The following is a 115343-nucleotide window of genomic DNA, read 5'->3' as shown; positions in this document are numbered from 1 at the left end:
ACGGAGCGCAGGGCGTCCTGCTGCGATGCGGCCGCCGCGGCGAGCTCGGGCGAGGCGGCCATCGCGTTCGCGAGATGCGCGAAGTGGTGCTTCCACTCGACGCGGCCGTCGAGGCGGATGCGCGAGTTGTGGAAGACGCCGCGCGCCGCCGCCGTCGGGGATCCGCCGAGCCCGAACGCGAGGGCCCGCTCGACGAGCTCGTCGCGCGAACCCCAGTCCGTCGGCCCCGCGAAGAACTCGCGCAGCTGGGAGGGCCCGCCGTTCGGGTCGATCCCGGGGGTGATGTCGACGACGACGACCTCACGGACGAGGTCGGGACGGGATGCTGCGACCGCCGCCGCCGTCAGCCCGCCGAGCGACTGCCCGACGAGCACCTGCGGCCGGTCCGTCCACGCCTCGATCCCCGCGACGATGTCCGGCGCGAGCATGCCGCCCGTGTAAGCGGAGTCCTCGCGCCACGACGAGTCGCCGTGGCCGGGCAGATCGATCGCGAGCGCGGGCAGGCCCAGGGCCAGGATCGTCGTGTCCCACGTGTGGGCGTTGAGCCCTGCGCCGTGGAGGAACGTGACCTCGGGTGACGCGGAGCCGCCGCCCTCGGTTCCCGAGCCTGTCGACGGGCGATAGAGCAGAGAGCTCAGGACGCGCCCGTCCGGCAGCGCCAGGGTGAGGCGCTCGCCGTGGGGGACGGGGCCGTCGATGCCTGCATCCGCGGCCTGGTCGGGGAGGAACGAGAACTCGTCTGCGGGGTCGCTCACTGGGCCATTCTGCCCCGACTCGCGGGGCACCCGGCATCCTGCCCGTCATAGGGTGAAAGGCATGAGCGAAGAACGCCGCGTCCACCTCTCCCGCTCGGCGCCCGACGCATACACGACGCTCGACGCGTTCTCCAAGACCGTGGGACGGATCGCGCGCGAGGCGGGGATCGACGACCGGTTCAAGGAGCTCGTGCAGATCCACGCGTCCCAGCTCAACGGCTGCGCGTTCTGCGTGCGCGTCCACGTCGACCGCGCCGTCAAGGCGGGGCTGGACGCCGACCTCATCGCGCAGCTGCCGACGTGGCGCGAGTCCGGCGTGTTCACGGAGCGCGAGAAGGCCGGTCTCGAGCTTGCGGAGGCCTTCACGTTCATCCACGACGGGGGAGTGCCCGACGAGGTGTACGACCACGTCGGCGGGGTCCTCAGCGAGGACGAGTACGTCGCACTGAGCTGGCTCCTCGTCTCGATCAACGCGTTCAACCGGGTCGCGATCGCGGGACGCTACCCGGTGCCGCCGCGCCTGCACGCGCACGCGCCGGCATGAGCGACGAGCTCGTCCCGGGCGCCGTCAATCTGCGGGACGTCGGGGGCCTCCCGGCCGGCGCGGGCCGGACGCGGTCGGGCGTCCTCTACCGCTCGGGCAACCTCGCGCGGCTCGACGACGACGGCATCGCGGCGCTCGGCCGGCTGGGCCTGCGCCGCATCATCGACCTGCGCGCCGACGACGAGGTCTCGTACGCCCCGAGCCGGCTGGGCGATCTCGTCGTGACGACGCAGCGGGCGCCCCTGTTCCTCGGTTCCGTCGAGTCCTTCTTCTCCGACGACGTCCCGCTCGACGAGATGTACCGCCGGCTGGTCGATGACTCGGCGGATCGCGTCATCGACGTCGTGCGCGGCATCCTGGCGGACCAGCCCGTGCTCATCCACTGCACCGTCGGCAAGGATCGGACGGGGGTGACGGTCGCGCTCGCGCTCGCGGCGGCGGGTGTCGACGAGGACGCCGTCGTCGCCGACTACGCCCGGACGGAGGGCCTGCTGCCGGCCTGGCGCAACGCGCACGTCGTGGCGCGGCTCCGGGCGATGCACCCGGAGGCCGTCCACCTCGAGGATCTCGCGACCCGATCGCCCGCGCCCGTCATGGCGGCCCTGCTCGCCCGCCTCGACGAGCAGTACGGCTCGGTGGCGGCCTACCTGCGGGCGCACGGGCTCTCGGACGACGAGCTCGCGGAGCTGCGCACAGTCCTCATCGTCGACGAGTGACGCTGTGTGACGTTCAGCTCATACCGAGGTTAGGCAAGCCTATCCTCGCGGTATACTGACTTCGAGATGACCGTCACCAACCTCACCGAGCACAACGCCGCCGCGTGCCGCGCGTCGCGTCACACGCGCGTGCAGCACCTCATCACGGCCGACGAGACGTCGCTGCTCGAGCTGGAGACACTGCTGGCGACTCTCCCGATCTGCTCGACGGGTCGCGTCTTCATCGAGATCCCGGATGCCTCGTGGCAGGCCGAGATCTCGGCTCCCGCCCGGATGGTCGTGACGTGGCTGGACCGCTCCCGCCGGACGGGCGATCCGGGTACGGGCCGCGCGTGCGCCTCCGGTCAGGCGCTCTCGCGCGCCGTCACGGCGTGGGCCGACGAGATGCTCTGCGGCGACGACGACCACACGCGCATCCACCTCCTGGGCGGCTACCTCGGCACGGCCGACATCGTCGACCACCTCACCGAGAATCTCGGCATCCGTCCCGGTGAGATCAGCGCCCCCGAGCAGTACGGCCTGACGACCGCCCGCTGAGCCGCGTCACTGCACGCTCCGACCAGCAGCCGGGTCACGCCTCCGCGCGCCCGCCCAGACGGTTCGTCTCCGTCGAATGCGCCGCTCAGCGCCCTGAAAGGCGCGTTCCACGGAGACGAACGCCCCATGGTGCGATGGTCTCACGGGGACGAGCCAGGGCGGGGGCCGCGGTTCACGCGGCGCCGCGGCACGTAGTTGCCGTCCTCGAGGCCCGCCTCGATCTCGAACCTGTTGCGCAGAGGATCCCGGCCTGCGAGCAGATACAGCAGCGGCATGAGCATGCCGTAGCGGCGCCACTGCCGGCTGTGCACCCCCTCGTGCGCGATAAGCCGCTCGCCGACGGCGCCGTCGCCCGTCAGGAAGCATCCGCCGACGCAGACCCCGCCACGGGCGAACGTCCAGGACGGCATGCCGCGGAAGATCCAGAGGCCGTCGCGCTTCTCGACCCGCCCCGTGCTCCACAGACCGCCCCAGAGGAAGCCCACCGCGGTCCCGTACGCGTAGCCGAGGCGGCTTATGGGGGAGTCCAGGAGGAACCCGGGGATGAACCGGTCGAACCGGCGCCCCGCCTCGAGGGCGCGCTCCGCGCGCTGCTCCCATCCGGGCGGAGGCGTGGGGACGGGGCTCACGCGAGCGAGCCCACGATGCGCAGGATGGCGCCCAGATCGTCGCCGGCCGCGGAAGGGGAGCTCGGCGCGAAGCCCGCGATCGTCGCCCCGGCCAGCGGAGCGACGCCGCGCACGGCGCCGATCGCCGCGACGAGCTCGGCGACCGTCAGGCCGAACGGCGTCGGAGAGGTCACTCCCGTGAGCGCGGACGGGTCGAGCACGTCCAGGTCGACGTGGATGTACACCGCGGTGGCCTCCGTCGCCTCCACGGCCTCGACGAGGCGACCGGGGTCGGAGAGCTCGGAGATGTCGATGGCCGTGATGCCGGTCTCCGCGACCCGTGCCTCCTCCTCGGCGTCGTAGTCGCGGGCGCCGGCGAGCACGATGCGCTCGCCGGGGATGAGGCCCTTCGCGTGGGACAGCCCGTCGGGTCCGTCGCCGAGCACGGCGCTCAGGGCCATCCCGCCGAAGGCCCCCGAGTGCGTCGTCTCGATCGTGTGCAGGTCGGGGTGCGCGTCGAACCAGACGACGGCGAGTCGATCGTGATCCTCGGCGGCCACGCCGATCGGCGCCACGCCGACGCCGCAGTCGCCGCCCACGACGATGACGGGCGCGTCCATGCCCGACAGCAGCCCGACGACGGCGTCGCTCGTGCGGATGAGGGAGCTGTATCGGAGCACACCGCTCTCCAGTGCCTCGCCCGCCTCGAGGGGGACGTCGACGGTCGTGCAGGCGTTGCGCGGCAGATCGCCCGCGATCGCCAGTGCGCCGTCGATGAGCTGCATCGCCCGCGCCGAGGGCGAGCCCTGCCATTGGGGGACGATCACGAATCGCGCCATGAGCCCATCATTCCGCAGGGGAAGGGGAGCGGCATCCATCCGGCGCCGACGAAGAGGCGCCGCGGCCCGAAGGTCGCGGCGCCTCCTCGATGCGAGCGGACTACGGCGTGTAGGGCGCGCTCGGTGCGTCGATGGCGGCCTGCGCGGGCTGGCCTCCGGACTTCAGCGCCGCGAGGCGCGCCTCGACCTCGGTCAGCTCGCCCACGTCCTCGAGCGCGTTGAACTGGGCATCCAGGCTCGACGCCGCGAGCTCCTGCTTGCCCTGTGCGAGGGCCTCCTGCCGGCGGATCTTGTCCTCGAACCGGCCGAGCTCGCTCGTCGGGTCCAGGACGTCGATCGACTTGACGGCGTCGGCGACCTTGTTCTGGGCCTCGGCGGTCTTGGCGCGCGCGAGCAGCTCGGAGCGCTTGGACTTCAGCTGCTCGAGCTTCTGCTTCATGCCGTTCAGGCCGTCCTTGAGCTTCGCGACGACCTCGGTCTGCGCCGCGATCGTGGGCTCGACGGCCGACGCCTGGTTCTCCTCGCTGATCTGGCGCTGAAGCGCGATCTTGGCGAGGTTGTCGAACTTGTCGGCGTCGGCGGTGTTGCCCTGGCCGCGCAGCTCGTCGGCCTTGCGAGAGGCCGCGAGCGCCTTGTTGCCCCATTCGGCGGCCGCCTGGACGTCCTCCTGGTGGTCGCGCTCGAGCAGGCGCAGGTTGCCGATCGTCTCGGCGATGGCCGCCTCGGCGTCGGCGATGCTGTTCGTGTAGTCGCGCACCAGCTGATCGAGCATCTTCTGGGGGTCCTCAGCGGAGTCCAGAAGCGCGTTGATGTTCGCTCGCACGAGCGTGGAGATGCGGCCGAAGATGGACTGCTTTGCCATCGGGTTTCCTTCCTTTCGAAGAGTCAGAGAGTGGGGGATGCCGCGGGGCGGCGCTGTGGGGACCCTGTCAGAAGCGACCGCCTCCGCGCCGTCCGCGCGTGCCGCCTCCGCCGAAGCTGCCGGGCCGGAAGCCGCCGCCCCCGCCCGCGCCCGGGATGCTCCCGAGGCCGCCGCCGATCGCCCCGCCGAGGGCCCCGCCCAGGCCTCCGCCGGAGGAGCGACCGCCGCTCAGGACGGAGTTGAGCACGATGCCGCCGAGGACGGCGCCCAGCATCCCGCCACCGCCGCCCCCGCCCGAGCCGCCCATTCCGCCGCCGAGTCCGCCTCCGCCGAACGACCCGACGTCGTCCTGCGCGTACTGGATCGCCTGCCCGGCGAGCTGGTCGGCGCGCTGCGCGTACTGCAGGGCGCGCTCGGGGTCGACGCTCGCGAGCTGCTCGGCCTGAACGATCGAGGCGCCTGCCTCTGCGAGCCGCGTGCGCGCCTCCGCGCCGACGGCGCCGCGACGGGCCGTGATGTAGTCCTCCGCCGCCGACACCTGCGCGCGCGCCTGAAGCATGACCTGGCCGAGCAGCTGCTGCGCGCGCTGCGCCTTGGCCGCGGCATCCCGGACACCTGCGATGACCGCGTCGATCTGCTGGTTCGCCGTCTCGAGGGTCTTGAGGGCCGCGATGGGGCGCTTCTGGGTGCCGGTGAGGAAGGCGCGGGTCGCGTCGAGCTGCTGCCGCGTCGCCGTGACGACGGCGGCGACGCGTCCGTCGGAGTCGGGGAGGGCGGATGCCGCGGCGATGTCCTGCTCGAGCTCCGCGGCGATCGCCCCCGCGCGCTGCTCGGCCTCGGAGAGGTCCTTCTCGAGCTTGTCGATCGCCTCCTCGAGCAGCTTCGCCTGGGCGACGGCCTCCTCGGCGGCGCGGATGCCGACGGCCGCCTCGCCGCCTTCGCCGGCGCCGATGGCCGTCTGGGCTGCCTTCAGCTGCGCGTCGGCGAAGTCGATGCGGTCCTGCGCCTGCTCGGGATTGTCGGCGACGGTCGACAGCGCCTCGGGCGCGTACGACTGCGACAGCTCCGCGAGGCGGCGGGCCGAGGCATCCAGGGCGCCCGCGACCGCGGTCCGCTCCTCCTGGACGCGCGCAAGGGCCTCGGGGGCGTTCTGCTCGAGCTTTCGCAGCTCGTCGAACGCCTCCGCCTTGTCGTCGAGCTCCTGGTTGGCGGTCTCGAGCAGCCGGATGATCTGCGTGTTCCAGGCCCGCACCTGCTCCTCGGTGTCGGGCGTCGAGTCGTCGAGCTGCTGCTTGAGCATGAAGGCCTTGTTGAGGTCCTCCTTCGCCTTCGCGAGCACCTGCTCGAACTCGGCGGTCGCGGCATCCCCGAACTGGGCCTTCGCGAAGCCGAGCTCCTGCTCGCTCGTCTTGACGGCGTCGTCCGTCTCGACGAGGGCGGCGGATGCCTGGCGCTGGAGGTCCTCGATGGGCACGGGCGGGGCGGCTGCAGGCCCGCCGGCCTGGCCCGTTCCGACCTGCTTCTTGCGACGACGGCGGATGAGCAGCCAGATGATCGCCCCCGCGACGAGCGCGAGGAGGACGAAGACGAGGATGCCGGCGAATCCGCCGCCTCCCGACCCGCCGCCGTCGTCGTCGCCTCCGGCGCCGCCGCTCAGCGCCGACGTGATGCCGTCGGCGGCCGCGTCGACGGCGCCGAGCCAGTCCTCCGCGGCGAGCCGCGGCTGGATCTGCTGCTGCTCGATCGTCGCGATCTGCTCTTCGCTCAGCGGGCCGGAGGAGTCGGCCGACAGGTAGTACTGGCGCCCCTCGACGGCGACGGCGAGGAGGTACTGGTTCGGCCCGAGCCCGTTGTCCTCTGCCGTCTGGTTCGCCCACTCCTCGGCGGAGGCCGGTTCGGTGAAGTCGTCGACGTAGACGACCCAGAGGTCGGCATCCGTCTCGTCCGACAGCTGCTGCAGCCGCTCCTCTGCGGCTGTCTCGTCGGCGCCGGAGAGCACGTCCGCCTGATCGACGATGTGTCCCGCGCCGAGATCCACCGGCGGGGTCGCGGAGGCCGCGGCTGCTCCGCCGATCAGCAGCAGCGAGAGAGCCGCTGTGAGCGCGAGTGTCCGTCGCGCGCGCATCGCTTCCCCTCCCTCGGGGAGCCGTGGAAGCCGCCCCCTCGCTGAGTCTATTCACGCTTCAGCGGGGTGGGAAAGGGACGCCGGAGGTGCGGGTCGCTGCCCGCCGCACGCGCCGCGCGCGACTACGCTTGCCCCTCCGGGAGGCTGGCATGGACGATCGATACGGGACGGATGTGCTCGCCGCCGGGTGGCGCAAGCAGTTCCAGCGCGAGCTGCCGCGCGTGCCGGCGGAGCGCGATCTCGTCGTCGAGCTCGCCGAGGACGGATTCTGCGGCGCGGTGACGGGCGTGCGCTCCGGCACCGTCGAGCTCGAGGACCGGCACGGCAGGCGTCGAGTCTTCCCGCTCGGCGCGGGATTCCTCGTCGACGGCGAGGACGTCGTGCTCGTGCCGCCTGCCGCCGTCGCCCCTGCGACGCCCGCGCGGACGGCATCCGGCTCGTTCGCCGTCGCGGACTCCCGTGCGCGCGTCGCGCGTCCGAGCCGCATCCTGGTCGAGGGCCGGCACGACGCCGAGCTCGTCGAGAAGGTGTGGGGCGACGATCTGCGCGTCGAGGGCGTCGTCGTGGAGTACCTGCAGGGCATCGACCTCCTCGACGCGGCGCTGGACGAGGAGCCGCCCTCCGCGGATCGCCGCTACGGCGTGCTCGTGGACCACCTCGTACCGGGCTCCAAGGAGTCCCGCATCGCCGACGCGATCGCGCGCGGCCCGCACGGCGCGCACGTCAAGATCGTCGGGCACCCCTACATCGACGTGTGGCAGTGCGTGACCCCGCGCGCCGTCGGGATCGCGGCGTGGCCCGAGGTCCCCCGGGGGGTCGAGTTCAAGGTCGGCGTGTGCCGCGCCCTCGGCTGGCCCGCCCGCGACCAGGCCGACCTCGCGCGCGCATGGCAGCGGATCCTCGGTCGTGTCTCGAGCTACCGCGATCTCGAGCCCTCGTTCCTCGGCCGCGTCGAGGAGCTCATCGACTACGTCACGCTGGATGACTGACCCCGTCCCCTCGCGAGAACGCGCTCGTGTCCTCTCCGGACGGCGTGTCGAGGACATTGGGGCGTTCTCGCGAGGAGACGACAGGCGGGGAGCGGCGCCGGGCATCCGGTTAGCCTGGAGTGGTGTCCGACCCCGACGCCGACAGCCCCGTCGAGCCCCGCTTCCGTGAGCGGCCCGTATCGTTCGTGCGGCGCAGCGGCCGCATGTCCGACGCGCAGGAGCGCGCCTGGACGGAGCTCGCGCCGCGGTTCGTGATCCCCGTGCAGCGGGATGCCGCGGCCACGAGCATCCTGCCGGGTTCGCACGTCGACCCGGCGGCCGTGTGGGGACGTCTGGCGCCGCTCGTCGTCGAGATCGGATCCGGCCAGGGGCACGCGATCGTCCATGCCGCGGCATCCGCGCCGCGACGCGACTTCCTCGCGATCGAGGTGTTCAAGGCGGGCCTGGCCCGCACGATGCTCGACGCCGAGAAGGCGGGGGCGACCAACCTGCGGCTCGTCGAGGCCAACGCACCCGAAGTGCTGCAGCACCTCCTGCCGACGGCATCCGCCGACGAGCTCTGGGTCTTCTTCCCCGACCCGTGGCACAAGAAGAAGCACACGAAGCGCCGGCTCGTGACGCCGGGCTTCGCGGCGCATGCCGCGTCGGCCCTGCGCGACGGCGGCGTGCTGCGCCTCGCGACGGACTGGGAGGACTATGCGCTGCAGATGCGCGACGTGCTCGACGGGGCCGCGGAGTTCGAGCGCGCATTCGAGGGGGAGTGGGCCGAGCGCTTCGACGGCCGCGTCCTGACGGCGTTCGAGCGCAAGGGCGCGCGCGCCGGCCGGGACATCCGCGACCTCGCGTACCGGAGGAAGGCCCGGGCGTGACGCATCCCGCCGATCCGTTCGACGCCGCTCACGAGAGCGCCCAGACGGACGGTCGAGCCGCCGGGCGCAGAGCCCCTCGCGATCGCTGGAGGTTCGTCCGCCCGCTCGCGCACCGCGATTTCCGGATGCTGTTCTCCGCCGTCGTGCTGTCGATCTTCGGTGCGGGCATGTGGGCGGTCGTGATGGTGTACACCGTCATCGACTCCGGCGGCGGGCCGGTCGAGCTGTCGGTCGTCGCGGCGGCCAACGCGATCGGGCTCCTCGCCTGCGCCATCCCGGGCGGGATCGTCGCCGACCGCGTCTCGCGCCGGCTCATCCTCCGCGTCGTCGAGCTCGTCAACCTCGTCGCGATCACTTCGGTCGCCGTCGCCGGCATTCTCGGACCGGTCTCGATCCCGCACCTCACGGCCGCCGCGTTCCTGCTCGGCGGCAGCGCCGGCTTCTTCTTCCCGGCGTACAGCGCGATCCTCCCGCGCATCCTGCCGCCCGCCCAGCTGCTCGCCGCGAACGGGCTCGAAGGCGCGATCCGTCCCGCGCTGCAGCAGGCGGCGGGACCCGCCGTCGCGGGCCTCGTCGTCGCGGCCGTCGTCGCACCGGCCCACGCGGCGTGGGTCATCGCCGGCGCGCACGCGCTCGCGCTCGTGCTGCTCCTGTTCGTGCGGCCCGAGCCCGCGACCGACGATCCGCCCGACCACGAGGCATCCACGACCCGCGGAGTCTTCCACGACCTCCGCGAAGCCGTCGCCTTCACGGTGCGGACCCCGTGGCTGCTGTGGACGCTCCTGTACGCGACCGTGTGGGTGCTCGTCTGGATGGGCCCCGAGGAGGTGCTCCTTCCGTTCATCACGCGCGAGCGCATCGGGGAGGATCCCCGCTGGTTCGGCTTCCTGCTCGCCGCGTACGGACTGGGGGGTGTGCTCGGGTCGATCGTCGTGTCGTCTCTGCCCCTTCCGCGTCGCTATCTGACCGTCATGATCTCGGTGTGGGGGCTGAGCACCCTGCCGTTCATCGTCGTGGGCTTCACCGACCTGTACTGGCTCATGGTGCTCTCGGTCTTCGCCGTCGGCTTCGGGTTCAGCTACGGCAACGTCATCTGGGGGACGCTGCTGCAGCGCCGCGTCCCGACCCACATGCTCGGGCGGATCTCGAGTCTGGACTTCTTCGTCTCGCTCGCCCTCATGCCGGTCTCGATGGCGCTCGCGGGTCCTCTCGCGGAGGTCGTCCCGATCCCCGTCATCTTCCTCGCCGCCGGGCTCATCCCGTTCCTGCTGTCCTTCTTCGTCCTGCGCATCGCCCGCATGCCCAGCGACGAGCTCGCCCACCCGCTGGGGGACTGAGTGCCGGCTGCCGACTCCGCCCTTCCACTCGCGCGCCCCGCGTGGTCGCTCGAGCTCATCCCGGCCCTCCTCGCGTGCCTCGCCGCCCCCGCCTTCTTCGTGGCGCGCATCCCGTGGCTGGGCTGGGTCCTCCTCGCGGCGGCGCTCGCGGGAGCCTGGGTCCTGGAGAGACGGGATGCCGCGCCCCGCGCTCTCGCGCCCGTCACGCGCGCGGCCGCAGCGGCGGACGGCATCCGCCGCCCTCCCGGGCTTGTGCGCGACCTGTCGCTCATCGCGGTGGGCCTCCTGATCGTCAGCGCGATCCCGCTCAAGGCCGAGCTCGACAACCTCGCGATCCTGCGCTTCGCCCTCGCTCTCGGGGGCGCCGTCGCCGTGCCGTACGTCGTGTCGAGGTTCGTCTACCGTGATCGCGCGATCCGGTTTCCGTGGCGCGGAGGCGGCCGGTGGACCGTCTTCCAGTGGTCGTGGCTCGTGGGCGTGCTGGTCCTCGCATGGCTGATCCTGCCGTTCTACTTCATCACGTCCGGCGTCTACCTGAACTGGCCGGTCGTGGACACCCCCGAGCTCATCGCGAGGCTCTTCGTCGGGGTCGGCGCGGTCGGCATCTGGGACGAGCTGTTCTTCATCTGCACGGTCTTCGCGCTGCTGCGCCGGCACTTCCCCGACTGGCAGTCCAACGTGCTGCAGACGATCGTCTTCGTCTCGTTCCTGTGGGAGCTCGGGTACCAGGCGTGGGGGCCGGTCCTGACGATCCCGTTCGCGCTCCTGCAGGGCTTCATCTTCATGGTGACGCGGTCCCTCGCCTACGTCGTGACTGTGCACCTGCTCTTCGACGCGATCGTCTTCCTGGTCCTCGTGCACGCCCACAATCCGGGGATGCTGGACTGGCTCTTCCTCGTCTGATCCCTCACGTTCACGCTGAGGGTGAAGCGACTTCACGGCGGCCTCTTGACGGCGAACCGGCCCGGAGTATCGTCGGATCTGCAGACGGAAAACGGAGACGTAGCCCATCGAAAGACAGGCGGAATCACAGAAACCAAGGTTTGCGAAACGATCACCCCGAGGCTTCGGCCCCGGGGTGACCTGTTTGTGCTGTGCATGTCCGAGCGGCGCCGTCGGCTAGCCTGGGGCGGATCCCGGACCGGATCCCCGGACGACGGATCAGTACCCGGTGAGCGACAAGACTGGCCATGGAGGCGAGTTACGTGTCGTGGGTCATCCTCGTCATCTCCGGCGTCCTCGAGGCGGTCTGGGCGACCGCGCTCGGCAAGTCCGAGGGCTTCACCAAGCTGTGGCCGAGCGTCGTCTTCGGCGTCGCGCTCGTTGCGAGCATGGGCGGCCTGGCATGGTCGATGCGCGACATCCCCACCGGCACGGCCTACGCCGTGTGGGTCGGCATCGGCGCGGCGCTCACCGTCGGCTGCGCCATGCTGACCGGCGAGGAGCCGTTCTCGATCGTGCGCCTGCTCCTCATCCTCGGGCTCGTCGGCTGCGTCGTCGGACTCAAGCTCGTCGGGCACGAGTAGGGCGCCGTCACGGCCTGTCGTCGACGGCCTCGTCCTCTTCCGGCTCGAAGGTCGACATCTCGCCCGTGTGGCCGGCGGCCACGCCGTCGGGATCGTCGGGGATCGTGCCGTCCTGGCCCAGCCCGCCTGCCTTGGGCGTGCCTTCCGGGTCCGTGCGTCCTTGGGGTTCCCGATGCGCGTTCACTGCGCCTCCTCGTGGTCTGGATCGACGGGATGCCGGCGGGCGATCGTCTCACCCGGGACATCGGATGCTGTGCTCCTGGTGCCACCTTCGACCGAGGCCGCCCGGGGTTCCAGGCCCTTGCCATGACGAGTGCGGATCGCTAGTGGAAATGGACGGCGACGCTCCGTCTAGCGCCCGCTTCGCCTGTTGGCAACCCCGCGAGCGATACCCGTGGACTGCGGTAGCAAGGGAGGGTGAAGGTGTTGGCTTACGCGGGCAGCGAGTTCCTGACAGGTGACGCGATCACCACCGCTCTCCTCGATTACAGCGCCGCGCTCGCCGATGCGGGAACCGCGGGCAGTGTCGAGATCCCGGTCGTCACTCGGGACGGCCACCGGCGCACGGCGACATTCCTCGTCGGCCCGGCGAGCCAGATCGTGGCGATCGAGACCGAGACGTCCGGCGAAGAGCTCGTCGACGACGAGACGGTCGAGCGCCTGACCCATCTCACCCGGCGCCTCCACCCCTTCGCGTCGCCGGCCGAGGAGGGTGCGCCCTACGCGGAGGAGTACGACCAGTAGGCCCGTGGTGCCTCCGCAGCGTGAGAGGGACCCTCGGCGCGGTGATACCCTCGATCGGTACGCCTCCGTAGCTCAGGGGATAGAGCGTTGGTTTCCGGTACCAAAGGTCGCAGGTTCGATTCCTGTCGGGGGCACGATGCGTGAAAGGGTCGCCCGTCGGGCGGCCCTTTTCATCGTTCCGGCGGGGCCTCAGCCGCCGTCGGCGGTGACGGCGTTCGCCTCGGCCATCGCATCGAGCGCCTGGGCGAGGCGGCCTGCGAGGTAGGCGTGACCCACGGTCGAGGGGTGATCCCCGCCGACCTCGGATGAGTCGATGACCGTCCCGTAGTTGGCGGACGTGATCCACTCGTCGGCGATCGGCGAGACGTACCACCAGCCGCGCTCCGCCGCGAGCGCGGCGAGATCCGCGTCCATCCGGGCCGTCGGCTTCTGCACGGGGAGCACCTGCGGCGCCGGGCCGAGGATCACGAAGGATGCCTCGGGGTACAGCGCCGCGAGCCCGTCCCACGCCGCGGCGACAGCATCCCGGTATCCCTCGGTGTAGAGCCACCGGTCGTTGATCGAGCCTTCCACGATGACGAGATCCGGATCTAGCCGGGGGTCGAGGCCCGCGATGCGCTCGCCATAGCTGCCGCCGTCGATGCCGGGCCGGAGGTAGCCGCTGCCGCGGATGCCGTCGACGATCGTCTGCCACCCCTGCAGCTCGCCGAGCACGTAGGCGAAACCGCGTGTCGGGATGACGGCCGCAGAGCCGTACGTCCAGGAGTCGCCGAACACGAGGACCCTCGCATCGTCGGGCAGGACGAGGGGTGCGGGCGGAACGACGACCGACTCCTCCTCCGCCACCGCGACCGGCGCGGCGGAGGGTTCGGCGGGCGTCGCCCACGCACGCCAGACCGCGACGGCGCACACGAGCGCGACGGCGATCAGCGAGGCGAGCAGGAGCCACCGCGGACGCCGCGCAGAAGGGCGTCCGCGAGGGTTCACGCCGCGAGTGTACGTCAGAATCAGCCGATCGCCGCATCCGCGTGAAACCGCGGGAGAACAGCCGGTCGGGGGGTCGGCGCCGGGTCGAGAAGGCGAGGCTCTGGGCGCGGTCACAGCCAGTGCTCGGCATCCGCTCTGCACACCCGAAGAGAGCACCCGATCCGGCATGCGAGGATACTTCGGTGCAACGCGTCGTGACCGCCCAACTGGACCTCGATCTGGGGTCCTCCGTCGACCTCATCTTCCAGATCACGGCGGCCCAGCAGGTGCCCGTCGTGAGCGAGGAGCTGACGTTCACCCAGGGCGACCGCGTGTACACCCCGACCGAGATCGTCGACCAGTCCGGCAGCCGCCTGCACCGCCTCACCGGCGAGGCCGGGCGCCTCGAGGTGCGCTACGAAGCGACCGTCGAGGGACAGATGTCGGCGAGCCGGACGAGCGACCTGGAGGCCATCAGCTACCTCCGCCCGAGCCGCTACTGCCAGTCCGACGAGGTGTTCTCGCAGGCCCGCCGCCAGTTCAAGGGCCTGCAGGGTCACGACCTCATCGCGGCCGTGAGCGAGTTCGTCTCCAGCAGCACGACCTACACACCGGGCCTCAGCCAGGGCACCGACAGCGCCGTCACGACCCTCATGACGGGTCAGGGCGTCTGCCGCGACTACGCCCACGTCGTCATCGCGCTGCTGCGCGCGATGGACATGCCCGCCCGCTACGCCGCGTGCTTCGCGCCGGGGCTGCGTCCCATGGACTTCCACGCCGTCGCCGAGGCGTACCTCGACGGCTCGTGGTACGTCATCGACGCGACGCGTCTGGCCAACCGCCGCTCGCTCGTGCGGATCGCGACGGGACGGGATGCCGCCGACTGCGCGTTCCTCAGCTACCACGGCGGCCACGTGGGCCTCAAGCGCATGCACGTCGACGCCTCGGTCGTCCCGGATGATGTCACCGGCGACGGCCTGGACGACGACGGTGTGCGCGAGCCGGCCTGGGTCGAGGCATCCGATCCCGCCGCCGACGACTTCCTCTCGCTCATCCAGCTCTCCTGACATCCCGGCTCGCTGGGCGAACACCCGGCGGACGCCCAGGCCTCGTGCGGGCGCGCGAGAGCGCCGACCGTAGACTTGACGGGCTATGAATCCGGATGCCCTTGCCGCTGCTCTCCTCGCCGTCATCGTCCCCCTCGCCGAGGCGCGACGCCCTGGATCGGCCGAGGGACTGACGGTGTCCGACTTCCCCCTCGAGCGCCCCAAGAGCCGTGAGCACGGGGACTGGGCGTCGAACGCGGCTCTCAAGCTCGCGAAGGTCGTCGGCGCGAACCCCCGGGAGTTCGCTGCCGAGATCGCCGAGCGCCTCGCCGAGACGGACGGCGTCGCGAGCGTCGAGGTCGCCGGGCCGGGCTTCATCAACATCCGGCTCGACGCCGCCGCCGCCGGCGCGCTCGCCAAGACGATCGTCGACGCGGGCGCCGCCTTCGGGACCAACGAGAGCCAGCGCGGCAACACGATCAACGTCGAGTTCGTCAGTGCCAACCCGACCGGCCCGCTCCACATCGGCCACACCCGCTGGGCGGCTCTCGGCGACTCGATCGCGCGGCTCCTCCTCGCCAGCGGCGCGACCGTGGCACGCGAGTTCTACATCAACGATGCGGGCGCGCAGATGGAGCGGTTCGGCCGCTCGGTGCTCGCCTCGGCCAAGGGCGAGCCCACGCCTGAGGACGGCTACGCGGGCTCGTACATCGAGGAGCTCGCCCGCCGCGTCCTCGCCAAGCGCCCGGATGTGCTCGAGCTGGACGCCGACGAGCAGCTGGTCGCGGTGCGCGATCTCGCGTACGGGTTCCAGCTCGCCGAGCTCCAGTCCTCGCTCGAACGGTTCAACGTGCACTTCGACGTCTGGTTCTCCGAGCGGGTCCTGCACGCCCCGGGCTCGCACGGCGAGCCGAGCCTCGTCGACGAAGCCGTGGACCGCCTGCGCGCGCAGGGCCATGTGTTCGACGAAGAAGGCGCCGTGTGGGTGCGCACGACCGACTTCGGCGATGACAAGGACCGCGTCATCCGCCGTTCCAACGGCGAGTACACGTACTTCGCCGCGGACGCCGCGTACTACCTCAACAAGGGAGATCGCGGCTTCGCGCACAAGATCTATCTGCTGGGCGCCGACCACCACGGGTACGTGCACCGTCTGAAGGCGCTCGCCGGCGCCGCGGGCGACGACCCCGAGAAGGACATCGAGGTGCTCATCGGCCAGCTCGTGTCGGTCAACGGCGCGCGCCTGTCCAAGCGCGCGGGCAACATCATCGAGATGGACGACCTGCGCGAATGGCTCGGCACCGACGCGCTGCGCTACTCGCTCGGACGTTATCCCGCCGACTCGCCGCTCACCCTCGACCCCGAGCTCCTGCGCAAGCGCACGAACGACAACCCCGTCTTCTACGTCCAGTACGCGCACGCCCGCACGCATAACGTCGCGCGCAACGCCGAGACATCCGGTGTCGACCGCTCGGAGTTCGCACCCGAGCGGCTCGACCACGAGACCGAGTCGGCGCTCCTCGGCGCGCTGCAGGAGTTCCCCCGCATCGTGGCCTTCGCCGCAGAGCAGCGCGAGCCGCACCGCGTCGCGCGCTACCTCGAGGAGCTCGCCGGGCTCTACCACCGCTGGTACGACAACTGCCGCGTCATCCCGCAGGGCGACGACCCCGTCGAGACCGTCCACCGCACGCGACGCTGGCTCAACGACGCGACGGGCCAGGTGCTGCGCAACGGCCTGGACCTGCTCGGCGTCCAGGCACCCGAACGGATGTGACGATGAGCGCCGGCGACACCCACCCGACTCAGCCGCTTCCCGAGTGGGCGCCGGCGCCCGCACCGCGGTCGCGCCGCAGCGCATGGCCGTGGATCATCTCGGCCGTCATCGTCGTGGGCCTGGCCGTGGCGGCCTGGTTCATCGCCGAGTGGGTGGCGCGCGGACTCGTCGAGCGCACGATCCGCGAGCAGATCGTGACGAACCTCGCGCTTCCGGCCGATCAGCCCATCGATGTCACCGTCGAAGGGACCGTCATCCCGCAGCTCGTCGTGGGTGAGCTCGACGATGTCACCGTGTCGTCGCAGGACGTCACGATCGGCTCGCTCACGGGCGACGTGACGGTCCACGCGCAGGGCATCGCGATCCGTGGGGATGCTGCTGCCGACAGCGCCGCCGCGAGCGTCCGGCTGGACACGCAGCAGCTGCAGACGCTCCTGTCCGGCGTCGAGGGGTTCCCGACGGAGTCGGTCGCCCTCGCCGAGCCCGACGTCACGATGTCGACCGAGCTGTCGGTCTTCGGCCTCACGATTCCCGTGAGCGTCGCCCTGACCCCGTCGGCCGTGGAGGGCGAGCTGGTCCTCACGCCCGCGCGCTTCCAGCTCGCGGGCGCCGACATCGCGGCCGACGACCTCCGCAACCGCTTCGGCGGCGTCGCCGACGTCGTGCTGCGCGACTGGACCGTGTGCGTCGCCGAGTACATCCCCGCGGGGATGACCCTCGCGTCCGTGTCGGTGGAGGGGGAGGAGCTCATCGCCGACGTCGACATCGACGGGGCGATCATGAGCGATCCCGCGCTCCAGGCCAACGGCACCTGCGCCTGACGACGACCGCGATCGACGCACGCCGGAAGCGGCATACGCCGTGCCCTAGACTGCAAGGACTGCCCGGCGCGTGAGTCCAACCGGCCGCGGCATCCGCCGCCCGGTCCGCACCGGACGGCGTCGCGCCGAAGCCCCCACCCGATTGGTCCCCACCGTGTCCGCCGCCCCGTCGAGCCGAGCCGACGTCCCTCCCGAGCCCGCCGACGCGAACGCGCTCGCGGTCAACGTCTGGCCGACCGGTGCCCACCGTGACGAGCAGGGCGTCCTGCGACTCGGCGGCATCGAGGCCACGACACTGCGCGACCGCTTCGGCACGCCGCTGTACGTCCTCGACGAGGACGAGGTGCGCGCCCACGCCCGCCGGGCCCTCGAGGCGTTCCGCTCCGCGGCCGGGGCCCACGGCGCGCAGGCGCGCGTCTACTACGCAGGCAAGGCGTTCCTCTCGACCGAGGTCGTGCGGTGGGTCACCGACGAGGGCCTCGCGGTCGACGTCTGCACCGGCGGCGAGCTCGCGGTCGCGCTCGCAGCGGGTGCCGACCCCGCGCGCCTCGGCTTCCACGGCAACAACAAGAGCGTCGCCGAACTCGAGCGCGCGGTCGAGGTCGGCGTCGGCTCGATCGTCATCGACAGCCTCATCGAGCTCGAGCGCCTTGCCGCGATCGTCGAGCGCCGCGATGCGTCGCAGGCGGTCCTCCTCCGCGTCAACAGCGGCGTCCACGCCGAGACGCACGACTTCCTCGCGACGGCCCACGAGGACCAGAAGTTCGGCTTCGCACTCGAGGACGCCGCGGCCGCCGTCGCGCGCATCCGCGAGATCGACGGCCTCGTCTTCGTCGGCCTGCACTGTCACATCGGCTCGCAGATCTTCGGCACGGCGGGCTTCCGCGAATCGGCCGCGCGCGTCGTGGAGCTGCACGCCGAGCTGCTGGCGGGCGGCGACATCCCCGTCCTCAACCTCGGCGGCGGGTTCGGCATCGCCTACCGCGCCGAGGACGACCCGACGCCGATCGAAGAGCTCGCCTCGGGAATCGCGGACGCCGTCGCGCAGGAGTGCGCCGTGCGCGGCATCCCGGTCCCGAGCCTCGCCTTCGAGCCCGGCCGGGCGATCGTCGGCCAGGCGGGCGTCACGCTCTACGAGGTCGGGACCGTCAAGCCCGTCCGCGTCGACGAGACGCTGACCCGGCTCTACGTGAGCGTCGACGGCGGCATGAGCGACAACGCACGCCCCGCGCTGTACGGCGCGCAGTACTCGGCCCGCCTCGCCTCGCGCACGAGCGACGCCGCGCCCGCGCTCGTGCGGGTCGTCGGCAAGCACTGCGAGTCCGGCGACATCGTCGTCGACGCCGAGCACCTGCCCGGCGACGTCGCGCCCGGCGACCTGCTCGCCGTGCCCGCGACGGGCGCGTACTGCGTGTCGCTGTCGAGCAACTACAACCACGTCCCCCGCCCGCCCGTCGTGGCGCTGCGCGGAGGAGAGGCGCGCGTGATCGTGCGCGGCGAGACGGTCGACGACCTACTCGCGCGCGACGCAGGTCTCACCGTCCTGACGGAAGGAAGAACAGCCATGCCTGTACTGAGCGAGCGGAGCGAGCCGAAGTGACCGACTACCGCCGCCTGCGCGTCGCCCTGCTCGGAGCCGGCGCCGTCGGCTCGCAGGTCGCCTCGCTCCTCCAGCGCCACGGCCCCGAGCTCGCCGATCGCGCCGGCGCGACGCTCGAGCTGGTGGGCATCGCCGTGCGCGACGTCGACGCCCCGCGCGACGTCGACCTGCCCCGCGAGCTGTTCACGACGGATGCCGAGCCGCTCATCGTCGGCGCCGACATCGTCATCGAGCTCATGGGCGGCATCGAGCCGGCTCGCACCTATCTCCTGCAGGCCATCAACTCGGGCGCGGACGTCGTCACGGCGAACAAGGCGCTGCTCGCGACCCACGGCCCCGAGATCTTCGACGCGGCCGACCAGGTCGGCGCGCAGGTGTACTACGAGGCGGCCGCGGCAGGCGCCATCCCGATCATCCGCCCGCTGCGCGACTCGCTCGCGGGCGACCGTGTGCAGCGGATCATGGGCATCGTCAACGGGACGACGAACTACATCCTCGACCGCATGGACACCGAGGGCGCCGAGCTCGCCGACGTCCTCGCCGACGCCCAGCGCCTCGGCTACGCCGAGGCCGACCCCACTGCCGACGTCGAGGGCTACGACGCAGCGCAGAAGGCCGCGATCCTCGCGAGCCTCGCCTTCCACACGACCGTGCCGCTCGAGTCGGTCCACCGCGAGGGCATCACGGGCATCGACAAGGCGATGATGGACGCCGCGCGCCACGCGGGCTACGTCATCAAGCTCCTCGCGGTCTGCGAGCGCCTGACGGATGCAGCCGGCGCGGAGTCGATCTCGGTGCGGGTCTACCCGGCGCTCATCAGCCGCCAGCATCCCCTCGCGAGCGTCCACGGTGCCAACAACGCCGTGTTCGTGCAGGCGGAGGCGGCCGGCAACCTCATGTTCTACGGTGCAGGCGCCGGCGGCGTGCAGACGGCCTCGGCTGTCCTCGGCGACGTCGTCTCGGCCGCGCGCCGGCACATCGCCGGCGGCGTCGGCGTCGGGGAATCGACGCGGGCGAACCTCCCGATCGTCGAGGTGGGCCGGGTCATCACGAGCTACCAGATCACGCTCGAGGTCGACGACCGGCCCGGCGTGCTGGCGACGGTCGCCGGCATCCTGAGCGAGGGGCGCGTCTCGATCGCGACCGTCGAGCAGACCGTCATCCAGGAAGGAAACGGCCACCCCGGCGTGGCCCGCCTGGTCATCGGAACCCATAAGGCTTTGGAGCAGGACCTCAGCGAGACGGTCGACCGCCTCGCCGCGAGCGGCGTCGTGGAGCGCGTCGTCTCGGTCCTGCGCGTGGAAGGAGACTGACATGGCACACGTCTGGCGCGGAGTCCTCCGCGAATACGGCGACCGACTGGGCGTCACCGACACCTCGACCGTCGTCACCCTCGGCGAGGGCGGCACGCCGCTCCTGCCCGCCCCGGCTCTCTCGCGGCGCACGGGCGCCGACGTGTGGGTCAAGTTCGAGGGCATGAACCCCACGGGCTCGTTCAAGGACCGCGGCATGACGGTCGCCGTCTCGCGCGCGATCGAGCACGGCGCGAAGGCCGTCATCTGCGCCTCGACGGGCAACACGTCCGCCTCGGCGGCCGCCTACGCGGCGCACGCCGGCATCACGGCGGCCGTGCTCGTGCCCGAGGGCAAGATCGCGATGGGCAAGCTGAGCCAGGCCGTCGCGCACAACGGGCGCCTCATCCAGATCCGCGGCAACTTCGACGACTGCCTCGAGATCGCCCGCGAGCTCGCCGACCACTACCCCGTGCACCTGGTCAACTCGGTCAACCCCGACCGCATCGACGGCCAGAAGACCGCGGCGTACGAGATCGTCGAGCAGCTCGGCGACGCGCCCGACTTCCACTTCATCCCCGTCGGCAACGCGGGCAACTACACCGCCTACACGCGCGGCTACACGGAAGAGGCCGAGGCCGGCGTCTCCACGCGCGTCCCGCGCATGTTCGGCTTCCAGGCCGAGGGCTCCGCGCCGCTCGTGCGCGGCGAGGTCGTGAAGAACCCCGAGACGGTCGCGAGCGCGATCCGCATCGGCAATCCCGCGTCGTGGCACCTCGCCCTGGACGCGCGCGAGGCGACCGACGGCTACTTCGGCGCCATCGACGACGACCGCATCCTCGCGGCGCAGAAGCTCCTCGCGGGGGAGGTCGGGATCTTCGTCGAGCCGGCGTCGGCGATCAGCGTCGCGGGTCTGCTCGACCGCGTCGAGGCCGGCGTCGTGCCGCAGGGCGCGCGCGTCGTGCTGACCGTCACGGGTCACGGCCTGAAGGACCCGCAGTGGGCCCTCCGCAACGCGGACGGCTCCAAGGTCGAGCCCACCGTCGTCGACGCGTCGACGTCGGAAGTGGCCTCCGTTCTCAGCCTCGCCCGCGTCGAGGCGACCGCGTGAGTGCAGCCGCGGCGTCGACGGTGCCCGCAGGGCGTTCCGTCGTCGTGCGCGTGCCGGCGACGAGCGCCAACCTCGGTCCCGGCTTCGACACGCTCGGACTCGCGCTGAGCGTCTACGACGAGCTCATCGTGACGGCGCTCGACCACGATGCCCTCGAGATCGAGGTGACCGGACAGGGCTCCGAGGACGTCCCGCGCGACGCCTCGAACCTCGTGGTCCGCTCGATCGCGTACGCCTTCGAGGCCGTGGGGCGACGGATGCCGGGACTTCGGCTGCAGGCCCGAAACGTCATCCCGCACGGCCGGGGCATGGGCTCGTCGGGCGCCGCCGTCGTCTCCGGACTCCTCGCGGCCAAGGGTCTCCTCGCGGGTGACGTCGTGCTCGGCGACGAGACGCTGCTGAGCCTCGCGACGGAGCTGGAGGGCCACCCCGACAACGTCGCGCCCGCCCTGTTCGGGGGCCTGACGATCGCGTGGATGGACGAGACCGGACCGCAGCACAAGAAGCTGCTCGTGCACCGCGGCGTCTCGCCGCTCGTGTTCGTGCCCGAGTTCACGATGTCGACGAAGCTCGCCCGCAGCCTCCAGCCGCTGCAGGTGCCGCGCGAGGACGCCGTCTTCAACGTCTCGCGTTCGGCGCTGCTCATCGCGGCGCTGACGCAGAGCCCCGAGCTGCTGCTCGCGGCCACGGAGGACAAGCTCCACCAGAACTACCGCGCGCAGGCGATGCCCGACACCGACAAGCTCGTGCGGGCGCTGCGCGAGCACGGGTTCGCGGCGGTCGTCTCGGGGGCCGGTCCCAGCGTGCTCGTGCTCGCGGACGGACCGGGTCGACGCCTGGAGGCGGCGCGTGTCGCGCAGGAAGTCGCCGACACCCCGTGGGAGGCGCTCATGCTCGCCGTCGACTTCAAGGGTGGTACAGTGAAGGAGCACGCGGAGGGTTCCACGTAAGCACGTGAATCTGGCCTCCGTCGCAATTCTGCGAAACCCTGGCACACCCCCCGCCCCGTTCGAACTCGTTATCTGAGCAGTTCGCAGGGGTAGCGCGGGCAGCATCCTGCCACGCGCTGTGACTGTGCGTTCGTGCATGTCCATTCGTTTCACAAGGGAGAACTCGTGGAGTCCATCTCCGAGATCCACACCGTCGACTCTGAAGCCCAGGAGCGCACCGAAGCGCTCGAGGGTGAGGCGCCGGTGAACGGCGACCTGGTCGCCGAGGCAGAGGCCGTCCAGGACGCGCCCGCCGCTGAAGAAGCCGTCGCCGACGAGGCGCCGGCCGAGCCCCAGCCCGCCGACGAGCCGGCCGCCGAGGAGGCGCCGGCCGAAGAGGTCGCACCGGCCGAGGAGCCTGCCGCCGGGGCCCCCGTCGAGGAGGCCCCCGCCGAGGAGGCCCCCGCCGAGGAGGCGCCTGTCGAGGAGGCGTCTGTTCAGGATGCTCCTCCCGCCGCCGCCGAGGGTCCGACCGAGACCGCGCCTGAAGCCGAGGCCGCACCCGCCGCCGAGGAGGCGGCCGAGGCGCCCGCCCGCGCACCGCGCAAGCGCGCCCCGCGCCGCGCCAAGAGCACCGACGTCAAGCCCGACGCCGAGGCCCCCGCCGCTGAGGCCGAGACCCCCGCCGAGGCTCCGGCCGAAGTGGCCCCTGTGGTCGACGCCGCTGCCGAGGCACCCGCTCAGGCGGAGGACGAGGCAGAGCAGGCCGAGGGCGAGCAGACCGACGGCGAGCAGGCCGAGGGCGAGCAGCAGGCCGAGGGCGAGGCATCCGCCTCCGAGGGTGGCGACGAGACTCCGTCGCGCTCGCGCAGCCGCTCGCGCAGCCGCAGCCGCAACCGCGGCCAGGGCGGCCAGGCTCAGAACGGCCAGGCCCAGAACGGTCAGGCTCAGAACGGCCAGAACCAGGGCGGCCAGGCCGCCGCGCAGGGCGGGCAGCAGGCCGCCGAGGACGACCAGGACCAGGCATCCGCCTCCAACCGCAACCGCCAGCGCAACAAGCGCCGCGGCCAGGGCGCGGCGGACGAGTTCGAGACCGAGATCGGCGAGGACGACGTCCTCATCCCGATCGCGGGCATCCTCGACGTCCTGGACAACTACGCGTTCGTCCGCACGACGGGTTACCTCCCCGGCCCCAGCGACGTCTACGTCTCGCTCGGCCAGGTCAAGAAGTACAACCTGCGCAAGGGCGACGCCGTCGTCGGCGCCATCAAGCAGCCGCGCGAGGGCGAGCAGTCCAGCCGTCAGAAGTACAACGCGCTCGTCAAGGTCGACGCCATCAACGGCCTGTCCGTCGATGACGCCGCGGCCCGCGTCGAGTTCGGCAAGCTCACGCCCCTCTACCCGCAGGAGCGCCTGCGCCTGGAGACGGCGCCCGAGAAGCTGACGCAGCGCATCATCGACCTCGTCGCGCCCATCGGCAAGGGTCAGCGCGGCCTCATCGTCGCGCCGCCCAAGGCGGGCAAGACGATCGTGCTGCAGCAGATCGCCAACGCCATCGCGATCAACAACCCCGAGGTCCACCTCATGGTCGTGCTCGTCGACGAGCGTCCCGAAGAGGTCACCGACATGCAGCGCACGGTCCGCGGCGAGGTCATCGCCTCGACCTTCGACCGTCCGGCGGAGGACCACACGACGGTCGCCGAGCTCGCCATCGAGCGTGCCAAGCGCCTCGTCGAGCTCGGCCGCGACGTCGTCGTGCTGCTCGACTCGATCACGCGCCTCGGCCGCGCCTACAACATCTCGGCGCCGACCTCGGGTCGCGTCCTGACCGGTGGCGTCGACGCGTCGGCGCTGTATCCGCCCAAGCGCTTCTTCGGCGCGGCGCGCAACATCGAGAACGGCGGATCGCTCACGATCCTCGCGACGGCGCTCGTCGAGACGGGCTCCAAGATGGACGACGTGATCTTCGAGGAGTTCAAGGGCACGGGCAACAGCGAGCTGCGCCTGAACCGCCAGCTGGCCGACAAGCGCATCTTCCCGGCGGTCGACGTCAACGCGTCGAGCACGCGCCGCGAGGAGATGCTGCTGTCGCCCGACGAGGTCAAGATCACGTGGAAGCTGCGTCGCGCCCTGGCGGGCCTCGACCCGCAGCAGGCCCTCGAGGTCGTGCTCGGCAAGCTCAAGGAGACGCAGTCCAACGTCGAGTTCCTCGTGCAGATGCAGAAGTCGATCCCGACGCCCGCGCACGGCGGCGGTCACAGCCACGCGCACGACAACAGCATCCGCTGAGCCTCGCTCGTGTTCGAGTCCGTCAAAGGGCTGATCGACGAGCACAAGGCGGTTCAGGAGGAGCTCTCCGACCCCGCCGTGCACGCCGACGCGGCCCGCGCCAAGCGCGTCAACCGGCGCTACGCCGAGCTGTCGAAGATCGTCGCGGCCCACGACGCGTGGGTCGCGGCGTCCGATGACCTCGACGCGGCGCGGGAGCTCGCCAAGGAGGACGACGCGTTCGCCGATGAGGTGCCCGCGCTCGAGGAGCAGCTGACGCAGGCGCAGGAGAGGCTGCGGCGGCTGCTCATTCCGCGCGACCCCGACGACGCCCGCGACGTCATCATGGAGATCAAGCAGGGCGAGGGCGGCGCGGAGTCGGCGCTCTTCGCGGCCGACCTCCTGCGGATGTACCTCCAGTACGCGGCATCCAAGGGCTGGAAGACCGAGCTCCTCGAGCGCAACGAGTCCGACCTCGGCGGATACAAGGACGTCCAGGTCGCGATCAAGGGCTCCTCGTCCGACCCTGCGCAGGGCGTGTGGGCGCACCTCAAGTACGAGGGTGGCGTGCATCGCGTGCAGCGGGTGCCGGCGACCGAGTCGCAGGGCCGCATCCACACGTCGACGACAGGCGTGCTGGTCTTCCCCGAGGTCGACGAGCCCGAAGAGATCCAGATCGACCAGAACGACCTCAAGATCGACGTCTTCCGCTCGTCGGGTCCCGGTGGCCAGTCCGTCAATACGACGGACTCCGCCGTGCGCATCACGCACCTGCCGACCGGCATCGTCGTCTCGATGCAGAACGAGAAGTCCCAGCTGCAGAACCGCGAGGCCGGCATGCGCGTCCTGCGCGCCCGGCTGCTCGCGAAGCAGCAGGAGGAGCGGGATGCCGCGGCCTCCGACGCCCGCAAGTCGCAGATCCGCGGCATGGACCGCTCCGAGCGCATCCGGACGTACAACTTCCCCGAGAACCGCATCGCGGACCACCGCACGGGCTACAAGGCGTACAACCTCGACCAGGTCATGGACGGGGCCTTGGGCCCGATCGTGGACTCGGCCATCCAGGCCGACGAAGAGGCCCGCCTCGCCGCCCTCGGCACCGACGCCTGACCCGATCCCGCGCGCAGCCCGGCTGCTTCGCGAGTGCCGAACCGAGGTTCGGCGCGTCGCCAGGGACGTTTCGGCACTCGCCAACGGTGCGATGATCGGCTCCTCTTCTCTGCAGGCCCCGGGGAGGAGCTCCGCGGGGCAGCGGGTTGTGGACAGTGCTGGGCGGGATGGTTCCCGGGTGGATGCTGGCGGCGTGCCGCGCATCGAACTCCCCACCTCACTCGGCGATGCCTTCTCTGTCGCCCACGCGCGGAGCGCGGGGGTCGGTGAGGGACGGTTGCGAGGCTCCGACCTCGAGCGTCGATTCCACGGCGCGCGGCTTCGCGTCGCCCCCGCGGATGGCCGACTGACCCCGTGGGAGCGCGAGCGGGCTGAGCTGCAGGAGAGCATCGCGGCCTACCTGCCGGTCATGCCTGCCGGCGCGTGGTTCACGGGGCCCACCGCGGCGGCGCTGTGGGGGCTGCCGCTCCCGCTGGGACTGACCGGCGACCTCCACGTCGCCGTCGCGTATCCGCGCACGCCGCCCCGCCGGCTCGGCGTTCGCGGCACTCGGGTGGTGCCTGGCATGGCTGGCGTGGTCGACCGAGGCGGTGTGCCGGTCGCCGACCCGGCGACGACCTGGGCAGCCCTCGGCGGGATGCTGCTCCCGTACGACCTCGTCGCGGTCGCCGACGCGATGCTGCGCGTGCCGCGGCACCCCGGAGGCTACCGTCCCGCGCGAGAGCGTCCGCTCGCAACGCGCGACGAGCTGGCGGCCGCCCTCATCGCGGGACGACGCCGCGGCGCGGCCGACCTCAGACGCGCCCTGACGCGGGCCCGGACTGGAGCAGCATCCCGTCCCGAGTCCTGGACGCGGCTGATCCTCGTGGATGCAGGCCTGCCCGAGCCCGACCTCGATGTCGACGTGGTCGGCGAGCACGGTGAGTTCCTCGGCTGCCTCGACCTCGCATATCCTCGCCATCGGGTCGGCATCGAGTACGAGGGCGACGGGCATCTGACCCGACCTCAGCTCGAACGAGACATCGACAAATACGCCGCACTTGGCGCCGCCGGCTGGCAGATCATCCGGCTGACGTCCCACCTCGTGTTCCGCGTCCCGAACGAGGCGGTCCGCAGGGTCCGCGCCGCTCTCGAGCGCTGACGCGCCGGCTCGCGAGTGCCGAACCGACGCAGCACACCGCTCCAGGATCGATTCGGCACTCGCCAACCGCGTGACGAGGCACTCGTGGGCGACGGCGCTAGCCTGGGCGCGTGATCACCTTCCTGATCCGCGCGGCGATCTTCCTCGTGTCGGCCTTCGTTGGCCTCGTCGCCGCCGACCTCATCCTCGACGGCTTCTACCTGCACTGGGACGACTGGTGGGGGATCCTCGTCGCCGTCGTCATCTTCGCCGTCCTGCAGAGCGTCCTGGCGCCGTGGCTGCTGAAGGTCACGCGGAGGCACGCGAACGCCCTCATCGGCGGGATCGGCATCATCTCGACCTTCGTCGCCCTGCTCATCGCCGTCGTCATCCCCGCCGCCGGCATCGGCATCGACGGCCCCGTCGCGTGGATCATCGGCACCTTCATCGTGTGGCTCGTGACGGCCCTCGCGACATGGCTCCTCCCGCCGCTCTTCATCAAGAAGAAGGTCGACGAGCGCCGCAGCGCGTGACGGATGCTGTCACCCCGCGCCGCATCCGGGTCGTCGGCGTCTCGGGCTCGGGCAAGTCGCGGCTCGCGTCGCAGATCGCGGAGCGGACGGGCCTGGCACGGCTCGAGCTGGACGCCGTCTTCTGGGGCGCGGACTGGACCTTCCGCGACCTCGCCGAGGCGCGGCAGCTCGTCAGGGAGTTCGTCGCCGCGCACCCGGACGGCTGGGTCATCGACGGCAACTGGACGTCGCGCCTCGAGGGACTTCTCGACCCAGGCATGGAGCACGGACCCGACGAGGTCGTCTGGCTCGACCACCCGCGCGCGCTGGTCATGAGCCGCGTCGTCCGGCGGACGCTGTGGCGCGGCATCCGTCGCCAGGAGCTCTGGCACGGCAACCGCGAGCGCCCGTCGACGTGGCTGCGTCTGGACCCGGACGAGAACATCATGCTGTGGTCGTGGACGCAGCACGCCGTCGTGCGAAGGCTCATGCTCGAGCGGATGGACGCGGGCTGGCCCGTCACGCGGCTGCGGAGCCAGCGCGAGGTCGACGCATGGCTGAAGGGACTGGGCGCACTCGGCTGATCGCGCGGCGACGATCGGCCCGCGGCTCAGGCCATGCACCCCGCGGCTCAGGTCACGCACCGCACGACTCAGGCCATGCGTCGAGAGCCTTAGGTCATGTGCGGACAGAGACGGAGAAGATCGGGAATCCTTCCGATCCGCCGCAGGCACCTCAGAGCGGATCGTGGTGTGCATCGAAAGGAGCACATCCCATGGACGCCAACCTCCTCCTCTACGGATCCGCCGCTTCTCGCGCGGAGGAGCGCCGCCGCCTCGATCGCGACCTGGAGCGTCGGCGCGTCATCCGCGAGCGACTCGACTCGACCCGCGAAGACGCCCGGGTCGAGACCCGCGCCGATCGGCATCAGGGCGCAGGTCGCGGCATCCGCCGCCTGCTCCGCGTGCGCCCAGCGTGAGTGCGGACCTTCTCTCGGCAGATGCCGGGTCGCCGACTCAGAGCATCGTCAGACCGGTGCCTCCTCCGCCGGGGCCGCCGCGCGCACCGATGCTCGGCGCGACCCGATCTCGCGTCGTCTGGGATGATGGCGACATGCGTGTCGGGCGTGCACCGCTCATCGGCCGGGATGCCGAGCTCGGCGTCCTCCGCGAAGCGCTCGTGGTCGTCGGCGGCGTCGGCGGGGCGGTGGTCGTGTCCGGGGAAGCCGGCGTGGGCAAGACCCGCCTCGTGCGCGAGTTCGTCGCGGGACGGGAACGCCTGCTCGTGGTGGAAGGCGGCTGCGTCGACACCGGATCGGGCCCTGCACCGCTCACCGCGATCACCGACATCGTGCGCGATCTCGTCGACGCCATCGGCGTCGAAGCGACGCAGGCGGCCGCGGGGCCCGGAGCCGCCGCGCTCGGCGTACTCGTACCCGCGCTCGGCGCGGCGACCGACGACCGGCTCGAGGACGTGGTCGTCGAACTCTTCACCGAGGTCGCGCGGACACGGCCCACGCTCGTCATCCTCGAAGACCTGCACTGGGCCGACGGAACGACGCTCGAGATCGCGTCGCGGCTCGCTCGGCGTTCGGCCACGGTGCCCCTCCTCGTCGTGCTCACGTACCGCAGCGACGACGTCGGTCGCGGACACCCTCTGCGGCCTGTGCTGGCGGAGCTCGATCGTCGGCGTGCGGTGACGCGCCTTGCGCTGCCGCGGCTGTCGCCCGGAGACGTCGGCGCACTCGCCGCGGCGATCCACGGCGGGCCGCTGACTTCGAGAACGCTCGACGACATCGCGACGCGCAGCGACGGGATCCCGTTCTACGTGGAGGAACTGGCGAGCTTCGTGGATGCCCGCCTGCCGACATCCCTGCGGGACGTGCTGCTGCTGCGCTACGAGCGACTGGATGCCGAGGCGCGCCGATTCGCCCGGGTTCTGGCGACCGGCGGGGTCGAGGTAGCCCACTCCGTGCTGCGCGCAGTGTTCGAGGGCGATGAGGACGCCCTCGAGACGGCGGTGCGCCGCGCGGTGGACGCCCAGATCGTGGTGATCCGCGGCGACGCGTATGCGTTCCGGCACGCGCTCGTGCAGGAGGCGGTGTACGCCGAGCTGCTGCCGACCGAGCGCACGCGGCTGCACACGGCGTTTGCCGTCGCACTCCAAGCGGTCGCGCCGACGCCTCGAGTGCTCGCCGACATCGCGCACCACTGGAGCGCGGCGCATGTCCCGGATCGCGCGCTTGCTGCCGCCGTCGCCGCGCAACGGTCGGCCGCGGCCGCATCAGCCTGGTCCACGGCCGCGGAGGCGGGGGAGCGTGCGCTCGAGCTGTGGGACGGAGTCCCGGATCCGGAGCGCCTGACCGGAGTGCCGCGCCACGAGGTGCTGCGCCGCACGGCGGCCGCTCTCGTGTCGACCAATCGGCTGGAGCGCGCGCTGCGGTTCGCGCGCGAGGCGGTGGATGCGTGGCCCATCGAGGACCCGGTCGGCCGCGCGACGATGCTCGGCGAACTCGCGTCGACCGAGTTCCAGAGCGGGGTCTCCAACGGCCTGGCGACCATGCAGCAGGCGCTCGCGATCCTGGGGGACGACCCGCGGCATGACGTGCAGCGCGCAGGTCTGCTGCTGAACACGGCACGCGTGCACATGATGGGCGCCGATCAGCGCCGGGGACACGAGATGGCGCTGGTCGCTCGCGCGACCGCACAGCCGGCAGCGGATGACGGCGACCCCGCCGCGGCGGAGCTGGTGGCGCAGGCCCTGCTCATCGCGGCGACCTGCGGCGTCGGCGGCGGCGATGTGGGGGCGGTGCAGCAGTTCGAGGCGGCGCGCCCGTACGCCGAGGGCTTCGTGCGCGCCATGATGCGGTACTTCGCCAACTACTCGAATGCGCTCATGCTGGTCGGCCGCTACGACGACGCAGCGGCGGTTGCCCGGGAGGGCGTGGAGTACGGTGCTGCGCACGAGTCGGACCGCGGCATCCTCGCGATGGTGGAGGCGAACACGATCGAGGCGAGCATGTATGCCGGCGACCTGCGCCGCGCCGCCCAGGTCGGCGCCCGACTGCTGCCTCGCATCGACCCGAGCCTCTTCTCGGCCTTCCTGCGGGAACGCCTGCTCTGCTTGACGATCTGGCGCGGCCGCATCGAGGAGGCAGAGGAGGCGCTGACCGTCGCACGCGAGGAGCTGGATGCGTTCGGCGCCTATGAGTTCCAGACGCGGCTGGGCATGGCGTACGACCTGGGGCTGCTGGCTCTCGAGCGCGGTGAACCGAGAGCGGCCCTCGCGCACGCGTCGGCGGCGCTCGTCGAAGGAGGGTCGGTAGCGCTCGCTCTGCCTCTCACATCGATTGCCGCTCGCGCCGTGGCGGCGATGCGCGAAGACGGCGAAGACGCGGATATCGAGCCCTGCCGCGCAATCATCGCGAGATGGCAGGACTGGCCTCTCGGGCCGCTGTGGGCAGGCGTGTTCGCGGCCGAGCTCGGCGAGGGCTCGTGGGCGGCGGCGACGGATGCGGCCGGTCCGGCGTACGTGCGCGCGTACGCGCGGGTGCGATACGGGGAGGAGCTGCTCGCGGCGGGCGATCGTGCGGGGGCGCGGGATGCACTGGCGAGAGCGGTCGCGTACGCGGAGGAGATCGGCGCAGAGGGGCTGCTCGCGCGCGCCCGCAAGGTGCTGACGGATGCCGGCCTGTCGGGAGCCGTGTCGACGACGGCACTGACCGCGCGCGAGGAGCAGGTGCTGCGACTCGTGGCGGAGGGGCTGAGCAACGGCCAGATCGCCGAGCGTCTGTACATCAGCGCGAAGACCGTGTCTGTCCATGTGTCGGCGATTCTGCGGAAGCTGGACGCGCCGTCGCGCACGGCGGCCGCCGCCATTCACCGCGGCACCGCCGCCTGACGTGCGATCCGCGTCAGAGGTGGCGCTCCGGCAGTGCTGTCTGCGGGCGACCGCGCTCCGGCCGGCCGCCCGGCCGGTCAGATGTGATACTCCGGTGCGGTGAGCAGCGCGCGGGTGTCCTCGCCGATCCGGCGGGCGCGGGGCTTGGCCGGGACGCCGACCAGGATGCTGTCCGCCGGCGCGTCCCGCGTCACGACGGCGTTCGCCCCGATGACCGAGCCCTCGCCGATCGTGATGGGCCCGAGCACCTTCGCGCCGGCGCCGACCGCGACGCCGTCTCCGATCGTGGGGTGGCGCTTGCCGCCGTCGCGCGTGCGCCCGCCGAGCGTCACGCCGTGGTACAGCATCACGTCGTCGCCGACCTCGGCCGTCTCGCCGATGACGACCCCCATGCCGTGATCGATGAAGAAGCGGCGGCCGATCGTCGCACCGGGGTGGATCTCGATGCCCGTGAGCCAGCGGGTGATCTGCGACCCCGCGCGGGCGAGGAACCGGAAGCCGCGCTGCCACAGCCAGTGGTCGACGCGGTGGGCCCACAGCGCGTGCAGGCCGGGGTACAGGAGCGCGATCTCGAGCGCGCTGCGGGCCGCGGGATCGCGCAGCTTCGCCGCGGCGAGGTCCTCGCGGATGCGTCCGACGATCCCCGTCGGCGCATCGGGGGAGACCGTCATGACTTCGCCTCCTCGGGCTCGCGCAGGTGCTCGTACAGCGCGGTGGAGAGGTAGCGCTCGCCCGCGTCGGGCACGATGACGACGATCCGCCTGCCCTCGGCTTCGGGTCGCGCCGCGATCTGCAGGGCCGCCCACACGGCGGCCCCCGCCGACATGCCGGCGAGGATCCCCTCGTGCGTCGCGAGCTGACGCGCGACCCGGATCGCGTCGTCGAACTCGACGTCGAAGATCTCGTCGACGACGGAGCGGTCGAGCACCTCCGGCACGAAGTTGGGCCCGATGCCCTGGATCCGGTGTCCGCCCGCGCGGCCTTCGGTCAGGACGGGGGAGTCCTTCGGCTCGACGAGCGCGATCTTCACTTCGGGGTTGCGCTCCTTGAGCACCTGGCCGACTCCCGTGATGGTGCCGCCCGTGCCCGAGCCTGCGACGAACCAGTCGACGCGGCCCTCCGTGTCGCGCCAGATCTCCTCGGCCGTCGTGCGGCGGTGGATCGCGGGGTTGGCGGGATGCTCGAACTGACGCGCGAGGATGGCCCCGGGCGTCTCGGCGGCGATCCGCTCAGCCGTCGCGACCGCCTCCGTCATCCCCTTGTAGGGGTCGGTGAGGACGAGTTCGGCGCCGTACGCCTTGAGCAGGGTCCGGCGCTCCTTCGACATCGAGGCGGGCATCGTGAGGATGACCTTGTACCCGCGGGCTGCGCCGATCAGGGCGAGGGCGATGCCCGTGTTGCCGCTCGTGGACTCGACGATCGTCCCGCCGGGCACCAGCTCACCGGACTGCTCCGCCGCCTCGATGAGCGCGTAGCCGAGGCGGTCCTTGACGCTCGAGCCCGGGTTGTAGAACTCGAGCTTGGCGAGCACTTCGGCCCCGAGACCCTCCGTCAGCCGGTTGAGCCGGACGAGCGGCGTGTCGCCGAATGCCGTCGTGATGTCGGAATGGATGCCGGGCAAGAGGCTGCTCCCAGGATCGAGTGGTCGTGAAGACGAAGGCGCGCCGAGCCCCGAACGGTCGGGGTCCCGGCGCGCCGTCGTGAGGTCTCAATCTTCGCGCAGATCCTCGAACAGCGCAGTCGAGAGGTAGCGCTCGCCGGTGTCGGGCGCGATCACGACGATCTTCTTGCCGTCGTTCTCGGGGCGCGCCGCGAGCTGCAGGGCGGCCCACACGGCCGCACCGCTGGAGATGCCGACGAGGATGCCCTCCTTGGCCGCGACGTCGCGCGAGGTCGAGATGGCGTCGTCGAACTCGACCGTGACGACCTCGTCGAACACGTCGGTGTCGAGGATCGGCGGGACGAAGTTCGGGCCGATGCCCTGGATCTTGGCGGGGCCGGGGGTTCCCGTGGAGAGCAGCGGCGAGGCGGCCGGCTCGACCGCGACGACGCGGACCTCGGGCTTGCGCTCCTTGAGCACCTGGCCGACGCCCGTGATGGTGCCGCCCGTGCCGACGCCTGCGACGAAGATGTCGACCTCGCCGTCGGTGTCGCGCCAGATCTCCTCGGCGGTGGTCTTGCGGTGGATCAGGCGGTTGGCCTCGTTCTCGAACTGCTTCGCGAGGATCGCGCCCTCGGTCTCGGCGACGATGCGCTCGGCCTCGGCGACGGCGAGCTTCATGCCGCCCGCGGGATCGGTGAGCACGAGCTCCGCGCCGAAGCGCTTGAGGAGCTGGCGGCGCTCGACCGACATCGAGGACGGCATCGTGAGGACGACCTTGTAGCCGCGGGCCGCGCCCACGAGGGCGAGCGCGATGCCGGTGTTGCCGCTCGTGCCCTCGACGATCGTGCCGCCGGGCTGCAGCGCGCCGGCGGCCTCGGCCGCGTCGATGATCGCGATGCCCAGGCGGTCCTTGACGCTGGAGCCGGGGTTGTAGAACTCGAGCTTCGCGTACACCTCGGCACCCGCGCCGTCGGTGACGCGGTTGAGGCGGACGAGCGGCGTGTTGCCGAACGCGCTCGTGATGTCGGAGTGGATGCCGGGCATGGGTGAGGGGCCTTTCGGGTCGGATCGGCGCGCACGCGTCGCGGCGCCGGATCGGGATCAGCCTAGGGGAGCGCTCCGCGAGCATTACGGCATGTGACGCCCGCGCTCGCGCGGCACCGCGCCGGCGCTCCCGCGGGGCTCGAGGTCACGCCGGCCGAGGCCGCCCGGGCTGCCCATCCGCACGTAGGCTGAGGGCGCCATGTCGCTCGACCGCACTCCTTCCCTCCCGCTGTCCCACGCGCTGCGCGCCGCCGCGGAGCGCCTCGCGCGCGCCGGCGTACCCGACCCCGTCGTCGACGCCGAACTGCTCGCCGCCCACGTGCTGGGGGAGGGTCGCGGCGCGGTGCAGGCGCGTGCCCTGCGGGGCGACTCCCTCGACGACGACGCGGCCGCGCGCCTGGACGAGCTCGTGCAGCGCCGCGCGACGCGCGAGCCCCTGCAGCACATCACCGGCACCGCCCCCTTCCGGCACCTCGAGCTGCGGGTCGGCCCGGGAGTCTTCGTGCCCCGGCCCGAGACCGAGATCGTCGCGCAGCTCGCGATCGACGCGCTCGTGGCCGCGGCATCCCCGTCCCCGATCGCCGTGGATCTCGGCACCGGCAGCGGCGCGATCGCGCTCGCGCTGGCGACCGAGGTGCCGCACGCGCGCGTGCACGCCGCCGAGAACTCCGTCGACGCGTACGTCTGGACGGAGGAGAACTTCCGCGGGGTCGGCGCGGACAACGCGCGGCTCGCGTTCGTCGACCTCGAGCACGCGTTCCCGGAGCTGGACGGGACCGTCTCGGTGGTCGTGTCGAACCCTCCGTACGTTCCGGATGCCGCCATCCCGCGCGATCCGGAGGTCCGGTTCTTCGACCCGCCCGCCGCCCTGTACGGCGGCGAGGACGGCCTCGACGTCGTGCGAATCCTGAGTCGCGTGGGGCTGCGGCTCCTGCACCCCGGCGGCACGCTCGTCATCGAGCACGGCGAGTGGCAGGGTGAGCCGATCCGCGACCTCCTCGCCGGCGACGGCTGGCGGGCCGCCGCGACGCATCCGGACCTCACGCTCCGCGACCGCGTCACCACGGCGATCCGCCCGTGACGCTCACGGGCGCGCTCCCATCTCGCGGATAGACTGGGCGGCGACATGTCCTCCGTCTTCGACTGCCGTGACGAGGCGCAGCTTCTCCCCGGCATGCGCCAGGCCCGCCAGGCGATCGGCCGCGGCGAGCTCGTCGTCCTCCCCACCGACACCGTCTACGGCGTCGCCGCCGATGCGTTCAGCGCGAGCGCCGTGCAGCGGCTCCTGGATGCCAAAGGACGCGGCCGCCAGTCGCCGCCGCCCGTCCTGGTCGCGGGCCTCACGACCCTGCGCGCGCTCGTGGCCGAGGTCCCCGAGCCCGTCGAGCGGCTCGTCGAGGCGTTCTGGCCCGGCGGGCTGACGATCGTCCTGCCAGCGCAGCCGTCGCTGTCGTGGGACCTCGGCGAGACCCGCGGCACCGTCGCGGTCCGCATGCCCGACCACCGCATCGCCCTCGAGCTGCTGGAGGAGACCGGGCCGCTCGCCGTGTCGAGCGCCAACCTCACAGGCAGGCCCGCCGCAGTCCGTGTCGAGGACGCACAGGGGATGCTGGGCGACAGCGTCGCCGTCTACCTCGACGGCGGACCGTCCCACACGGGGGTCGCCTCGACGATCGTCGACGCGACGAGCTTCATCGGCGGCGTCGACCCCCGGATCCGTGTTCTGCGCGAAGGCGCGATCGACCGCGTGCGGCTGCGCGAGGTCTTGGTGGATCTCCTCGAGGAGGAGACCGCTGCCGAGGCCGAGCCCGTCGCGCAGGCGGCCGAGCCGCAGGCGGATGCCGCGACGCAGGCCGACGGCGGCACCGCGTGAAGCAGTACGTCTTCACGATCCTCTTCACCGCGATCGTGACGTTCGCCCTTTCGTGGGCCGTCTGGCGGCTCAGCATGCGGTACAAGCTCTATCCGGGCATCCGCGAGCGCGACGTGCACAAGACGCCGACTCCCCGGCTGGGCGGCATCGCGATGTTCTTCGGCGTGGTGGCCGCGGTCGGGGTCTCGGCGGCCAACCCGTACTTCTCCATCTTCTGGGCCGATCAGAAGCAGATCTACGCGATCCTCGCCGCGACCGTCATCATCGTGCTGGTGGGCGTCGCCGACGACCTGTGGGACCTCGACTGGTTCATCAAGCTGGGCGCGCAGTTCCTCGCGGCGGGCATCATCGCGTGGTTCGGCGAGCTGCAGATCTACTCGCTGCCCATCGGCGGCCTCATGGTCGGATCGGGACCCGTGAGCTTCGCGCTGACGGTCTTCTCGATCGTCATCGTCATGAACGCCGTCAACTTCATCGACGGCCTCGACGGCCTCGTCGCAGGCGTCTGCCTCATCGCGAACGGCGTCTTCTTCGCCTACTCGTACATGCTCTCCCGCGATTTCACGGCCAGCAACTTCTCGCTCGCGACCTTCATCGCGGCCGTGCTCATCGGCGCCTGCCTCGGGTTCCTCCCGCTCAACTGGAGTCCCGCGAAGCTGTTCATGGGGGATGCGGGAGCCCTCATGCTGGGCCTGCTCATGGCGTGCTCGGCCATCGCGATCACGGGTCAGCTCGATCCGTCCGTCCTCGACCCCGAGGACTTCGGGCGCTCCCAGCTGCTCGGTGCCTTCATCCCGATCCTCCTTCCCGTCGTCGTCGTGCTGCTGCCGCTGCTGGACTTCGGGCTCGCCGTCATCCGGCGCATGAGCGCCGGCAAGTCGCCGTTCTCGCCCGACCGCAAGCACCTGCACCACCGCATGCTCGACATGGGCCACAGCGACCGGGGCGCCGTCCTGATCTTCTACGCGTGGACGGCCATCTTCGGGCTCGGCGTCCTGCTGATGTACATCGGAACGACGGCCGGCTGGCCCGGCGACTACCTCGTGGGCCTGGCCTACCTCGTCGTCGGCGTCGCCGCATGCCTCGTCGTGACCCTCACGCCTTCGCGCCGCGCGGCGCCCAAACCCGCACTGGAGAGCACAGCATGAGCTCCACGCCCATCTCGAGCACCCCGATCCTGCGCACGACGCTCATGTGGAGCGGGATCGTCACGGCGGGCCTCGCCGTCGTCGCCGGACTGGTCGGCTATCTCGTCGCCGGGACGACGGGGCTGTGGAGCGCCTTGGCCGGCGTCGTGATCGCAGCCGTGTTCCTCGCGATCACCGGGCTCAGCATCCTGATCGCCAACCGCTGGTACGGCGACGACCTCTACGTGCCGATCTTCTTCGGCATCGTCCTGGGCGGCTGGATCCTGAAGTTCATCGTCTTCATCGTCGCGCTGCTCATCCTCCGCGGTCAGCCGTGGATCGAGCCGACGGTCTTCTTCCTCTCGGTCGTCGCGAGCGTCCTGGCGGCGCTCATCGTCGACGTCGTCGTGCTGCTGCGCATGCGGGTGCCGGTGGTCGACGTGCAGCTGCCCACCGACCCCGACGAGGGGGAGCGGTCGGACCACACGCACAGCTGACGCTCAGGGCGGATTCAGCAGGCTCCCGAGTTTGGTAGGGTGGTTCTCGCGCCCGCCGCTCGCCCTGCGAGCCCTTGCGGAGTGACGCTCACCGACCATCGTCGCAACGGTTCACGCCGATGCCCCGAAGCTGGAGCCAGCGCTGTTTACTCAAGCTGCGACCCTGATCGCCAAGACCGCTGAAGACGGGCCCGTATTCCACGCCCCGTCGATCAATGAGTTCTTCCCCGCCGTCATCACGACGGTGTTCGGGATCCCGATCACGCGAATCCACATCATCCAGGTCCTCGCGACCATCGCTGTCGTGCTGGTGTTCTGGCTCGGCACGCGCAAGATGACGGTCGTCCCCGGCCGCTTCCAGAGCATCGTCGAGATGGGCCTGGGCTTCGTGCGCAACAACATCGCGTACGACCTGCTCGGCAAGAAGGACGGCGAGCGGTTCCTCCCGATCCTCACGACGATGTTCTTCATGATCCTGTTCATGAACATCACGGGCATCATCCCGTTCCTGAACATCGCAGGAACCGCGATCATCGCCGTGCCGCTCACCCTCGCAGTGGTCAGCTACGTGACGTTCATCTACGCGGGCATCAAGAAGAGCCCGGGCAAGTTCTTCAAGAACTCCCTCTTCCCCTCGGGCGTGCCGTGGCCGATCTACTTCATCGTGACGCCGATCGAGTTCATCTCGACCTTCATCATCCGGCCCGTCACGCTGACGCTCCGACTCCTCATGAACATGATGGTCGGCCACCTGCTGCTCGTCCTGTTCTTCTCGGCGACGTCGTTCTTCCTCGCGATGAGCGGCTGGTGGACGATCCTCGCCGCCGGCAGCCTCGCGTTCGGCTTCGCCTTCACACTCTTCGAAATCCTCGTGGCCGTCCTCCAGGCCTACGTCTTCGCCCTCCTCACCGCGGTCTACATCCAGCTCGCGGTGGCGGAAGAGCACTGAGCGGGTCGGCTCGAAGCCGCCCATAACCGAAAGGAAACACCCCCGTGGACGCAACTACGGTTCTCGCCGAGGTCTCCGGCTCCATCGCGACCGTCGGCTATGGCCTCGCTGCGATCGGCCCCGCCATCGGCGTCGGCATCGTCGTCGGCAAGACCATCGAGGGCGTGGCTCGTCAGCCCGAGCTCGCCGGTCGCCTCCAGGTCCTCATGTGGATCGGTATCGCCTTCACCGAGGCGCTCGCCTTCATCGGCATCGCGACCGCCTTCATCTTCGGCTACTGATCCCTCTTTCCGACGTAAGGAGACAGGATGCTCACCGCTCTTGTCGCACTCGCCGCTGAAGAAGCCGAGACGCCCAACCCGCTGCTGCCGGCCTGGTACGACATCATCTGGTCGTCGGTGTGCTTCGTCGTCATCCTCTTCATCTTCTGGAAGGTCGCGCTGCCGCGCCTGAAGAAGCTGCTCGACGAGCGCGCCGCCGCCATCGAGGGCAACATCGCGAAGGCCGATGAGGCCCAGCGTCGGGCCGAGGCCGCCCTCGAGGAGTACACGGCGCAGCTCGCCGGTGCCCGCAAGGAGGCCGGAGAGATCCGCGACGCCGCTCGTGACGACGGTCGCAAGATCATCGCCGAGGCGAAGGAGACGGCATCCTCCGAGGCCGCCCGTCTCACGGCATCCGCTCACTCGCAGATCGAGGCGGAGCGCCAGTCGGCGCTCGTGTCGCTGCGCAGCGAGGTCGGCACGCTCGCGATCGATCTCGCCGGCGGCGTGATCGGCGAGTCGCTCGCCGACGACAAGAAGGCACAGGGCGTCGTCGACCGCTTCCTCGCGGAGCTCGAGGCATCCGAAGCCGCCGCCCAGAAGGCGTCGAAGTAATGGGCAGTGCGACCACTCAGGCGCTCGTGGAGACCACGGCGGCGCTCGACCGCGCCGCCGGGGTCGACCTGACGGTCGCCGGCGAGCTGTTCGCGGCGGCCCGCGCGCTCGGTGACTCGCCGCAGCTCGCCGGCGCTCTGGCCGACTCGGCCGCGTCCGAGGCGGCCCGCGCGAAGGTGGTCGCGGACGTCTTCGGCAAGTCGCTGTCGGCCGCAAGCGTGACGCTCATCACGACGGCCGTCTCGCAGCGCTGGTCCTCGCCCGCCGACCTCGTCGACGCGATCGAGGAGCTCGCGGTGCGCGCTGCGGCCCGCTCCGCCGCCGGAGCCGACGTCGAGGGCGAGATCTTCCAGTTCTCGCGCACCGTCGCGGCCAACCCCGAGCTCGAGCTCGCCCTCGGCAGCCGACTGGGGGATGCCTCGGCCAAGGGCGACCTCGTCCGCTCGCTCATCGGCGGCCGCGCGAGCGCCGCGACGACCCTCATCGTGTCGTCGCTCGTGCAGCAGCCCCGTGAGCGCCGGATCCGCCAGCTCCTGACGCGTGCCATGGACCTCGTCGCCCACCAGCGCGGCCGCGCGGTCGCGACCGTCGTGTCGGCGGTCCCGCTGAGCGCCGCGCAGTCCGACCGCCTCGCTTCCGCGCTCTCGAAGCGCTACGGCACCGAGGTCGCGCTCAACCCGGTCGTCGACCCGTCGGTCGTCGGCGGCGTCCGCGTGCAGATCGCGGACGACGTCATCGACGCGAGCGTGTCGTCACGCATCGCGGATCTCCGGCAGCGTCTGGCCGGCTAACACACACTTCCCGCCCTGAAGGGCGGAGGCTTCGGGGCCCGACTCACGGACGGCCTCACTGAACGAAGGAAGACAATGGCAGAACTCACTATCAGCCCCGACGTCATCCGTGACGCGCTGAAGGACTTCGTCGCCGCGTACGAGCCCACCGGCGCTGCGGCGACCGAGGTCGGCACGGTGGTCGACGCCGCCGACGGCATCGCCCACGTCGAGGGCCTTCCCGGCGTCATGGCCAACGAGCTCGTGACGTTCGCGGACGGCACGAGCGGCCTGGCCCTGAACCTCGACGAGCACGAGATCGGCGTCGTCGTCCTCGGCGACTTCTCCGGCATCGAGGCCGGCCAGCAGGTCACCCGCACCGGCGAGGTCCTCTCGGTCCCGGTCGGCGACTCCTACCTCGGCCGCGTCGTCGATCCGCTCGGCAACCCGATCGACGGCCTCGGCGAGATCGCGAACGAGGGCCGTCGCGCGCTCGAGCTGCAGGCGCCCGGCGTCATGCAGCGCAAGAGCGTGCACGAGCCCATGCAGACCGGCATCAAGGCGATCGACGCCATGATCCCGATCGGCCGCGGCCAGCGCCAGCTCATCATCGGCGACCGCCAGACGGGCAAGACGGCGATCGCGATCGACACGATCATCAACCAGCGCGCCAACTGGGAGTCGGGCGACGAGAACAAGCAGGTCCGCTGCATCTACGTCGCGATCGGCCAGAAGGGCTCGACGATCGCGTCCGTCAAGGGCGCGCTCGAGGACGCCGGCGCCATGGAGTACACGACGATCGTCGCGGCTCCCGCCTCCGACCCCGCGGGCTTCAAGTACCTCGCTCCGTACACGGGCTCGGCGATCGGCCAGCACTGGATGTACCAGGGCAAGCACGTCCTGATCATCTTCGACGACCTGTCCAAGCAGGCCGAGGCCTACCGCGCCGTGTCGCTGCTCCTCCGCCGCCCGCCGGGCCGCGAGGCGTACCCCGGTGACGTCTTCTACCTGCACTCGCGTCTGCTCGAGCGCTGCGCGAAGCTCTCCGACGAGCTGGGCGCCGGCTCGATGACGGGTCTGCCGATCATCGAGACGAAGGCCAACGACGTCTCGGCGTACATCCCGACCAACGTCATCTCGATCACGGACGGCCAGATCTTCCTGCAGTCCGACCTGTTCAACGCCAACCAGCGTCCCGCGGTCGACGTCGGCATCTCGGTCTCGCGAGTCGGCGGCGACGCCCAGGTCAAGTCGATCAAGAAGGTCTCCGGCACGCTCAAGCTCGAGCTCGCCCAGTACCGCTCGCTCGAGGCGTTCGCGATGTTCGCGAGCGACCTGGACGCGGCATCCCGTCGTCAGCTGGCCCGCGGCGCGCGCCTGACCGAACTGCTCAAGCAGCCGCAGTACTCGCCGTACCCCGTCGAGGAGCAGGTCGTCTCGATCTGGGCGGGAACGAAGGGCAAGCTCGACACGATCGAGGTGGAGTCGGTGCTGCGCTTCGAGCGCGAGCTGCTGGACTACCTGCGTCGCAACACGACGATCCTCGACACGCTGCGCGAGACCAACGTGCTCGACGACGACACCGCCGCCGAGCTCGAGAAGCTCACCGACGCGTTCATCCTCGAGTTCCAGTCCGGCAAGGGCGGTCAGGCGATCGACAAGCCGGGCCACGAGGAGTACGCGGCGGCCGAGGCGGGCGACGTCAGCCAGGAGAAGATCGTCAAGGGCCGCCGCTGAGCGGCTCGCCTGGACAGGAACCATGGGCGCACAACTGAGGGTCTACAAGCAGAAGATCGCTTCTGCTCAGACGACCAAGAAGATCACGAAGGCGATGGAGCTCATCGCGGCTTCGCGCATCCAGAAGGCGATGGCGCGCGTGCGCGCGTCCGCGCCCTTCGCGCGTGCCGTGACGCGCGCCGTCTCCGCCGTGGCCACGCACTCGAACGTCGACCACCCGCTGACGACGGAGCGCGAGGTCATCCGCCGGTCGGCGATCGTCATCTTCGCGTCCGACCGCGGCCTCGCGGGAGCCTTCAACGCTCAGATCCTCCGCGAGGGTCTGCAGCTGGCGGAGCTCCTGCGCTCGCAGGGCAAGGAAGTCGTGTTCTACCTCGTCGGCCGCAAGGCCGTCGGCTACTTCCAGTTCCGGCAGATGGCGAGCGCGGCCGAGTGGACGGGTGACACCGACACGCCGCACTTCCACACGGCCGAGGAGATCTCGGGCGTGCTGCTGGATGCCTACGACCGCGGCGGCGACGCGGGCGGCGTGGACGAGATCAACCTCGTCTACAACCGCTTCGTCAGCATGATGACGCAGTCGCCCGAGACGGTGCGCCTCCTGCCCCTGGAGGTCGTGGAAGCGGATTCCTCGAGCACGCAGGTGTACCCGCTCTACGAGTTCGAGCCCGAGGCGAGCGTCGTCCTGGACGCGCTCCTGCCGGTGTACATCCAGAGCCGTGTCTTCAACGCGCTCCTGCAGTCGTCGGCCGCGAAGCACGCCGCGACGCAGAAGGCGATGAAGTCCGCCAGCGACAACGCCGACAAGCTCATCACCGACTACACCCGCCTGCGCAACAACGCGCGTCAGGCCGAGATCACGCAGCAGATCGCCGAGATCGTCGGCGGCGCCGACGCTCTGGCGTCGGGCAAGTAGACCCACGAAAGAGAAGAAGCCATGAGCCTCACCGCAGAGAAGACGGCCGCCCCGGCCACGGGGCGCGTCGCCCGCGTCACGGGCCCCGTCGTCGACATCGAGTTCCCGCACGACTCGATCCCCGACATCTACAACGCGCTCAAGACGACCGTCACGGTCGAGGGCGTGACGAGCGAGTTCACGCTCGAAGTCGCGCAGCACCTGGGCGACGACCTCGTCCGCGCGATCGCGCTCAAGCCCACCGACGGCGTCGTGCGCGGCCAGGAGGTGCGCGACACCGGCGGCCCCATCTCGGTCCCCGTCGGCGACGTCACGAAGGGTCGCGTCTTCAACGTGACCGGCGACGTCCTCAACGCCGAGCCGAACGAGAAGATCGAGATCACCGAGCGCTGGGGCATCCACCGCCAGGCGCCGAGCTTCGACCAGCTCGAGTCGAAGACCCAGATGTTCGAGACGGGCATCAAGGTCATCGACCTCCTGACCCCGTACGTGCAGGGTGGCAAGATCGGCCTCTTCGGCGGCGCCGGCGTCGGCAAGACGGTCCTCATCCAGGAGATGATCCAGCGCGTCGCGCAGGACCACGGCGGTGTCTCGGTGTTCGCCGGTGTCGGCGAGCGCACGCGTGAGGGCAACGACCTCATCCACGAGATGGAGGACGCGGGCGTCTTCGACAAGACGGCCCTCGTGTTCGGCCAGATGGATGAGCCGCCGGGGACGCGCCTTCGCGTCGCGCTCTCGGCGCTGACGATGGCGGAGTACTTCCGCGACGTGCAGAAGCAGGACGTGCTCCTGTTCATCGACAACATCTTCCGCTTCACGCAGGCGGGCTCCGAGGTCTCGACGCTGCTCGGCCGCATGCCCTCCGCCGTGGGCTACCAGCCGAACCTCGCCGACGAGATGGGCATCCTCCAGGAGCGCATCACGTCGACCCGCGGTCACTCGATCACGTCGCTGCAGGCCATCTACGTCCCCGCCGACGACTACACCGACCCGGCCCCCGCCACGACGTTCGCGCACCTCGACGCGACGACGGAGCTCAGCCGCGAGATCGCGTCGAAGGGTCTTTACCCGGCCGTCGACCCGCTCGCCTCGACGAGCCGCATCCTGGACCCGCGCTACATCGGCGCCGACCACTACCGCGTCGCGACCGCCGTCAAGCAGATCCTCCAGAAGAACAAGGAGCTGCAGGAGATCATCGCGATCCTCGGTGTCGACGAGCTCTCCGAAGAGGACAAGGTCGTCGTCGCCCGCGCGCGTCGCATCCAGCAGTTCCTCTCGCAGAACACCTACATGGCCAAGAAGTTCACCGGCGTCGAGGGCTCCACGGTCCCGATCAAGGAGACGATCGAGTCCTTCGACGCCATCGTCAAGGGTGACTTCGACCACGTCGCCGAGCAGGCGTTCTTCAACGTCGGCGGCATCTCCGACGTCGAGGAGAAGTGGGCGCAGATCCAGAAGGAGAACGGCTGACATGCCGCTCAAGGTGAGCCTCGTCTCGGCCGAGTCCGAAGTCTGGGCGGGCGAGGCGTCGCTCGTGGTCGCCAAGACCGTCCTCGGCGAGATCGGCTTCATGCCCGGTCACGAGCCCGTCCTCGCGGTGCTCGCCGAGGGCCAGGTGCGCATCACGCAGGCCGACGGCACGAAGATCATCGCGAACGCCCAGGACGGCTTCCTGTCCATGGACGGCGACGAGGTCTCGATCGTGGCCGGCAACGCCGCGCTCATCGCCTGAATCATTCTTCGGTCGTTGAGCGAGGAGCGAAGCGACGAGACGAAACGCCCCGAGCCTCCCGCAGGCTCCGGGGCGTTTCGTCTCGCTTCGCTCGCTCAACGACCGCTCGTGGACAAATGCTGATCCTTCTTCCGCCTTCCGAAACGAAACGTTCCGGGGGCTCCCGGCGTCCCGTCGATCTCGAGGGGCTCGCCCTTCCCGCACTGCGAGAGCAGCGCGCTCAGGTGCTTGCGGCGCTCGAGGAGCTGGCGACGGATGCCGAGACGGCAGCGCGGGTCTTGAAGCTCGGGCCCAGCCAGCTCGGCGAGATCGACGACAACGCGCGCGTGACGTCCTCGCCCACGATGGCCGCCGTGGACCGCTACACGGGTGTCCTGTACGACGCGCTGGGAGCTGCATCCCTCGACTCGGCCGCCCGCGCCTGGCTCGCACGGCGGGTCCTCATCCATTCCGCGCCGCTCGGCCCGGTCGGCGCGCTCGACCGCATCCCGGCGTATCGACTGAGCGCCGGGACGTCGCTTCCGGGCATCCCGCCACTGCGGCGGCTGTGGGCGGCGCCCGTCTCCCACGCCCTCGAGGCCGCGGACCCGGGGTTCGTCCTCGACCTGCGGTCCGAGGCGTACGCCGCGCTCGGGCCGGTGCCGGCATCCGTCGCCTCGGCCTACGTGCGCGTCGTCGCCGAGTCCGAGGGCGGCGCCGTCCGGGCTCTCAACCACTTCAACAAGCACGCCAACGGCGCCCTCGTCCGCCGGCTCGCGGTGCAGCGACCGCGCCTGTCGTCCCGCGCCGGCTTCGTGCGGTGGGCGGATGCTGCCGGCATCCGCGTGCGCGAAGGCTCGGCGGGAGAGCTCGAGCTGTTCGCCTAGCGCTCAGCGCTCGGTGTTGTCGGCGGTCTGCTGCGTGTTCTCGGCGATCGCGATCAGCGCGACCACCGCCTCGATGATGAAGCGCAGGATGACGATCGCGAGGAACGTCGCGATCGGCACGAGGATGAGCGTCGCGACGAGGAGCGACACGCCGGCTCCGGGGTTGAACGAGATGAGGTCGATCCCGACCCAGATCCCGCGCACGAACCACACGAGGAATCCGATGCCGATCGCGATGAGGCCCACGACGTAGAACGCGCTCGCGAGCCGCCTCGTGATGAACGTGCGGAACGAGATGTCGAACAGCGCGCTCAGGAACCCGCGCCCGATGTCGGACGCGTCGCCGACGGCGCGGGGGACGCCCGTGTCGTCGGGGTCGGCCGCGGGGTCGTAGGCACGCGCCGTCGCGGGGGAGCCGGCCGGGGCGGACCTGCGGGCTGCCGCCTCGTCGGCGGGCTGCTCGGGCAGGGGCGGAGGCGTGGGGTTCGAGTCGCTCATGAGAGTGTCCTTCCGCGAGGGGCTGTCGCCAGGCTAGCGATCGTCGACCGTCGCGGCGAGTCGCCGCGACGGTGAGTGCAGACGTCGGACGCTCATCGCTAGCATGTGATTCGGCGGGGCCGAGGGCCTCGTAGGCGCGGCCGGTACGCGTCCGTCTTCGACTCTCTAGGAGTTCGTTCCATGGACTACAACGACTACGGGTACGGGGGCATGCTCGCGTTCCTGCTCCTGTTGCTCCCTATCCTCCTGATCTTCGGCATCGCCGCCTACGTCCTGACTTCGTGGTTCCTGATGAAGGTCTTCCAGAAGGCCGGAGTCCAGGGCGGCTGGCGCGCCTGGGTTCCCGTGTACAACCTGATGGTCTTCTCCAAGCTCGGCGATCTGAGCCCGTGGCTGATCCTCTACGGCATCGGCGCCGCCTTCGTCCTGGGCTTCGTCGGGCTCGGGTGGATCGGATCGCTCGCCGGCTTCGTCGTGACCATCCTCGCGGCGTGGCGGGTGGGATTGAAGCTGCAGAAGGAAGCGGCCTGGACGATCCTCTACTTCTTCCTCCCGATCGTGTGGCTCGGCATCCTCGGCTTCGACAAGTCGCGCTGGAACCCGGCCGTCCCGCCCGCCCCATGGGCGAACAACGGCTTCCTCGGTGACCGCACCGTGTGGGCGGGCGTACCGTCGCAGGGCGGCGGATACGTGGCTCCGCAGCAGGGGTACGCCGCTCCGGGCGCTTACCCGCCCCCGGCCGCCGGCGCGTACCCGCCTCCTGCCGCTCCCGGCGCCTACCCGCCGCCCGCTCCCGGCTCGTACGCGCCTCCCGCCGACGCGACGCAGCCCCCGGCGGGCTACACGCCGCCGCCGACGGCGTACACCGAGCCGCCCGCATACACCCCGCCGCCGGCTTCCGAGCCGCCCGCCGGCTACACGCCGCCGCCCGCGGCCGCCGAGCCGCCTGCCGCGCCGGCGCCGTCCACCGGGGAGCCGCCGGCCGCGCCGGAGCCGCCCGCCGGCTACACCCCGGCACCTGCGGCGGAGTCCGCGCCCGAGCCGCCCGCAGCACCGGAGCCCGCCGCCCCCGAGCCCCCGGCCGCCGAGGCGCCGTCCGCGCCGGAGGAGCCCGCGGCGGCGCCGGAGCCGCCCGCCGCCGAACCGACCGCAGCCCCCGAGCCGCCGGCCGAGCCGGCCGCCGCCCCCGAGCCGCCCGCCGCCCCCGAACCGCCGGCCGCGTCGGAGGAGCCGGCCATCGTCTTCGAGCCGCCGGCCGCGGAGCCCGAGGCCCCCGCAACGCCCGAGCCGCCCGCGGAGCCCGAGGCGCCTGCCGAGCCGGAGGACCCGAAGGCGCCCAAGGCCTGATGACCGAATCGTGAACCCCCGCCCGTCCGGCGGGGGTTCACGCGTTTCGGCGCCGGCTTCCGGCGGGGTTAGCGTGGACGACATGACCTCCACGCCTGTCCCTCTCCGCCGCGTCGGCGCCTCCGGCCTCCTCGTCTCCGCCGTCGGGCTCGGCTGCAACAACTTCGGCCGCAGCGGCACGAAGACCGAGTCGATCGAGGGCACGCGCGCGGTCCTCGACGCGGCGATCGAGGCGGGCGTCACGTTCCTGGACACCGCCGACATCTACGGCAAGGAGCCCGGGCTGTCCGAGACCCTCATGGGCGAGGCACTGCAGCGGCGACGCGACGAGGTCGTCCTCGCGACGAAGTTCGGGCACGCCGACTTCGCGGCGGGCGTCCTGGGTGGGGCGAAGGCGTCGCGCACCCACGTGCGGCGTGCGGTCGAGGCATCCCTCACGCGCCTGAGGACGGACTGGATCGACCTCTACCAGCTCCACACGCCCGACCCCGCGACGCCCATCGACGAGACGCTGGACGCCCTCGGCGACCTCGTGCGCGAAGGCAAGGTGCGCTACATCGGCCACTCGAACCTCGCGGGCTGGCAGATCGCCGAGGCGCATTTCGTCGCGCGGGAGCGGCGCTCGGTGCCCTTCGTCTCGTCGCAGAACCAGTACAGCCTGCTCGCGCGCGGTGCCGAGCGGAACGTGCTGCGCGCGGTCGAGCGCTACGGCCTGGGCTTCTTCCCCTTCTTTCCGCTGCACAACGGCCTGCTCACGGGCAAGTTCACGCGGGATGCCGCTCCCGCCGACTCCCGGATCATGCGCCAGCGCCCCCACCTGTACGAGAACGCGCCGTGGGATGCGCTCGAGGCGTACCAGGCGTACTGCGATGAGCGCGGCATCACGATGCTCGAGGCGACGTTCGGCTGGTTCCTCGCGCGACCCGTCGTCGCGAGCGTCATCGCGGGTGCGACGAGCCCCGAGCAGGTGCGCGCCAATGCCGCCGCCGCGACCGCGTGGACGCCCACGGCCGACGACCTCGCGGCGATCGACGCGATCTTCCCGGCCTCGCCACCCTCCGACATGTGAGCCGCGGGCGGGCGCGGGAGCGGCATCCGGTGAGCGGTTCGCTCTCAGCGCACGGTGGGCGTTTGTACGCCGCGGCACGACAGGCGTAGCGTCGTTCGACGTGCGCGGCCGCTTCTGGGCGGATGTCGCCGCGCCGAAAGGAACACCGTGCTCGGAAAGCTCCTGGTGCGCTACCTCAGCCCCGCCTGGCTTCTCATCATCGGCGTCGTCGTCTTCCAGCTCGCGCAGTCCATCGCGTCGCTCATGCTGCCGACGCTCAACGCGAACATCATCGACAACGGCGTCGTGACCGGCGACATCGACTACATCTGGCAGACCGGCGGCGTCATGCTGATCGTGAGCCTCGTGCAGGTCGTGTGCTCGATCGTGGCCGTCTACTTCGGCTCCCGCCTCGCGATGGGGATGGGCCGTGATCTGCGCGGCGACCTCTTCCATCGCGTCGTGGCGTTCTCGCAGCGCGAGGTCGGCCAGTTCGGCGCTCCGTCGCTCATCACGCGCAACACGAACGACGTCCAGCAGGTCCAGATGCTCGTCCAGGTGTCCGCGACCCTCATGATCTCGGCACCCATGCTCGCGATCGGCGGCGTCATCATGGCCGTCCGGCAGGATGCCGGGCTGTCCTGGCTCATGGCCGTCTCGATCCCTGTCCTGCTCATCATCGTCGGGCTCATCGTCGTGCGCATGGTGCCCGCGTTCACGCAGATGCAGAAGAAGATCGACCGCGTCAACCAGATCATGCGCGAGCAGCTGAGCGGCATCCGCGTCATCCGCGCATTCGTGCGCGAGCGCGAGGAGCACGCCCGCTTCGAGGCGGCGAGCGTCGACGTCATGCAGACGGGCCTGCGCGCCGGCAACCTCATGGCGCTCATGTTCCCCTCGGTCATGCTCGTCATGAACGTCTCGAGCGTCGCCGTCATCTGGTTCGGCGCCTTCCAGGTGCAGGACAACGGCGTCCAGATCGGCACGCTGTTCGCGTTCCTCAACTACCTCATGCAGATCCTCATGGGCGTCATGATGGCGACCTTCATGTTCGTCATGATCCCGCGCGCGGCCGTGTGCGCGAACCGGATCGGCGACGTGCTCGAGACCGACCCGTCGGTCTCGGCGCCCGCCGACCCGGCCGCCCTCCGCGAGGCCATCGGCCGAGTCGAGTTCGAGCACGTCGACTTCGCCTATCCGGGAGCCGAGGACGCGGTGCTGCACGACCTGACGTTCACGGTCGAGCCTGGCACGACGACGGCCATCATCGGCTCGACGGGTGCCGGCAAGACGACGCTCGTCGGCCTGATCCCGCGCCTCTTCGACGTCACGGCGGGCGTCGTCCGCATCGACGGCGTCGACGTGCGCGACTACGAGCCCGACCTCCTGTGGGGTCGCATCGGCCTCATCCCGCAGCGGGCGTTCCTCTTCTCGGGGACGATCGCGTCGAACCTCCGCTACGGCGACGAGGAGGCGACCGACGAGGACCTGTGGCGCGCCCTCGAGCTCGCCCAGGCGAAGGACTTCGTCGAGGCGATGCCGGAGGGGCTCGCCGCGCCCATCGCCCAGGGCGGGACCAACGTGTCGGGCGGCCAGCGGCAGCGGCTCGCGATCGCCCGCGCCCTCGTCAAGCAGCCGGGGATCTACGTCTTCGACGACTCGTTCTCGGCGCTGGACCTGCGCACGGATGCCGCGCTCCGCCATGCGCTGGACACCCACCTGCCGCACGCGACGCGCGTCGTGGTCGCGCAGCGCGTCACGACGATCCAGCACGCCGACCAGATCATCGTCCTCGACCACGGACGCATGGTCGGCGTCGGCACCCACGACGAGCTGGTCGAGACGAACGAGACCTACCGCGAGATCGTCGATTCGCAGCTCGCGGCGGAGGCGGCGGCATGAGCGGCGGGCAGACGGCGGCTCCGCGCCGCATGCCGATGCAGCGCGGCCCCATGGGTCAGGCGGGGCCGGGGGAGAAGGCGCAGAACTTCGGGCCCAGCGCGAAGCGCCTGCTCGGCACGCTGCGCCGCGACCGGCCGCTGCTCATCGTCGTGCTCGTGCTCGGCATCCTGAGCGTCGCGCTCTCGGTCATCGGCCCCAAGCTCCTCGGCGAGGCGACGAACGTCGTCTTCGCGGGCTTCGTTTCTATGCAGACGCCCGAGGGGATGACGAAGCAGCAGGTCATCGACGGGCTCATCGCGCAGGGCAACCAGCAGCAGGCCGACATGCTCGCGGCGATGGACTTCGTCCCGGGCGCCGGAATCGACTTCGACAAGCTCGCCACGATCGTCCTGATCACGCTCGCCGTCTACGTCTTCGCGAGCCTCTTCGGCTGGCTGCAGGCGCGCATCCTCAACGGCGTCGTGCAGCGCGCGATGAACCGCCTGCGCCTCCAGGTGGAGGAGAAGGTCCACCGCCTGCCGCTGCGCTACTTCGACCGCGTCCAGCGCGGCGAGCTCCTGAGCCGCGTCACCAACGACGTCGACAACATCGGCCAGACGATGCAGCAGACGCTCTCGCAGGTCGTCATCTCGCTCCTGACGGTCATCGGCGTCCTGGTCATGATGTTCCTGATCTCGCCGCTCCTGGCGACGATCGCGCTCGTGACGATCCCGCTCACGATCGTCATCACGGTGCTGGTCGCCAAGCGCTCGCAGAAGCTTTTCGTCGCGCAGTGGGCTGCCACCGGCAAGCTCAATGCGCGCGTCGAGGAGACGTTCTCGGGTCACTCGGTCGTCAAGGTGTTCGGCCACCAGAAGGAGGTCGAGGCCGAGTTCCGCGACGAGAACGAAGAGGTCTACCGCGCGAGCTTCGGCGCGCAGTTCCTGTCGGGCATCATCATGCCCGCGATGATGTTCATCGGGAACCTCGTCTATGTCGCGATCGCCGTCGTCGGCGGCCTCCAGGTCGCGGCCGGGCTCATGTCGATCGGCGACGTACAGGCCTTCATCCAGTACTCGCGGCAGTTCACGCAGCCCCTCAGCCAGCTGGGCTCCATGGCGAACCTCCTCCAGTCCGGCGTCGCGAGCGCCGAGCGCGTGTTCGAGCTGCTCGACGAGGACGAGGAGACGCCCGATCCGGAGAACGCGGAGACGGCACCCGAGTCCGCGAGTCACCTGTCGTTCCAGAACGTCTCGTTCCGGTACGTCGAGGACAAGCCGCTCATCGACGATCTTTCGCTCGAGGCGACGCCGGGGAGCACCGTCGCGATCGTGGGTCCGACGGGCGCCGGCAAGACGACGCTCGTGAACCTCATCATGCGGTTCTACGACGTTGACAGCGGGCGCATCACGCTCGACGCCCCCGGTGTGAACGGGGAGCCGGTCGACACGCGCCGCATGACGCGCGACGACCTGCGCGCGCGGACGGGCATGGTGCTGCAGGACACGTGGCTGTTCGCGGGCACGATCCGCGAGAACATCGCCTACGGTCGGCCGGACGCCTCGGAGGAGGAGATCGTCGCGGCCGCGACGGCGGCGTACGTCGACCGCTTCGTCCACGCGCTGCCGGACGGCTACGACACGATGCTCGACGACGAGGCGACGAACCTGAGCGTCGGCGAGCGGCAGCTCGTCACGATCGCCCGCGCGTTCCTCGCCGATCCGCGCATCCTGATCCTCGACGAGGCGACGTCCTCGGTGGACACGCGCACGGAGCTGCTGATCCAGCGCGCCATGTCGCGACTGCGCGCCGATCGGACCGCCTTCGTGATCGCGCACCGCCTGTCCACGATCCGGGATGCCGATCTCATCCTCGTCATGGAGAGCGGCGCGATCGTCGAGCAGGGGTCGCACGAAGAGCTGCTGCGCGCGCGCGGCGCGTACTGGCGCCTGTACAACGCGCAGTTCGAGTCGGCGATCGAGGAGGAGGAGGCGCAGACCCCCGTGCTCGTCGGTGCACCGCCGATCCCGACGGTCGCCGAGCTCATCGCGGACGAGGGAATCGAGGCCGGTGAAGGCCCGTCCACTAGTATGTGAGGACGTCGGCGGACCGTCTGTCCGCCATGGCATTCGGGAGGATAGCGGCGTGTCCGAGGTATCCACCCAGCGTCGCTCTGTGACGTTCGGCGATCGCGCCCACGGCGGCACGATCGACCTGGCCTGGGCGGGGGTCACCCACAAGGGCCGCCGCCGCGACATCAATCAGGACGCCATGCTGACGGCCTTCCCGCTGTTCGTCGTCGCCGACGGCATGGGCGGGCACCTGGGCGGCGAGATCGCGAGCGCGAGCACCGTCGACCGCCTGCGCGGCGTCGTGGACGCGGGGCGGGTCAACGCGAAGGCGATCGAGAAGGGCCTCGCGCGGGCCGTCAAGGACATCGCGGGTCATCCCGACACGACCGACGACGGGACGGGGACGACCCTCACGGGCGTCTTCCTCGACGAGGCTCACACACCCCCGCAGTGGGTCACCCTCAACATCGGCGACTCCCGCGTGTATCTGCTCCGCGACGAGTCGCTCGTGCAGATCACGACCGACCATTCCGTCGTCCAGGAGCTCGTCGCAGCAGGGCGGCTGAGCCCCGAAGAGGCCGAGAACCACCCGTACGGCAATGTCATCACGCGTGCGGTCGGACCGAGCGAGGGCGCGACCCCCGACTACGTGCGGCTCGACGTCGCCGACGGCGACCGCTTCGTCATCTGCTCCGACGGCCTCACGAAAGAGCTGACCGACTACGGCATCCAGCACTTCCTCGGCGAGCAGGCCGATCCGGCCGACGCCGTCAACGCGATGCTCGAGGCCGCGCTCGAGAACGGCGGCCGTGACAACATCACGATCGTCGTCCTGAACGTCGCGCTCGGCACGGGCTCCTCCACAGCCGAGGACTGAACGCGCCGCGTCCACGGATGCCGCGGCGCCCGGTCGCCAGTCCGCTACGGCGACTTGACTGGCGCGGTGCCGAATCCTGCCCCGCCCCGTCCGGACGTCGACCCCTTCGACGCGGCCGATGAGCCGCTGACACTGCCGCCCGAGCCGTCCGCGCCGACGCGCGCGCCCCTGCCGGTCCTCGCGATGATCGTGCCGCTGGCTGGGGCGGTCGTGCTGTGGCTCGTGACCGGGTCGGCGCTCTCCCTGTGGCTCGCGCTCCTCGGGCCGCTCATCGCCGGCGCGACCTTCCTCGACGGGCGGCGTGCGGCGCGTCGCGAGCGTCGCCGCACGGCGGCCGAGACGGATGCCGCGCACGCCCGCATCGCGGAGTCCATCGCCGCTCGGCACGACCGTGAGCGCGAGCGACGGAGGGCGCAGCATCCCGATGTCGCAGCGTTCCTCGCCGGCCCCGGCGAGATCTGGCGCCACGTCCCCGCGCGAACGCAGGCCGTGGTCGTCGGCTCGGGTGCCGCCCCCAGCGCCGTGCAGGTGTCCGGCGGCGGGTCCGACGATCGCAGCCGGGAGCTGCGCAGGCAGGCGCGCGTCCTAACGGAAGTGCCGCTCGTCGTCCCGGCGGCGGGCGGGATCGCCGTCGTCGGCCCTCCTGTGCTCGCAGGCGCCGTCGCCCGCGGGCTCGTCCTGCAGACGTGCCTGACCCATTCGCCGGGTGACCTCCGCATCGTCGGGCCCCTCGCCGACGAGGACCGCTGGATCGAAGGGCTGCCGCACAGGAGGGCGGCGACCGGGACGGCGCTGGCCGTCGTGGCCGCCGGCGCGCCCATCCCCGGCGACGCCGACCTCGCGATCGTCCGCGCCGCGCCGTCGGGGCGCCCGCCGGCCGCGTGTGCGACGGTGCTGACCGTCGCGTCACCCGGCCGGGCACGAGTGGAGGCGGCGGGCGAGACGCGGGATGTCGCCGTGGAGGCGGTCTCGCTCGCTCAGGCCGAGCACATCGCAGCGCGGATCGCCGCCCTCGCGGACGAGCTGCCCGGGGACGAGGCGGCTCGTGCGCCGGTCGCACTCGCGCCGCTCCTCGGCGGTGCGCCGACGCCGGGGCTGGGTGCCGTCATCGGGCTCGAGGACGGCGCGCCGGCGTACGTCGACCTCGTCGCGGACGGTCCTCACGCGGTCGTCGCGGGAATGACCGGCAGCGGAAAGAGCGAGCTGCTCGTGACGTGGGTCGTCGCCCTGTGCGCCTCGCGCTCGCCGCGCGAGGTGAGCTTCCTGCTGGCCGACTTCAAAGGCGGGACGGCATTCGACGCCCTGGCGGGGCTTCCGCACGTCACGGGCGTCATCACCGATCTCGACGGGGCCGGCGCTCGGCGCGCGATCGAGAGCCTGCGAGCCGAGGTCCGGTGGCGCGAAGGCGAGCTCGCCCGGCACGGCGCCCGCGACATCCTCGATCCGCGTGTCGACCTGCCGCGCCTGGTCGTCGTGGTCGACGAGTTCGCCGCGCTCCTGGCCGACCACCCCGAGCTGCACGCCGTCTTCACCGACATCGCAGCCCGAGGGCGAGCCCTCGGGATGCACCTCGTCCTCGGCACCCAGCGTGTCGCCGGTGTCGTGCGGGACGCGCTGCTGGCGAACTGCCCGCTGCGCATCAGCCTCCGGGTCGCGGATGCCGCGGACAGCCGCGCCGTCGTCGGCACAGACGATGCGGCGCGCATCGTGGGCGCGGCGCGGGGTGTCGCCTTCCTGCGGCGCGCGGGCGACGCGGCGCCGCGCCGCATCCGCGTCGCGCTGTCCGAACCGGCCGACATCGCCAGGATCGCCGCGGCGGCGGCGGACGATCACCGTCCGCGCCGCCCGTGGCTGCCCGACCTCCCGTCGCGGATCGAGCTCACCGAGCTCGCGCGCGGTGACCTGCGCTCGGGCGAGCTCCTCCTCGGCCTCGCGGACGAGCCGGAGCGTCAGCGGCAGGTTCCCGTCGCCGTCGCACCCGACGACCGAGGAGTCCTCGTCCTCGGAGCCGCCGGGACGGGTAAGTCCACCGCGCTGCGTGTGCTGGCCGCGCAGGCCGCGGCGCCCGTCGTGGTCCCCGCCGACCCGGAGGGTGCCTGGGACGCGATCGCGGCGCTCGCCGACGAGCCGCCGCGCGGCAGCATCATCGTGATCGACGATCTGGACGCACTCGCGGTCCACTTCCCGCATGAGTACGCGGGCGAGCTGATGGAGCGGCTCGAGCGGGTCGTGCGCGGAGCGGGCGATCACGGACTCCTCATCGCCGCCTCCGTGCAGCGACTCACGGGCGGCGCGTCCCGCATCGCCGAGCTGCTGCCGCGGCGGGTCCTCCTCGGCGCCGCGACGCGCGCGGAGTACATCGCGCTGGGAGGCGACCCGTCGCACCACGCACCCGATCAGCCGCCCGGTCGAGCGCGCGTCGACGGGCGCGCCGTCCAGATCGCCGTCGCGCCCGGCCAGGCGCCGGCACGGGAGCGCGAGCCCGAGCCGTGGTTCCCGGATGCGCCCGTGACGGGCTTCGTCGCGCGGCGATCGGCCAGGGCGAGGGCCGCCCTCGTCGAGTGGGAGCGCCGCGGTGCCCTCGTCGTGCCGGTGGCCGAGGCATCCGTCGACATGGCGCAGAACGCGCGCCTCGTGCTCACAGGCGACGCGGAGGACTGGCAGCGTCAGTGGCAGCTGCTGACCACGGTTCGCAACGAGCACACGCTCGTGATCGACACGTCCGTGGCCTCCGACTTCCGTGCCCTGAGCGCCGATCGCTCGCTGCCGCCCTACTGCGCGCCGGGCCGCGCAAGGGCGTGGCTGTGCCGGGATGCGCGCCCTGCCGAGCGCATCGCCCTCCCGGACGGGGGCGATGTCTCCGGCTGAACCGGGGGCTCGAGAGCGGCCGTCGGAGCGCGGGACCCGATCTCATCACGAGTGGTCCTCGATCGCTTGACCGAAGCGCGAGGCCCCGCATACGGTCTCCATGTGTCAACTACCCCCATCAACCTGGACCGGCCCGACGGAAAAGGTCTGAAGGCGGGCGCTCTGGGTCTCTGGGGCTCCACCGTCATCGGGCTCGCCTCGACCGCGCCTGCGTATTCCCTCGTCGCGACGCTCGGCTGGGTCGTGCTCGCCGTCGGCGCGCAGGCCCCCATCGCGTTCATCATCGCGTTCATCCCGATGCTCTTCATCGCCTTCGCCTACCGGGAGCTGAACAACCGAGTGCCCGACTGCGGGACGACGTTCACGTGGGGCACGAAGGCGTTCGGGCCGTGGGTCGGCTGGATGGGGGGCTGGGGCGTCGCGGTCGCCGGGATGGTGGTCCTCGCCAACCTCGCGCAGATCGCCTCGATCTACTTCTGGAACCTGTTCGGGGTGGAGTTCGAGGCCAACAACGACTGGCGCATCATCCTCGTGGGCGTCATCTTCATCGCGGCGATGACGTGGGTGTCGTGGCGCGGTGTCGAGATCGGGGAGCGCATCCAGAACGTGCTGCTCGCGATCCAGTACCTCGCACTCGCGATCTTCGCGGTGGCGGCGCTCTGGCAGTTCTTCGCCGGCACGGCGCCGAACCCGACGCCGTTCGACTGGGCGTGGTTCAACCCGTTCGGCTTCACGGACTGGAGCGGCTTCGTCGAGGCGATCCTCCTCGCCCTCTTCATCTACTGGGGCTGGGACACCTGCCTCGCCCTCAACGAGGAGACGAAGGATCCCAAGCGCATCCCCGGCCGGGCGGCGCTGCTGACGACGGTCATCCTGCTCTTCACATACGTCGGCGTGACCATCTCGGCGATGATGTACGCGGGCGTCGGCGAGGACGGGACCGGGCTCGGCAACGAGGCCAACGCCGATGACTTCTTCCTCGCCATCAAGGACGGCCTCCTCGGGCCGCTCGGCTGGCTGCTCGTCGTGGCCGTCATGATCTCGGCCATCTCCTCGACGCAGACGACGATCCTCCCGACCGCGCGCGGCACCCTCGCGATGGCGGCCTACAAGGCGCTGCCCAAGCGCTTCGCGCACGTGCACCCGGAGTACCGCACTCCGTCGTTCTCGACCCTCGTCATGGGCGTCGTCGCGATCCTGTACTACGTCGGCTTCACGCTCATCAACGACAACATCCTGCAGGACTCGATCCTGTCCCTCGGCCTCGCGATCGCGTTCTACTACGGCATCACGGGCTTCGCGTGCGTGTGGTTCTTCCGCCGCGAGCTGTTCACCTCGCCGCGCAACTTCTTCTACAAGTTCCTGTTCCCGCTGCTGGGCGCCGTCATGCTGACCTACGCCTTCGTCCAGTCGGCGATCGACATGTGGGACGTCGACTACGGCTACTCCGTCCTCCTGGGGGTCGGCGGGTCGTTCGTCATGGGGATCGGGGCGCTCGCGGTCGGCGTGCTGCTCATGTTCCTCTGGTTCTTCTTCCCACGTGCGAAGCCCTTCTTCCGCGGAGAGAGCCTCAACGAGGACACCGAGGTCCTCGTGCCGGAGGAGCCGGCCTCCTACGCGAGGTCGGTCGACGGCGGACTCGTCTGACCTGCAGCAGACCCTCGACCACCTCGCAAAGGGAGCATCCTCGTGCGCATCCTCATCGTCGGCGCCGGCGGCGTCGGCTCGGCAGCCGCCCGCATCGCCGTCCGTCGCGACTTCTTCGAGAAGCTCGTCCTCGCCGACTACGACCCCGCGCGACCCCAGGCGCTCGTGGCCGAACTGGCCGACGAGCGGCTGACCGCGGCGCAGGTCGATGCCTCCAGCGCCGAGTCGGTCGCGGCGCTCGTCCGCGAGCACGGAGTGACGCATGTGCTCAACGCCGTGGACCCGCGGTTCGTCATGCCGATCTTCGACGGATGCTTCGCGGCGGGTGCGACCTACCTCGACATGGCGATGAGCCTGTCGCACCGGCATCCCGACAAGCCCTATGAGCTCCCCGGCGTGAAACTCGGCGACGAGCAGTTCGCGAAAGAGACGGAGTGGAAGGATGCCGGACGTCTCGCGCTCGTCGGGATCGGCGTCGAGCCAGGCCTCTCCGACGTCTTCGCCCGCTACGCCGAGGACGAGCTGTTCAGCGAGATCGACGAGCTCGGCGTACGCGACGGGGCGAACCTCGTCGTCGCCGGCTACGACTTCGCGCCGTCGTTCTCGATCTGGACGACGATCGAGGAATGCCTCAACCCGCCCGTCGTCTACGAGCAGGATCGCGGCTGGTACACGACGCCGCCTTTCAGCGAGCCCGAGGTGTTCGACTTCCCCGAGGGCATCGGGCCGGTCGAGTGCGTCAACGTCGAGCACGAGGAGGTCCTCCTCATGCCGCGCTGGACGAATGCGAAGCGCGTCACCTTCAAGTACGGCCTCGGCGACGAGTTCATCGAGGTGCTGAAGGTGCTCAACAAGCTGGGCCTCGATCGCACCGACAAGGTGAACGTGAAGGGCGTCGAGGTGTCGCCGCGCGACGTCGTGGCGGCGTGCCTGCCCGACCCCGCGACGATCGGGGACCGCATGACGGGCAAGACGTGCGCGGGGGTCTGGGTGACCGGGACCGGCAAGGACGGGCAGCCGCGCTCGACCTACCTGTACCACGTGGCCGACAACGAGCACACGATGGCCGAGTACAACTCGCAGGCCGTCGTGTGGCAGACGGCCTTCAACCCGATCATCGCCCTCGAGCTCCTCGCGACCGGGGTGTGGTCGGGAACGGGCATCCTCGGCCCCGAGGCGTTCGACGCGAAGCCGTTCCTCGAGCTGCTCGCGACGCCTGCCCCGACAGGCTACGGGAGCCCCTGGGGCATCCAGGAGCTCCCGGTCTGACCCCGCCGCCCGCTGCACGGGCGCGAGACTTCACGAACGGGGCGCCTTCCGGCGTGTCGGGCCCCGTTCGTGAAGTTTGGCGAACAGTGCGCGGGTCAGGCCAGCGCGTCCGCTAGCGGCGCGAGGTCGAGGCCGTGCGCCGTCGCCACCCCCGGGTTCACCACCCGGCCGTCGACCGTGTTGAGCCCGGCAGCGAGGGCGGGGTCGGCGCGCAGGGCGTCCTTCCACCCCAGGCGGGCGATCTGCCGGATGTAGGGGAGCGTCGCGTTCGTGAGCGCTGAGGTCGAGGTGTTGGGGACGGCGCCGGGCATGTTCGCGACGCAGTAGAAGATGCTGCCGTGCACAGCGAAGGTGGGGTCGGCGTGGGTCGTCGGGCGCGTGTCCTCGAAGCATCCGCCCTGGTCGACCGCGATGTCGACGAGGACGCTTCCCGGGCGCATCCGCCGCACCATGTCGTTCGTGACGAGCTTCGGCGCCTTGGCGCCCGGAATGAGCACCGACCCGATGACGAGGTCCGAGTCGGTCACAGCCCGGTCCAGGTCCAGGGGATTGGATGCCGCGGTCTTCACCCGGCCTTGGAAGTGGTCGTCGAGATAGCGCAGGCGCTGCACGTTCGTGTCGAAGACCGTGACGTCGGCGCCCAGGCCCACCGCGATGACGGCGGCGTTCGCGCCGGCCACGCCGCCGCCGATCACCGTGACACGCGCGGGCCGTGTGCCGGGCACGCCCGACATCAGGAGACCGAGGCCTCCCGCGGAGCGCATGAGGGTCGCGGCGCCGACGGTAGGCGCGAGGCGCCCCGCGACCTCGCTCATGGGCGCGAGCAGCGGCAGGCCGCCGCCGGGCAGCTGCACGGTCTCGTACGCGATGGCGGTGACGCCGTCGGCGACGAGCCGGTCGGTCAGCGGGCGGTCGGCGGCGAGGTGCAGGTACGTGAACAGCACGAGATCGTCGCGGAAGTGCCCGTACTCCGAGGCGATGGGCTCTTTGACCTTGAGCAGCAGCTCGGCACGCGCCCACACGTCGGCGGCATCGTCGAGCAGCGTCGCGCCGGCGTCCTCGTACTCGGCGTCGGGCATCGACGAGCCGAGGCCCGCGCCCCGCTGCACGAAGACCTCATGGCCGGCCGCGGCGAGGTCGTGGACCCCCGACGGCGTCAGCGCGACGCGGTATTCGTTGTTCTTGATCTCGGTGGGGACGCTGATCCTCATCGATCATTCCTTTCCGCTCGTTGTGCGAGCTCGCTAGAAAGCGGGGCGGATGGCCCCGACTCCTGTACCGCCGCCGGAGACCGACAGGGGAAGCTTCGTCAGCGTCTCGGCGACGTCGGCCGAGGGGAGGGCGCCGGCGCGCTCGAGCAGGCGCAGTGCGACGGCGGTCGCGGCCCGGCCGCTGCCGTCGAGGATCTTCAGGGCCACCGTCGTGCCGTTCGGCGCGACCATGACCATGACGCCCTCGGCGCCACCCTTGGCGAAGACGCCGTGGCGCTCGATCGCGATCGTGTCGGGGCGGCCCGGACCGTCGATGGTCCACGGGTGCTCGCGCACGGCGCGCACGAGCGTGCCCGCGCTGCGGTGCAGGGCGAACGGCGACGTCTGCGACGCCGTGCCGATGCGGTGGATCGCCTTGGCGAGGCCCGCGAGGCTCGTCGCGTACACGGGCGCGCCGCATCCGTCGACCGCCGTCGCGACCGCCTTCTCGCCGATGAGGCGCTCGACGACGTCGCGGATGTGGGCCTGCACGGGATGCTCGGGGTCGAGGTAGCCCCGCGGATCCCAGCCGTTGACGCTGCACGCGAGCAGCATCGCGGCGTGCTTGCCCGAGCAGTTCATGCGGATCCGGGCCGGCTCGTAGTGCTCGCGGACCATCTCGTCGCGCGTCGCCTGGTCGGTCGGCCACGCGGGCGGGCAGGCGAGCGCGTCCTCGCCGAGCCGCGCGGCGTCGAGGATGTCGCGCACGGCGGAGACGTGGCGGTCGGTCCCGGAGTGGCTCGCCGTGGCCAGCGCGAGGCGCTCATCCTCGAGCGGAGCGCCGGCCGTGAGGCACGCGAGCGCCTGGAGGGGCTTGAGGCTCGACCGGGGCAGGATCGGCGTCGTGACGTCGCCGAGCTGCGCGGCGACGATGCCGTCGGGCGAGAGGACGATGGCCGACCCGACGTGACGCGACTCGACGAATCCGCTGCGTTCGACGACGGCGAGTTCGACGGCATCGGCTGCGGCGAAGGTCTGCGGCACCACGCCAGCCTACCGCCGCGTCCCGGCGCGCCACGGCGTGTCAGACTGGGCGGATGTTCGGGGAGCACCGCTACGACGTCACCTCCACCTGGACGGGCGATCGAGGCACGGGGACGAGCGGATACCGCGACTACGACCGCTCCGTCACGATCGAGATCGAGGGCAAGCCGACGCTCCTGGCCTCCAGCGACAAGCCCTTCCGCGGCGATCGAGCGAAGTGGAACCCCGAGGACCTGCTGCTGGCGTCGCTGAGCGAGTGTCACCTGCTGTCGTACCTCCACGCGTGCGTGCAGGCCGGTGTCGTCGTCGTCGGCTATCGGGACGAGGCATCCGGTGTCATGGTCGAGGACGGACGCGGTGGCGGCCGGTTCACCGAGGTCGTGCTGCGCCCGCACGTGACGGTCGCGGACGCGTCGATGACGGATGCCGCGACCGCCGCTCACGAGCAGGCGCACGCGTGGTGCTTCATCGCGAACTCGGTCAACTTCCCCGTCCGGCACGAGCCGACCGTACATGTCGCGCGGGACTGATCCGCCCCGCATCGACAGGTCAACCACGCGTCCACAGGACGATCCGGCGCAGATCGGCCTGCGGATGCGTGATTGACCTGTGCTCGGGTGGGTGGGGCGGGGAGCTCAGCGGCGCTCGTGGGGGAGGACCTGCTTGATGCGGTCGATGCCGTGGGCGGGCGCCTCGTTGTAGGCGTTCGCGAGCTCCTGCCCCGAGAGGGCGTGGATCGCGGCCATGATCTCGTCCGTCGCGAGCCGGCGGGCCTTGCCGGAGGAGGCGGGGCCGTGGTGCGCGAGGTCGAGCGGCTCACCGAACTTGACGGTGACGCGCTCCTTCATCGACGGCCGCTTCGCGCCGACGGGCATGGCCTTGTCGGTGCCGATCAGTCCGACGGGCACGACCTTGGCGCCCGTCTCGAGCGCGAGGAACGCGACGCCTGTCCGGCCCTTGTAGAGGCGGCCGTCGAGGGAGCGGGTGCCCTCGGGGTAGAGCGCGACGGCCTTGCCCTCCTCGAGCAGTCGTCGCTGCTGGTCCAGGGCGTCCAGCGCCGCCTGGCCCGCGCCGCGCTGGACCGGGATCGCGCCGATCGACGTGAAGAAGGTGCGTGAGAACCAGCCGGAGGCGCCCTTGCCCTCGAAGTAGCTCGCCTTGGCGAGGAAGTGCACGGGGCGGGGAGCGGCGACCGGGATGGCGATCGAGTCGAGGAACGACAGGTGGTTGCTCGCGAAGATGACGGGCCCGACCGTGGGAACCGTGTGCGTTCCCTCGACGTGCGGACGGTACACGAGGCGGCCGATCGACGCGATGAGGAAGCGGCCGAGCGTGTAGGTGAATCCCATGCGGGTCGTGGGCGGCTCCTGCTCGCTCGGCGAGAGGTCGACAGGATCCGTGGAAGTCACCCATCGAGGGTACTCTCCCCTTCATTCCGCGGGCGGCATGGCGGGTTCTCAGCACAGACCGAGGAAATCTGGGCGAAGATGGAGATTCCCCTTACCGAATCAACGAGGTTCCTCCGTGCGCACTCGCTCGATCACCTTCCTCTCCGCCCTCGCCCTCTCGGGCGTGCTGCTCGCGGGATGCTCCTCCGCCGGGCCGTCCGAGTCCGAGGCGACGCCCTCGGCGACGGCGACGACCGCAGCCGACCTCTGTGCGGCGCAGGCTCCCTCCGGCGACGCCGTCGAGGCGGTCACGGTCGACGGCGAGGTGGGCGAGGAGTCGACCGCCGAGTTCGAGACGCCGCTGGAGATCGCGGAACTGCAGACGACGGCCGTCGAGGAGGGGTCCGGTGACCCGGCGGTGGCGGGCGACCTCCTGACGCTCGCGCTGTCGGCCTTCAATGCGGAGACGGGCGAGAAGCTCGCCTCGCAGGGCTACAACGACGACCTCCTGCCGCAGCAGGTCTCGCCGGACAGCGCACTGGGCCAGCTCGTCGGCTGCGCCAAGCCGGGCTCGCGCTACGTCTCGGCGTTCCCGGGCTCCGAGGATCAGGGCACCCCCGCGCAGGTGTACATCATCGACGTGCTGGGCACGGTCCCCTCGGCCGCGTGGGGCGAGCCGCAGGAGCCCGTCGACGGCATGCCGACGGTCGAGCTCGAAGAGGACGGCTCTCCGACCGTCACCCTCCCCGAGGGCGACATGCCGACGGAGTTCGAGAAGGCCACCCTCCTCGAGGGTGACGGTCCCGTCGTCGAGGCGGGCGATTCCGTCCTCGTGCAGTACCACGGCGTCTCGTGGGACACGGGCGAAGTATTCGACGAGTCGTGGGGCAAGCAGCCCTTCAGCTTCACAGTGGGATCTGGCGTCGTCGAGGGCTTCAGCGAGGCTGTGACCGGCGAGACGGTCGGCTCGCAGGTCATCGCGGTGCTCCCGCCCGCTATGGCCTACGGCGAGGGCGAGATCAACGACGCCGACCTCACCGGCCAGACGCTCGTCTTCGTCGTCGACATCCTCGCCGTCGCGAAGGCGCCCGCGCAGTAAGGCCTCAGAGCTCGCCGAACCCCGCAGCGACGAGTTCGGCGAGCTCGCCGGCGGCCTCCGCCGCCTGAGGGCCGGTCGCCTCGATCCGCACGCGCGTGCCCTGACCGACGCCGAGCGCCATGAGCGAGGCCAGGCTCGTCGCCGAGACAGGCCCGCTGCCCGAGTCGAGATCGGTCACCGTGACGCGGGCGTCGTAGAGGCCGGCGGTCTTGACGAACGTCGCCGCGGGACGCGCGTGCAGCCCGGACGCATTGCGGATGACGGCCTCGAACGAGCACGCGCCCTCGGCCTCGGCCGCGGCCGGATTCGCGTCCGGCGCCACGGCGTCGCGCCGATCGAGCTGAACGGCCTTCGCCTCGAGAGCACGCGTCGCCTCGGCGTCCACCGTCGCGAGGTCGGCACCCGACGCCGCCGTCACGACGGCGGCGATGAGCCCGTCGACGAAGGGCGCGGCGCTGAGGACGACCGGTGCGTCCGTCGTGACGAACTCCAGCGCCATGCCGGAGCTCAGCACCGCCGATCCGAGGTCCATGAGGACGAGGACGCCGTCGGGCGAGGCGACCTCGTCGATCGCGGCGGCGATGGCGACAGCATCCGTCCCCGTCGCACCCCCCGCGGCGCCCGCGGCGACCCTCACGGGAGGAGGGGATGCCGCGGCCATCTCGAGCGCGACCTCGACGGCCGCGCGCGCGAGGGCGGGAGAGTGCGAGACGACGACGATGCCGATCACGTCAGCCCGCCCAGCGCATCGGCGAGGGCCGTGAAGAGCAGGGCGGTCGACGTCGCGCCGGGGTCGAGGTGACCCGCACTGCGCTCGCCGAGATAGCTCGCTCGCCCCCTGCGGGCGACGAGCGGGATCGTGGCGTCCCGGCCCGTCGCGGCGGCGGCGGCAGCGGCGGCGGATGCCTCGGCCGCCGTGCCTCCGTCGTCGACCGTGGTCTCCCAAGCCGTCACGGCGGGCTCCATCGCGTCGACCATCGTCTTGTCGCCGAGCTCGGCCTTGCCGCGCGCGACGATGCCGTCCAGGCCAGCGCGCAGCGCCGATCCGAGTGCTCGCGCGTCGAGCTCCCGGGCGGCGCCCGCGCTCATGCCCAGGCGCAGGAAGAACGTCCCGTAGAGCGGACCGCTCGCGCCGCCGACGCTCGTGACGAGCGTCATCCCGACGGACTTGAGCAGATCGGCCGCCGCCGAGCCGTCGGCGTCGAGCGTGCCGACGACGGCGTTCATGCCGCGCACCATGTTGGCTCCGTGGTCGGCGTCGCCGATGACGGAGTCGAGCTCGGTGAGCTCGTGCTGGTGCTCCGACACGAGCGCCTGGAAGCGCCGGAGCCAGTCGATGAGCTGAGCGGTCGTGATGTCGGCCATCGTCGTCGTCCCCGTGCGTCACGCGCCCCAGCGGAGTCCGGGAGTGCTGACGGGAGCATCCCACAGTCGCAGCAGCTCGTCATCCGCCTTGACGACCGTCAGGGATGCCCCTGCCATGTCGAGGCTCGTGATGTAGTCGCCGACCAGGTTCCGGGCGATCGAGACGCCTGCCGCCTCGAGGAGCGGCGCGACCTCTCCGTACAGGAGGTAGAGCTCGATGAGGGGCGTGCCGCCGAGACCGTTGAGCATGACGATGGCCGGCCCCGAAGCGTCGTAGTCGTGGACGATCGGGTCGACGAGCATCTTCGCGATCTCGTGCGCCGACGCGAGCGGCACGCGATGACGGCCGGGCTCGCCGTGGATGCCGACGCCGACCTCCATCTCGTCCTCCGGCAGGTCGAACGTCGGCTTGCCCGCCGTGGGAACGGTGCCGCTCGTGAGGGCGACGCCCATCGAACGGCCGGCCGTGTTCACGCGCTCCGCGAGTGCGCGGACCGCCTCCAGGTCGTACCCGTCCTCGGCGGCCGCACCCACGACCTTCTCCAGGATGACGGTCGTGCCGACGCCTCGGCGGCCCGCGGTCCAGGTGGAGTCCTCCACCGCGACGTCGTCGTTCACGACGATCGAGGCGACGCGCACGCCCTCCGCGGCGGCGAGCTCGGCCGCCATCTCGAAGTTGAGCACGTCGCCGGTGTAGTTCTTGACGATGAGGAGGACGCCGGCTCCACTGTCGACGGCCTTGGTCGCCGCGAGCATCTGGTCGGGGGTCGGCGACGTGAAGACCTCGCCGGCGCACGCGGCGTCCAACATCCCGATTCCCACGAAGCCGCCGTGCAGGGGCTCGTGTCCGGATCCGCCGCCGGATACGAGGGCGACCTTGCCCGCGCGCGTCGGCTCGGAGCGGTAGATCACCCGGTTGTCGTGGTCGACGCGGAGGTCGGGGTGGGCAGCGGCGACGCCGCGGAGAGCCTCGGCCAGGACGTGGGCGGGGTCGTTGATGAACTTCTTCATTGCGGCTCGCTCTTCTCGGATCAGGCGGCGATGCCTCCGAGGATCCCGCGTGCGCCGAGGAGCGGCAAGCCTCCGCTTGCTGCGGCCCACCCGCTGTCACTCGACGGCGGCCGCACCCCGGCCGTTAGGCTTTCCGGGTGCGGCGCGTCCTGATCCTCGGCTCAACCGGCTCCATCGGAACCCAGGCGCTCGACGTCATCCGGGCCAATCCCCGGAAGTTCGAGCTCGTGGGCCTCGCGGCCGGCTCCAACCGCGAGCTCGTCGCGGCGCAGGCCGACGAGTTCGACGTCGAGTACACGGCGTTCGGGGCGGACGAGGCGGAGCAGCTCGTCCGCGACGTCGAGGCGGATGTCGTGCTCAACGGCATCACGGGCTCGGTTGGCCTCGGCCCGACGCTCGCGGCGCTCGAATGCGGCCGCACGCTCGCGCTCGCGAACAAGGAGTCCCTCATCGTGGGCGGGACGCTCGTGACGTCGCGCGCCAAGCCGGGCCAGATCGTGCCCGTCGACTCGGAGCACTCCGCGATCGCGCAGGCGCTCCGGTCGGGTGAGGACGAAGAGGTGCGCCGGCTCGTGCTGACAGCATCCGGCGGCCCCTTCCGCGGACGCGACCGCGCGTCGCTCGCGGACGTCACCCCCGCCGAGGCCCTCGCGCACCCCACGTGGGACATGGGGCGGGTCGTCACGACCAACTCCGCGACCCTCGTCAACAAGGGCCTCGAGGTCATCGAGGCGCACCTGCTGTTCGACGTGCCCTTCGACCGCATCGACGTCGTCGTGCATCCGCAGTCGATCGTGCACTCGATGGTCGAGTTCGTGGACGGCTCGACGATCGCGCAGGCCTCGCCGCCCGACATGCGGCTGCCGATCTCGCTCGGACTGGACTGGCCCAGCCGCGTGGCCGGCGTGGGGCGGCCGCTGGACTGGACGAAAGCGTCGTCGTGGGACTTCGAGCCGCTGGACGACGAGGCGTTCCCGGCGGTGCGGCTCGCCAAGCGGGTCGGGCGCGCCGGCGGGACGTATCCCGCCGTCTTCAACGCCGCGAACGAGCAGGCGGTCGACGCATTCCACGAGGGTGCGCTGCCGTTCCTCGGCATCGTCGAGACGATCGAGCGGGTCGTCGAGGCGCACGAGGCGCCCGCGTCGCTCTCGCGGGAATCGCTCGCGGCCGCGGAGGCGTGGGCCCGGAAGACCGCCGACCGCGTGATCGCCGCGCGTCAGTAGGTCGTGAGGCCGTGGGCGCGGAACTGTCCGCGCACGCGATCGACGAGCTCGACGCCGGGTGCGGGGGTGTCGTCGAGCTCGTACGTCCGCCCGATCGCCTCCCACTTCGAGCGCCCCATCTGGTGGAACGGCAGCACCTCGACACGGGCCACGGCGCCGGGGCGGATCGCTTCGAGGAACGCGGCGTAGCGCGCGACGGCCTCGACGTTCGCGACGTCGTCGGTGAGGCCCGGGACGAGCACGAAGCGGATCCACAGGGCGGGGCCGTCGGCGCGGCGCGCGACGCGCTCGCCGAAGGCGAGGGTGGGCTCGAGTTCACGGCCCGTGACCCGCTGGTAGGTCTCGCGGTCGCCGGACTTGACGTCCAGCAGCACGAGGTCGGTATCGTCGAGCATCGCGTCGGACGCGTTCGCACCGAGGTAGCCCGACGTGTCGAGGGCCGTGTGGATGCCGAGCTCCTTCGCGCCGCGGAGGATCCGGGCCGCGAACGCGGGCTGCATGAGCACTTCGCCGCCCGACAGGGTCAGGCCGCCGCCCGTCGCGGCGAAGACGCCGCGGTAGCGCGCGACGCGCGCGAGGATCTCGTCCGCCGAGACGGGCTTGCCGTCCTTCATGGCGAGCGTGTCGGGGTTGTGGCAGTAGAGGCACCGCAGCGGGCACCCGCTCAGGAACACCGTGAGGCGGGTGCCGGGGCCGTCGACGGCCGTCACGAGCTCCCACGAGTGGACCGAGCCGAGGCGCCCCTCCCGCATTGCGGCGAGGCGCTCGGCGCGCTCCACGTCGGCGACCGCGAGGCCGTCGAGGCCGGCATCCGCCCGGACGGTCCCGGCGGCGGTCGGCGCCTCGAGGCGCGTCGCGTCCGCCGGGAGCGGCGAGGGGATCAGGATGGCGGCCATGATCGGGCTCAGACGGCGCCGTGGAAGGTGCGCGAGAGGACGTCGAGCTGCTGCTCGCGCGTCAGGCGCACGAAGTTGACGGCGTAGCCCGACACGCGGATCGTCAGCTGCGGGTAGTTCTCCGGGTGCTCCATGGCGTCCAGGAGCGTCTCGCGGTTGAGGACGTTGACGTTCATGTGGTACCCGTCCGACCCGACGTACGCGTCGAGCAGACCCGCGAGGTTCGCGATGCGCTCCTCCTGGGTGCGGCCGAGGCCCGCCGGCACGACGGTGTTGGTGAGCGAGATGCCGTCCTGCGCCTGGTCGTACGGCAGCTTCGCGACGGAGAGGGCGGATGCCAGCATCCCGTGCGTGTCTCGTCCGTTCATCGGGTTGGCGCCCGGCGCGAAGGGCTCGCCCGCGCGGCGGCCGTCGGGTGTGTTGCCCGTCGCCTTGCCGTACACGACGTTCGACGTGATCGTCAGGACCGACTGGGTCGGCAGCGCGTCGCGGTACATCGGGTGCGTGCGGATCTTCGCCATGAAGCGCTCGACGAGGTCGACGGCGATGGCGTCGGCACGGTCGTCGTCGTTGCCGAAGACGGGGAAGGCGCCCTCGGTGACGTAGTCGACGACGATGCCGCGCTCGTCGCGGACCGGGGTCACGGTGGCGTACTTGATCGCGGAGAGCGAGTCGGCGGCGACGGAGAGGCCGGCGATGCCGCAGGCCATCGTCCGGAGGACCTCCTTGTCGTGGAGGGCCATCTCCAGGCGCTCGTACGCGTACTTGTCGTGCGACCAGTGGATGCAGTTGAGGGCCTCGACGTACGTCGCGGCGAGCCAGTCCATCGTGCGGTCGAAGCGGGCCATGACGTCCTCGAACTCGAGCGGGCCGTCGCCGACGGGCTGCTCGGCCGGTGAGACCTGCTTGCCGCTGACCTCGTCGCGTCCGCCGTTGACGGCGTACAGGAGGGTCTTGGCGAGGTTGACGCGGGCGCCGAAGAACTGCATCTGCTTGCCGACGCGCATGGGCGAGACGCAGCACGCGATGGCCGCGTCGTCACCCCACGAGCCGCGGATGAGCTCGTCCGACTCGTACTGCACGGCCGACGTGTCGATCGAGACGCGGGCGCAGTAGTCCTTGAAGCCCTTCGGGAGCTCGGGGCTCCAGAACACCGTCATGTTCGGCTCCGGTGCCGGACCCAGGTTGTAGAGCGTCTGCAGGTAGCGGAACGAGTTCTTCGTGACCAGGGGCCGGCCGTCCTCGCCCATGCCGGCGATCGACTCGGTGACCCAGGTGGGGTCGCCGGAGAAGAGGGCGTCGTATTCGGGCGTGCGGAGGAAGCGCACGATGCGCAGCTTGATGACGAAGTCGTCGATGATCTCCTGCGCCTCGGATTCGGTCAGGATGCCGGCGGCGAGGTCGCGCTCGATGAAGACGTCGAGGAAGGTCGACGTGCGGCCGAGCGACATCGCCGCGCCGTTCTGCTCCTTCACGGCGCCGAGGTAGGCGAAGTACAGCCACTGCACGGCCTCCTTGGCGGTGCGGGCGGGCTGCGAGATGTCGAAGCCGTACGAGGCCGCCATCTCCTTGAGCTCGGCGAGCGCGCGCAGCTGCTCGGCATGCTCCTCGCGCTGTCGGACGACCTCTTCGCCGAAGGGCGCCGTGTCGAGCGTCAGCTTGTCGAGCTTCTTCGCCTGGATGAGCGCGTCGACGCCGTAGAGGGCGACGCGGCGGTAGTCGCCGATGATCCGGCCGCGGCCATAGGCGTCGGGCAGGCCCGTGATGATGTGCGAGCTGCGGGCGGCGCGGACCGAGGGCGGGTAGACGTCGAAGACGCCTTCGTTGTGGGTCTTGCGGTGTGCGTAGATCCGCTTGACGTCCTCGTCGACCTCGTAGCCGTAGGTGTCCAGGGCGCCCTCGACCATGCGCCAGCCGCCGTTGGGCATGATGGCGCGCTTGAGGGGCGCGTCGGTCTGGAGGCCCACGATGACCTCGTCGTCGCGCGAGATGTATCCGGGAGCGTGGGATGTGATGGCCGCGGGCGTGTGCGGGTCGACGTCGTAGACGCCCTTCTCGCGCTCCTCCGGGAACATGCCGGAGAGGATCGTCCAGATGCGCGTCGTCCGCTCGGTCGGGCCCGCGAGGAACGCGTCGTCGCCGGTGTACGGCGTGTAGTTGCGCTGGATGAAGTCGCGCACGTCGACGCTGTCCTGCCAGGGTCCGGCGGCGAATCCCTCCCAGGCGGCGGGGAGGACGTCAGCGCCCTCGTTGGTGCGGGTGCCGGTGGGGCTGACGATGCTCATGGTGTGCTTCCTTCCTGGTCGAGCAGGTCGCGCCGAGAGCCTCAGGGAAGTGCGCGGTGCGGCCTTGGAAAGAGGGTATCGCCTGTGGTCAGACCACATGGCGAAGTTGCACGCAAAGCACAATCGCCCGGCCGCAGCGGGCCGGGCGATTGTGGTCAGACCACAAAGGATCGGTTGTCAGCGCCACTCGCGCGACGGATCGGAGAGCGGCGTCTCGTCGTCGGGGTACGGCACGGGCCAGTGCGGCTCGGGCACGGGCCAGCCCGCCGCCGCGAGGCCGCGACGAGAGAGCTCGCGCGCCGAGTACGGAGTGCGCACGCCGCGGATGTCGCGGTAGTCCTGGTGCCCCGGGCCCGCCCACAGGATCGCGTCGCCGTCGCCCACGAGGGCGATCGCCTCGAGGATCGCGCGCTCGGGCGGCGAGAACTCGTGGATCTCGGCATCCGGTCGGGCGCGGCGCGCCCCCTCGATGAGGGTCGCGCGGATCGATTCGGGGTCTTCGAAGCGGGGGTGGTGGTCGGTGATGACGAGGATGTCGCTCCCCTCGACCGCCGTGCGTCCCATGTCGTGGCGCTTCGTCGCGTCGCGGTCGCCGTCGGCGCCGACGAGCATGACGACGGTGCCGGGAGTGACGCGGCGGACGGCGGCGAGCGTCTTCTCGAAGGCGTCGGGCGAGTGGCCGAAGTCCACGTAGACGGCTGGTCCGCTGTCGCCCGAGACGAGCTGCGTGCGACCCGGGAGGTACGCGTCGATGCGGCCGCCGTCGAGGGCGGCGACGAGGGCCTCCCACGAGTAGCCGCCCTCGAGGATCATGACGATCGCGAGGCCCGCGTTCGCGGCCATGTGCCGGCCGATGACGGGCACGACCGTCGTGAGCGACCGGCCGTCCTTCGACGCGAGCGTGAACGTCGTGCCGTTCGGGCGCTCGTCGAGGATCTCGACGGTCCAGTCGGCGGAGGCCGCGGCATCCGGATCCGCCGCGATGGCGGGCGTGCCCACAGTGACGTACGGGACCTCGGAGCGCTCGACCACTTCGAGGCCCGGCGTCGAGTCGAGCGAGATGACGGCCCGTCGCGAGCGGTCGGAACGGAACAGGGGGAGCTTCGCCTCGAAGTACTCGCGCATGTCCGCGTAGTCGTCGAGGTGGTCGTGGCTGAGGTTCGTGAAGCCCGCGACGTCGAAGAGGAGGCCGTCGACGCGGTGGCGGCTCAGAGCCTGCGCGCTGACCTCGACGGCGACGGCCTCGACGCCGCGCTCGCGCATGAGGGCGAGGAGCGCGTGGAACTCGGATGCCTCGGGGGTCGTGAGGCGCGACACGATGACCTCGCCCGCGATGTGCCGCTCCGCGGTCGAGGAGAGGCCCGTCACGACGCCGAGCTGGCCGAGGATCCCCTCGAGGAGGTGCGAGACGCTCGTCTTGCCGTTCGTGCCGGTCGTGCCGAACAGGAGCGGCAGGTCGTCGCCCGGGGCCGTCCCGTACACCCACGCGGACAGGTCGCCGAGGAGGCCGCGGGGGTCGTCCACGACGACGATCGGCAGCCCGGCGCTCTCGGCGAGGTCGGCGCCGTCGGCATCCGTCACGATCGCGACAGCGCCCTTCTCTGCGGCGATATGCGCGAACTCCGCGCCGTGACGGTTCGTGCCGCGGATCGCGACGAACGCCTCGCCGGGGCGCAGGTCCGCCGTGGCGAGAGTGATGCCGCTGAGCGCGACGCCGTCTACGTCGCCGCGGACATCGCGGGCGAATCGCGCGGCGAGATCGGCGAGCGGGCGGACGGGCGGGTGCTCCGGCCGGAGCACCGGGGGGAGGTTGGAGGGAGCGTCAGGCATGGCGCATCAATCCTCTCATCGACGCCCGGGTTCAGCAGGCCGCCCCCTCCGTCCGTCTCCGTCGAACGCCGGACGGCGGCTTGTTCGTCTCCGTCGAACGCGCTCTGCGCCGGGATTCCGCCGGCGTTCGACGGAGACGAACTCGAGGGGCCTTGGTGTCAGGCCTTGCGGCGGAGGCGGGCCAGCACGACGACGAGCGTCGCGACGGCGACGGCGAGGGCGCCGCCGGCGAGCCAGCGCGCGACCGGGTCGGCTGTCGGGGCCGGGGCGGCGGCGTCGTCGTGGGCGTCCGCCGCGGCGTCGGAGGCGGCATCGTGAGCGCCGTCGTCTGCGGCGCCGGCGCTCGAGCCGTGGCCGTGCGCGTCGGCCGCGACCTCGCCCACGGCCACGACCGGCGCGGGGGCCTCGAGGCTCTCGGGGTCTTCGCCGTCCGCCGCGACCTCGACCCACGCGGTCTCGCCCTCGACGCACTCCTGCGTCACGGGGAAGGCCGCAGTGGTGCCGGCCGCGCCTTCCGAGAAGGTCACGACGAGCTCGACCGAGGCCTGGACGCCCGACTCTATGGGGGTGTCGCTCGTGAAGGTCACCCGCGTGGGCTGCTCGTCCTCGCCGAGCTCGCGTGCGATCGTCCAGCCGCCCTGCGCGACCGGCGTCGTCGCCGCGACGGCGTCGGGGATGTCGATGACGACGGCCGATGTGGGCGAGCCGTCGCAGCCGTGCGAGAACGTGAAGGCGAGCGTCTGGCTCGCCCCCGCCGGCGCGGTCTCGGGGGAGACATGGACGTGGGCCGACGCCGCGAGTGGGGCGGCGACCGCGAGGGCGAGGCCCGCGACTCCGCCTCCCGCGAGGAGGGCGAGGCGGCGGGCGGGACGGGTGGTCGTGCTGTTCATGAGGTCTGTCTCTCTGTCTGCGCGCGCGAAGGCGGCGCCGATCGCGCGCGAAAGGGTCGGCTGACGATCCGCAGCAGGCGGGCGGTCGCCGGATGATCCGGATGCGGCGCTCAGCGCGCCGCAGCGGTGACCGGCGGGCCCCTCCCCGACAGATCCGAGACGAAGGACGACGGGCGGATGCTGCGCCCGGCGTCGGCGACGGGCTCAGGCAGGCCCGGGAACGAGCCCCGCGGCACGGCGAAGCGCAGTGCGATGAGGCTGAGGATCGCGTGGGCGAGGGCGGACAGCATCCGCTCGCCGCGGTGGAGCGCGGCGACCGCGACGACCGCCGCCCCGAGGTGCGCCGCGAGCATGAGCGGATCCACCGCGCCGGTCGACGCCGATGCGTCCAGGACGATGACCTCATGGTGCGCGTGCCCGAGGGCCGAGGCGGGGCGGGCGCCCGCTGTGACCGCGAAGGCCATGTGGAAGACCACCTGACTCGCCGCGACTATCAGCACGAGCCGCCACAGCGCGAGCCGGCGGCCCGCGAGGGCGACGCCGACCGGCGCGGCGAGCAGGATGACGGCCGCCACGAGGAGGGGCGCGGGAGCGCCGCCGCCGGCCAGCGTGTGCGCCGTCGCGGCGAGGACCGTCGTGACCGCCGTCGCCGTCACGCCCCGCAGAGCGCGCAGCTGCCGCGCCGTGTGGCGGGTGCTCGACCCCTCGTCGGGGGCGGGGGGAACGGCGGGCGGCATGGCGTCATCCATCCTCGCACCGGCCGGCCGGAGTACACGGCCAAATCAAAGGGATGCGCGGGTACCGTTGCCCTGTGACCGCCATCGCTTTCGTCATCGGCGTCGTCGTGCTCGTCGTCGGCCTCGCCGTGTCGATCGCGTTGCACGAGCTCGGCCACCTCTGGCCCGCCAAGCGGTTCGGCGTGCGCGTCGGCCAGTACATGATCGGGTTCGGACCCACGGTGTGGTCGCGCCGCAAGGGCGAGACGGAGTACGGCTTCAAGGCCATTCCGCTCGGCGGCTACATCTCGATGGCGGGCATGTACCCGCCGTCGCCCAAGGAGCGCGCCGCCGCCGCGGCGGGCGCCTCGACGGGGCGTGACGGGCGTGCCGGGGGCGGCTTCTTCGCGACGATGGTGCAGGACGCGCGCGCCGCGAACGACCAGACGCTGCAGGGCGAGGACGACGAGCGCGTCTTCTACAAGCTGCCGATCTGGAAGCGCATCGTGGTCATGCTGGGCGGCCCGTCCATGAACCTGCTGTTCGCGATCGTGCTCTTCACGATCATCTTCAGCGGCATCGGCGTGCAGACCGCGACGACGACCGTCGCGGGGCTCTCGGAATGCGTCCCGGCCACGCTCAGTTCGCAGTGCTCAGCAGAGGATCCCGCGCCGCCTGCCGCGCAGGCAGGCATCGAGCCCGGCGACGTGATCCTGTCCGTCGACGGCACCGAGGTCGCGACGTTCGCCGAGGCATCCGCCATCATCCGGGGGTCGCCCGGTCAGCCGCTGACCCTCGTCGTCGAGCGCGACGGCTCGCAGCAGACGATCATCGTGACCCCTGCGGCAGTTCTGGCGGCGCCGGCCGACGACCCGGCCGAGGAGCCCGCGACCCTCGGGTTCGTCGGCATCCGACCCGAGGTCGAGTACGTGCGCCAGCCGGTCTGGTCCGGTGCGCAGGCGGCCGTCGAGAATGTCGGCGCCGTCGCCGGGATCATCTGGCAGCTTCCGGTCAAGGTCTACGACGCCGCGGTCTCGCTCGTCACGGGCGAGGAGCGCGATCCCAACGGACCGCTCAGCGTCGTCGGCGCGGGCATCCTCGCGGGCGAGGTCGCCACGATCGATGCGCCGATCCTCAACCGCGTGTCGGCGATGCTGGGCCTTCTCGCCTCCCTCAACATCGCGCTCTTCGTGTTCAACCTCATCCCGCTCCTCCCGCTCGACGGCGGACACGTCGCCGTCGCGCTGTGGGAGGGGATCAAGCGCGTGTGGGCGCGGATCTTCAAGCTCCCGCCGCCGAAGCCCGTCGACGCGACGAAGCTCGTCCCCGTGACGTTCGTCGTGGTCATCGGGCTCGCCGTGATGGGCGGGGTCCTGATCCTCGCCGACATCTTCAATCCCATCTCGATCCTGGGTCCCTGACGGATTTCACGTCGTGTGTCGAAATCGGGGTTGTCCGTTCGCTGTGCAGGTGAAACGGTTCCCCTGACGAAAGGACCACGACCGTGAAGTACGTCATCATGTTCACCTCGACGCCCGAGCTGGATGCGGCCGTGCCGCCGGAGCGCGCGCAGGAGGTCTACGGCCGCATCTACCAGTGGTTCCAGACGAACTCCGAGCAGATCACCGACGGCGGTGCCGAGCTGCACCCGGTGTCGACCGCGACGACCGTCAAGCACGGCGCGGACGGGCCGGTCGTCGTGGACGGCCCCTTCTCGGAGGCGAAGGAGGTCGTCGGCGGCTTCAGCGTCATCGACATGCCCGACCTCGACGCCGCCATCGCGCTCGTGAAGACCTGGCCCTCGCTCGAGCTGCCCGGCGTCGCGATCGAGATCCGCCCGATGGTCGACGACTACAGCCAGTTCGAGCAGTGACTCCGGATGCCGCGGCCCCGCGCGACGAGCGCGACGGGGCCGCGGCATCCCCTCCGTCCGACGCGGCGCTCGCGCGGGTCGTCCGCGAGGAGTCCGGCCGCATCGTCGCGGCGCTGACCGGATCGCTGCGCAGCCTCGACCTCGCCGAGGAGTCCGTCGCGGAGGCGATCGAGGAGGCGCTGCGCGAGTGGCGGGGCCGCGGCATCCCGCCGAATCCCGGCGCGTGGCTCACGCAGGCCGCGCGGCACAACGCGCTGGACCGCCTCCGACGCGAGAAGCGGTACCGCGAGAAGCTCGCGTCGATCGCCCCGGAGCCTCCGCCGCCGACGGCCGGCGACGCGGACGAGCGTCTTCCGCTGCTGTTCGGATGCTGTCACCCCGCGCTGTCGCCCGACGCGCAGCTCGCCCTCACTCTGCGGGCGGTGTGCGGGCTCACGACGGCGCAGATCGCGCGCGCGACCCTCGCGCCGGAGCCGACCGTCGCTCAGCGCATCGTGCGCGCGAAGCGCAAGATCGGCGCGGCCGGCATCCCGATCCGCATCCCCGAGCCCGAGGATCGCGCCGAGCGCCTCGACATCGTGCTGACTGTCGTCTCGGTCATGTACAGCGAGGCGCACCTCGTCGCCGGCGGTGACGCCGCCGCCGACCGCGACCTCGCCGACGACGCGGTGTGGCTCGCCGGCGTCGTCTCTGCGGCGCTCCCGCGCGAGGCCGAGGCTCACGGCCTGCGCGCCCTCCTCCTCTTCCACCGGGCGCGCGAGAACGCCCGCGCCGTCGACGGAGAGCTCGTCCTGCTCGGCGACCAGGACCGGACGAGATGGGATGCCGCGCTCCTCGCCGACGCGCGGCGCTCGCTCGAGCGCGCGGCCATGCTGCGGCGGCCGGGTCGATGGCAGCTGCACGCGGCGATCGCGGCGTGCCACGCGGATGCTGCGACGTCGGCCGAGACGGACTGGCTGCAGGTGCTGACGCTCTACGACATGCTCCTCGCGTACGACCGCTCGCCCGTCGTGCTGCTCAATCGCGCGGTCGCGCTCGCGGAGGTCGACGGTCCCGCGGCGGCGCTCGCCGAGGTGGACGCCCTCGAGCCCGCCCTGTCGGGCTACCACTTGTGGCACGCCGTGCGCGCGCACCTCCTGCGGTGGCTGGGCCGCGACTCGGACGCGACGGAGGCAGACCTGCGCGCTCTCGAGCTGACCGCGAACGCCGCCGAGCGCCGGCTCATCGAGGCCCGCCTCGCCCGCTGAGCCTGGCCGCGCAGGTACGGTCCCCGAGCTCGTCGAGGGACGAAGCCCGCACCGACGAGAATCCGGGCTCGGGTTCGACGCATCGACAGGCTCGGCGACCGTTCCATAGCTCGTCGAGGGGTCGAAGCCTGGACCCACGGGGTGCCCGGCTTCAGCATTCTTCGCGCCGCAATGTCGCAGATCACCACTTCGCCGCACGGGCCCGCGGCATGTCGGCGTTGCAGTGCGGTTATCTGCGACGTTGCGGCGGCCGGAAGGTCCGGTCCCGACGACGACGGGTCAGGCCACGACGGGCGAGAGGGCCTGGGCGACGAGGCGCTCGAGGGTCGGCATCCCGTCTCTCGACAGGATCGACTCGAGGTGCCCCTGCACCGACGCGAAGCCCGGCCCGCGGAGGGCATAGACGTCGCCCGACTCGTCGGCGGAGACCTCGGCATCGCCGACGACGGTCGTCCCCGGCTCGACGCGGGCCGTGAAGGTGTTGTAGAAGCCGATCGACGCCGGCGTGCCGAAGACGTCGACGGACTTCTGCAGCCCCTGGTGCGGGCGGTCGAGCGGCGCGAGGTCGATCCCCAGCGAATCCGCGAGGATCTGGTGGCTGAGGCACACTGCGAGGAGCGCCCTGCCCGACTCGCGGCGACGCCGCACGATGTCGCGCATGCGACGGATGCGGGGGCTCGAGGTGTCGCGCGGGTCGCCCGGTCCCGGGCCGCACACGACGAGCTCGGCCGCGTCGAGCTGCTCGTCCGTGACGGCGCTCCACGGCGCGATCTCGACATGGAGGCCGAGGTGGCGCAGCTGGTGGGCGAGCATCGTCGTGAAGCGGTCCTCGACGTCGACGACGATCGCCGACCGGCCCGCGAACGGACCCGAGCCGTCGGCATCCTGCGGGTTCAGCCAGAATGCCGCGAGCCGGCTGTTGCGCGACCGGAGCAGCGACGCGATCGCGGGGTCGTCGGCGAGACGCCGCGGCTCGGCCGCGGGGGCGTCCTCGTCGATCCCGGATGGCACGGCGGCCGAGTCGCGCGGGATCGCCCCGATCGCGCCGAGCACGCCTGCGGCCTTGCCGTGCGTCTCGCCGACCTCCCCGTACGGATCGGAGTGACGGACGAGCGTCGCACCGACCGGCACACGCAGCCGCCCGTCGACGAGGTACGCCGTGCGGATGAGGATCGGCGCGTCGAGGTCGTGCGTCGGCTCCTCGCCGGAGGCGACAGCATCCGCCGACGAGCGCGGCGTGAACAGCGCGGCGACTCCGGAGTAGTACCCGCGCGGCGTCTTCTCATGGCGCGTGATGACGGTGCAGGCATTCTGCATGGGCGAGCCGGTGACGGTGGGCGCGAACATCGTCTCGCGGAGGATGTCGCGGGGATCGAGGCGGCTGCGGCCGCGCAGGACGTACTCGGTGTGCGTCAGGCGCGACATCTCCTTGAGGTGCGGACCCGTGATGCGACCGCCGTCGGAGCAGACGGCGCTCATCATCTTGAGCTCCTCGTCGACGACCATGAAGAGCTCCTCGGTCTCCTTCGTCGACTCGAGGAACTCGCTCAGCGTCTCGGCCGTCGCGCCTCCTGCGGGGTGGCGGAACGTGCCCGAGATGGGGTTCATCGTCACGACGCCCTCCTGCGCGCTCACGTGCGCCTCGGGGCTCGCGCCGACGGCGATGTGGCCGGGCGTGACGATCGCGAAGGTCCAGTAGGCGCCGCGCTCGTACTCCAGCAGCGCGCGGAACCACGTCAGGGCGGCGGTCCGCGCGTCGGCGTCGACCGACGCGGTGAAGTCGCGTCGGATGACGAAGTTGGCGCCCTCGCCGCGTCCGATCTCGTCGGCGATGACGCGGCGCACGATCTCGGCGTACTCCTCGTCCGGGATGTCGAAGCCCGCGTCGCGGAGGGGGATCGGCGCCGACGGCAGCTCGGCGAGCGCGTCGGCGCGCGTGAACGTCTCGCGGCGGTCGACGATGAGGCAGCGCAGCGGCGCGTGGTCGTCGTGGCACTCGAAGCCGCGCTCGACGACCTGGCGGAAGGGCACGAGCGCGAGCACCTCGCGCGCGACACCCTGGGAGTCGAGCAGCGGGATGTCGGCGAGGCGCGCGACATCGACGACCTCGCCCGTCAGCAGCTCGACGGTCCCGGGGTCGCGTGCGATGAGCGCGAATGACTCCGCGCCGGCCAGCGCCGAGGTGAGGGGTGAGGGGCTCGGAGTCATCGCCGGCCTTTCATCGGGTCAGGCGGTCGCACCAACAGAAAGACCGCCCGGGGGCGGTCTGTGGTCTGGGAACGCGAACACACCGCCGTCAGTCGGCGGGCCACCACGTGGTGAGGTTCGCGAGCATGCGGTCACGATAGCAGACCCCCGGGGCGGAGGCGGATGCTGTGCGCCCGGCGCCGCACGCCGGCGCACAGCATCCCGCCCTCAGTCGTTGAGCGTGCGCTCGAGCATCTGGGCGCCGTGCCGCCACCCGACGGTCTCGTAGCCGACGACCACGACGACGGGGGAGCACGCGATGAGGAGGATGCCGACCCCGAGCGACGCCCCGAGCGCGACGGCGGCCACGGCGATCGCGAGGACGGCGATGACGCCCAGGTAGAGCCAGATGTGGAACGGATCCACCTGCATCACGAGCAGGGCGTACAGCACGAAGAGCAAGGTCTCGAACAGCAGCACGGGGATCGCGATGGACAGGGCAGCGAACGTCGCGTCGACGTGGGCCTCGCCGCCGATGACGTAGGCCGCGACGTGCAGCCCCGCGCCGACCGCGACGAGCGATCCGAACAGGAGGATCTGCAGGTACCCCCATGCCCACCCGCGGGTCCGGTGCCGGTCGAGGACGAGCCCCCAAGGGATCGCGAAGTAGATCCACCACATGCCGAAGACGAGCACCGTGCCGCCGAGGGCGACGAGCGCGGTCTCGAGCGACCAGCCCTGATCCTCGAACACGGCCGAGATCGCGAGGATCGTGCCGAGGATGACCTCGCCGAGCGTGATGATCACGAGGAGTCCGTAGCGCTCCGCGATGTGGTGCGGATGCCACGGCGTGCGGCCGAACTTCAGCTCGGCGAACAGAGGCCCCGCCAGCTCGAAGAGAGTCAGGATCGTCGTGAAGACGAGAGTCGTGCCGACCGGCAGGTTCAGGAAGATGAGGGCGATCCAGCCCACCTGTGCGATCGAGATGTTCACGGCGTACGCGATCGCGGTTCGGCGGCGCTGCGGGTCGTCGCGCGCGACCCGAAACCACAGTGAGACCGTCGCGATGCGCATGATGACGTAGCCCGCGACCATCACGCCGTTGTCGAGGTAGACGCCCTCGTCGAGCGAGTGGAAGACGGACGGCACGCCGAGGGCGACGACGATGACGCCGATCATGATGACCATCGTCGCGATGCGGAAGTACACGTCATCGGTGTCGTAGGCGGAGGCCAGCCACGAGTAGTTGATCCAGGCCCACGCCACGGCGAACGTGCAGAACCAGCCGGCCATGAGGGCCGTCGTCACGTGACCGAGCTCGAGCACATGCGCCATCTGCGAGCCGATCTGGCTGAACGCGACGACGAACACGAGGTCGAAGAGCAGCTCGAGCGGCGTCGCCGCCCGGTGATGCTCGTGAGGATCGCGGCCCGTCATCCGGGCGTAGACGTGATTCACGCTCATGGGGGGAAACTACCGGCTCCCAGCATGCGGCAGCGCGCCCGGTCTCCGCCGTCCGTGACTCCCGCGGCGTAGGCTGGGGCGGTGCCAGCAGTGAATCTCGGGATGCCGAAAGTCCCCGAAGTACTCGCTCCCCGACGCAAGACCCGCCAGATCAGGGTGGGCAAGGTGCTGGTCGGAGGCGACGCGCCGGTCAGCGTCCAGTCCATGACGACGACCCCGACGACCAACATCAACGCGACGCTGCAGCAGATCGCCGAGCTCACGGCGTCGGGCTGCGAGATCGTGCGCGTGGCCGTCCCGTCGCAGGACGACGCCGACGTCCTGCACATCATCGCGGCGAAGAGCCAGATCCCGGTCATCGCCGACATCCACTTCCAGCCGAAGTACGTCTTCCAGGCGATCGACGCAGGCTGTGCGGCCGTGCGCGTGAACCCCGGCAACATCCGCCAGTTCGACGACAAGGTCGGCGAGATCGCCGCCGCCGCGAAGTCCGCCGGCGTGTCGCTGCGCATCGGCGTCAACGCCGGGTCGCTCGACCGCCGCCTCCTCGAGAAGTACGGCAAGGCCACCCCCGAAGCGCTGTGCGAGAGCGCCGTGTGGGAGGCGTCGCTGTTCGAGGAGCACGACTTCCACGACTTCAAGATCTCGGTCAAGCACAACGACCCCGTCGTCATGGTCAAGGCGTACCGCCTCCTCGCCGAGCGGGGCGACTGGCCGCTGCACCTCGGGGTGACCGAGGCCGGACCCGCCTTCCAGGGCACGATCAAGTCCGCCACGGCGTTCGGCATCCTCCTCTCGGAGGGCATCGGCGACACGATCCGCGTCTCGCTGTCGGCTCCGCCCGCGGAAGAGGTCAAGGTCGGGCACCAGATCCTGCAGTCGCTCAACCTGCGCGAGCGCAAGCTCGAGATCGTCTCGTGCCCGTCGTGCGGGCGCGCGCAGGTCGACGTCTACTCGCTCGCGGATGCTGTCACCGAGGGCCTCAAGGACATGACGGTGCCGCTGCGCGTGGCCGTCATGGGCTGCGTCGTCAACGGCCCGGGCGAGGCCCGCGAGGCCGATCTCGGCGTCGCCTCAGGCAACGGCAAAGGCCAGATCTTCGTCAAGGGCCAGGTCATCAAGACGGTGCCCGAGTCCGAGATCGTCGCGACCCTCATCGAGGAGGCGAACCGCATCGCGGCCGAGCAGGGGCCCGACGCACCCGTCGGCACGGCCCAGGTCGTCACGGCCTGACCGCCTGACATGGGGACCGTCTTCGAGGGGATCGACGAGAAGCTCGCCCGGTGGATCGGGCGTCAGCCGATGTTCTTCGTCGCGACTGCGCCGCTGGCGGAGGATGGCCACGTCAACGTCTCGCCGCGCGGCCTCGACTGCTTCAGCGTGCTCGACGCGGGCACCGTCGCGTGGGTGGACCTGACCGGCTCGGGCTCCGAGACGATCGCGCACCTCCGTGAGAACGGCCGCATCTGCGTCATGTTCGCCTCGTTCGGCCAGCAGCCGCGCATCCTGCGCCTGCACGGACGCGGGCGGGTCGTGCTGCCGGGCGATCCGCTCTTCGACGACGTCGTGGCGCGGCATCCCTCTCTCCTCGGCCCGCGCGCCGTCATCGTCGTCGACATCGACCGCATCGCCGACTCGTGCGGCTGGGGCGTGCCTCGCATGGAGCTCGTCGACGACGGCGAGCGGGGGATCATGGGCCCCTGGGCCGAGAAGAAGGGGCCCGAGGGCCTCTCGCGCTACCGAGCCGACAAGAACCTCACGAGCCTCGACGGGCTGCCGGCGCTGACCCTCGACGAGGTCTGAGCGCCGTCGGGTCTGTCGGTCGCGGCGGATCAGGAGTAGCATCCGCCCGTCAGCGCTTCCTCGGGGGTGCATCGGGGCGCCCGCGTACGGGTGGCGCGAGGGGGCTCGACGATGGGCATTCGCACTGGCCGCAGGACGATCGCGCTCTCCACCGCCGTCGCGGTGGGTGCGGGACTGGCATTCGTCGGAGGGGGTCCCGCCGTCGCGGGGCACGGGTCGTTCCCGGTGTCTTCGGGGATCTATCGCATCCCGTACGAGGACGGCACCGACATGGTGGTCTCCAACGACCATCACAACCACGGCAGCCCCACACCCAACCAGGGCAACAACCGCTTCGACCTCGTCGCGGACGATCCGCCCGCGACCGTGGTGGCCGCTGCATCCGGCGTCGTCATGGCGATCGTCGACATCCACGGCGACTCGGACGGGCTGGGCGACGGTCTCGATGTCAACGGCAATTCGGGCCAGCTGCTGTTCGACGGCGTGACCGTGCACGCGGACGCCCTCGAGCACAGCTGTCAGGACTTCGACGAAGACGTCGACGACGACGACATCCTCGACGCAGGCGAGGACCTGAACGGGAACGGCTCCCTCGACTCGAGCCTGCCGAACTCCGCCGTCATCGGGCTCTGCCAGAACTACAACAACTACATCTGGATCGCGCATCCCAACGGCGAGTGGTCGAAGTACACGCACATGGAGACGGGCTCGATCACGGGAGCGCCGGGCAACCTCTCCGTCGGCGACACGGTCCTCGTGGGCGACCCGCTCGGGATCGAGGCCGACATCGGCCGCGCGACAGGAAGGCACCTGCACCACGAGATCGCCCTGCCCGACGACCCGACCGATCCGACGCCGTTCGACGGCCCCTTCATCGCGCGGGCGATCCCCGGCGGCGGCAACGAGGACCCCGGCGGCACGGGCATCATGGGCTTCTATGCCGGAGGATTCATCGACGGCACCAACGTCGTGCCGATCGTGTGCGACATCCCGGACAACACGTACGTCGACGGCGACACGAGTCCGGGCAACAACGCCTTCACCGCCAACCCCTGCACGAACACCGCGCCCACCGCGGACGCCGGCGGGCCCTACGTCGTCGACGAGGGCTCGACCGTGCAGCTCGACGGCACCGGCAGCAGCGACCCCGAGAACGCGATCCTGTCGTACTCCTGGTCGCCTGCGACGCACCTCGACGATCCGACCAGCCCTGCACCGAGCTACGACGCGATCGACGACACGGTGGACGTGCTGACGCTCACGGTGAGCGACATCGGCGGCGACGTGACGGCGGCGACGGCGCTCACGGACGACGACGACACGACGGTCACCGTCCAGAACGTGCCGCCCACCGTCACGGCCGTCGGCGACGCGATCGCTGAAGCCGGTACGGCGACCGTGACGGCGACCTTCACCGACCCGGGGACGCTCGACACGCACACTGCGACGATCGACTGGGGTTACGGTGAGCCGGCCGAGGTCGTCGACGCGGCCGATCTGGCGGGTGGGATCGAGCACGTCTACGGCGATGACGGCGACTTCGATGTCACGGTCACCGTGACCGACGACGACGGCGGCGTCGGCTCCGACACCGTCGTGGTGGGCGTGTCGAACCTCGACCCGGAGGTCGATCTCGACGTGTCCGGGCAGGTGTCCTTCCCGGGCGGTGACTACTTCGTCGTGGGCGCCGGAGAGGACCTGCCGCTGTCGGCGACGGGCGAGGACCCCGGCTCGGACGACCTGACCTTCTCCTGGAGCACGGGCGAGGTCAACACCCACTTCAACGACGGTGCGGCCCCGGATCCCGACCTGAGCCCGGAGGGCGTCTTCCCCTTCCTCGCGGCGGACGACGTCATCGCCGTCTCACCGAACCCCGGCGTCCAGCTGCTCGAGCTCACGCTCACGGATGACGACGGCGGCCTGGACTCGGTCGACGCCGGCGCGATCGTGACGGGAACGGCCGACGACGCCCGCAGCTCCGGATGGTGGAAGCACCAGTACTCCGGCAAGGGCGCGCCCCACATCGACGCCGACACGGCCCAGGCCTACCTCGACATCGTCGACGCGGTCTCGTCCGTGTTCGCGGAGGAGACGGATGCTGCGACCCCGGCTGCGGCGCACGCCGTGCTGTCGCCGACCGGGGACGACCGCCGCGCCCGCGCGACCGCCGAGCTCCTGCTGGCGTGGCTGCAGTTCGCGAGCGGTGCCGTCGAGTACGGCGCCGACGTGCCGCTGCAGGGCGCGGACGAGGCGTTCCTGGACCTCATGTTCCGGGCGGAGGAGGTGATCCTCGACGCGACGTCGACGCGCTCCGAGCTGCAGGCGATCGAGCGCGACCTCGCGCGGGTCGTCCACGCGGACTGACGTTCGAGGCCGAACCGCGGGTCAGCCCGCGCCGGTCGGCTCGTAGTCGAGGTCGTTGGTGATGACGACGACATCGACCCGGGCATCGGCTTCGCGGGCGTTCAGGACGAGCGTGTGCTCGCCCGGTGTGAGGGTCACCTCCCACGGATCGCAGTAGTGCAGCTCGAACGTCCCGCCGCAGCGGAGGCTGATCCGGTCCCACGTCCACTGCTTGTGCACGACGCCCTCGCCCTCGAAGTAGTCCCAGATGTCGGGCGTGGAGCCATCCATCACGACGACGAAGGAGTCGTTGAAATCGGTCCGGGTGGGATCGGCGGGCTCGGGCTGCGACACGCGCGCCCACACGACGTATGTCCCGCCGGACGCGTCGAACTCGAAGCGCGCAGCCCCTCTGTCCGAGGCCGCCGAGATGTAGGCGCCGCCCGAGGCCGTCGGGTCCGAGCGGGCGGCGATCGTCTCGACGAGGCTCGCGTCCTCAGCCTCGAACCTCAGGACATCCACGGACGACGTCGTCGTCGGGTCGGGGGCGGAGGTGTTCGTGGGGTCGGCGACGGCACTCGGGGTCGAGGGTGCCGGCCACCAGGGCGAGAGGGGGAACACGATCATCCCGACGCCCACGAGGGTGAGGACGAGCCCGGGCGGACCCGAGACGCCGAAACCGCCGAGCTTCGCCTCGGATCGGCTCTGCTCGTCCCCTCCTCGGGCGCGGATCAGCATCCAGACTCCCGCGGATACGAGCGCGGCTCCGGCGACGATCATGATGACCTGACCCACGGTCATACGCCGACCGTAGCCGGTCCGCCCGGGGAGCGGAATGCACCGCCCTAGACTTGTCCCTCGTGGTCACCCGTCTGTCGCATTTCTTCCTCCGCACGCTCCGTGAAGACCCCGCCGATGCCGAAGTCACGAGCCACAAGCTGCTCGTCCGAGCCGGCTACATCCGCCGTGCCGCGCCCGGCATCTTCACGTGGCTGCCGCTGGGCCTGAAGGTCAAGGCGAAGATCGAGGCCGTCATCCGTGACGAGATGACGAACGCGGGCGCCTTCGAAGTGCACTTCCCGGCCCTCCTGCCGCGCGAGCCGTACGAGGAGTCGGGCCGCTGGACGTCGTACGGCGACGGGATCTTCCGCCTGCAGGACCGCCGCGGCGCCGACTACCTGCTCGCGCCGACGCACGAGGAGATGTTCACGCTGCTCGTGAAGGACCTCTACTCGTCATACAAGGACCTGCCGCTGACGATCTACCAGATCCAGGACAAGTACCGCGACGAGGCTCGCCCCCGCGCCGGCCTCCTGCGCGGTCGCGAGTTCACGATGAAGGACGCGTACTCGTTCGACTACACGGACGAGGGGCAGGATGCCTCGTACCAGGCGCAGCGCGACGCCTACGAGCGCATCTTCCAGCGGCTGGGGCTCGAGTACGTCATCGTCGCGGCGGACAACGGGCTCATGGGCGGTGCGCGCAGCGAGGAGTTCCTCCACCCGACCTCCGTCGGCGAGGACACCTTCGTGCGCTCGGCGGGAGGCTATGCGGCCAACGTCGAGGCCTACACGACGACCGTGCCCGACACGATCCCGTTCGAGGGTCTCCCGGTCCCCGTCATCTTCGACTCGCCGAACACTCCGACGATCCAGACGCTCGTCGACCACTCCAACGCTCATCTCGAGGCCCCCGCGCCCGGCGTCGCGGGCCCCGCGACCGACGGCGTCACGGAGTGGACTGCGGCGCACACGCTCAAGAACGTCGTGCTCGCTCTCACGCATCTCGACGGAACGCGCGAGCTCGTCATCGTCGGCGTCCCCGGGGATCGGGATGTCGACGACAAGCGCGTCGAGGTGGCCTTCGCTCCGGCATCCGTCGAAGCGGCGACCGAGCAGGACTTCGAGGACAACCCGCTTCTCGTCAAGGGCTACATCGGGCCCTGGTCCGAGACCGGCCCGATCCTGGGCGAGGAGTCGGCGACCGGCATCCGGTTTCTGCTGGACCCCCGCGTCGTCGACGGCACGGCGTGGGTGACGGGCGCCAACATCGACCAGATGCATGTGCACTCGCTCGTCGCGGGCCGTGACTTCACGGGCGACGGCTTCGTCGAGGTCGCCTCGGTGCGCGAGGGCGATCCCGCTCCCGACGGCTCGGGTCCCGTCCACCTCGCACGCGGCATGGAGATCGGGCACGTCTTCCAGCTCGGACGCTTCTTCGCCGAGACGCTGGGCCTGAAGGTCCTCGACGAGAACGGCAAGCTCGTCACCGTCACGATGGGCTCGTACGGCATCGGCGTCACGCGCATCCTCGCGATCCTCGCCGAACTCAACAACGACGCCAAGGGCCTTGTCTGGCCCGAGTCCGTCGCGCCGTTCGACGTCCACGTCGTCGCGACGGGGAAGGATGCCGCCGCCTACGAGCTCGCCGGATCGCTGTCCGCCGACCTCGAGTCCGCGGGCTTCGACGTCCTCTACGACGACCGGCCCACGAAGGTCTCGCCCGGCGTGAAGTTCGCCGACGCGGAGCTCATCGGCGTCCCGCGCATCCTCATCGTGGGCCGCGGCGCTGCCGAGGGCCAGGTCGAGTTGTGGGACCGCCGTTCGGGCGACCGCGAGGTGCTCCCGGCGGCCGAGGCCGTCGCCCGCATCACCGCCCGCTGAGCTGCTCGCTGCCGCCGGCCGCGCTGCCGCCGGCCGCGCTGCCGCCGGCCGCGGGAGGAGAACCGACGGGCGGAGGAGGGAGGCTGCATCCCGGCCCTCCCCTCGTCCGTTCGCCTCCCTCCGTGCCGGGCAGGGGAGGAGCGACGTTCTCGCGCCTCAGCCGTCGGACCTCGTCCCGCCGGATGCCGTCGAGCCGACGAGGGCGCGGAGTTCGGCGTTGATGCGCTCGGACTCCTCGAGCAGGCGCAGGAGCTGGGCCGTCGAAGCCAGCGCGAGGGGCGGTGCCGCGTCCACCGCGGGCCCGGCATCCGCGGGCCTGGCATCTGCGGGCCCGGCCGCGGCGCTCGTCCCGGCGCTCGTGCCGACCCCCGCACCCGCCGTCACGGCGCCCGATACCGAGCCGGCCGCGAGTCCCTTGGCCGTGTGGTCGGCGGTGACCGGCGGGAGGGCGGGCGCCGCCGTGGCGGCGGTTGCCGCGGCATCCTTCTCCTCCTCGTGCGCGGCAGCCGCATCCTTGCCGGGGCCCAGGAAGAGGTTCGCGAGGTAACCCGTGAACGTACCGAAGATGCCGACGCCGACGACGATGATGAGCGTGCCGATGAGCCGGCCGGCGTTGGTGACGGGGAACTGATCGCCGTAGCCGACGGTCGAGATCGTGACGATCGTGTACCAGAGGGCGTCCGAGGCCGTCGTGATGTTCGCACCGTCTGCATCCTCCTCGATGTAGAGGATCGAGATGCTGCCGAACTCCAGCACGAGGATGCCCATGAGCAGCAGCGTCATGAGGGCGCTGTTGGCGCGGTCGTGGATGATCGTGTTCCACAGCGTCCGCGGACCGACGTCGCGCATGAGCCGGATGACGCGCCACAGCCGGAACACCCGCAGCACCTTCAGCTGCGGGAACCACAGACTCGCGAGGAGATCGGCCCATCCGAAGCCTCGGAAGAAGTAGTGGCTCGCCGACGGCGCCGTGACCATCCGGTAGATGAAGTCGCCGAGGAAGATCGCGCTGAAGAGCGCATTCATCACCCAGAGGATGAGCTGCAGCGCCTCGCTGCCTTGCATGAAGGCCATCAGCACGAGGTTGGCGATCGAGAGCACCGACAGCGCGCCGATGAAGATCTCGTAGGAGATGTTCTTGAGCTCGGACTTGGGCTTCCTGACGCGTGTCCTGGCCATGATCGGACTCCCGGTTAGGGGCCGCCCCTCTCGGCAGCCGGCGGCACCAGTATGGCGCCGCCCGACAAGGGCGTGGAGGCGACCTCACCCGCGACGGGGCGTTCCGCGCGCGACACCGCCCGTTCACCGCGCGGTCGCCCGCTCGTTCCCGCGCGTGACCAGGCTGGTCGCCGACCCCGAGAGTGAGGACGCTTCGTGACCATCATCGAGAACTCCCGCCGATCGCTCCCTCTGGCGGACCACGCCCGAGGCAAGCGCTCGGCGGTCACCTGCCAGCTCAAGTGCGCGAACGCCTGCCTGCACCCGGTGTGCAACACCTCCGCCAACGAGACCTTTCAAGAGGTCGCGGCGGCCGCTTTCTCGCGTCGCGCCCTCCTCGGCCTCGGCGCCGCGGGCGCCGTCGCGCTGACGGCGGGCGTCCTGCGCGGGGGAGCGCCGGTCTCTGCGCCCGGTGCTGCGGGCGCCGCCGGATCGGGCGTCGCCTTCGCCAAACCCGGGACGGCGGGCCTCGCCTTCCAGCCGATCGCGCCGGTCGCGGCATCCGTCGACGCCTTCACGGTGCCGGAGGGCTTCACGTGGCAGCCGATCATCCGGTGGGGCGACCCGCTCTTCGCGCGCACGCCCGCGTTCGACATCGCGGCGCAGACGCCGGCGGCCCAGGCGGAGCAGTTCGGCTACAACTCCGACTACCTCGACATCGTCGCCGACCCGAGCGGAAAGACCGGCGTCCTGGTCAACAACCACGAGTACGTCAACCCGAACATCATGTTCCCGACGGCCGCGACGACCCCCGCCGAGAAGCAGGTGCGCGGCGACATCTACAAGGCGGCGCAGGGCCTCTCGATCGTCGAGGTGACCCGCAGCGCCGTCGGGAAGCCGTGGTCGTACGTCCGCGGCGGCAGGCGCAACCGCCGGATCACCGTCGAGACCGTCTTCGAGCTGACGGGACCCGCTGCGGGCGCCGCCTCGGTCAAGACGGAAGGCGACCCCGAGGGCCGCTGGGTACGCGGAACCCTCGGCAACTGCGCGGGCGGCACGACGCCGTGGGGCACGATCCTCTCGGGCGAGGAGAACTTCAACGGCTACTTCGCGTGGGCCGCCGACACCCCCGAGCAGAAGCGGTACCAGTCGACGTCGTCGACCACGACCTCGACGGGCTGGGAGGCGTACGACCCGCGCTTCGACGCGCACAACCCCGGCTACGTCAACGAGCCCAACCGCTTCGGCTACATCGTCGAGATCGATCCGCAGGACCCGAACTCCACGCCCAAGAAGCACACCGCGATGGGCCGCTTCAAGCACGAGGGCGCCAACGTCATCGTCGCGGAGGACGGCCGGGTCGTGGCGTACATGGGCGACGACGAGCGCAACGACTACCTGTACAAGTTCGTGTCGAAGCAGAAGATCTCGGGCTCGCGCAAGAAGAACCTGACGCTGCTGTCGGAGGGCGACCTCTACGTCGCGAGGTTCCGCGGCGACTCGCCCGCCGCCGAGATCACGGGCACGGGCAAGCTCCCGTCCGACGGCGAGTTCGACGGCAGCGGCGAGTGGATCCCGCTGACGCGCAATGGCCGCAGCGTCGTCCCGGGCTTCACGACGGAGCAGGTGCTCGTCTTCACGCGTCTGGCGGCGGATGCTGTCGGCGCGACGAAGATGGACCGTCCGGAGGACGTCGAGCCCAGCCCCAAGACCGGCAAGGTGTACGCCGCGCTCACGAACAACTCCACGCGCGGCGGCGCGGCGAGCCCCGTCGACGAGCCCAACCCGGTGACCGGCAACCGCTACGGCCACGTCATCGAGCTGACCGAGACGGCGGGTCAGGCGGGGACGAGCTTCGCGTGGAGCATCCTGCTCGTGTGCGGAGATCCCGCCGTCTTCGAGTACACGTACTTCGCGGGCTTCCCGAAGCAGCTCGTCTCGCCGATCTCGTGCCCCGACAACGTCGCCTTCGACTCCGAGGGCAACCTCTGGATCTCGACCGACGGCGCGCCGAGCACGATCGGCTACAACGACGGACTCTTCAAGGTCGCGCTCGAGGGACCGAACCGCGGTCGTGTCGAGCAGTTCCTCGCCGTCCCGCGCGAGGCCGAGACGTGCGGCCCGGTCATCCACGACAGCGAGGGCCTCGTCTTCGTCGCGGTCCAGCATCCCGGTGAGAACGGGACCTTCGCCGCCCAGACGTCTCTCTTCCCGGACTACGGCTCGACGGCGCCCGGCGCCGTGCCGAACGCGCCCCGCCCCTCGGTCGTCCAGGTCTACCGCAGCTGAGCCCACGAGGCGGCGCGGGATGAGGCATCCCGCGCCGCCGGCAGACTCAGGCTGTGATGCGGCCGTGGTCCATCGTGTCGTCGGGTGTGTCGCGCGTGACGAGGGACTTCACCATCTTCGCCGCCATCATGATCCGGCCCTCGCCGGGCTCCCAGTACTCCGCCTCGACCGGTGTGACGCGCAGCAACGCGATGTCCGGAGTCTCGAGGCCGTCCTCGAACCAGATGTCGAGCGATGGCGAGTACAGCGCCTCCATCTTCGCCCGATCATGCACGATGCGTGCGGTGCCCGCGACCGAGACGAACCGCATGCCCTTGGCGTCGATGTACGACAGCGACACGTCGTGATCGGCCTCGACCTCGTCGGCCTTCTTCGAGCGGTCGGACGCGAAGAACCAGATATCGCCGTCGTCGTCCATCTGGCGCGTGCTCATGGGGCGCCCCACGAGGTTGCCGCCGGCGTCGACCGTGGTCAGCATCGTGAAGTCGATGTCCTCCACGAGCTCCTTCATCCGTGCGCGGGCCTCGGCTCCTGTCACTTCAGTCATGGATCCGAGGCTCGTCCACCGGACGGATACGGGGGAAGGGCTTGACACACGCCGCCTCCGCCCCGCGGCCGCTGGATTCAGAGGTGGGCGTAGCGGGCGCGGAACCCGCAGAAGACGCCGTACGCGATGAACCCGGCGCCGACGACGCCCGCCAGGACCGGTCCGAGCGGGAGCGCGAGGATCGCGCGGACGGCGCCGTCCAGACTTCCCGCCGCATCCGGGTCGATACTCACGGCCGCCACGACGAGGATCACGCCCAGGACGAGGAGGGCGAGCCCCTTCGCGACGAAACCCGCGACGCCGAGCGCGCGGATCCAGGCTCCCAATGCGCCGTCGGGCACGTCCACGGGCTTCTCGAAGCTCTGTCGCACACCCATGACGACGAACACCACCCCGCCGACTCCGATCCCGAGGCCCACTGCCGCCAGCACGAAGGGACCTCCCGGGATCGAGAGGATGCCGCGACTGGCCCCCTCGGCCACCTGCTCGGTGTCGGGCCGGGCGCCGATCGCGACCGCCGCCGCGAGCGTGCCCAGCGCGAGGAAGACGACCGCCTGTCCCCATTCCGCCAGCCGCCGTCCCCATTTCTTCGCGGAACCGGTGGCGTCGCCGCGCGGATCGTAGGCGAGCAAGCCTGCCGCGGCATGCCACGCGCCCAGCGCCCACAGGGAGATCGCGAGCGCCCACAGCGCGGCGAAGCCTGCCGGAGCCGCCGCGACGGCCTTGAAGGCGCCGGCCTGATCGCCTTCGCCGTCTCCGCCGAACGCGATCACGAGCACGATGACCCCGACGAGGGCATGGACGATGCCGTTCGCGACATACCCGGCGCGCGCGAGGAAGCGCAGCGCGGGGCTGGCGGCCGCCTTGCGGGCCGCGCGCTTCGCTCCGGTCCTGACCGTCGTGTCCGGGCTCACTCGGACGAGCCTACGAAGGCGCGTGTTCGACGCGCGAGGGCTTGACGAGCCCCGGGTCGGCGCACATGTCCGAGCGACATCATCCACCAGCCCCCTCCCAGCCGTGGGCACGAGGCATCCGGTAACGTGGTGGGGTTGCCGAAGTGCGCACGACGCGCCGGCGAGAGAGCTGAATAGGGAGGGTCACGTGGACATCGATCTCGGACTGCTGCGAACTGTCGAGCGCGAGAAGGAGATCCCCTTCGACGAGCTCGTGCGGATCATCGAGCAGGCGATCCTGACGGCGTACGCGAAGCACACGTCGCCGACGGGCGAACTGCCCGAAGGCGCCCGCGCGGTGCTCGACCGCAAGACCGGCCATGTCGCCGTGTTCATCCCGCTCCTGGACGAAGAAGGCGCCGTCATCGGCGAGGAGGAGAGCACTCCCGAGGACTTCGGCCGTATCGCGGCCTTCGCCGCGAAGCAGGTCATCAGCCAGCGACTCCGCGACATCGCGGACGACGCCGTGCTGGGCGAGTTCCGCGGCAAGGAGGGCGACATCGTCGCCGGCGTCGTGCAGCAGGGCCCCAACCCGCGCATGGTGCACGTGGACCTCGGGTCGATCGAGGCCATCCTGCCGCCCGAGGAGCAGGTGCCCGGCGAGGAATACACGCACGGGTCCCGCCTGCGGGTCTACGTCACGTCCGTCGCGAAGGGTACGAAGGGCCCCTCGATCACGGTCTCGCGCACGCACCCCGGACTCGTCCGCAAGCTCTTCGCGCTCGAGGTCCCCGAGATCGCGTCGGGCCTCGTCGAGATCGTCTCGCTCGCGCGCGAGGCCGGTCACCGCACCAAGATCGCCGTCAAGGCGAACGACCCGACGATCAACGCCAAGGGCGCCTGCATCGGCGAGCTCGGCCGTCGCGTGCGGGCTGTCACGGAAGAGCTCAGCGGCGAGAAGATCGACATCGTCGATTACGACCCCGAGCTCGCGAAGTTCGTCGCCAACGCGCTGTCGCCCGCGAAGGTCACCTCGAGCTTCATCCTGGATGCTTCGAGCAAGGCCGTCCGCGCGCTCGTCCCCGACTACCAGCTGTCGCTCGCGATCGGCAAGGAGGGCCAGAACGCCCGCCTCGCCGCCAAGCTCACGGGCGCCAAGATCGACATCCAGCCGGACTCGATCCTGGAAGACGCCTGACGCGCGCCCTGGCCCCCGGGCTTTCGTCCGCCGCTGGCGTGTAGAATGGAACCTGTACGAACGTGCGTCGGATGCCGCACGCGTGCCTCCCGCTCCACTCTGCTCAGGGTGGTTGTCATCGATTCCGTCCTCGTCGCCGACGAGCGCGCTTCGATGCCGGGAAGGGGTGCGTGGGTGCACGAGACGCGCGAGTGCATGGATGCCGCCATCAGGCGCCGTGCCTTCGTGCGGGCATTGCGTGTGTCAGGCCCGCTTGACACGCAGACCATCGAGAAACGGCTGAACGGCTATGGAAACAAAGTGAACGGCTCGAAATGAGACCCGTCCGCTAGATCGGTCTGCCCTGTCCTGGGTAGACCCCCAGACAGGAGAATTGTGGCAAACGCCAAACCACGCGTGCACGAGATCGCCTCGGAACTCGGCGTCGACAGCAAGGTCGCTCTGGCCAAGCTGAAGGAGCTCGGCGAGTTCGTCAAGAGCCCCTCGTCGACGATCGAGCCCCCCGTGGCTCGAAAGCTCCGCGCTGCCCTCGAGGCGGACGGAGCCGCGGCCAAGCCGGCCGCTGCCGCCGACCAGAAGCCGGCGGCTTCCGCGCGCCCTTCGGGCCGCCCCGGTCCCGTGCGTCCGGCCGCGCCTTCGGGGCCCGCCGCCGCGCCTGCCGCGCGCCCCTCGGGCCCGACTCCCGGACCCGCGCGCCCCGCCGCGCCTGCGGCTCCGGTCGCGCCCGCTGCCGAGGCCGCGCCGGCTCCCGCCGCTGAGGCCGCGCCCGTGGCTCAGCCCGCGCCGGCCGCCGAGGCACCCGCTCCCGCGGCCCCCGCCGCGCCGGCCAGCAGCGCGCCCAAGCCGGGTCCGGCTGCCCCGACCCCGGCCCCGCCGCGTCCGGGTGGCGCTCCGCGCCCCGGCAACAACCCCTTCGCCTCGAGCCAGGGCATGGGTCAGCGCCCCGCCGGCCCGCGTCCGGGCAACAACCCCTTCGCATCGAGCCAGGGCATGGGCCAGCGCCCCAACCCGGGCAACATCCCGCGTCCGCAGGCTCCGCGCCCGGGTGCGCCGCGTCCCGGCGCTCCGCGTCCCGGCGGCGCAGGCCGTCCCGGCGGCGGCGGTCGGCCCGGCGCGCCCTTCCAGCAGCGTCCCGGCGGTCCCGGTCGTCCCGGCGGTGCCGGCGGCGGCGGGTTCCAGCGTCCCGGCGGCGCGCCCGGTGCGGGTGCTCCCGGCGGCGGCTTCGCCGGTCGTCCCGGCGGCGGTGGCGGCCGTGGCCGTGGTCCCGGCGGCGGCACCGCGGGGGCCTTCGGCAAGGGCGGCGGCAAGTCGAAGCAGCGCAAGTCGCGTCGTGCGAAGCGGCAGGAATTCGAGATGCGGTCGGCGCCCGTCGTCGGCGGCGTCAACGTCTCGAAGGGCAACGGCGAGATCATCCGCCTGCGCCGCGGCGCGTCGATCGCGGACTTCGCGGACAAGCTCGAGGCTCTGCGCGGCTACACCGTGCAGCCCGGCACGCTCGTGACGATCCTCTTCAACCTCGGCGAGATGGCCACGGCGACGGAGTCGCTCGACGAGGCCACGTTCGAGGTGCTCGGCGCCGAGCTCGGCTACAAGATCCAGATGGTCTCGCCCGAGGACGAGGACAAGGAGCTCCTCGAGGGCTTCGGTCTCGACCTCGAGGCCGAGCTGGAGGCGGAGAGCGAGGACGACCTCGAGATCCGGCCTCCCGTCGTGACCGTCATGGGTCACGTCGACCACGGTAAGACGCGACTGCTCGACGCCATCCGCCAGACCAACGTGGTCGCGGGCGAGGCCGGCGGCATCACGCAGCACATCGGTGCCTACCAGGTCTGGACCGAGCACGACGGCATCGAGCGCGCCATCACCTTCATCGACACGCCGGGTCATGAGGCGTTCACCGCCATGCGTGCCCGTGGTGCGCAGGTCACCGACATCGCGATCCTCGTTGTCGCGGCCGACGACGGCATCATGCCGCAGACGGTCGAGGCGCTGAACCACGCCCAGGCGGCCGACGTGCCGATCGTCGTGGCGGTCAACAAGGTCGACAAGCCCGACGCCAACCCGGCCAAGGTGCGCCAGCAGCTCACCGAGTACGGCCTGGTCGCCGAGGAGTACGGCGGCGACGTCATGTTCGTCGACGTCTCGGCGCGTCAGGGGACCGGCATCCAGGAGCTCCTGGACGCCGTCCTGCTGACGGCGGACGCGGGCCTCGACCTCACGGCCAACCCGAACAAGGACGCGCGCGGTGTCGCGATCGAAGCCAAGCTCGACAAGGGCCGCGGATCGGTCGCCACCGTCCTCATCCAGTCCGGAACGCTGCGCGTCGGCGACGCGATCGTCGCGGGCACGGCCTACGGCCGCGTGCGCGCCATGATCGACGAGAACGGCGATGCGGTCGAAGAGGCCTACCCGTCGCGTCCCGTCCAGGTGCAGGGCCTCAACTCGGTCCCGCGCGCCGGTGACACGTTCATCGTGACGGAAGAGGACCGCACGGCCCGCCAGATCGCCGAGAAGCGCGAAGCGGCCGAGCGCAACGCCCAGCTGGCCAAGGCCCGCAAGCGCATCTCGCTCGAGGACTTCACGCGCGCTCTCGAAGAGGGCAAGGTCGAGTCGCTCAACCTCATCATCAAGGGCGACGTGTCGGGTGCCGTCGAGGCGCTCGAGGAGTCGCTCCTCAAGATCGAGGTCGACGACTCCGTCCAGCTGCGGATCATCCACCGCGGCGTCGGCGCGATCACCGAGTCGGACATCAACCTCGCGACGATCGACAACGCGATCGTCATCGGGTTCAACGTCCGCCCCGACACGAAGGCGCGCGAGCGCGCCGCTCGCGAGGGCGTGGACGTCCGGTTCTACTCGGTCATCTACAACGCGATCGACGACGTCGAGCAGTCGCTCAAGGGTCTGCTCAAGCCCGAGTACGAAGAGGTCCAGTCCGGCGTGGCCGAGATCCGCGAGGTGTTCCGCTCCTCGAAGTTCGGCAACATCGCGGGTGTCATCGTCCGCTCCGGCACGATCACGCGCAACGCCAAGGCGCGCGTCATCCGCGACGGCGTCGTCATCGCCGATGGCCTGGCCATCGAGTCGCTGCGCCGCTTCAAGGACGACGTCACCGAGGTCCGCACGGACTTCGAGTGCGGTATCGGCCTCGGCAAGTACAACGACATCCAGATCGGCGACGAGATCGAGACCACCGAGATGGTGGAGAAGCCTCGCGGCTGATCTCGGTCACGCACGGCTCCGGTGACGGATGCCGCTCAGACAACAGGACCCCCAAGACCCCGACTGTCTGAGCGGCATCCGTCACCTCCGCCTCCACCGTCGTCAGCCGCCTCGGGCGGGAAATAGGGCAGGAAGTAGGAAGAAATGGCCAGCGAACGTCAGGCACGCCTCGGCGACCGCATCCGCGTCATCCTCGCGGAGCGCCTCGAGAAGGGGCTGCGCGACCCGCGCCTGGGCTTCGTCACCATCACGGACGTCCGCGTCACGGGTGACCTGCAGCACGCGTCGGTGTTCTACACGGTGCTCGGCTCCGAGGACGAGCGTCTCGCCTCCGGTGAGGCACTCAAGTCGGCGACCGGGATGCTGCGCTCCGAAGTGGGCAAGCACCTCAACGTCCGCCTTACCCCGACCCTCGAGTTCATCCCCGACGCCCTCCCCGAGAACGCGGGACACATCGAGGACCTCCTCCGCGAAGCGCGCGAGCGCGACGCGGTCGTGGCGGGGCTCGCGTCGACCGCGGCCTACGCCGGCGACGCCGACCCCTACGTCAAGCCCCGCGAGCTCGAGGACGACGAGGACTGATCCTCGCCCACCGCCACAGCGTCGGATTTCACCACAGCGTCGGACCGGAACAACCTTCCGCGTCCGGCGCTGTGGTTTTCTGTGACGTTGCGGCGATCTCAGCGGGGAAGGCGCAGCATCCCGTCTGCCGCCTCGACGAGCCCGTCCGCGATGCGCCGGTCCGGTGTTCAACGTGCGCCGATGTCGCGCCCGAACGCCGCGATCAAGTCTCGGTACGCGGCCCGCTGGCCCGCTCGTCCGCTCTTCGACTCGGTCGCCTCCATGGGCTTCCGATACGCGAGCGCGGAGTCCCACGCGCGGCGCCAGGAGGGCCCCCATTGTCGCCGCAGATACGCGGGATCGGCCTTGAGCTTGGCGTCTTCGCCGGGACCGGTGCGGGTCACGAAGAATTGCTCCATGAAGTGGTCGTAGGCGCGTTCCGCTTCTTTCGAGAACAGCCCTCCGTAGACGTGCCTGAGGCGGTCGAGGGTCCGCTTGCGGGCGAGGACCACCTGCGGAGACAGCCGGCGCCAATCGCCCACGCACACGAAGAAGCACAAGACGTCGTTGGCCTGCGGCATCATCTCCTCGTAGATCGCGAGCCGCTTGGCAACCAGTGCATTGTTGATCGCTTTTCGGCGATCGATCCAGATTCCGATCCAGGCGCCGACCGCGCCTCCCAGCGCTCCGATGAGCGCCGTGAGAAGGAGGGTCGGGACGTCCGTCCCGGCACCCGAGTCGGCGGTCGCGAGCACCACCTCCGCCAGCGGGACCGCCGTCTCACGCATCGACGAGCCCTCCCCTCTCGTGGCGTGGGCGACGGATCAGCTCCTCCACATGCAGTGGAAATGCTCGATCGGGCAGTTGCGCGATGAGCCAGGACCACGCATCCTCAACCACGGCGACTCGCGCCTGGTGCCCCTGGTCCGGCGCGTTCTCGTCCACGAGCCCGATCGGCTGGAGGTGGGCGGCGGCCAGCACGACGACCGCCCAGTCCGCGCGACTGACATCCATGAGAACCATGGGCGCGCTCGTAACGACGCACAGCAAGTCGCGGACAGTCGCCCAACGCGGATCCACGCCGATGGCCGCCGCCGTCGTGGGCGCGATCGGCCAGTACGTGAGGTCCTCGTAGCGGTCTTCGAGCTCGCCGAATGCGCCCGGCGTCGCTCTCCAGATCCGCGGATCTATGCGGACGAAGCGGGACCCGAGACCCAGTCGGAATGCGGCGTAGGCGAGGCGGCTGACCGCGTGGCGCCATTCGAGGTCGTCGCCCGGCCTGCGTCGGCCGAGCTCTCGGGCGATGCACTCTATTCCGCTCAAGAGGACGTCGGAGGAGTCCGCGGAGATCGCCGCGTCGGCTGCGACGCCTGCTGATCGCACGACGAGCCTCGACGGAGCAGCCTCCGAAGACTCATCGGCGTCGTGCGCGGCCATCTGGAAATCCGCGGCGAAGTGTCCGAGAAGCATGTCGACGCGACGGGGGCCCTCACCACCGTGGTCCATCTCGTCATCGAGGATTTCCGCGTCGTCAGGTCGATCCTCGTCGCTGAACGGTGCGAACGGACGCGGGGGCCGCTCGCCCACGGGTGCGGGCCCCTCGTCGCCGTCGCGGCCGACGAAGACCCGGCGAACGAACTCCACCAGGTCGTCGAGCTGATCGAATCCCAGCTCCTGTTGGAAGAGGAACACCCCCCTCTGGAAAGAGCCGCGCGTCGCGGAAAGGCCGAGCGCACGCCCGCTGACGACGACAGCGTCGAAGTGCGGGGACGCGATGAAGACGCTCGGCGCACTAATCTCGCGCTCTTCGGAATCAGCGTCGGCGTCGCGACAGCTCGCGAACGCGATGCCCCCCGACGGATCGAAGGCGTCGATGTACCAGGCGGGCGCGCTCATGGGCGCTGCCGCCCTTCATGCGCGACCGAGACGAAGTCGATGCCGTTGAGCGCAAGGGCCGTTGCGGCGCGACGGCGTGCGCTGCGCCAGACCAGCTCCTCGAGCGACGGCGCGGGGCCGCGCGTCGCCCGCTCCGCGATCATCCCATCGATCGCCACATCGCCGACCGCCGTTCGCGCCTGCATGACGTCCACCGCCGTGAAGGGGCCCTGTCGCGGAACTTCGAGATAGTCCTCGTCCGCGAGCACCGCGGACGAGACGACGGCGGTCGTCAAGAGCCGGCCGCGGTGCGGTGCCGAGCTGTCACGGAGCTTCGCGACGACCATGTCACACAGCTGGGCCCACGTACCGGCGATCAGCTCGGCCTGATCCGCAAGCGATGCGCCAGCCTCGATCCGATCGGCGATCGGCGGCCTCAGCAGGTCGTAGGAGTTCCGGTAGAGCACGAGCTGATCATCTGCGGGCGCGGGCAGGACGAGGCTGATGTCGCCGTAATAGCGCATGCCGGCGCCATTGACCTCGACTGCGCCGTAGTAGAGATCCTCCGGCCGCACCGTCTCCCGCGCCGGGTGCCGGTCAGTCGCCACGTCGGCGACGGCTCGATCGATCCGCTCCCGGCGAGTCGGCGGTCGCTCGCCGACGGTCGCGGCCGGATCCGCTTCGAGATCGTAGGCATTGAGGTACCGGTCGGCGAGGACAGCCGGCACATGGACGCAGGACAGGTTGAAGACCACCCGCGCTCCTGCACCGGCGCGGCGCCCGCTGTCGATTCCGATTCCTTCGACGACCCGGCGCACGATCTCCGCGTTCGCGGCTTCGTAGTGGACGGCTTGTTCGTCCGTCACGATCCAATCGGCGATCACGGCCAGCCCCCGCAGGTCGATAATCCAGATGTGCGCGCCACCGCGCTCTCGCCCGGATCGTAGCAACGCCGGCCCGCACCATCAACGCCCCGACGCGCTGTCGAATCGGCGTCGATGTCAATGGGGGCCAGTGGCGTCCTCACGCCGGCAGGCGCAGCATCCCGTCTGCCGCCTCGGCGAGCCCGTCCGCGATGAGCGAGTCGACGGCCCGGTCGCGCTGACGCGCGTCGGGCCAGTCCGCCAGCAGGTCGTCCAGCGGCACGGCGTGCGTGTCGGCGTGGCGGAGGACGCGGAGCACTGCGCCGCGCGCCTGCCGGGCGCTGCCCTCGTACTTCGCCTGCCGGCGCCGGGCGTCGCCCGTGTCGGGATACCCCGCGGCGCGCCACGCGCACATGCGCGCGAGCGGGCAGGCGTCGCACTGCGGCGCCCGCGAAGTGCACACGGTCGCGCCCAGCTCCATCGTCGCGGCGTTGACGACGGCCGCCTCGGCGTCGTCCTGCGGGAGCACGGACTCCATCGCCGCCAGGTCGCGGCGGGACGGCGATCCGGGCTGCGACCGCCCGTCGACTGCGCGGGCGAGCACCCGTCTCGTGTTCGTGTCGACGACGGGATGCCGCATCCCGTACGCGAAGACCGACACGGCGCGTGCCGTGTAGTCGCCGATGCCGCTCAAGGCGAGGAGCGCCTCGACGTCGCTCGGCACGACGCCCTCGTGGCGGTCCCGGATCTCCACGGCCGCGCGGTGCAGCCACAGCGCGCGGCGCGGATAGCCGAGGTTCGCCCACTGCCGGACCGCCTCGGCAGGCGGCGCCGCCGCGAGGTCCGCCGGCGTGGGCCAGCGCTCGAGCCACGCCTCGAGGTGGGGGATCACGCGGTTCACGGGCGTCTGCTGCAGCATGAACTCGCTCACGAGCACGCCCCACGCGCCGAATCCGGGCCGGCGCCACGGGAGGTCGCGCGCATCGTCGCGGTACCACTCGATGAGCGGCGTGGCGAGGTCGGGCACGCGGTCCACCCTATGCGGGCGCGGCCAAGGCGGCGCATCGCACCGGGCCGGGCGCGGCCCGGGCGGGCTGCACGCCGTGCGGGACGGCGGGCTCGCACACCCGGCCTAGGCTGGACGCATGCGCCTTCCGACCACCCCCGTGACGAGGCTCTGGCGGGAGCTGCGCGACGAGGTCCGGCTGCACTACCGCGCCGGACGGGTGATCGTCGCGGTCGACGGCCGGGACGGCGCCGGCAAGACGATCTTCGCCGACGGGCTCGCGGCGGTCTTCGCGGAAGACGGCTCGGCGGTCTTCCGCGCCACGATCGACGACTTCCACCGGCCCCGCGCGGAGCGGTACGCCCGCGGCCGGACGTCGCCCGAGGGGTTCTATCGCGACTCCTTCGACTACGCGACCTTCCGCCGTGTCCTGATCGACCCCTTCCGCGCGGGCCGGCAGACCACCGCGACGGGATTCCAGCTCGCCGCGTTCGACGTCACTCGCGACTCGGCCGTCGAGTCCGCCTGGGTCACGGCGCCGCGCGACGCCGTCCTCATCGTCGACGGCATCTTCCTCAACCGCCCCGAGCTGAGGGGCCTGTGGGACTGGTCGGTGTGGCTCGACGTCCCGGTCGACGTCGCCTTCCGGCGGATGGCCGAGCGCGACGGCAGCGACCCCGATTTCCTCGCGCCGTCCAATGCGCGCTACCGCGACGGGCACGACCTCTATCTCCGCGACCACGATCCGCGTCACGCCGCCTCGGCGATCGTCGACAACACCGACGTCGAGCGTCCGCAGCGCATCTACCGGGACTTCTGCTGATGCCTGCCGCCCCGCCGCCCGCCGCGAAGCCCGCTCCCGGCATCCTGCTCGTCGACAAGCCGGGTGGGATGACGAGCCACGATGTCGTCGCGCGCGCCCGGCGTGCGCTCGGCACCCGCAAGATCGGCCACGCCGGCACTCTCGACCCCATGGCGACGGGCCTGCTCGTGCTCGGCGTCGAGGGCGCGACGCGCCTGCTGACCTTCATCGTCGGCCTCGACAAGACGTACGAGGCCACGATCCGGCTCGGCGTCGAGACCGACTCCGACGACGCCGACGGCCGGATCGTCGCCGAGACGGATGCCTCGGCCATCGCGTCTGCCGACATCCTGGCCGGCGTCGCGGCGCTCACGGGCGCGATCTCGCAGGTCCCGAGTCGCGTGTCGGCGATCAAGGTGGACGGCAAGCGGGCGTACGACCTCGCGCGCGCGGGTGTGGACGTCGATCTCAAAGCCCGCGACGTCACGGTGAGCCGCTTCGAGGTGCTCGCGGAGCGCCGCGAGGGAGCCGTCATCGACCTCGACGTGGTCGTGGACTGCTCGAGCGGCACCTACATCCGCGCGCTCGCCCGGGATCTGGGCGGAGCGCTGGGCGTCGGCGGGCATCTGACCGCCCTCCGACGGACGCGCATCGGCCCGTTCGAGGTCGCGGCAGCCGCCGGCATCGACGACCTCGCCGACGCGCGGAGCCTCGCCCCGGCCGACATTGCGGCAGCCGTGCTCGGGCGGATCGACGTCACCGCCGACGAGGCGCGGGACCTCCGGCACGGCAAGCGACTCGGGGGAGCGGCATCCCGGATCTCGGGCTCCCGCGCCGCGGCCGTCGACCCGGACGGAGCGCTCGTCGGGATAGTCGAGCGCCGCGGCGCCGACCTCAAGAGCGCCATGAACATGCCCGAGGAGCCCTCTCGATGATCCTGTGGTTCACGCTCGTCCAGGTGGGCGTCGCCGTCGCGGCGGGCCTGCTCTGCCTCATCGCGGGGCTCGCGGGGCGGCGGCCCAGCGACTGGACGGTCGGCTCGCTCGCTCTCGTCGAGGTGCTGCTGATCATCCAGGTCGTCGTCGCGATCGTGGCGCCCCTCGTCGGGAACTCTGCGACGGGGTCCGTGCTGGAGTTCTGGGTCTACCTCGTCTCGGCGGCGCTGCTGCCGCCCGCCGCCGTCGTGTGGGCCCTCCTGGAGCGCAGCCGCTGGAGCACCGTCATCATGGGCGTCGCAGCCCTCTCGGTCGCGGTCATGGTGTGGCGCATGCACGTCATCTGGACCGTGCAGCTGGCCTGATCCCCGCCGGGCCCCTTCGCGCCGGCGGCTAGAATCGGACAGCGATGTCTTCGTCTTCTCCCGCCCCCCGCTCCCGCCGGATGACCGGCATCGGCCGCGTCCTCGTGATCGTCTACGGCATCATGGCGCTCGCCGCGACCGGTCGGTCGTTCGTCCAGATCGTCGAGAAGTTCGACGAGGCTCCGCTCGCGTACACGCTCTCGGCGCTGTCGGCCGTCGTCTACATCGTGGCGACGCTCGCGCTCGTCTTCGCGGGGCGGCGCGGCTGGTACATCGTCGCGTGGGTCGCGATCGTGTTCGAGCTCGTCGGCGTCCTCGTGATCGGCACGCTCAGCCTCGTGCTGCCGGAGCTGTTCCAGCATCCGACCGTCTGGTCGCTGTACGGCTACGGCTACGTCTTCATCCCGCTCGTGCTGCCGTTCTTCGGCCTGTGGTGGCTCGTGAAGCACCCGCCTGCGCCGGCGACGGACGAGCGGGCGGATGCTGCTCCCGCCGCGGTGACGCGATGATCGTCTTCCGCGATCCGGCCGAGGTGCCGGAGGGCTTCGGGCCGTCGGTCGTCGCGATCGGCAAGTTCGACGGCGTGCACGCGGGCCACCGCGCAGTCCTCGAGCGCGCGCAGGTCGACGCGTCCGCGGGCGCGAAGGTCGTGGCCGTGACCTTCGACCGCAATCCGCTCAGCCTCCTGCGGCCCGAGCTGTGCCCCGACGACCTCATCGGCGTGACGCAGAAGCTGCAGCTGCTCGCCGAGACCGGCATCGACGCGACCCTCGTGCTGCGCTTCGACGAGGCCCTCGCGGGGCTCTCGCCGCGCGAGTTCGTGGAGCGGGTGCTCGTCGACGCGCTGGGCGCGCGGACGGTGCTTGTCGGCACGGACTTCCGGTTCGGCAAGGGCGGCGCGGGCAACCCGGACGTCCTGCGCGAGCTCGGTGCGGAGCTCGGGTTCCGCGTCGACGTCGTGGGCGACGTGCGTCAGGTCGACAGCGACCGGCGCGTCTCGTCGACCTGGATCCGCGAGCTCCTGTCGCAGGGCGACGTCGAGACCGCCGCGCGCCTCCTCGGACGCCCCCACGCCGTGTGGGGCGAGGTCGTCCACGGCGCGAAGCGCGGTCGCGAGCTCGGCTTCCCGACGGCGAACCTCTCCAGCGATCTCGAGGGCTTCATCCCGGCCGACGGCGTCTACGCGGGCTGGCTCGTCGACGAGGGCCCGGCCGGCGACGCGGACCGCCTCGAGCCGCGGCGTACGACGAGATACCCGGCCGCGATCAGCGTCGGCTCGAACCCGACGTTCGATGACGTCGTCGAACGCCAGGTGGAGGCGTACGTCCTCGACGAGACCGACCTCGACCTGTACGGCCGGATCGTCGAGGTGCAGTTCACGGCGCGCGTGCGCGGCATGGTCGCCTTCGAGGGGATCGACCCTCTCATCGCGCAGATGACCGACGACGTCGTGCGCGTCCGGTCGCTCCTGGCCTGAGCCCGCGGGTCAGTCGCCTCTTACCGCGGGTCGGCCGGCTCCCGCCCTGCGCCGAGTGGCCAGAACTTCGGGCATCTGGATGCCGAGATGCCAGAACTTATGGCATCTCGGCATCCCGTCTTCCGACACCCGGCCCCAGCCCGCGCGGCCGCTCCCCGCCCTGCGCCGAGTGGCCAGAACTTCGGGCATCTGGATGCCGAGATGCCAGAACTTGTGGCATCTCGGCATCCCGTCTTCCGACACCCGGCCCCAGCCCGCGCGACCGTAGACCCCGTGAGGGGCCCGCTCTACGATCGAGACCGTGGATGCCCTCCTCGCCGTCGCGGATCCCGCCGCGGCGCCCTCGGTCAATCTGTGGGGCGCGCTGGGCTGCGCGGTGGCGTACTCGGCATCCCTTCTCGCGACCCTCGACGCGTTCGCCGACTGGATCCTCGCCCGCGCCGACTCGCCGGCCGGCAGACTGACGCCCGCAGTAGGATTGAAGTTCGGGTCGAAGATCGCGTCCGCCGTGATCGTCGTCGTCGCAGCGGCCATCGTCCTCGCTCTCGACGAGAACTGGTTCGCCTTCACGAGCCTCTCGATCGCTTTCGTCGTGATCGTCGCGATCGGCCTCGCGGTGCTGCTGAGGCACTCGCGGGTCGTGGCCGCGGCCAGACCGCCCGGCGGATGACGCGGGAGATCCCCGCCGATCCGACATCCTCGAGAAGGAGAACCATGAGCCGGACCGAACTCCAGACGCTCCCCGAGCGCGCCGTCGAGCTCTTGGGCGGCGAGCCCGACGACACGACGCTGCGCCGGTATCTCCACGGGCTCGCCGGCGTCGACGCCGTCGGCCTCGAGCAGCGCGCCGCCGACCTCGGCACGCGCTCGATCAAGACGACGTCGAAGGCATGGGCGCTCGACAAGATCATCGAGCTCATCGACCTCACGACCCTCGAGGGGGCCGACACCCCCGGAAAGGTCCGGTCGCTCGTCGCGAAAGCGCTGAATCCGGATGCCGCGGACCCGACGTGCCCGCGCGTGGCCGCGGTCTGTGTCTACGGCGACATGGTTCCCTACGCCGTCGAGGCGCTCGGGTCGGCCCACGGCGATCCCGACGACGGCGGCGTGAGCGTCGCGGCCGTCGCGACGGCGTTCCCGAGCGGCCGCGCGTCGCTGGAGATCAAGCTCGCCGACACGGCGGAGGCGGTCGCGCACGGCGCCGACGAGATCGACATGGTCATCGACCGCGGCGCCTTCCTCGCCGGCCGCTACGGGCTCGTGTTCGACCAGATCGCCCGCGTCAAGCAGGCCTGCCGCCGCGAGGACGGCACGTACGCGTCGCTCAAGGTGATCCTCGAGACGGGCGAGCTCACGACGTACGACAACATCAAGCGCGCGTCCTGGCTCTCGATCCTCGCGGGCGGCGACTTCATCAAGACCTCGACGGGCAAGGTCCAGCCCGCGGCGACCCTGCCCACGACGCTCCTCATGCTCGAGGTCGTCCGCGACTGGCACCGCGCGACGGGCGAGAAGATCGGCGTGAAGCCCGCCGGCGGCATCCGCACGTCGAAGGACGCCATCAAATACCTCGTGACGGTCGCCGAGATCGCGGGGGAGGAGTGGCTGCAGCCGCACCTGTTCCGCTACGGCGCGTCGAGCCTGCTAAACGACGTGCTGCTGCAGCGGCAGAAGCTGCGCACGGGGCACTACTCGGGCGCCGACTACGTGACGATCGACTGATGCTTCGACAGGCTCAGCAACCGGAGAAGAGACAGAACACATGAGCTTCCTCGAGTACGCACCCGCCCCCGAATCCCGCGCGATCCTGCACCTGCGCGACGAGTACGGACTCTTCATCGACGGCGAGTTCCGCGCGGGCACGGGTGAGACGTTCGCGACGATCTCGCCCGCCGACGAGACCCACATCGCGGCGATCGCCTCCGCGAGCGAGGCGGATGTCGACGCCGCCGTCGCCGCCGCGCGCCGCGCCTTCGACAAGACGTGGTCGAAGATGAGCGGACGCGACCGCGGCAAGTACCTCTTCCGCATCGCCCGCCTCGTGCAGGAGCGCGCCCGTGAGCTCGCCGTCGCAGAGAGCCTCGACAACGGCAAGCCCATCAAGGAGAGCCGGGATGTCGACATCCCGCTCGTCGCCGCGTGGTTCTTCTACTACGCGGGCTGGGCCGACAAGCTCGACTACGCGGGTCTCGGCTCCGACCCGAAGCCGCTCGGAGTCGCGGGCCAGGTCATCCCGTGGAACTTCCCGCTCCTGATGCTCGCGTGGAAGATCGCTCCCGCCCTCGCGGCCGGCAACACCGTCGTGCTGAAGCCGGCCGAGACCACGCCCCTCACGGCGCTCCTCTTCGCCGAGATCCTGCAGCAGGCCGACCTGCCGCCCGGCGTCGTCAACATCGTGACGGGCGCCGGTGCGACGGGAGCCGCGCTCGTGCGGCATCCCGACGTCGACAAGGTCGCCTTCACGGGCTCGACCGCCGTCGGCCGCGAGATCGCGAAGGCCGTCGCGGGCACCGACAAGAAGGTGACACTGGAGCTCGGCGGCAAGGCCGCCAACATCATCTTCGACGACGCCCCCATCGAGCAGGCCGTCGACGGCATCGTGACGGGCATCTTCTTCAACCAGGGCCAGGTGTGCTGCGCCGGAAGCCGCCTGCTCGTCCAGGAGGCGATCCACGACGAGGTCGTCGACCGGCTCAAGACCCGCCTGTCGACGCTGCGCCTGGGCGATCCGCTCGACAAGAACACCGACATCGGCGCGATCAATTCGCTCGAGCAGCTCAACCGCGTGCGCGAGCTGAGCCGCATCGGCGACGAGGAGGGCGCCGACCGCTGGACGGCGGACTGCGTCATCCCCGACAAGGGGTTCTGGTTCGCCCCCACGGTCTTCACGAACGTCCAGACGAGCCACCGCATCGCGCGCGACGAGATCTTCGGGCCCGTCCTGTCGGTCCTGACGTTCCGCACGCCCGCCGAGGCGATCGAGAAGGCCAACAACACGCCCTACGGGCTCTCGGCCGGCATCTGGACCGAGAAGGGCTCGCGCATCCTCGCCGTCGCCGACCGCCTGCGCGCCGGCGTCGTGTGGGCCAACACCTTCAACCGGTTCGACCCGTCGAGCCCGTTCGGCGGCTACAAGGAGTCCGGCTTCGGCCGCGAGGGCGGACGCCACGGGCTGCAGGCCTACCTGAAGGGCGCGCCGACCTCCGGCGCTCCGCCCATCGCGAAGGCCGACCGCGCGGCGAAGGGGATCTCGAAGTGAGCAAGCGACTGACCGTGCCCAAGACCTACAAGCTGTTCATCGGCGGCGCCTTCCCGCGCAGCGAGTCGGGCCGCACGTACTCGGTCGTCTCGGCCAAGGGCGACTTCCTGGCCAATGCGGCACTCGCGTCCCGCAAGGACGCACGGGATGCTGTCGTCGCGGCGCGCGGCGCCGTCAAGGGGTGGTCGGGCGCCACCGCCTACAACCGCGGCCAGGTGCTGTACCGCGTCGCGGAGCTGCTCGAGGGACGCCGCGCGCAGTTCGTCGACGAGATCGTGCAGCAGACGGGAGCCTCGACCGCGGTCGCGCAGACCGAGGTCGACGAGGCGATCGACCGGTGGGTCTGGTACGCGGGCTGGTGCGACAAGTTCGCCCAGGTCGCCGGCAACGGCAACGCCGTCGCGGGTCCCTACTTCAACATCTCGGTGCCCGAGCCGACCGGCGTCGTCGGGATCATCGCGCCGCAGGACACCGCGCTCCTCGGCCTCGTCTCGGCGATCGCCCCCGCGCTCGTGACGGGCAACTCGGTCGTCGTCATCGCGTCGCAGCGCTACCCGCTGTCGGCCATCAGCCTCGCCGAGGTGCTCGCGACCTCCGACGTGCCCGGCGGGGTCGTCAACGTCCTGACGGGTTCGCCCGCTGAGATGGCCCCGTGGCTCGCCTCGCACCCCGAGGTGCATGCCCTCGATCTCGTCGGCGCGGGCGACCTGGACTGGGTCGACCTGCAGATCGCGGCCGCCGACACCGTCACGCGCGTGCTTCCCCCCGAGCAGGGACCGGATGCTGCGGCCCCCAGCCTGCAGCGCATCGCGGCGTTCACCGAGACCAAGACCGTCTGGCACCCGAAGTCCCTCGTCTAGCACGACGGAATCCGCGGAAAAGAGGTAACGAAAAGGTAACGGTGCATGTAGGGTGATCTCCACGTCGATGACGACGTGACCACCCGGAGGACATGCCCGATGCCCGCCCACCCCTCATCCGACACCCGTGATCGGATGCAGGCGCTCGCCACCGTCTGCGTGCTCGCCGTCGTGAGCCTCGTGATCGCCTTCCTCGGCGCGGCTCCCGCGCGTGTGAGCGCGACAGAGCTCATGGGCGACGAGCGCGCCCCCGCAGAGCCCGCGTTCGTCGTGAGCCACCGCGGCGGCGGTGCGCTGGCGCCCGAGAACACGCTTCCCGCCGTGAGTGCCGCGCTCGCCGCCGGGTTCGACTACCTCGAGGTCGACCTTGCGCTCACGGCGGACCGCATCCCCGTCCTCATGCACGACAAGACGGTCGACCGCACGACCGACGGCCACGGCCGCGTCGCGGCCCTGACCCTCAAGCAGATCAAGGCGCTCGACGCCGGGTCGTGGTTCGACAGCGCATATGCCGGGACGCAGGTCCCGACGCTCGAGGAGTTCCTCGAAGTGCTCGCGCCGTCCGGGCGACGGGCGCTGCTCGAGCTCAAGGGCGAGTGGGATGCCGAGGCAGGCGCCGCCCTGATCGAGACGCTCCGACGGCACGGCCTGGAGCGCCGCGTAGGGATCGTGAGCTTCGACCCGCGATCGCTGCTGGCCACGAGCGGAGCGTCGGAGCTCGCCTTCCGGCTCCTGATCCTCAAGCGGCTCCCGCGCGACATCGCGCAGGCGGTCAAGGGCGCGGACGCCCGCGGGATCATCGTCGACTGGAAGGCCGTGGCCCGCCGTCCCGAGGTCGTGGAGGAGATGCACGAGCTCGGCCTGCGGGTCGTCGTCTACACGCTGAACACCGACGTCGAGTGGAAGGACACCGTCGAGGCCGGCGTGGACGGGATCGTGACGGACGAACCGGCGCGGCTCCTCGAGTGGCAGGATGCCTGGGCGCGAGCCGACGAGTAGCCTTGACTCATCGCGGAGCGGAGGTGCGCTGTGAGCGGTCGTTCGTATACGGGCGTCGCGGCCCTCGCGCTCGCAGCCACGCTCCTGGCCTCTTGCGCCGCGGAACCCGTCGCCGAGCCGACGCCTTCCTCGTCGACGGCCCCGCCGTCGCCCTCCGCCAGTGCGTCCCCGACTCCATCGCCGACGCCGACGCCGACGCCCAGCGCGACCGCCTCCGGTGACGACATCGCCCTTCCTGCCGCGTGCGAGGACCTCTACTCCGCGAGCATGCTCGCGTCGCTGAACGCGCAGGCCCCGCCCCTCAACGACCCGGGCGTGACGATGTACGCGACGCAGAACGTCGACCTGCTCGAGATCCTGAACTCCGGCATCCCGACCATCCGCTGCACGTGGGGCGCCCCGAGCGAGTTCGGGCTCGCGACGAACGTCTCGATCGTCGACGCGGGCCAGTCGGCGGCGATCCTCACGGCGCTGCGGAACGCGGGCTTCGGCTGCGCGGAGGTCGACGGCGGCACGATCTGCCGGATCTCGCAGCAGCGGGTCGACCTCGACGACAACGTCGTGAAGTTCGGCGAGACCCACTACGTCCGAGGCAACGGCTGGGTGTCGACCTCGTGGCTCAACTTCGCACCCGTGGGGTACACGGAAGACATCGTCGACACGCTCTGGGGCTGATCGGGCCGTGGAAGCGCTAGACTGAGCGGCGGGGAACCCGATCCTGTCGCCGCGGCTCGCTGAAGCGAGTGCCAGCGGCCGGGGCAGAGGCATCCCATCCCGCGTCAGTGACGGCGCACGCGCCGCCCGCGGGAGCTGTGCAGACCACAGCCGGTCGTCCGACCGGTCGCCTGGCCGGAGCATCCGGCAATCGACGCTCAGGAGGAGCATGCCGACTACGGCATCCACCGCGCAGTCCGCCCGTTCGGCGCAGCGGCGCAGGAAGCCCACGACGTCGCGTCGCGACGACGAGGCACCCGTCATCCCGATCCTCGCCCGCAAGGTGCGCGAGGTCGAGGCCAAGGCCCAGCGCGGCAAGCTGGGCCCCACGAACCGCGTGAAGTTCCAGGTCATCGCGTTCCTCGTCCGCGAGGAGAGGGCGCGTGTCAAGACCGACACGGCGATCTCGGATGCCGCGCGCGCCGAGCTGCTCAAACGCCTCGACGGTGTCGCGACGATCCTCGCGAAGACCGCCGCGCGCGACACGAGCCTCATCCAGCTGCTCGAGGTCGACCAGGCCACGTCTCCGGTCGCGCGCCGCATGCGCCGCGACTGGCTGCTGGAGTCCGGCGCCGAGCTTCCGCCGGACGAGCTGATCATCACCGACACCGCACCTGCTGCCGCTCCGGTCGTGCCCGCCGCGCTCGCCGAGCGCCAGGTCGTGCCGCCGCAGGTCGAGTCGCGACGCGAGTCGAACCCCTTCCTCGCGCCCGACCTCACGATGCGCGCGCCGAAGTCGACGCCGCGACGGCGCCTGGACGGCTGGGAGCTCATGGGCCCCCTGTACAAGGCGTTCGAGACGGGCGCCGGCGGCGGGTCCGCGACGATGGACCTCCCGCCCGTCCCCGAGTTCGATCGGCTCTCGCCGCGCGGCCTGGATGTCATGCCGCACCAGTCGAGGTTCCTCGAATCCGTCCGCGAGGGGCACCGCACGTTCCTCCTCGCCGATGAGCCGGGCCTCGGCAAGACGGCGGAGTCGGTGCTGGCAGCATCCGTCGCCGGCGCCTACCCGCTGCTCGCGGTCGTGCCCAACGTCGTCAAGATGAACTGGGCCCGCGAGGTCGAGCGGTGGACGCCGCAGCGCCGAGCGACCGTCATCCACGGCGACGGCGAGGCGATCGACGCCTTCGCCGACGTGTTCATCGTCAACTACGAGATCCTCGACCGCCACCTGTCGTGGCTCTCGACGATCGGCCTTAAGGGCATGGTCGTCGACGAGGCCCACTTCATCAAGAACCTCACATCGCAGCGGTCGCAGAACGTGCTCGCGCTCGCGACGCGGATCCGCGAGCAGGTGCGCAACCCGCTGCTGCTCGCGCTGACCGGAACGCCGCTCATCAACGATGTCGAGGACTTCGACGCGATCTGGCGGTTCCTCGGGTGGACGAACGGCGAGAAGCCCGGTCCCGTCCTCATGGAGAAGCTCGACGAGACGGGCCTCACTCCCGCCGACAAGTCCTTCTACCCTGAGGCTCGCGACGCCGTCATCTCGATGGGGATCGTCCGGCGCAAGAAGAAGGATGTCGCGGCCGACCTGCCCGACAAGCTCATCGCCGACCTGCCCGTCGAGCTGGACGACGAGTTCGGCCGATCGATCCGCGAGGCCGAGCGCGAGCTCGGCGACCGGCTCGCGGCGAAGTACCGCCGCATCATCGAGGCGCGCGGCGACCGGGGCCTCGCCCCCGGCGAGATCGACGAGGACATCGTGCGCCTCGTCGCCCACAACGAGCTCGAGGAGTCGAAGGCCGCCGGCACGGGCGCCGAGAACGTCTTCACGATGGTCCGCCGCATCGGCCAGGCCAAGGCGCAGCTCGCGGCCGATTACGCCGTTCAGCTGCAGCGCTCCGTGGGCAAGGTCGTGTTCTTCGCGAAGCACATCGACGTCATGGATCAGGCCGAGGCGCACTTCGCGGCCGCGGGCCTGAAGACCGTGTCGCTGCGCGGCGACCAGGCGACGACCGCGCGCCAGCAGGCGATCGACGCGTTCAACAACGATCCCTCCGTCGGGATCGCGGTCTGCTCGCTGACGGCGGCGGGCGTCGGCGTCAACATGCAGGCCTCGTCCAACGTCGTGCTCGCGGAGCTGTCGTGGACGGCCGCCGAGCAGACGCAGGCGATCGACCGCGTGCACCGCATCGGCCAGGACGAGCCCGTCACGGCGTGGCGCATCATCGCGGCGCACACGATCGACACCAAGATCGCCGAGCTCATCGACTCCAAGCAGGGGCTCGCGGCCCGGGCGCTCGACGGCGAGGCCGTCGACCCGCAGTCGAGCGACTCCGTGCAGCTCTCGGCGCTCATGCACCTCCTGCGCAGGGCGCTCGGGGGGGCATAGCGGGAGCGGTTCGGCTCGAGGCGGCGCTGCGCTGGGCGCGGCGTCGCCTTCGCCTTGCGTGGGCGGGCTCTGCCGTGGGGTCGGCGCGACCCGCCGTGCGCTTCGGGTAGCCCTGCAGACGCACGCGGTCAACCCCTCGCGGCGAGGGTGCCGGCATCCGTACCGTCGGTCGCACCCCAGGTGAGGAGGCAATGATGTCCGATCCCACGTATCCGCCCAGGCGCGACCCCGACGACCCGCTCGTCGCGGCTGCCGACGACGTGATCGTCGGTCCGCGCGGCGACGAGCCGCTCGATGAGGATCTCGACGACGACATGCTCGACAGCGCCGAGGCCGACGAGCAGGCCGCCCGCGAGGGCACGAAAGGCATGCCCGACGGCGAGGTGTGAAACTCAGCGACGGGCGCTCCTGCGGGGGTGCCCGTCTTCGTGCCGGGCCATCGCGGGAGGCGCCGGATACTGACGGCCGGGCGTGTGGCACGGCCGATGGATCCGGCGCTAGTGTCGGGGGAGGCAGCGACGCCGCTCGAAAACCCTCCCGACCGAAGGACCACACATGAAGATCGGCATCCTCACCAGCGGCGGCGATTGCCCGGGCCTCAATGCGGTCATCCGCGGCGTCGTCCTGAAGGGGACGACGCACTACGACCTCGAGTTCGTCGGCATCCGGGACGGCTGGCGGGGCGTCGTCGACGGCGATTTCTTCCCCCTCACGCGACACGAGGTGAAGGGTCTGTCGAAGGTGGGCGGGACGATCCTCGGCACTTCGCGGACCAACCCCTACGAGGGCCCGCGCGGCGGCGCCGAGAACATCTCCAAGACGCTGTACGGCCACCGCATCGACGGCATCATCGCGATCGGCGGCGAGGGCACGCTCGCGGCGGCGAACCGCCTCGCGAACGACGGCATCAACGTCCTCGGGGTCCCCAAGACGATCGACAACGACCTGCGCGCGACGGACTACTCCTTCGGCTTCGACACGGCCGTGAACATCGCCACCGACGCGATGGACCGCCTCCGGACGACAGGCGACTCGCACCAGCGCTGCATGGTGGCCGAGGTCATGGGCCGCCATGTCGGCTGGATCGCGCTGCACGCCGGCATCGCGGCCGGCGCACACGTCATCTGCATCCCCGAGGTGCCCCTCTCCATCACCGAGATCGCCGGCCAGGTCTCCAAGGCGCACGACCGCGGTCGCGCGCCGCTCGTCGTGGTCTCCGAGGGCTTCACCCTCACCGGCATGGAAGAGGCCTTCAGTGACAAGGGCCTCGACGCGTTCAACCGCCCGCGCCTCGGCGGTATCGGCGAGGTCCTCGCGCCGGAGATCGAGCGCATCACGGGCATCGAGACCCGCGCGACGGTGCTCGGGCACATCCAGCGCGGCGGCTCGCCCTCCGGCTTCGACCGGGTCCTCGCGACGCGCCTCGGCCTGCACGCGGCGGACGCCGTCGTCTCCGAGGCCTGGGGCCAGATGGTCGCCCTCCGCGGCACCGACATCGTCCGCGTGCCCTTCGCCGACGCGCTCGGCGAGCTCAACACCGTCCCGCAGTACCGATACGACGAGGCCGCCGCCCTCTTCGGCTGATCTGCCGCTTCGAGGGCCGGGCTCCGTAGCTGCGGATGCCCGGCCTTCGTCATCCCCGGCTGCCCCGCCCTTCGTCATCTCCGGGTGCCCGGCCTTCGTCATCTCCGGATGTCGGCTCCCTGCATCGCCCGGTGGCCCCGGCTCCCAGCATCTGTCCGCTCCCCGTCGACCCGGGCTCGGCCGTCTACCCACCTCTTGCGTGACACCCGGGTGTGGGTGTCTCAGAAGTGGTGGTAGCGGCGCGCGTCAGGTCGCGTCTTGTGTGACACCTGAGTGTGGGTGTCTCAGAAGTGGTGGCCGCGGCGGCCGTCAGGTCGCGTCTTGTGTGACACCTGAGTGTGGGTGTCTCAGAAGTGGTGGCCGCGGCGGCCGTCAGGTCGCGTGTTGTGTGACACCTGAGTGTGGGTGTCTCAGAAGTGGTGGTCGCGGCGGGCGTCAGGTCGCGTCTTGTGTGACACCTGACCCTGGCGGGTTGAAGCCCCGCAGCGACCGCGGGTCATGTACGGCCGGGACGCCAGCCGGCGCTCAGCAGGGCGTCGGTCGCCTTGTCGATGGCTGGCTGCGGGTCAGGATGCAGATGGTGGCTCAAGATCCTCACGTGCGTCCAGCCGAGGCCGCGGATGGCGTCCCAGCGGTCTGCATCACGTGCGAACTGCACGTCGTCGAAGGCGTGCGTCCGTCCGTCATGCTCGACAGCGACCCGATATCTCGGATATGCCAGGTCAAGACGGGCGACGAACCGCCCTGAGCTCGCTCGCAGTTCCCAGTTCAGTTCGGGTTCGGGGAGCGACGCGCGAGTGAGGGCGAGCCTCAAACGGGTCTCCTCGGCCGTTTCGGAGCCGACTCGGATCTCCTCCAGAGCGCGCGCGAGCAGGCGACCTCTGATGTCTCCGCCCTCGATGACCTCGCGACGAAGATCTGCGACAGTGAGCAGCCTTCGCGCCGGGAGCACGAGGAACTCCGCCGCTGCGATCACGTCGTCGAGGTCCCAGGCCCAAGCGGCCTGCCGCCACAACCGAGCGGGATGCTCCGTGGGTATGCCGTTCACGATCTGCCGCGCGGGCTCGCGCAGTTGCAGTCGATGCCCGACGACGCCCGTGCGGCGTGGCTTGCCGTCCGGATGACGCGCGGAGACATGCAGGTGCCGTTCGGCTGCACGCGTGAAGGGGAGCGGCGCCCCGAACAACGCCAGGCCCGTCTCATGGCTGACGAATTGTTCGGGGGTGAGCGCGGGAGCGACGTGGTCCACGCGCATCAACAGCTCGTCCCGGAGCCGCTCCATCTTCGCAGTCGGCGTCTCGGGACGGGACGGTGCACCCGCGGAGCGGACAGGTGCCCGCACTCCGCGCGTCGGCGTGAAGAGATCGCTCGCACGCAGTCGCGAAGGGGACACGGAGCTTGGCCCGGTTTCCCGGACACCTGAGATGAGGCGATGATCGTCTCGGAAGGAGTCTGTGAGATGCCCGCACCACATTCACCGGAGTTCCG

Annotated in this window: 106 protein-coding genes, 1 tRNA gene and 1 riboswitch (1 of these 108 running past the window's edge); of the genes, 74 read left to right on the top strand and 33 right to left on the bottom strand. The window is 71.0% G+C overall.

Features of this window, described 5'->3' with window-relative positions; all coding sequences use genetic code 11:
* A protein-coding gene (locus ABZ477_RS12205) for an alpha/beta hydrolase (RefSeq protein WP_360133016.1) crosses the window boundary here: on the bottom strand, positions 1–755 show its 5' portion. The gene continues 217 nt to the left of window position 1, outside the view; 755 of the gene's 972 nt are visible here — the first part of the coding sequence; the start codon lies at positions 753–755; its stop codon lies beyond the left edge, outside the window.
* A 61-nt stretch (positions 756–816) separates the two neighbouring features.
* Here ABZ477_RS12205 and ABZ477_RS12200 point away from each other — a divergent pair, with 61 nt between their 5' ends.
* The 3 genes from ABZ477_RS12200 to ABZ477_RS12190 all read left to right on the top strand — a co-directional run bounded on the left by ABZ477_RS12200 (position 817) and on the right by ABZ477_RS12190 (position 2552).
* Positions 817–1299 carry a carboxymuconolactone decarboxylase family protein gene (locus ABZ477_RS12200; protein WP_360133013.1) on the top strand — a complete coding sequence of 161 codons (483 nt, stop codon included), beginning with the start codon at positions 817–819 and terminating at the stop codon, positions 1297–1299.
* Positions 1296–2015 (top strand): tyrosine-protein phosphatase, encoded by a 720-nt coding sequence (locus ABZ477_RS12195; RefSeq protein WP_360133010.1) that lies wholly within the window; start codon positions 1296–1298, stop codon positions 2013–2015. The genes ABZ477_RS12200 and ABZ477_RS12195 overlap by 4 nt, the downstream gene beginning before the upstream one ends.
* A gap of 66 nt (positions 2016–2081) precedes the next feature.
* A complete protein-coding gene (locus ABZ477_RS12190; protein WP_360133007.1) occupies positions 2082–2552 on the top strand; it encodes an SIP domain-containing protein in 471 nt (156 codons plus the stop codon).
* Between the two features lie 140 nt (positions 2553–2692).
* On the opposite strand, the gene ABZ477_RS12185 is transcribed toward ABZ477_RS12190, so the two are convergent.
* The 4 genes from ABZ477_RS12185 to ABZ477_RS12170 all read right to left on the bottom strand — a co-directional run bounded on the left by ABZ477_RS12185 (position 2693) and on the right by ABZ477_RS12170 (position 6986).
* Entirely contained in the window at positions 2693–3181 is a 489-nt protein-coding gene (locus ABZ477_RS12185; RefSeq protein WP_360133005.1) for a Fe-S oxidoreductase, read from the bottom strand.
* The gene (locus ABZ477_RS12180) at positions 3178–3999 is read right to left on the bottom strand and encodes an arginase family protein (protein WP_360133002.1); all 822 of its coding nucleotides are present in this window, start codon (positions 3997–3999) and stop codon (positions 3178–3180) included. The genes ABZ477_RS12185 and ABZ477_RS12180 overlap by 4 nt, the downstream gene beginning before the upstream one ends.
* A gap of 100 nt (positions 4000–4099) precedes the next feature.
* Entirely contained in the window at positions 4100–4861 is a 762-nt protein-coding gene (locus ABZ477_RS12175) for a PspA/IM30 family protein (RefSeq protein WP_360132999.1), read from the bottom strand.
* Positions 4862–4928: 67 nt separating this feature from the next.
* Entirely contained in the window at positions 4929–6986 is a 2058-nt protein-coding gene (locus tag ABZ477_RS12170; protein ID WP_360132996.1) for a TPM domain-containing protein, read from the bottom strand.
* 149 nt (positions 6987–7135) lie between these two features.
* Here ABZ477_RS12170 and ABZ477_RS12165 point away from each other — a divergent pair, with 149 nt between their 5' ends.
* From ABZ477_RS12165 to ABZ477_RS12145, 5 genes are all read left to right on the top strand, one after another.
* On the top strand, positions 7136–7975 hold the full coding sequence (locus tag ABZ477_RS12165) for a DUF3097 domain-containing protein (RefSeq protein WP_360132993.1): 840 nt from the start codon (positions 7136–7138) through the stop codon (positions 7973–7975).
* A gap of 203 nt (positions 7976–8178) precedes the next feature.
* On the top strand, positions 8179–8844 hold the full coding sequence (gene trmB / locus ABZ477_RS12160; protein ID WP_360133429.1) for a tRNA (guanosine(46)-N7)-methyltransferase TrmB: 666 nt from the start codon (positions 8179–8181) through the stop codon (positions 8842–8844).
* A gap of 125 nt (positions 8845–8969) precedes the next feature.
* Positions 8970–10181: an MFS transporter gene (locus ABZ477_RS12155; RefSeq protein WP_360133426.1), complete on the top strand. Its 1212-nt coding sequence runs from the start codon at positions 8970–8972 to the stop codon at positions 10179–10181.
* The gene (locus ABZ477_RS12150; RefSeq protein ID WP_360132990.1) at positions 10182–11084 is read left to right on the top strand and encodes a CPBP family intramembrane glutamic endopeptidase; all 903 of its coding nucleotides are present in this window, start codon (positions 10182–10184) and stop codon (positions 11082–11084) included.
* Between the two features lie 225 nt (positions 11085–11309).
* A riboswitch (guanidine-III (ykkC-III) riboswitch) is annotated at positions 11310–11374 on the top strand.
* 12 nt (positions 11375–11386) lie between these two features.
* Complete coding sequence (locus tag ABZ477_RS12145; RefSeq protein WP_360133422.1) at positions 11387–11707, top strand: multidrug efflux SMR transporter; 321 nt, start codon at positions 11387–11389, stop codon at positions 11705–11707.
* Positions 11708–11714: 7 nt separating this feature from the next.
* On the opposite strand, the gene ABZ477_RS12140 is transcribed toward ABZ477_RS12145, so the two are convergent.
* Positions 11715–11891: a hypothetical protein gene (locus ABZ477_RS12140; RefSeq protein ID WP_360132987.1), complete on the bottom strand. Its 177-nt coding sequence runs from the start codon at positions 11889–11891 to the stop codon at positions 11715–11717.
* Positions 11892–12124: 233 nt separating this feature from the next.
* On the opposite strand from ABZ477_RS12140, the gene ABZ477_RS12135 reads away from it, so the two are divergent.
* Positions 12125–12451, top strand: a complete 327-nt coding sequence (locus ABZ477_RS12135; protein ID WP_360132984.1) for a hypothetical protein — start codon at positions 12125–12127, stop codon at positions 12449–12451.
* A gap of 61 nt (positions 12452–12512) precedes the next feature.
* Positions 12513–12585, top strand: a tRNA-Arg gene (locus ABZ477_RS12130).
* Positions 12586–12640: 55 nt separating this feature from the next.
* Here ABZ477_RS12130 and ABZ477_RS12125 read toward each other — a convergent pair.
* The gene (locus tag ABZ477_RS12125) at positions 12641–13438 is read right to left on the bottom strand and encodes an SGNH/GDSL hydrolase family protein (protein WP_360132981.1); all 798 of its coding nucleotides are present in this window, start codon (positions 13436–13438) and stop codon (positions 12641–12643) included.
* Positions 13439–13620: 182 nt separating this feature from the next.
* Between ABZ477_RS12125 and ABZ477_RS12120 the strand changes: the two genes are divergently transcribed.
* The 14 genes from ABZ477_RS12120 to ABZ477_RS12055 all read left to right on the top strand — a co-directional run bounded on the left by ABZ477_RS12120 (position 13621) and on the right by ABZ477_RS12055 (position 30900).
* Entirely contained in the window at positions 13621–14484 is an 864-nt protein-coding gene (locus tag ABZ477_RS12120) for a transglutaminase family protein (protein WP_360132978.1), read from the top strand.
* Between the two features lie 85 nt (positions 14485–14569).
* Positions 14570–16237: an arginine--tRNA ligase gene (gene argS / locus ABZ477_RS12115; RefSeq protein WP_360132975.1), complete on the top strand. Its 1668-nt coding sequence runs from the start codon at positions 14570–14572 to the stop codon at positions 16235–16237.
* A gap of 2 nt (positions 16238–16239) precedes the next feature.
* Complete coding sequence (locus ABZ477_RS12110) at positions 16240–17058, top strand: DUF2993 domain-containing protein (protein ID WP_360132972.1); 819 nt, start codon at positions 16240–16242, stop codon at positions 17056–17058.
* A gap of 154 nt (positions 17059–17212) precedes the next feature.
* Positions 17213–18658, top strand: coding sequence for a diaminopimelate decarboxylase (gene lysA / locus ABZ477_RS12105; protein WP_360132969.1), 1446 nt, complete (start codon positions 17213–17215; stop codon positions 18656–18658).
* Positions 18655–19971: a homoserine dehydrogenase gene (locus ABZ477_RS12100; RefSeq protein WP_360132966.1), complete on the top strand. Its 1317-nt coding sequence runs from the start codon at positions 18655–18657 to the stop codon at positions 19969–19971. Before lysA ends, ABZ477_RS12100 begins: the two co-directional genes overlap by 4 nt.
* Before the next feature lies 1 nt (position 19972).
* Positions 19973–21061: a threonine synthase gene (gene thrC, locus ABZ477_RS12095; protein WP_360132963.1), complete on the top strand. Its 1089-nt coding sequence runs from the start codon at positions 19973–19975 to the stop codon at positions 21059–21061.
* Positions 21058–22011: a homoserine kinase gene (gene thrB / locus ABZ477_RS12090; protein WP_360132961.1), complete on the top strand. Its 954-nt coding sequence runs from the start codon at positions 21058–21060 to the stop codon at positions 22009–22011. The genes thrC and thrB overlap by 4 nt, the downstream gene beginning before the upstream one ends.
* Before the next feature lie 165 nt (positions 22012–22176).
* Positions 22177–24279 carry a transcription termination factor Rho gene (gene rho, locus ABZ477_RS12085; RefSeq protein ID WP_360132958.1) on the top strand — a complete coding sequence of 701 codons (2103 nt, stop codon included), beginning with the start codon at positions 22177–22179 and terminating at the stop codon, positions 24277–24279.
* A 9-nt stretch (positions 24280–24288) separates the two neighbouring features.
* Positions 24289–25368: a peptide chain release factor 1 gene (prfA, locus tag ABZ477_RS12080; protein WP_360132956.1), complete on the top strand. Its 1080-nt coding sequence runs from the start codon at positions 24289–24291 to the stop codon at positions 25366–25368.
* Positions 25369–25561: 193 nt separating this feature from the next.
* Positions 25562–26509, top strand: a complete 948-nt coding sequence (locus tag ABZ477_RS12075) for a hypothetical protein (protein ID WP_360132953.1) — start codon at positions 25562–25564, stop codon at positions 26507–26509.
* A gap of 110 nt (positions 26510–26619) precedes the next feature.
* Entirely contained in the window at positions 26620–27021 is a 402-nt protein-coding gene (locus tag ABZ477_RS12070; protein ID WP_360132950.1) for a hypothetical protein, read from the top strand.
* Positions 27018–27584 carry a toxin gene (locus ABZ477_RS12065; RefSeq protein ID WP_360132947.1) on the top strand — a complete coding sequence of 189 codons (567 nt, stop codon included), beginning with the start codon at positions 27018–27020 and terminating at the stop codon, positions 27582–27584. The genes ABZ477_RS12070 and ABZ477_RS12065 overlap by 4 nt, the downstream gene beginning before the upstream one ends.
* Positions 27585–27775: 191 nt before the next feature.
* Positions 27776–27979, top strand: coding sequence for a hypothetical protein (locus ABZ477_RS12060; protein WP_360132944.1), 204 nt, complete (start codon positions 27776–27778; stop codon positions 27977–27979).
* Positions 27980–28113: 134 nt separating this feature from the next.
* Complete coding sequence (locus ABZ477_RS12055; protein ID WP_360132941.1) at positions 28114–30900, top strand: AAA family ATPase; 2787 nt, start codon at positions 28114–28116, stop codon at positions 30898–30900.
* Between the two features lie 77 nt (positions 30901–30977).
* On the opposite strand, the gene epsC is transcribed toward ABZ477_RS12055, so the two are convergent.
* The 3 genes from epsC to cysK (ABZ477_RS12040) all read right to left on the bottom strand — a co-directional run bounded on the left by epsC (position 30978) and on the right by cysK (ABZ477_RS12040) (position 33547).
* Positions 30978–31571 carry a serine O-acetyltransferase EpsC gene (gene epsC / locus ABZ477_RS12050; RefSeq protein WP_360132937.1) on the bottom strand — a complete coding sequence of 198 codons (594 nt, stop codon included), beginning with the start codon at positions 31569–31571 and terminating at the stop codon, positions 30978–30980.
* A complete protein-coding gene (gene cysK / locus ABZ477_RS12045; RefSeq protein ID WP_360132934.1) occupies positions 31568–32521 on the bottom strand; it encodes a cysteine synthase A in 954 nt (317 codons plus the stop codon). Before cysK (ABZ477_RS12045) ends, epsC begins: the two co-directional genes overlap by 4 nt.
* 87 nt (positions 32522–32608) lie before the next feature.
* Positions 32609–33547, bottom strand: coding sequence for a cysteine synthase A (gene cysK / locus ABZ477_RS12040; RefSeq protein WP_360132931.1), 939 nt, complete (start codon positions 33545–33547; stop codon positions 32609–32611).
* Between the two features lie 199 nt (positions 33548–33746).
* Here cysK (ABZ477_RS12040) and prmC point away from each other — a divergent pair, with 199 nt between their 5' ends.
* The 13 genes from prmC to ABZ477_RS11975 all read left to right on the top strand — a co-directional run bounded on the left by prmC (position 33747) and on the right by ABZ477_RS11975 (position 44889).
* Positions 33747–34628 carry a peptide chain release factor N(5)-glutamine methyltransferase gene (gene prmC, locus ABZ477_RS12035; RefSeq protein WP_360132928.1) on the top strand — a complete coding sequence of 294 codons (882 nt, stop codon included), beginning with the start codon at positions 33747–33749 and terminating at the stop codon, positions 34626–34628.
* 45 nt (positions 34629–34673) lie between these two features.
* Entirely contained in the window at positions 34674–35420 is a 747-nt protein-coding gene (locus ABZ477_RS12030; protein WP_360132925.1) for an L-threonylcarbamoyladenylate synthase, read from the top strand.
* Positions 35417–36568 carry an MraY family glycosyltransferase gene (locus tag ABZ477_RS12025; protein ID WP_360132922.1) on the top strand — a complete coding sequence of 384 codons (1152 nt, stop codon included), beginning with the start codon at positions 35417–35419 and terminating at the stop codon, positions 36566–36568. Before ABZ477_RS12030 ends, ABZ477_RS12025 begins: the two co-directional genes overlap by 4 nt.
* Positions 36565–37044, top strand: coding sequence for a hypothetical protein (locus ABZ477_RS12020; RefSeq protein WP_360132919.1), 480 nt, complete (start codon positions 36565–36567; stop codon positions 37042–37044). The genes ABZ477_RS12025 and ABZ477_RS12020 overlap by 4 nt, the downstream gene beginning before the upstream one ends.
* 163 nt (positions 37045–37207) lie before the next feature.
* Positions 37208–37993 (top strand): F0F1 ATP synthase subunit A, encoded by a 786-nt coding sequence (gene atpB / locus ABZ477_RS12015; RefSeq protein ID WP_360133419.1) that lies wholly within the window; start codon positions 37208–37210, stop codon positions 37991–37993.
* A 44-nt stretch (positions 37994–38037) separates the two neighbouring features.
* Positions 38038–38274: an ATP synthase F0 subunit C gene (gene atpE, locus ABZ477_RS12010; protein WP_028496101.1), complete on the top strand. Its 237-nt coding sequence runs from the start codon at positions 38038–38040 to the stop codon at positions 38272–38274.
* A 27-nt stretch (positions 38275–38301) separates the two neighbouring features.
* Complete coding sequence (locus ABZ477_RS12005) at positions 38302–38868, top strand: F0F1 ATP synthase subunit B (protein WP_360132914.1); 567 nt, start codon at positions 38302–38304, stop codon at positions 38866–38868.
* The gene (locus tag ABZ477_RS12000) at positions 38868–39659 is read left to right on the top strand and encodes a F0F1 ATP synthase subunit delta (protein WP_360132911.1); all 792 of its coding nucleotides are present in this window, start codon (positions 38868–38870) and stop codon (positions 39657–39659) included. Before ABZ477_RS12005 ends, ABZ477_RS12000 begins: the two co-directional genes overlap by 1 nt.
* Positions 39660–39734: 75 nt before the next feature.
* Positions 39735–41375 (top strand): F0F1 ATP synthase subunit alpha, encoded by a 1641-nt coding sequence (atpA, locus tag ABZ477_RS11995; protein ID WP_360132908.1) that lies wholly within the window; start codon positions 39735–39737, stop codon positions 41373–41375.
* Between the two features lie 22 nt (positions 41376–41397).
* A complete protein-coding gene (locus tag ABZ477_RS11990; RefSeq protein WP_360132905.1) occupies positions 41398–42291 on the top strand; it encodes a F0F1 ATP synthase subunit gamma in 894 nt (297 codons plus the stop codon).
* A 21-nt stretch (positions 42292–42312) separates the two neighbouring features.
* Positions 42313–43761 carry a F0F1 ATP synthase subunit beta gene (gene atpD, locus ABZ477_RS11985; RefSeq protein WP_360132902.1) on the top strand — a complete coding sequence of 483 codons (1449 nt, stop codon included), beginning with the start codon at positions 42313–42315 and terminating at the stop codon, positions 43759–43761.
* A 1-nt stretch (position 43762) separates the two neighbouring features.
* Positions 43763–44023, top strand: a complete 261-nt coding sequence (locus tag ABZ477_RS11980) for a F0F1 ATP synthase subunit epsilon (protein WP_360132899.1) — start codon at positions 43763–43765, stop codon at positions 44021–44023.
* Positions 44024–44139: 116 nt separating this feature from the next.
* Complete coding sequence (locus tag ABZ477_RS11975) at positions 44140–44889, top strand: peroxide stress protein YaaA (protein ID WP_360132896.1); 750 nt, start codon at positions 44140–44142, stop codon at positions 44887–44889.
* Positions 44890–44892: 3 nt separating this feature from the next.
* Here ABZ477_RS11975 and ABZ477_RS11970 read toward each other — a convergent pair whose 3' ends face one another.
* A complete protein-coding gene (locus tag ABZ477_RS11970; protein ID WP_360132893.1) occupies positions 44893–45387 on the bottom strand; it encodes a DUF4282 domain-containing protein in 495 nt (164 codons plus the stop codon).
* Positions 45388–45567: 180 nt separating this feature from the next.
* On the opposite strand from ABZ477_RS11970, the gene ABZ477_RS11965 reads away from it, so the two are divergent.
* The 8 genes from ABZ477_RS11965 (at position 45568) to ABZ477_RS11930 (ending at position 58396) form a co-directional block, all read left to right on the top strand.
* Positions 45568–46734, top strand: a complete 1167-nt coding sequence (locus ABZ477_RS11965) for a hypothetical protein (RefSeq protein WP_360132890.1) — start codon at positions 45568–45570, stop codon at positions 46732–46734.
* Positions 46735–46816: 82 nt separating this feature from the next.
* Positions 46817–47803 carry an aldo/keto reductase gene (locus ABZ477_RS11960; protein WP_360132887.1) on the top strand — a complete coding sequence of 329 codons (987 nt, stop codon included), beginning with the start codon at positions 46817–46819 and terminating at the stop codon, positions 47801–47803.
* Between the two features lie 147 nt (positions 47804–47950).
* Entirely contained in the window at positions 47951–49684 is a 1734-nt protein-coding gene (locus ABZ477_RS11955; protein WP_360132883.1) for an ABC transporter ATP-binding protein, read from the top strand.
* Between the two features lie 29 nt (positions 49685–49713).
* Positions 49714–51759 (top strand): ABC transporter ATP-binding protein, encoded by a 2046-nt coding sequence (locus ABZ477_RS11950; RefSeq protein WP_360133416.1) that lies wholly within the window; start codon positions 49714–49716, stop codon positions 51757–51759.
* A gap of 49 nt (positions 51760–51808) precedes the next feature.
* Positions 51809–52612 (top strand): protein phosphatase 2C domain-containing protein, encoded by an 804-nt coding sequence (locus ABZ477_RS11945; RefSeq protein WP_360132880.1) that lies wholly within the window; start codon positions 51809–51811, stop codon positions 52610–52612.
* Positions 52613–52678: 66 nt separating this feature from the next.
* Entirely contained in the window at positions 52679–55480 is a 2802-nt protein-coding gene (locus ABZ477_RS11940) for an FtsK/SpoIIIE domain-containing protein (RefSeq protein ID WP_360132877.1), read from the top strand.
* A 102-nt stretch (positions 55481–55582) separates the two neighbouring features.
* Complete coding sequence (locus ABZ477_RS11935; protein WP_360132874.1) at positions 55583–57127, top strand: APC family permease; 1545 nt, start codon at positions 55583–55585, stop codon at positions 57125–57127.
* Positions 57128–57169: 42 nt separating this feature from the next.
* Positions 57170–58396, top strand: a complete 1227-nt coding sequence (locus ABZ477_RS11930) for a saccharopine dehydrogenase C-terminal domain-containing protein (protein WP_360132871.1) — start codon at positions 57170–57172, stop codon at positions 58394–58396.
* Between the two features lie 95 nt (positions 58397–58491).
* Here ABZ477_RS11930 and ald read toward each other — a convergent pair whose 3' ends face one another.
* Positions 58492–59607: an alanine dehydrogenase gene (gene ald / locus ABZ477_RS11925; RefSeq protein WP_360132868.1), complete on the bottom strand. Its 1116-nt coding sequence runs from the start codon at positions 59605–59607 to the stop codon at positions 58492–58494.
* 33 nt (positions 59608–59640) lie between these two features.
* A complete protein-coding gene (locus tag ABZ477_RS11920) occupies positions 59641–60630 on the bottom strand; it encodes an asparaginase (protein WP_360132866.1) in 990 nt (329 codons plus the stop codon).
* Between the two features lie 53 nt (positions 60631–60683).
* Here ABZ477_RS11920 and ABZ477_RS11915 point away from each other — a divergent pair, with 53 nt between their 5' ends.
* On the top strand, positions 60684–61160 hold the full coding sequence (locus ABZ477_RS11915; protein WP_360132863.1) for an OsmC family protein: 477 nt from the start codon (positions 60684–60686) through the stop codon (positions 61158–61160).
* 105 nt (positions 61161–61265) lie between these two features.
* Here ABZ477_RS11915 and ABZ477_RS11910 read toward each other — a convergent pair whose 3' ends face one another.
* A complete protein-coding gene (locus ABZ477_RS11910; RefSeq protein WP_360133413.1) occupies positions 61266–61979 on the bottom strand; it encodes a lysophospholipid acyltransferase family protein in 714 nt (237 codons plus the stop codon).
* Between the two features lie 175 nt (positions 61980–62154).
* Here ABZ477_RS11910 and ABZ477_RS11905 point away from each other — a divergent pair, with 175 nt between their 5' ends.
* Complete coding sequence (locus ABZ477_RS11905) at positions 62155–63117, top strand: FKBP-type peptidyl-prolyl cis-trans isomerase (protein ID WP_360132860.1); 963 nt, start codon at positions 62155–62157, stop codon at positions 63115–63117.
* Positions 63118–63121: 4 nt separating this feature from the next.
* Here ABZ477_RS11905 and ABZ477_RS11900 read toward each other — a convergent pair whose 3' ends face one another.
* From ABZ477_RS11900 to dhaK, 3 genes are read right to left on the bottom strand one after another with little or no spacing between them, the layout of a single operon-like run.
* Positions 63122–63847, bottom strand: coding sequence for an HPr family phosphocarrier protein (locus ABZ477_RS11900; protein WP_360132857.1), 726 nt, complete (start codon positions 63845–63847; stop codon positions 63122–63124).
* Positions 63844–64482 carry a dihydroxyacetone kinase subunit DhaL gene (gene dhaL / locus ABZ477_RS11895; protein WP_360132854.1) on the bottom strand — a complete coding sequence of 213 codons (639 nt, stop codon included), beginning with the start codon at positions 64480–64482 and terminating at the stop codon, positions 63844–63846. The genes ABZ477_RS11900 and dhaL overlap by 4 nt, the downstream gene beginning before the upstream one ends.
* Positions 64483–64500: 18 nt before the next feature.
* The gene (gene dhaK / locus ABZ477_RS11890; RefSeq protein WP_360132851.1) at positions 64501–65493 is read right to left on the bottom strand and encodes a dihydroxyacetone kinase subunit DhaK; all 993 of its coding nucleotides are present in this window, start codon (positions 65491–65493) and stop codon (positions 64501–64503) included.
* 137 nt (positions 65494–65630) lie between these two features.
* On the opposite strand from dhaK, the gene dxr reads away from it, so the two are divergent.
* Entirely contained in the window at positions 65631–66716 is a 1086-nt protein-coding gene (dxr, locus tag ABZ477_RS11885; protein ID WP_360132848.1) for a 1-deoxy-D-xylulose-5-phosphate reductoisomerase, read from the top strand.
* Here the strand turns inward: dxr and pflA are convergent.
* The 5 genes from pflA to ABZ477_RS11860 all read right to left on the bottom strand — a co-directional run bounded on the left by pflA (position 66710) and on the right by ABZ477_RS11860 (position 73354).
* Entirely contained in the window at positions 66710–67612 is a 903-nt protein-coding gene (gene pflA / locus ABZ477_RS11880; RefSeq protein WP_360132845.1) for a pyruvate formate-lyase-activating protein, read from the bottom strand. The genes dxr and pflA overlap by 7 nt on opposite strands.
* An 8-nt stretch (positions 67613–67620) precedes the next feature.
* Positions 67621–69897 (bottom strand): formate C-acetyltransferase, encoded by a 2277-nt coding sequence (pflB, locus tag ABZ477_RS11875; RefSeq protein ID WP_360132842.1) that lies wholly within the window; start codon positions 69895–69897, stop codon positions 67621–67623.
* Between the two features lie 177 nt (positions 69898–70074).
* Positions 70075–71727, bottom strand: a complete 1653-nt coding sequence (locus tag ABZ477_RS11870) for a UDP-N-acetylmuramoyl-L-alanyl-D-glutamate--2,6-diaminopimelate ligase (RefSeq protein ID WP_360132839.1) — start codon at positions 71725–71727, stop codon at positions 70075–70077.
* 158 nt (positions 71728–71885) lie between these two features.
* The gene (locus ABZ477_RS11865; protein WP_360132836.1) at positions 71886–72617 is read right to left on the bottom strand and encodes a DUF1775 domain-containing protein; all 732 of its coding nucleotides are present in this window, start codon (positions 72615–72617) and stop codon (positions 71886–71888) included.
* Between the two features lie 110 nt (positions 72618–72727).
* Positions 72728–73354: a hypothetical protein gene (locus tag ABZ477_RS11860; protein WP_360132833.1), complete on the bottom strand. Its 627-nt coding sequence runs from the start codon at positions 73352–73354 to the stop codon at positions 72728–72730.
* A gap of 74 nt (positions 73355–73428) precedes the next feature.
* Here ABZ477_RS11860 and ABZ477_RS11855 point away from each other — a divergent pair, with 74 nt between their 5' ends.
* The 3 genes from ABZ477_RS11855 (at position 73429) to ABZ477_RS11845 (ending at position 76453) form a co-directional block, all read left to right on the top strand.
* A complete protein-coding gene (locus tag ABZ477_RS11855; protein WP_360132830.1) occupies positions 73429–74754 on the top strand; it encodes a M50 family metallopeptidase in 1326 nt (441 codons plus the stop codon).
* Positions 74755–74837: 83 nt separating this feature from the next.
* Complete coding sequence (locus ABZ477_RS11850) at positions 74838–75206, top strand: YciI family protein (protein ID WP_360132827.1); 369 nt, start codon at positions 74838–74840, stop codon at positions 75204–75206.
* Positions 75203–76453: a DUF6596 domain-containing protein gene (locus ABZ477_RS11845; RefSeq protein ID WP_360132824.1), complete on the top strand. Its 1251-nt coding sequence runs from the start codon at positions 75203–75205 to the stop codon at positions 76451–76453. The genes ABZ477_RS11850 and ABZ477_RS11845 overlap by 4 nt, the downstream gene beginning before the upstream one ends.
* Before the next feature lie 279 nt (positions 76454–76732).
* On the opposite strand, the gene ABZ477_RS11840 is transcribed toward ABZ477_RS11845, so the two are convergent.
* Both ABZ477_RS11840 and ABZ477_RS11835 read right to left on the bottom strand, forming a co-directional pair.
* On the bottom strand, positions 76733–78661 hold the full coding sequence (locus tag ABZ477_RS11840; RefSeq protein ID WP_360132821.1) for a chorismate-binding protein: 1929 nt from the start codon (positions 78659–78661) through the stop codon (positions 76733–76735).
* Positions 78662–78868: 207 nt separating this feature from the next.
* Entirely contained in the window at positions 78869–80104 is a 1236-nt protein-coding gene (locus ABZ477_RS11835; RefSeq protein WP_360132818.1) for a low temperature requirement protein A, read from the bottom strand.
* An 81-nt stretch (positions 80105–80185) separates the two neighbouring features.
* Here ABZ477_RS11835 and ispG point away from each other — a divergent pair, with 81 nt between their 5' ends.
* The 3 genes from ispG (at position 80186) to ABZ477_RS11820 (ending at position 84271) form a co-directional block, all read left to right on the top strand.
* A complete protein-coding gene (gene ispG, locus ABZ477_RS11830; RefSeq protein ID WP_360132815.1) occupies positions 80186–81337 on the top strand; it encodes a flavodoxin-dependent (E)-4-hydroxy-3-methylbut-2-enyl-diphosphate synthase in 1152 nt (383 codons plus the stop codon).
* 9 nt (positions 81338–81346) lie between these two features.
* Complete coding sequence (locus ABZ477_RS11825; RefSeq protein WP_360132812.1) at positions 81347–81907, top strand: pyridoxamine 5'-phosphate oxidase family protein; 561 nt, start codon at positions 81347–81349, stop codon at positions 81905–81907.
* Positions 81908–82018: 111 nt separating this feature from the next.
* Positions 82019–84271 (top strand): PKD domain-containing protein, encoded by a 2253-nt coding sequence (locus ABZ477_RS11820; RefSeq protein WP_360132809.1) that lies wholly within the window; start codon positions 82019–82021, stop codon positions 84269–84271.
* 21 nt (positions 84272–84292) lie between these two features.
* Here ABZ477_RS11820 and ABZ477_RS11815 read toward each other — a convergent pair whose 3' ends face one another.
* Positions 84293–85051, bottom strand: a complete 759-nt coding sequence (locus ABZ477_RS11815; RefSeq protein ID WP_360132806.1) for a hypothetical protein — start codon at positions 85049–85051, stop codon at positions 84293–84295.
* A gap of 59 nt (positions 85052–85110) precedes the next feature.
* Here ABZ477_RS11815 and ABZ477_RS11810 point away from each other — a divergent pair, with 59 nt between their 5' ends.
* Positions 85111–86913, top strand: a complete 1803-nt coding sequence (locus ABZ477_RS11810; protein WP_360132803.1) for a proline--tRNA ligase — start codon at positions 85111–85113, stop codon at positions 86911–86913.
* Positions 86914–87069: 156 nt separating this feature from the next.
* On the opposite strand, the gene ABZ477_RS11805 is transcribed toward ABZ477_RS11810, so the two are convergent.
* Positions 87070–88092, bottom strand: a complete 1023-nt coding sequence (locus ABZ477_RS11805) for an ion transporter (RefSeq protein ID WP_360132800.1) — start codon at positions 88090–88092, stop codon at positions 87070–87072.
* Positions 88093–88287: 195 nt separating this feature from the next.
* Here ABZ477_RS11805 and ABZ477_RS11800 point away from each other — a divergent pair, with 195 nt between their 5' ends.
* Positions 88288–90360: a PhoX family phosphatase gene (locus ABZ477_RS11800; protein WP_360132797.1), complete on the top strand. Its 2073-nt coding sequence runs from the start codon at positions 88288–88290 to the stop codon at positions 90358–90360.
* A gap of 46 nt (positions 90361–90406) precedes the next feature.
* On the opposite strand, the gene ABZ477_RS11795 is transcribed toward ABZ477_RS11800, so the two are convergent.
* Both ABZ477_RS11795 and ABZ477_RS11790 read right to left on the bottom strand, forming a co-directional pair.
* Positions 90407–90907, bottom strand: a complete 501-nt coding sequence (locus ABZ477_RS11795) for a pyridoxamine 5'-phosphate oxidase family protein (RefSeq protein WP_360132794.1) — start codon at positions 90905–90907, stop codon at positions 90407–90409.
* Positions 90908–90984: 77 nt separating this feature from the next.
* The gene (locus tag ABZ477_RS11790; protein ID WP_360132790.1) at positions 90985–91821 is read right to left on the bottom strand and encodes a DUF1206 domain-containing protein; all 837 of its coding nucleotides are present in this window, start codon (positions 91819–91821) and stop codon (positions 90985–90987) included.
* A gap of 187 nt (positions 91822–92008) precedes the next feature.
* Here ABZ477_RS11790 and nusA point away from each other — a divergent pair, with 187 nt between their 5' ends.
* The 4 genes from nusA (at position 92009) to rbfA (ending at position 96802) form a co-directional block, all read left to right on the top strand.
* Positions 92009–92998 carry a transcription termination factor NusA gene (nusA, locus tag ABZ477_RS11785; RefSeq protein ID WP_360132787.1) on the top strand — a complete coding sequence of 330 codons (990 nt, stop codon included), beginning with the start codon at positions 92009–92011 and terminating at the stop codon, positions 92996–92998.
* Positions 92999–93043: 45 nt separating this feature from the next.
* Positions 93044–93316, top strand: coding sequence for a YlxR family protein (locus ABZ477_RS11780; RefSeq protein WP_360132784.1), 273 nt, complete (start codon positions 93044–93046; stop codon positions 93314–93316).
* Between the two features lie 78 nt (positions 93317–93394).
* A complete protein-coding gene (gene infB / locus ABZ477_RS11775; protein ID WP_360133410.1) occupies positions 93395–96220 on the top strand; it encodes a translation initiation factor IF-2 in 2826 nt (941 codons plus the stop codon).
* A 144-nt stretch (positions 96221–96364) separates the two neighbouring features.
* Complete coding sequence (gene rbfA, locus ABZ477_RS11770) at positions 96365–96802, top strand: 30S ribosome-binding factor RbfA (RefSeq protein WP_360132782.1); 438 nt, start codon at positions 96365–96367, stop codon at positions 96800–96802.
* 167 nt (positions 96803–96969) lie between these two features.
* Here the strand turns inward: rbfA and ABZ477_RS11765 are convergent, their stop codons facing one another.
* The 4 genes from ABZ477_RS11765 to ABZ477_RS11750 form a co-directional block, all read right to left on the bottom strand.
* Entirely contained in the window at positions 96970–97569 is a 600-nt protein-coding gene (locus ABZ477_RS11765) for a hypothetical protein (RefSeq protein ID WP_360132779.1), read from the bottom strand.
* Positions 97562–98677 (bottom strand): hypothetical protein, encoded by a 1116-nt coding sequence (locus tag ABZ477_RS11760; protein ID WP_360132776.1) that lies wholly within the window; start codon positions 98675–98677, stop codon positions 97562–97564. Before ABZ477_RS11760 ends, ABZ477_RS11765 begins: the two co-directional genes overlap by 8 nt.
* Complete coding sequence (locus ABZ477_RS11755; protein ID WP_360132773.1) at positions 98674–99540, bottom strand: hypothetical protein; 867 nt, start codon at positions 99538–99540, stop codon at positions 98674–98676. Before ABZ477_RS11755 ends, ABZ477_RS11760 begins: the two co-directional genes overlap by 4 nt.
* A 139-nt stretch (positions 99541–99679) precedes the next feature.
* Positions 99680–100546 carry an A/G-specific adenine glycosylase gene (locus ABZ477_RS11750; RefSeq protein WP_360132770.1) on the bottom strand — a complete coding sequence of 289 codons (867 nt, stop codon included), beginning with the start codon at positions 100544–100546 and terminating at the stop codon, positions 99680–99682.
* Positions 100547–100664: 118 nt separating this feature from the next.
* On the opposite strand from ABZ477_RS11750, the gene ABZ477_RS11745 reads away from it, so the two are divergent.
* The 14 genes from ABZ477_RS11745 (at position 100665) to ABZ477_RS11680 (ending at position 113855) form a co-directional block, all read left to right on the top strand.
* Complete coding sequence (locus tag ABZ477_RS11745) at positions 100665–101348, top strand: uridine kinase (protein WP_360132767.1); 684 nt, start codon at positions 100665–100667, stop codon at positions 101346–101348.
* A complete protein-coding gene (truB, locus tag ABZ477_RS11740) occupies positions 101348–102262 on the top strand; it encodes a tRNA pseudouridine(55) synthase TruB (protein WP_360132764.1) in 915 nt (304 codons plus the stop codon). Before ABZ477_RS11745 ends, truB begins: the two co-directional genes overlap by 1 nt.
* Positions 102259–102627 carry a hypothetical protein gene (locus ABZ477_RS11735; RefSeq protein ID WP_360132761.1) on the top strand — a complete coding sequence of 123 codons (369 nt, stop codon included), beginning with the start codon at positions 102259–102261 and terminating at the stop codon, positions 102625–102627. The genes truB and ABZ477_RS11735 overlap by 4 nt, the downstream gene beginning before the upstream one ends.
* A 44-nt stretch (positions 102628–102671) precedes the next feature.
* The gene (locus ABZ477_RS11730; protein ID WP_360132758.1) at positions 102672–103136 is read left to right on the top strand and encodes a hypothetical protein; all 465 of its coding nucleotides are present in this window, start codon (positions 102672–102674) and stop codon (positions 103134–103136) included.
* Entirely contained in the window at positions 103133–104104 is a 972-nt protein-coding gene (locus ABZ477_RS11725) for a bifunctional riboflavin kinase/FAD synthetase (RefSeq protein ID WP_360132755.1), read from the top strand. The genes ABZ477_RS11730 and ABZ477_RS11725 overlap by 4 nt, the downstream gene beginning before the upstream one ends.
* 301 nt (positions 104105–104405) lie before the next feature.
* Positions 104406–104774 (top strand): hypothetical protein, encoded by a 369-nt coding sequence (locus ABZ477_RS11720; RefSeq protein WP_360132752.1) that lies wholly within the window; start codon positions 104406–104408, stop codon positions 104772–104774.
* A 44-nt stretch (positions 104775–104818) separates the two neighbouring features.
* Entirely contained in the window at positions 104819–105826 is a 1008-nt protein-coding gene (deoC, locus tag ABZ477_RS11715; protein WP_360132749.1) for a deoxyribose-phosphate aldolase, read from the top strand.
* Between the two features lie 40 nt (positions 105827–105866).
* Entirely contained in the window at positions 105867–107363 is a 1497-nt protein-coding gene (locus tag ABZ477_RS11710) for an aldehyde dehydrogenase family protein (RefSeq protein WP_360132746.1), read from the top strand.
* Complete coding sequence (locus ABZ477_RS11705; protein WP_360132743.1) at positions 107360–108223, top strand: aldehyde dehydrogenase family protein; 864 nt, start codon at positions 107360–107362, stop codon at positions 108221–108223. Before ABZ477_RS11710 ends, ABZ477_RS11705 begins: the two co-directional genes overlap by 4 nt.
* A gap of 99 nt (positions 108224–108322) precedes the next feature.
* Positions 108323–109222 (top strand): glycerophosphodiester phosphodiesterase family protein, encoded by a 900-nt coding sequence (locus tag ABZ477_RS11700; protein WP_360132740.1) that lies wholly within the window; start codon positions 108323–108325, stop codon positions 109220–109222.
* A gap of 30 nt (positions 109223–109252) precedes the next feature.
* A complete protein-coding gene (locus ABZ477_RS11695) occupies positions 109253–109897 on the top strand; it encodes a hypothetical protein (RefSeq protein ID WP_360132737.1) in 645 nt (214 codons plus the stop codon).
* A 208-nt stretch (positions 109898–110105) separates the two neighbouring features.
* Positions 110106–112271 carry a DEAD/DEAH box helicase gene (locus ABZ477_RS11690; protein ID WP_360132734.1) on the top strand — a complete coding sequence of 722 codons (2166 nt, stop codon included), beginning with the start codon at positions 110106–110108 and terminating at the stop codon, positions 112269–112271.
* A gap of 194 nt (positions 112272–112465) precedes the next feature.
* On the top strand, positions 112466–112660 hold the full coding sequence (locus ABZ477_RS11685) for a hypothetical protein (protein WP_360132731.1): 195 nt from the start codon (positions 112466–112468) through the stop codon (positions 112658–112660).
* 166 nt (positions 112661–112826) lie between these two features.
* A complete protein-coding gene (locus tag ABZ477_RS11680; RefSeq protein ID WP_360132728.1) occupies positions 112827–113855 on the top strand; it encodes a 6-phosphofructokinase in 1029 nt (342 codons plus the stop codon).
* 496 nt (positions 113856–114351) lie between these two features.
* Here ABZ477_RS11680 and ABZ477_RS11675 read toward each other — a convergent pair whose 3' ends face one another.
* Positions 114352–115137, bottom strand: a complete 786-nt coding sequence (locus ABZ477_RS11675; protein WP_360132725.1) for a hypothetical protein — start codon at positions 115135–115137, stop codon at positions 114352–114354.
* Positions 115138–115343: the final 206 nt, after the last annotated feature.

The sequence above is a fragment of the Microbacterium sp. NPDC019599 genome (assembly GCF_040632175.1).
Lineage (GTDB): Bacteria > Actinomycetota > Actinomycetes > Actinomycetales > Microbacteriaceae > Microbacterium.
The sequence above is the reverse complement of the archived record's forward strand: the minus strand, read 5'-3'. Positions and strand labels throughout refer to the sequence as shown.

Bases quoted from the DNA above. Each gene is read 5' to 3' on its own strand.
- ABZ477_RS12200 (WP_360133013.1), top strand. From the start codon at position 817: ATGAGCGAAGAACGCCGCGTCCACCTCTCCCGCTCGGCGCCCGACGCA.
- ABZ477_RS12195 (WP_360133010.1), top strand. From the start codon at position 1,296: ATGAGCGACGAGCTCGTCCCGGGCGCCGTCAATCTGCGGGACGTCGGG.
- ABZ477_RS12190 (WP_360133007.1), top strand. From the start codon at position 2,082: ATGACCGTCACCAACCTCACCGAGCACAACGCCGCCGCGTGCCGCGCG.
- ABZ477_RS12180 (WP_360133002.1), bottom strand. From the start codon at position 3,999: ATGGCGCGATTCGTGATCGTCCCCCAATGGCAGGGCTCGCCCTCGGCG.
- ABZ477_RS12175 (WP_360132999.1), bottom strand. From the start codon at position 4,861: ATGGCAAAGCAGTCCATCTTCGGCCGCATCTCCACGCTCGTGCGAGCG.
- ABZ477_RS12170 (WP_360132996.1), bottom strand. From the start codon at position 6,986: ATGCGCGCGCGACGGACACTCGCGCTCACAGCGGCTCTCTCGCTGCTG.
- ABZ477_RS12165 (WP_360132993.1), top strand. From the start codon at position 7,136: ATGGACGATCGATACGGGACGGATGTGCTCGCCGCCGGGTGGCGCAAG.
- trmB (WP_360133429.1), top strand. From the start codon at position 8,179: ATGTCCGACGCGCAGGAGCGCGCCTGGACGGAGCTCGCGCCGCGGTTC.
- ABZ477_RS12155 (WP_360133426.1), top strand. From the start codon at position 8,970: ATGCTGTTCTCCGCCGTCGTGCTGTCGATCTTCGGTGCGGGCATGTGG.
- argS (WP_360132975.1), top strand. From the start codon at position 14,570: ATGAATCCGGATGCCCTTGCCGCTGCTCTCCTCGCCGTCATCGTCCCC.
- ABZ477_RS12110 (WP_360132972.1), top strand. From the start codon at position 16,240: ATGAGCGCCGGCGACACCCACCCGACTCAGCCGCTTCCCGAGTGGGCG.
- thrC (WP_360132963.1), top strand. From the start codon at position 19,973: ATGGCACACGTCTGGCGCGGAGTCCTCCGCGAATACGGCGACCGACTG.
- ABZ477_RS12060 (WP_360132944.1), top strand. From the start codon at position 27,776: ATGGACGCCAACCTCCTCCTCTACGGATCCGCCGCTTCTCGCGCGGAG.
- ABZ477_RS12055 (WP_360132941.1), top strand. From the start codon at position 28,114: ATGCGTGTCGGGCGTGCACCGCTCATCGGCCGGGATGCCGAGCTCGGC.
- epsC (WP_360132937.1), bottom strand. From the start codon at position 31,571: ATGACGGTCTCCCCCGATGCGCCGACGGGGATCGTCGGACGCATCCGC.
- cysK (WP_360132931.1), bottom strand. From the start codon at position 33,547: ATGCCCGGCATCCACTCCGACATCACGAGCGCGTTCGGCAACACGCCG.
- prmC (WP_360132928.1), top strand. From the start codon at position 33,747: ATGTCGCTCGACCGCACTCCTTCCCTCCCGCTGTCCCACGCGCTGCGC.
- ABZ477_RS12030 (WP_360132925.1), top strand. From the start codon at position 34,674: ATGTCCTCCGTCTTCGACTGCCGTGACGAGGCGCAGCTTCTCCCCGGC.
- ABZ477_RS12020 (WP_360132919.1), top strand. From the start codon at position 36,565: ATGAGCTCCACGCCCATCTCGAGCACCCCGATCCTGCGCACGACGCTC.
- ABZ477_RS12005 (WP_360132914.1), top strand. From the start codon at position 38,302: ATGCTCACCGCTCTTGTCGCACTCGCCGCTGAAGAAGCCGAGACGCCC.
- ABZ477_RS12000 (WP_360132911.1), top strand. From the start codon at position 38,868: ATGGGCAGTGCGACCACTCAGGCGCTCGTGGAGACCACGGCGGCGCTC.
- atpA (WP_360132908.1), top strand. From the start codon at position 39,735: ATGGCAGAACTCACTATCAGCCCCGACGTCATCCGTGACGCGCTGAAG.
- ABZ477_RS11990 (WP_360132905.1), top strand. From the start codon at position 41,398: ATGGGCGCACAACTGAGGGTCTACAAGCAGAAGATCGCTTCTGCTCAG.
- atpD (WP_360132902.1), top strand. From the start codon at position 42,313: ATGAGCCTCACCGCAGAGAAGACGGCCGCCCCGGCCACGGGGCGCGTC.
- ABZ477_RS11980 (WP_360132899.1), top strand. From the start codon at position 43,763: ATGCCGCTCAAGGTGAGCCTCGTCTCGGCCGAGTCCGAAGTCTGGGCG.
- ABZ477_RS11975 (WP_360132896.1), top strand. From the start codon at position 44,140: ATGCTGATCCTTCTTCCGCCTTCCGAAACGAAACGTTCCGGGGGCTCC.
- ABZ477_RS11970 (WP_360132893.1), bottom strand. From the start codon at position 45,387: ATGAGCGACTCGAACCCCACGCCTCCGCCCCTGCCCGAGCAGCCCGCC.
- ABZ477_RS11965 (WP_360132890.1), top strand. From the start codon at position 45,568: ATGGACTACAACGACTACGGGTACGGGGGCATGCTCGCGTTCCTGCTC.
- ABZ477_RS11960 (WP_360132887.1), top strand. From the start codon at position 46,817: ATGACCTCCACGCCTGTCCCTCTCCGCCGCGTCGGCGCCTCCGGCCTC.
- ABZ477_RS11950 (WP_360133416.1), top strand. From the start codon at position 49,714: ATGCCGATGCAGCGCGGCCCCATGGGTCAGGCGGGGCCGGGGGAGAAG.
- ald (WP_360132868.1), bottom strand. From the start codon at position 59,607: ATGAGGATCAGCGTCCCCACCGAGATCAAGAACAACGAATACCGCGTC.
- ABZ477_RS11915 (WP_360132863.1), top strand. From the start codon at position 60,684: ATGTTCGGGGAGCACCGCTACGACGTCACCTCCACCTGGACGGGCGAT.
- ABZ477_RS11910 (WP_360133413.1), bottom strand. From the start codon at position 61,979: ATGGGATTCACCTACACGCTCGGCCGCTTCCTCATCGCGTCGATCGGC.
- dhaL (WP_360132854.1), bottom strand. From the start codon at position 64,482: ATGGCCGACATCACGACCGCTCAGCTCATCGACTGGCTCCGGCGCTTC.
- dhaK (WP_360132851.1), bottom strand. From the start codon at position 65,493: ATGAAGAAGTTCATCAACGACCCCGCCCACGTCCTGGCCGAGGCTCTC.
- pflA (WP_360132845.1), bottom strand. From the start codon at position 67,612: ATGGCCGCCATCCTGATCCCCTCGCCGCTCCCGGCGGACGCGACGCGC.
- pflB (WP_360132842.1), bottom strand. From the start codon at position 69,897: ATGAGCATCGTCAGCCCCACCGGCACCCGCACCAACGAGGGCGCTGAC.
- ABZ477_RS11870 (WP_360132839.1), bottom strand. From the start codon at position 71,727: ATGCCTGACGCTCCCTCCAACCTCCCCCCGGTGCTCCGGCCGGAGCAC.
- ABZ477_RS11865 (WP_360132836.1), bottom strand. From the start codon at position 72,617: ATGAACAGCACGACCACCCGTCCCGCCCGCCGCCTCGCCCTCCTCGCG.
- ABZ477_RS11860 (WP_360132833.1), bottom strand. From the start codon at position 73,354: ATGCCGCCCGCCGTTCCCCCCGCCCCCGACGAGGGGTCGAGCACCCGC.
- ABZ477_RS11840 (WP_360132821.1), bottom strand. From the start codon at position 78,661: ATGACTCCGAGCCCCTCACCCCTCACCTCGGCGCTGGCCGGCGCGGAG.
- ABZ477_RS11835 (WP_360132818.1), bottom strand. From the start codon at position 80,104: ATGAGCGTGAATCACGTCTACGCCCGGATGACGGGCCGCGATCCTCAC.
- ABZ477_RS11825 (WP_360132812.1), top strand. From the start codon at position 81,347: ATGGGGACCGTCTTCGAGGGGATCGACGAGAAGCTCGCCCGGTGGATC.
- ABZ477_RS11820 (WP_360132809.1), top strand. From the start codon at position 82,019: ATGGGCATTCGCACTGGCCGCAGGACGATCGCGCTCTCCACCGCCGTC.
- ABZ477_RS11815 (WP_360132806.1), bottom strand. From the start codon at position 85,051: ATGACCGTGGGTCAGGTCATCATGATCGTCGCCGGAGCCGCGCTCGTA.
- ABZ477_RS11805 (WP_360132800.1), bottom strand. From the start codon at position 88,092: ATGGCCAGGACACGCGTCAGGAAGCCCAAGTCCGAGCTCAAGAACATC.
- ABZ477_RS11795 (WP_360132794.1), bottom strand. From the start codon at position 90,907: ATGACTGAAGTGACAGGAGCCGAGGCCCGCGCACGGATGAAGGAGCTC.
- ABZ477_RS11780 (WP_360132784.1), top strand. From the start codon at position 93,044: ATGGAACCTGTACGAACGTGCGTCGGATGCCGCACGCGTGCCTCCCGC.
- rbfA (WP_360132782.1), top strand. From the start codon at position 96,365: ATGGCCAGCGAACGTCAGGCACGCCTCGGCGACCGCATCCGCGTCATC.
- ABZ477_RS11765 (WP_360132779.1), bottom strand. From the start codon at position 97,569: ATGCGTGAGACGGCGGTCCCGCTGGCGGAGGTGGTGCTCGCGACCGCC.
- ABZ477_RS11760 (WP_360132776.1), bottom strand. From the start codon at position 98,677: ATGAGCGCGCCCGCCTGGTACATCGACGCCTTCGATCCGTCGGGGGGC.
- ABZ477_RS11745 (WP_360132767.1), top strand. From the start codon at position 100,665: ATGCGCCTTCCGACCACCCCCGTGACGAGGCTCTGGCGGGAGCTGCGC.
- truB (WP_360132764.1), top strand. From the start codon at position 101,348: ATGCCTGCCGCCCCGCCGCCCGCCGCGAAGCCCGCTCCCGGCATCCTG.
- ABZ477_RS11735 (WP_360132761.1), top strand. From the start codon at position 102,259: ATGATCCTGTGGTTCACGCTCGTCCAGGTGGGCGTCGCCGTCGCGGCG.
- ABZ477_RS11730 (WP_360132758.1), top strand. From the start codon at position 102,672: ATGTCTTCGTCTTCTCCCGCCCCCCGCTCCCGCCGGATGACCGGCATC.
- ABZ477_RS11725 (WP_360132755.1), top strand. From the start codon at position 103,133: ATGATCGTCTTCCGCGATCCGGCCGAGGTGCCGGAGGGCTTCGGGCCG.
- deoC (WP_360132749.1), top strand. From the start codon at position 104,819: ATGAGCCGGACCGAACTCCAGACGCTCCCCGAGCGCGCCGTCGAGCTC.
- ABZ477_RS11710 (WP_360132746.1), top strand. From the start codon at position 105,867: ATGAGCTTCCTCGAGTACGCACCCGCCCCCGAATCCCGCGCGATCCTG.
- ABZ477_RS11700 (WP_360132740.1), top strand. From the start codon at position 108,323: ATGCCCGCCCACCCCTCATCCGACACCCGTGATCGGATGCAGGCGCTC.
- ABZ477_RS11690 (WP_360132734.1), top strand. From the start codon at position 110,106: ATGCCGACTACGGCATCCACCGCGCAGTCCGCCCGTTCGGCGCAGCGG.
- ABZ477_RS11685 (WP_360132731.1), top strand. From the start codon at position 112,466: ATGTCCGATCCCACGTATCCGCCCAGGCGCGACCCCGACGACCCGCTC.
- ABZ477_RS11680 (WP_360132728.1), top strand. From the start codon at position 112,827: ATGAAGATCGGCATCCTCACCAGCGGCGGCGATTGCCCGGGCCTCAAT.
- ABZ477_RS11675 (WP_360132725.1), bottom strand. From the start codon at position 115,137: ATGGAGCGGCTCCGGGACGAGCTGTTGATGCGCGTGGACCACGTCGCT.